Origin of the sequence: Pseudoalteromonas sp. BSi20439 (assembly GCF_000241165.1) — a bacterium.
In the GTDB taxonomy this organism is placed as follows: Bacteria; Pseudomonadota; Gammaproteobacteria; order Enterobacterales; family Alteromonadaceae; genus Pseudoalteromonas.
Genome location: NZ_BADW01000047.1, coordinates 1 through 100,026, shown reverse-complemented (window position 1 = coordinate 100,026; position 100,026 = coordinate 1). Strand labels below are relative to the sequence as shown.

The window sequence follows — 100,026 nt, the reverse complement described above, 5'->3', positions numbered from 1 at the left end:
AATCAGCAATCGTTTTAAAGTCGGGTGCCAACTTACCAAGTAGCCACATCAGTTCAATATTGCGTTGGCATTCGGTTTCTAATCGGCGGGATGATTGAATACGGTTGAGGTAACCATAAAGATAAAGCTTTAATAGTGTGGCTGGATGATACTTAGGGCGGCCTGTGGACTGTAAGGTTAATCCTTTAAACCCCAATTCAGCTAGATTTAGTTCCTCAATGAAAACATCAATTACTCTGACCGTATTATCTTCACTGACGTAGTCTTCCAACGATTCTGGAAATAACGTTGATTGGTTACGATCTTCACCGCTTATAAACTTTGACATATTGCCTCAACCCTCGACTGAATCAATAGTCTTATTATATAAATATCAGTATATTAAGTGAACTAAATGTATAGATTAATCGATCATAAGCAGCAGATACTTAGACCAAAAGGTGATCAGAGTTTTTACACAGTCTGTGCCATTAGCGGACACTCAATCTTGACACCAAGTGATCAAAAACCAATCGAATACGTTGTGGTACTGGACCACGTTGAGGGCGATAAATATATAAATCCCAAGGCACCGGCTCGACCTCTTCTAACACTCTCACAAGTTTCTCTTGGCGTAATAAGTCTTGGACCAAAAAGTCAGGAATTTGAGCAAAACCTAGTCCATTTTGTATAGCCATTAATTCAGCTTCGGTGTCGGCACTTCGAAAACGTGTTATGGATGGCGTCCACTGTCTGTCCATGGAAAAAACCCATGGCCAAAGCTTTCCCGTATTGCGATCTACTAACCCTGTAACCGGCAAGTGGTTTAGTTCTTCAATAGACGCAGGCCTTCCCACTCTATTTATTAAGTCAGGCGAAGCCACGACATACATATTAATTTTGGTGAGCTGGCGGGCAATAAATCGACTATCTCTCATGAAGCCGATACGAATCCCAATATCTATTTTTTCGTCAACTACATCCACGCGCTCGTCACTGAGTGTCAGGTCTATATCCAGTTGAGGATGTATTGTTGAAAGTTCCAGTAACACTGGCATTAAGCACTTATGACCAAAACCAACAGGCGCTGCGATACGAACACGCCCTTGTAATTCATTACCCGAGTTAGGGGCGCTTGTTTGAAACAATTCATCTACAGCGCGCAGGCGTTCTTTTGCTATCAAAGCAAATTTTTCTCCAACTAGGGTCACTTGTATGTGTCGAGTATTTCGATGAAATAAAAGCTCCCCTTGCAATCGCTCTAACTCCTTCACTGCTCGCGTCACTGCCTGAGGAGAAATTCCCAGACGGTTAGCCGCTTCTTTAAAGCTGCTAGACTCAGCAGCAGTACAAAATATCCGGAGCATTTCCAATCTGTTAAGCATCACAGTCACATTCAGGTTTGAAATGAATACATAAATATTATTCCAAAATATGGAATTGTGAAATTAAAATATTTCCATTTATTGATTTTTGAAGGTAAGAGATACTTTGCTTGTTATTTAGACAACGTCATTCAACTGATTTGAGGATATTAACTATGAGTAGTGTTTTAGCAAACAACATCAGCGGTAAGGTCGTTGTTATCACTGGTGGTAGCAGCGGTTTAGGCGAGACCACAGCAAGACATTTAGCCAGTCTTGGCGCATCTGTTGTTTTGGGTGCCCGACGCATCGACAAGCTTGAAGCTATTGCTGCTGACATACGCACAGCGGGTGGAAAAGTTGCGGTTCAAGCGACAGATGTGACTAGCCAGGACGAAGTGAAGGCCCTTGTAAATCTTGCACAAGAGCGCTTCGGTAAAGTTGATGTGGTTATCAATAATGCAGGGTTAATGGCGATTGCACCGTTAGCTGAGACTCGAGTTGACGAATGGGATCGCATGATTGACATCAACGTTAAAGGTCTGCTGTATGGAGTAGCCGCAGCGCTTCCGATCTTTCAGGCTCAGGGAACAGGCCACTTTATCAATATTTCTTCCGTAGCGGGTATCAAAGTATTCAGTCCCGGCGGCACGGTTTACAGCGGAACCAAATTCGCTGTTCGCGCTATTGCCGAAGGCTTACGCCATGAAGTTGGGGGTAAAATTCGTTCAACAATCATTTCACCGGGGGCAATCGAATCTGAATTAAAACATGGAAGTTCAGATACTCAGGGTGCAGCCTTTGTAAAAGATTTTTATCAGCAAAATGAAATTCCATCTGAATCTGTTGCTCGTGCTATCGCATACGCAATTGAGCAGCCTGCGGATGTGGATATCAACGAGATTGTTCTGCGCCCAACTGTTCAAGAGTTTTAATTCGTTTAATAAAAGACCGATTAACCAGCGGGTGATTTAACCACCCGCTGAATATTCAGTTTGTGAGGTTATTGATGACAACGTTAAACAGACAAATGCGTGCTTTGGTATTAGATAGCTATGAAGAGGGTACAGTATTCCGGGATGCCCTGATTAACTTACCCTCTCCATCAGCAGGTCAGGTGCAAGTAAAAATATTTGCAAGTGGAGTCAATCCTATTGATTACAAGATCCGCCAAGGTATCGCTCCTTATGCCATGCCGGAATTACCCGCAGTACTTGGCACCGATTTAGCTGGAGAAATTGTTGCTATCGGCGACGGCGTCACCGACTTTTCAGTAGGCGATGAAGTTTATGGTCTGACTGGCGGAGTGCGAGGATTGCAAGGATCATTGGCTGAATATGCCAACGTAGATGCTGATTTACTTGCTCTCAAACCGAAAAAATTGTCCATGCGTGAAGCTGCGGCTTTACCTCTGGTTGCACTTACTGCTTGGGAAGGTTTGGTTGACAAGGCGAATGTTAAAGCGGGCCAGAAAATCCTTATCCAAGGTGGAGCTGGCGGAGTTGGGCATTTAGCCGTGCAAATTGCTAAGGCTTTAGGTGCCGACGTTTATGCCACTGCATCGACTGGAAAACAACAGCTGCTCAAGGCGCTTGGTGCCACGCCAATTGATTATCACACTGCAAGCCCTGCTGACTACATGGACGCATACACCCAAGGCAAAGGATTCGATATCATTTACGACACTGTCGGTGGCTCTGCACTCGATGCCTCATTAGGTATCATTGCACATTACGGCCATATTTTAAGCTGTGCTGCATTCAGCTCACATAACCTCGCACCGTCGTCAATACGTTCTGCAACATTGTCAGGGATTTTTGTGTTACACCCACAGCTCAGCGGAGAGGGACGCAAACATCATGGTGACATTCTGCGGCAAATTACGGCTCTTGTTGAAGCTGGGCAAATTAAGCCACTACTCGATCCGTTACGCTTTTCCCTAGACACGGCAATGGATGCACATAATGCCGTAGAGTTGGGGTCCATGGGTAAAGTCGTTATTGATGTAATTGCTTAAAAAGTCATTATTGAGGATGCATATGAGCCCAAGAAAACTAATTCGAACTGTTCGTTTCCATGAATTAGGTGGTCCCGAGGTATTAACTATTGACTCGCTGGCGAGTCCAAGTTTGCAGGCCACTGATGTACGTATTGCGGTCAAAGTTGTTGGGCTCAATCGTGCTGATGCCATGTTTAGGCGAGGCCGCTATATAGAAAAGGCTGCCTTCCCTTCGCGAATCGGCTATGAAGCATCCGGGATAGTCATTGAAGTCGGGGAAGAGGTAAATCATTTACGCCTTGGAGAAGAGGTTTGTATTGTCCCTCAGATGGGGCTTTCTCAGAATGGCTGCTACGCAGAAGAGATTGTCGTACCAAGTGAATATGTGGCACTCAAACCAGCAGGGCTAACCTTTGCTGAAGGCGCAGCAGCTTGGATGCAGTACCTGACAGCTTATGGCGCTTTGGTCGAAATTGCTAACGTGCAAAAAGGCGATGCAGTACTGATAACCGCCGCATCGAGCAGTGTTGGATTGGCTGCGATTCAAATTGTGAATTCTCTAGGGGGTATCCCTATCGCTACAACTCAAACACGAGCTAAAAAGGCTGCTGTGCTCATGGCAGGCGCGGCCCATGTGATTGCAACTCAAGAAGAGCCGCTGCTGGATAGCTTGAGAAGCATCTTGGGAGAAAACAATTTAAAAATCGCATTTGATGCTGTCTGTGGGCCGCAGATAACTGAAATTGCTGAAGCAATGAGCCCTGAAGGAACAATAATAGTACACGGAGCATTAAGTCCCGAAACAACTCCTTTTCCCTTAAAAATAGCACTTCGTAAAAGTCTGACAGTTAGGGGGTATGTGTTTACTGAAGTTGTAAAAGACATCGAGCGCTTTCGCAGAGCAAAGCAATTTATCCACTCGGGTTTATCCGAAGGAACACTCAAGCCTGTCATTGATCGAAGCTTTAAATTTGAAGAGATAGTGGCAGCGCACCACTATCTGGAGTCAAATCAGCAGATTGGTAAAATAGTGGTCGAACTTGATTAACAGTTCGTGGCTTCCGCTAGTCTCTCAACTCAGTCAGTGACTGATAATAATTAGCGTGGGCTTTGTTGCGGAAATCGAATGAACTAAATCAGAATCTTACGATCAGATCAGGGACATTCATTCACTGACTTTGATTACATGCCGAAGCCTCGCTACAAAACCACTAACTGGCGCAAGTACAATATTTCAGGCGTGACAGATGCGGAAGTACTCCCAAATTTACTCAAACAAACACGCCGATCCATCAAGGAAATTTCGAGAGATGGCGCATACGATACAAGGGAGTGCCACAGGGCGATTAGGGTTAAGAAAGCGATACCTCTAATCCCTCCACGTGAAGGAGCCGCCTTCTGGGAAAAAGGTCATCCACGTAATCTGGCGGTTGGTTGCCAAAAGCTCTATGGTTCGAACAAAAAGTGGAAACGAAAATATGGTTACCACAGGCGTTCATTGTCGGAGACCGCTAAGTATCGCGCAAAACAACTACTAGGCGCTTCACTCACGCTTCGAAATTACAATGCACAAGTTGGGGAGACATACGCCATGATCAAAGCACTCAACAAGCTAACAGGGATAGGTATGCCCGAAACTCAGTATATCGTTTAAAATACAAACGATTTTGCTAGTATTCGCTCTCAAGTTGAATTCCGCAACAAAGCCGGTTGATTGCACGTGTTACGGAGATGCATCCCCATTATTACACGACAGTGGCTGATTTTGGTCGGGAATTTGCATGTTCAGTGGCGAGTAGCATGGCGGAATTTATTGGAAGGCTAGATAACCCAAGCAATGAGATTTGGACGATCAAACGGGACGATAAAATCCATCTGTTGCCATTGATGGTGAAGATCTTGGTCATAATCGAGCACATTTACGATGGTTCATTGCGGACGACTCTTTGAGAGGTTTCGGACTAGGTAAACAGCTTCTCAATTCTGCATTAGCTTTTGCCGATGCTCAGGGTTTCGTCCAAATCAACTTATGGACTTTCTCAGGGCTTAATGCAGCTCGATATCTTTACGAAAGTCAGGGCTTTGCATTGGTGGAAGAGAAACTAGGCTCAAAATGGGGTATAGAAGTCTTGGAGCAACGCTTCACCAGGTGCATATAAATGTGAATAAATATTTAAGGAGTCTCAATGACAGCTACAAAAGAAGAAGTTATCGCTTTCATGAAATCGGAGTTTCCACAAAGTAAATGCGTTGTGGAAGCAGTGAGCAACGGTAGAGCGACTGTATCTCATCATGTAGGTCAGGATGAATTACGTCCTGGCGGAACGGTTTCGGGGCCTGTTTTAATGAGTGTGGCTGATGTGGCACTTTATGTGGCGATACTTGGTAAAATTGGCATCGTGCCATTGGCAGTAACAACTAGCCTTAACATCAACTTCTTACGTAAGCCATCGGCAAATGAGCGAATCATTGCGGAATGTTCTCTGATAAAAGTCGGCCGTACTCTCGTGGTTGGGGAGGTTTCTCTGTACTCTGAGGGGGTGAGTGATTTAGTAGCACATGTTGTGGGTACATACTCTATACCGCCCTATACATCGAAACGAAGTGAGAATATTAAAACAATTAACTCTCTGAAAGCTTGACTCCGTTTAAAAGAAAAAAGGCAGTTATTTGAGGGGAAGATTAGTGGTTACCAATTGCCATCTTATATAAACGCCTACTTCAGGCCTGCAGCGGAGGCATTGCAGCAATTCGAGGCTAACAAACAAAGTCAGTCGGACAGCTAACGCTGTCGCTGCTTTGGGCGTAGAACGTTCGCCCCTTGTCTGAAGCGGACTTGCGCAAAAGTTATGTCCAACGTCCGCTAATCGCTCTTAGCTGCCTATTAAATGAAGTCCTAAGCTTTTATTTACGTCTTCTATTCGGCGCTCTTTGGCCTGTAATACGTTTTTTATCGCGATCTTTACGCGCTTTGTTGGTGTTTTTGCGGTTATCTTTAGGCGGCTTATTTAAGTCGGGTTCATAGCCTTCAAGCCATTGTGGGGCTAAACGCGTATCAAGCAGTACTTCAATTTCTTCAAGCAGCCATTGCTCATCTAAACTCACTAGCGACATAGCAAGGCCTTGCTCGCCAGCTCGTCCTGTACGGCCAATACGATGCACATAATCTTCAGCTATGTATGGCAATTCAAAGTTAATTACGTATTTAAGTGCCGGTATGTCTAAACCGCGCGCCGCTACATCGGTGGCCACTAATACACGCGTACTGCCTTCTTTGAAGTTATGAAGAGCTCGGTCGCGAGCTCCTTGCGATTTATCACCATGAATAGATTCGGTTTTTAAACCATCTTTACACATTTCTTTGGCAAGCTTATCGGCCATTTGTTTAGTGCGGGTGAATATAAGCACTTGGCGCCAGTTTTTCATGCCAATCATGTGCGATACCAGTTCGCGCTTTCTGTCTTCATCTACTGCGTAAATAACTTGTTCAACCTCTACAGCAGCAGAGTTGCGCTTATCAACTTCAATAAGTTCAGGGTCTTTGAGCAATTTTTTACTCAGCTCAAATACACTGTCATCAAAGGTGGCGGAAAACAGTAAGGTTTGACGATCGCCTGGGATATGACGCAGTATTCGTTTAATTTCGTCAATAAAACCCATATCAAGCATACGGTCTGCTTCATCAAATACTAACGAATCAACACTTGAAAGCACCACACTGCCCTTCACTATGTGATCAAGTAAGCGCCCTGGCGTTGCCACTATTACTTGCGCTGTTTTAAGTGCTTTGATTTGTGGGCCAATGCTTGCGCCACCATAGGCAAGTGCACCCTGAATATCACTACCAAGAGCATACTTTTCAAAGCTTGCAAATACTTGCTGAGCAAGTTCACGGGTGGGCGTTAAAATAACCACACGAGCAATGCCTGGTTCGTCTTTTTTAGAGCTGTTTAAAAGCTTATGTAATAGCGGCAAAACAAAAGCGGCTGTTTTACCGGTGCCAGTTTGAGCGCTGCCCATCACGTCTTTGCCCGCTAAAATTGGCGGTATCGTTTTGTGCTGAATGGCGGTAGGCGTAGTGTAATTATTTTGCTCTATTGCCGTTAATAGTAACGGGTCTAGGGCGAGTGATGAGAACGATGTGGCAGACATAAGCTTGGCTTTAAAATAACAAAGAACGCTATTATACCTGAGCTTAAGTAATAAAAAAGGCGCTAAATAGCGCCTAAGTAAAATGAAGTATTTAAACCGGTTTTAATGTGGCTTTACGTTCATTATAAAATGCAATTAAATCATCTACGGTGCTTTGACAGTATTCACGAATACCCGATACCACCATGTGTTTTTCACCAAAACCCACCTTTTCGCCGTTTTCTAATAAATTAAAGCGCAAGGTTATTTTGCCGCGTTTACCAGCGTATTCAAAGCTTGGCTCTGCAAACTCAAGGGTCGGTGATTTAATATCAATGTTATTAAGATTAATTATCATTGATTCATAAATAATCATAGGCCGCGCAGGATTTATCATTACCTCTTGCTTGCCCATTAAAGGAATAATTACATGCGGGAACGCAGCACCTGAGAACTCAACATAATTTTTTATTAAACTGTTTGTAAGTGTTGGGCATTTACTGGTTTTACCGTCGCGTTTAACCTTTAAAATTACTTTTTCACCATGGTTTACATCAAACTCTTCTCCAGGTTGTTCTGGAAAATTTAGCTTGGTGTTTTCATCAACCATACCGGCAAAGGTAAACTCCATTCGCTCACTAATGCCATAGCGGTCTAACACTAAAGAAAAAAGTAAGTCTCCTGGTGCGCAAAACTTTTTAGCGTCTTTATCATGAAGCGGGTTGTAGTCGTCGGCTACACATTTAGCAAAGCGACAACCTTGCTCACGAGAAATTGAAACATAATCAGCATGCTGCTGATAGTAAGGACTTAACATAGTGTGTTCACTGCTTAAACTGCTTATAACCTAGCTATACTACCAGAAAAAAAATCTTGAGAGGTCGAATCTGTTTAATAAAGGCGAAAAATGATAATTTGCAACTCGCTAATTAACTAAGTAAATTAGGCAAATACGAGTTTAAGGGATTAACTAATGAAGTATTTTTCTTTATTAATATGCGCGGTTTCATTTTTAACTGGCTGTAATAACGTTACTTACACAACCAATATCGACGACGAGGTTTTATCAGAACACGTTTCAAGCCACATTAAAAAACGTGGCCTAGAGCAGTTTTACAGTGTTCAGGACGCTCTCGATAGAGGTGCAAGCCCCCTTGGTGGAATAAAAGGCGAAAGCTGCGATGTTTCAGATGATACGCGAACATCCTCAATTAGCTATAACCGTTTGAAATCACAAGCTATAGAATCCCTTAAAAACAATGTGCTTTATTTAGGTGGCAATGCATTTACACTAGAGCAGTGCCAATCAGTATCCCGCTACAATTGTGATTTAGCCGTTATTTGTACCGGACAAGCCTATAATTATTAATAGCTCAAAATTATCTAATTGAGACTATAACGCTATGTAATTCGTTTTCTCTCATTTCCTCTATCAAACAACAAGCTGTATTTGCCAATGACTTTTTACTTTTTAGCTGCCGCTATTTTATGTGTTTTCCCGCAGTGTAAACTCACTGTATTTCGCCAACCATTATGGCAATACTTATTACTGCTAAGTGTTATTACTGCCTATTATCAACAATATATAAATTTAAACGCAGTTGCTGTTATAGCTGTTTATGTGGGATTGTTTCACTTTACGTTATTGGCAACCTCAGCGTTAAAACGTAATGTTCTAACGTCTTTATTTATAACAGCCTCACTCGGGTTAGCCTTACATTGGTTTGCGGGGTTTAATAACCTGCCTATCGTTGTTAATGAACAAGTCACCAGTAACGCAATTGCATTTACCCTGTATGCTAATTTTGATAAAGCATTTGCGGGTTTAATGCTGAGCGCTTATTTTTTTGAAAAAAATAAAACGGCAAAGCCAGTGACTATCGGCTACCCTGCTTTAATCATAATTATCACTATTTTAGCGGCGCTTATAACTGCTTTAACGTTAAACCTTGTTGAATTTGCGCCAAAAGTACCTGAATTTTGGTTACTATTTATAGCTATCAACCTACTTTTTACCTGCGTTGCAGAAGAGGCATTATTTAGGGGGGTGATACAAACTAAGCTTTCAAAACTAATAACCCCGAGCAGATTTGCATTACTGGCACCGGCTGTCAGTACTTGTGTATTTTCACTGGCACACTTTTCAGCGGGTACTCATTATATGCTTGTGACGGCCGTTGCAGGATTTGGTTATGGCTATATTTACTACAAAACAAGCCGATTAGAATGGGCCATTTTATGTCATTGGCTCGTTAACGTGTTTCATTTTTTCTTATTTACTTACCCTATGCTGGCAACTCCATCTTAAAACTACGGGTACAAAAAAGCCGCTTAAATAAAGCGGCTTTTGAATCTATATACGCGATTACGCACTTGGGTAATCGCGGTATGCGCGCTCTATTTTTTTAGCCTGCTTTTTAGAAATACCTAAATGGGCAAGCGCAACACGTAAACGTGCACGCGATAGGTCAGATCCTAAAATTTCCATTGCATCTAATACCGAGGTAGATGATGTTTTGCCGGTAATAGCCACAAATATAGGCTCTAAAAAATCTTTAATTTTAAGCTCGTGGAAGGTGGCTACTTCTTTTGCAATTGCAAAAATAGCTGGTTTTTCAAAGCTACGTAAGCCTTCTAGCTGCCATACAAAAAATTGTAATGCTTGGCGAATAACATCTTCGTCAGCTTTACCGGCTGTTAATAGCGCAGGATCGTAAGTCGGGATGCCGCCTACAAAGTGCCCTGCTAAATCAACCATGTCAGAGAGTGTATTTATACGCGTTTTAGCTTCTGGTAATACTTTAGCCAGCATGTCGCCATTAAATTTCCAGTCAACAAAACGCTGCATTAGCTCTGCATCAGTTAAGTTTTCACGGATCCACATACCGTTTAACCAGCTTAACTTGTCTACGTCGAATACTGGGCCACCTAGCGATACACGCTTCATGTCAAAGTGCTCAATCATCTCATTAAGGGTGAACTTTTCACGCTCATCAGGCATTGACCAACCCATACGGCCTAAGTAGTTAAGTACCGCTTCTGGTAAGTAACCCATTTCTTTATAGTAATTAATAGACGTTGGGTTTTTACGCTTAGACAGTTTTGATTTATCTGGATTACGCAGTAATGGTAAGTGACCTAGTACCGGTGCTTCCCAACCAAAATCTTCATATAGTTTTAATAACTTAGGCGCTGAGTTTATCCACTCTTCACCACGGAAAATATGGCTAATTTGCATATGGTGATCATCCACCACGTTAGCTAAAAAGTACGTTGGAAAACCATCCGCTTTTAATAGCACTTGCATGTCTACGTTTTCCCACGGGATCTCAATTTCGTCGCGTAGGTAATCGTTAAACTTAAAGGTACCTTCGCTTGGGATTTTCATACGTATAACGTACGGTTTACCAGCAGCTAGGTTTGCTTTAATTTCGTCTTCTGTATGGTTTAAGCCACGACCATCGTATTTAGGACGCAGACCTTCGGCCATTTGCTCTTCACGCATTTGGTCCAGCTCTTCGCTGGTTGCGAAACAGTAGAATGCTTTGCCGTCTTCAACTAACTGATGAGCGTATTTTTTATATAAATCACTGCGCTCAGATTGACGGTATGGACCAAACTCACCACCTACATCAGGACCATGATCCCACTCAAGGCCTAACCAGCGTAAGCTATCCATGATGGCTTGTTCAGATTCTGGTGTGCTGCGAACTTGGTCAGTATCTTCAATACGAAGTACAAATTCACCGCCTTGCTGTTTAGCAAAACAGTAGTTAAATAAGGCAATGTAAGCGGTGCCAAGATGCGGGTCACCAGTTGGCGACGGAGCAACACGGGTACGAATTGTCATGGTAATGTCTCTTTTAATAAGTGAGATGGTATGAAATACCAATAAATATTTTAAGCGGCTACTTTGTTTAAGTAAGCAATAATATCGTTTGATTCATAAAGCCATTTTACTTGGCCATCTTGCTCAATACGTAAACAAGGTACTTTAACTTTTCCGCCTTGCTCTAATAGCTCTTGGCGGTATTGCTCATCATTTTTTGCATCGCGTGTTTCAATTTTTAAGCCTTCACGCTTAATTGAACGGCGCACTTTTACACAAAAAGGGCATGCTTTGAATTGATAGAGCTTAAATTGTGCGGTTTGCTGATCAAGCTTAGTTTGCTCTTGCGGATCACGTTTTTTGCTACGCGGCGTAAAAACAAAATTAAAAAATAAGATGATACAACCTAAAACCCAGCGAACTAATTTCATCTTCAATACTCTTTACAACAAATTTAAGGTGCAAGATTTTAACACAAAAAAGCGCAACACTATAAGCGGATTATACGTTGCGCTATATCGTTAAAAAAGTGCTTAATTACAACACCACCATATCATCTCTGTGTAGCACTTCCACGCCGCTATCGTAATCAAGTAAATGGCTGATTTGATTAGAGTGTGCGCCTTTTATTTTATCGATTTCAAGATGACTAAAGCGAGTTAACCCCCGTGCAATAATTTGCTGGTTTACATCAATTAAGTTAATTAAATCTCCACGTTCAAACTCACCAATGGCGCGCGTAATGCCTTTAGCAAGTAAACTAGCCCCCTTAGATTGCAATGCATGCACGGCACCGGCATCAATTAAAATTTGGCCGCTACTTTTAGGCCCTGCTAATAACCATTTTTTTCGGCCATCTTTAGGGGCGGTAAGTTTTAAAAAACGGGTGCCTGGCAGTTGCTCGCTCATGCATTTTAAAATCACGTTTTCATCAGCGCCTTTGGCAATAATCACCTCAACTCCAGCTCTTCTGGCAATATCTGCTGCCTGTAGTTTGGTTGCCATACCCCCTGTGCCTAGATTTGTACCGCTGCCACCCGCAAGTTGGCGTAACTCATCATTAATATGAGTCACTTCGTCAATCAAGGTGGCGTTAATGTCGGTGCGCGGATCGCTGGTAAATAACCCTTGTTGGTCGGTCAGTAGCAGTAATTTGTCGGCATTGGCTAAAATAGCCACTAATGCCGACAAGTTATCGTTGTCACCTACTTTTATTTCGCTAGTAGCAACCGCGTCGTTTTCATTAATGATCGGCACTACATCATAATTTAATAAGGCATTGAGGGTATCGCGGGCATTTAAATAACGCTCTCTGTCGTCAACATCCGCGCGCGTTAGTAGCATTTGCCCCACGTTAACACCATACAACGCAAATAAACTTTGCCAAATATGAATGAGTTGCCCCTGTCCAATGGCGGCCAACATTTGTTTGTCTATTAATGTGCGCCCACAGGGTTTTAATAGCTGTTCGCGACCTGCGGCAACCGCACCGCTTGATACTAAAATAACGTGATGACCTTGCTTTTTTAGCTCACTGCATTGGCGAACAAGTTCCACCATATGTGCTTTGTCTAACTTATCGGTACCGCCAGTGAGTACGCTTGTACCTAGCTTTACAACTACGACCTGATCCCTTTGCATGTTTTTTACTTAGCGCAATAAATGATGCATTTATTTATACCAGTTCGGTATTTTTGAACAAGTAAAAAATATTCAATCACCCCCTCTGCATGCTAGGATCGCACTATATTCAACCGATTAAATTACACCTTATGCCTGCCAGTTTATGTTTAATTATTGCCACCTTTTTGTGGGGTAGCTCCTTTATTGCACTTAAATATGCGATTGCGATTTATGACCCTGCCTTGGTGATATTTTTACGTATGCTCACCACTTTACTGATTTCGTTATGTTTATGGCGTTACGTAATTCGCTTTGAATATTTAAAAGGCGATTGGAAGTATTTATTAGGTATGTCGCTGGCAGAGCCTTGCTTGTACTTTTTATTTGAAGGCCACGCAATGGAGTACACCTCAGCCTCTCAGGCGGGGGTTATTGTGTCTTGCTTACCTATTATTGTGGCATTTTTAGCGTTTTTCATGCTCAAAGAGCATATTAGTAAAGCTATTGTGGTGGGTTTTACGCTGTGTATTGGCGGCAGTATTTTATTGACCTTGCTCTCACCCAGCTCAAGCCAAGCCCCAAACCCATTACTGGGGAATTTTTTAGAATTAATGGCCATGGTGTGCGCGGCATTTTATACCGTGTGTATAAAACATTTAGCTAACCGCTATTCCCCTCTCACATTAATTGCTCTGCAAGGCGTGAGTGGTAGTTTGTTTTTTGCTCCGTTTTTATTATTTATTGACCTACCAAGCGAAAACCAACACGATTTAACCGCACTAATGAGCATTTTGTACTTAGGCTCTTGTGTTACTTTGGGTGGGTACGGCATGTACAACTACGCGATTAGTAAAGTGTCGGTGTTAACCGCAGCAGCTTATTCTAATTTAATCCCAATTTTCACTTTAATTTTGTCAGCCATTATTCTTAACGAAGTACTGACACTTGGCCAGTGGATCAGCATATTTGTGGTGTTTTTAGGCGTAATGATAAGCCAACGCCATCAAGAACTAGTGGTCGATATTCCTAACGCTACCTCGGGTGAGGATATTTCAGCCGACACTAACCATCTTAAATCGGTACCCGAGGCCAGCGAATCAAAAGGGTAACAGGTCAGTAAATACAGCCCTGCTTGATGCAAAAAATCGGTGTTGTACTGATTAATCACCTCAACATGTGTCACTGAATAATGCTGCACTTTGCCATTTTTAAGTTGTAGAGAAAATTGCTCCCCCACTTTAGCGTTTTTTAAAAACGCAAAGTGGGTATCGTTGTGGCCAGCAATAAGTGCTCCTTGCGAATTACCAACATCAGCCCCACCTAATTCCCCCGCAGCTAAAAAATGACTGGGCGCAAACGCTAAATTTCTACCACTTGCGCCATCGAGCACGGTTAGTCGTTTATTATGCTTTGGCCATATTATTTGTGCCACTGGGTAACTATCAGCATAAAACCACGGCTTAATTTTTTTATTGGGCGATTTAAGGGTCGTTTGCCAAGCTTGCTCTATTAACACTTGTGCAAGCCACGCCTTTGCCTGCATGTATACACCATGGCCAAACAAGCTCAGCCCCAAGGCTAGTAAACCTATGCTTAGCCACTTTTTCATTTACAGCGCCTCACTAACAAAAGACCACCTAGAAGCAATAATACTCCAAACACAATATGCACTTTGCTTTGCCCATCAGTTTGCGGCAAGCGCATGGTCATTCCTTGTGGCATAGCATTAGCCACTTGTGTGCTTTGTTTAGCAACTTCTTTTATGGTCGTCTCTTCTATAGCAATAAACGCAGTAAATAGGCTAAGTAATTGATGCTCAAGCGCGAGCTGCTGCACTTGCTGTTTTACAACACTTTGTTGGTTGTATAACAATAACGACTTTATTTTTTGACGTGCCCAAAGCTTATCAATTCCAGTGGCCTTTGAACTTGCTTGCGGATTAAGCTTAACCTTAAACTCCCCATGCGCCGTTTGCCCCGTAAAAGTAATTGCATCGGTATTATCTAATTTAATGGCCACCATAATGGGCTCAGCAAAATATAGGTCAGGCAAAGGTGAGGGCCAAAAATCTAAGCTGTCTCCATTTGTATTTGTCAACGCCAAATTAGTCATAGCCGGGTGAGCAAGTTTATCAAACAACTGCTGCATTTTCGGCTGCACATCATGAGCACTGCTTATAAAGGTGTAAGTTCCCTTGCCTATATCAGCGGCACGACGCATAAAATAACGGTTAGGCGCACTACCAATGCCCACAGTAAATAAACGGCTATCACCTAAGGTGTGCGCAATATGTTTAAATAATTGATCTTCGTTACTTACGCTACCATCGGTTAAAAATACAACTTGGCGTACAAACCCTTCAAATTGCATCCCATCGAGTACTGCATCAAGTGCGCCTTTTATTTCAGTTCCGCCATCGGCTTGTAAGTTATAAATAAAACGCTCTGCGCGACGTAAATTAAAGTCACTGGCAATTAATGGGGTTTCACTCATAGCTGCAACCTCATTATTAAAACTGACAATATTGAAGCTATCATCACTATCTAATAATGATAATGCGTAAAACAGCGCTTTTTTAGCTTGTTCAATAGACTGCCCATGCATAGATCCCGAAGTATCAACTACAAACACCATTTCACGCGGTAAACGCTGAGATTGAGTAAAACTATCGCTTGGCGGCATTAACATTGCTAACGCATACTGCTCACCATTTTGTGCTTGCTGAGTAAAAAGTGCAGCTTGCGCTTGCGCTATTTGTAGTGGCTTAAACTCAAGTACAAAGTCTCTATTTATGGCTTGCTGTGGTTTTAGCACAATGCTGTATTGCCCAAATGCAGGGTTTTCAATATTAACTTGATGGTACTTAGCGTTTATATCAACCAATTCTAAGCCTATATCCATGTTAATTGTTAAGCTTAAATCGCTGGCATTTGCCGCCTCATTGGTTTGTTTTGTGTAAACAGGGCTTAACCAACCCTGTGGAGTGAACGAAGGTGCATTAGCGTTTTTTATCGCATGCTTATCTTGATCATCGTTAACTTCCCCTGTTATTGCATGATAGCGTGGCGTAATTGTAGTTGGAAAATGAATCGCAAAGGTTCCGTGTTGGTAATCAATAATCTCTTGATACTCAAGCGTTATAACTATTTCTTCTCCTGGCCCTACATTTGCCACATTTGTAATAAACATATTTGCACGCTGCTGTCGCAACAATGAAGCTTGTTTGCCTGCTTTTTTGGCAGCTTGGTACTGTTTTTCAGCTTGGCGTTTTTTTGCTATTTTACCTTTAATAACTCGCTCGCCAATACGCATAGTCATTGCTTGCACGGCGCTTTCATCGGGTAAAGGAAATACATAACGTGCATTTACTGCAAAAGGATTTTCATTTATGTAGTGCTGCGTTACTACAACATGATTAATTAGCCCTGTTAGGGTCATTTTTGCATCGCTTTTTAAAATAACCCCAGGGTTAACCGCCACTCCTTGGCTATCAAACAAAGATAGTTTTGGCGACTGTGCATGGCTTTTAAAGCTGGCCAAAAGCACGATAATAATAAAAATAAAAAGGCTTACCTTGGTAAGCACTTTGGTGGGTTTACTCAACATAAATCACTCCATCGAACGCCTTGCGATTAATTGCTTGCTGTTTGATCAGTCGTTTGATTAAGCGCACGGGTAGTGAGAGTAACGCGCCTGTCAAAAAAGTTATCTTCAAGGGTGTTACTGTTTGCTATGCTTTGTTGCTCGCCAAACGCTTGTGTGCTCAAACGTGTATGGCTTACTCCCTGTTTAATTAAGTAACTTTGTACGGCGTTTACTCTGGCTTTTGAAAGTAATAAGTTCGCTTGCTCTGCACCGCGCTGATCGGCAAAGCCACTTAAATCGAGTGCGAGTTGCGGTTGGCTTTTTAATAACGCTACCAATTGATCAAGCTGCTTGGCAAAATGTGGAGCAATATCGCTAGAGCCTGTTTTAAATTGCACCGTCATCGCCAATAAATTATTAAGCTGCGATTGAGTTAATTGCTCATTTTGTTGCGCCAGTAGTTCAAGTTGCGCCTCTAGGTGACTGTTATGATTAAGTACGTGCTGGTAGTCGTTGGTTTTCTCTGCCATTACAGTTAAAGCTTGCTGCTGCTCAGCAATGGTTTGCTCAGCCACCTTGGCATCGCCAATCAAACCACCAGCAAATGCGCCTACAAACGCGCCGATTGGCCCACCAACAACACCACCAATAATGGCACCGGTGCTCAGGCCAACAATTGTTTCTTTTTTTGCTTCTTTTGATGGGGTATCCGCAGCAAATACTGGCGTACAAAAAGTGCTAACAAGTGTGAGTGCGATTAATGTTTTCTTCATGGTCTATTCCTTACTATTAATAATGGTTGGCAAGCTATTGGTTGGCACTTGCGTTGTATTGGTAATTTCAATAGCTGTATTAAAACACCATGAAGTGGCAATAAAGGGGAGTAAAAATGGCAAACTGCTGAGCAATTGTGGCAAAAAAATGGCAATTGTGTTTTTAACCGTACTTAGCGCAAAAACTTCGCTATAGTGCGCCTAAGTCAATATGAGTAATTAAAAAATGAAAAAAATAGCTATCGTTGAAGATGAAACTGCCATTCGCGAAAACTACATAGAAATGCTAAGCGCTCAAGGCTATCAGGTAAGTGGTTATGAAAACCGCCCTCAAGCAGAAGTAGCTTTTAAAGAAGCACTCCCCGATTTAGCCATTGTTGATATTGGCTTAGGCCATGAAATAGATGGCGGCTTTTTACTGTGCCAAACACTGCGTTCACTTTCTAAAACCTTACCAATTATTTTTTTAACCGCTCGCGACAGCGAAATAGACACCGTATGCGGCCTGCGCATGGGCGCCGATGACTACTTAACCAAAGATATTAGCTTAGCGCATTTAGCCGCGCGTATTGGTGCGCTATTTCGCCGCATGGAAGCATTAGAGCAACCCGCCGATGCCAACGCATTAATAATTCGCGGTCAACTAACACTCGACACGCAACGCATGCAGGTGCTTTGGCAGCAACAGTTGGTTGATTTAACCGTAACTGAGTTTTGGATGCTGCATTCACTCGCCCAACGACCTGGCCACGTTAAAAGCCGTAATGAGTTAATGAGCGATGCTAAAATTTATGTAGACGACAGTACCATTACCTCTCATGTAAAACGCATTCGTAAAAAGTTTATAGCACTCGATAGCCAGTTTGACTGCATTGATACCGTGTATGGCATGGGTTACAGGTGGGAGCAACCCACATGCTGAGATTTGGCCTACGCAGTAAATTTATTTTACTTTCGTGCTTTTTGTTTTTGTTGCCATGGTTAGGCTACGAGTACGTATGGGAAATGGAAAAGTTTTTACGCCAAGGCCAAGAAAAAACGCTAGTAGGTACTACACGCGCACTGGCAACGGCCCTGCACGAACGCCCCGCTTTATTTGACGAACAAACCAACTTTTTAGATCAAGTGGTAAAAGGTCGCGATCTCTATGCTTATAATTTAAAAAGCCCGATTCAGCTCGATGGCAAACTCAACGACTGGGACGCTTATCAATCGCTGTTTTGGCTTTATGACAAACGCTACTTACAAACAGCCAATGATAACCATCAACTAAACAACTTATCATTTAGCCACATGGTAGGTAAGTTTGATAATTACTTATATGCTGTATTTAAAGTCACAGATGACACTGTAATTTACCGTGCTAAAAATAGCCTCAGCATTACCAATAACGATTACATAAAAATTGGCCTAAAAAACCCTGATGGGCAATTTAATACTTATATTATTGCTCCGCGCCAAGATGGCTGGGTCAACGCATTTGATGCCAATAGTAAAATGCCTTTTACTAAAATTCAGGGTTTCTTTAAACAAACTGAAACAGGTTACAACCTTGAGCTGCGCTTTCCTTTGAGTATGCTTGGCAATAAACTAGGATTTGCCATTGCCGATGTTGATAGTAAACAACCAAACCAACCCCCTAGTATTATGTCTACATCGAACTTAAATAACCCGAATGATTTAGGCTCGGTACTGGTGCCCTCCCCTGAGATAAACCGTATATTAAAAGGCATGGGCCACAGCGGCAGTCGCATTTGGGTGGTCGATAATCATCACCGTGTTTTAGCGCAATCGGGCAGTATTCAAAATGCCGATGGCGTATGGGCTGATGGGCTAAAAAATCAAGCGCCAAAAACCGCATGGCAACGCTTTGAACAAACCTATTTGCATCCTTTGTACTATAAAATTTTAACCCGTCCCGAAGATGAGTTTATAGACACCCTACACGATGTCGCCTCAATGCAAGGCACTCATTTAGCCAAAGCACTCAAAGGCCAACCCGCATCGTCGTGGCGACTCACCCCCGACAATAAAGCGGTGATTTTATCGGCCGCGTATCCTATTTGGATTGAGGATAAAGTTATTGGGGCAGTTATAGCTGAAGAAACCACCAATGGCGTGCGTACACTGCGTAATAAATCGCTGGAAAAGCTATTTAATGTAATTTTAGCGGTCATGTTAATTGGCACAGTCACTTTGTTCTTTTTTGCTTCGCGTATATCGAGCCGTATTAGGCGACTACGAGATACAGCAGAGCAAGCCATTGATGCGCAAGGACGAGTAACGGGCCATATAAATTACAGCGATGCCAATGACGAAATTGGCGATCTGTCGCGTAGCTTTTCAAATATAGTGAGCCGACTTGGTGGCTATACCGATTATTTAGAAAATATGTCGTCGCGCTTATCTCACGAGCTGCGCACACCGGTTGCGGTTGTCCGTTCATCTCTTGAAAACTTACAAAGCTTGCAGCAAAGTGAACTGAGTCAAAAATACCTTGAACGTGCCAGCGAAGGGGTTGAGCGCTTAGGAAAAATAATTACCACCATGAGCGAGGCTACCCGCCTTGAGCAAAGTATTCAAAGTAATGAGCCAGAGCAGTTTGATTTACAAAAAGTAATTAGTGGCTGTATGCAGGGCTACCAGCTTACTTATCCTAACCAGTTATTTACACTCAACATTTGCCAAAGCACACTGTTGATGCAAGGTGCCCCTGAATTTATAGCGCAACTGCTCGATAAGCTAATTAATAATGCCTTGGAATTTAGTGAAGCTAACACTGCAATTGAAGTCAGCCTTAAGCAAAATGAAAGCAAAGCAACATTAACGGTAAGTAATACAGGTACTTTATTGCCTGAGGGACTTACTGAACATATTTTTGATTCTATGGTATCGGTGCGCAGCCAACAAATGCAGCAACAACCGCATTTAGGTTTAGGGCTTTATATTGTAAGACTGGTGTGTGATTACCACAAAGGCACAGTAACGGCGCACAATAATGAGCAAGGTAATGGGGTGGTATTTACTGTGAGCTTGCCTTTGAGTAATTAAATAAAGCGGTTTAGCTATAAATCGCTTGCTCGTAAAGTCTGTCAGTTACAATTTAAGTTATGCACAAATGTAACTATTCACTTTTAATTCATTCGTTCAATCTTAAGGTAACGGTTATTCTCTAGGAGGAAAAACTATGAACGAATTATTAGAACGTGAAGAAATAGAATTTATTCTTGATTTATATCGCCCAAATACAGCGAATGAACAATCACCAGCAAGCGCTCTAAAAAGAGCAAAAGCTTCTACAAAGCATGCGATGCAGGCAAGGGCTTAACCCCCGCCCCATTAGTTAAGCTGTAAAAACGCTTTAATGCAATCTATTTCAGCTTGTTTTACTGTCTCGCCTATTTCAGGGCCTTTTTTGCCGCTTTTAAGCGCGTCTTGCACTATCTGTTTTTTATCCATTTTTTGTAGTTCGTTGTGAATAGCACGTAATTTAGCGGCTTGTGGATAGGGCTTATCCACCAGCGTTTCGCCTCGTCCTTGTGCATCACACTGGCAGGCTTGAGTAAAAGCAATAAAACGCTCTGGATGCACTAGCGCATTTAAATTAGTGACGATTAATTTATGAATAGTTTGCGGTCTTAACTGTTCAAGCGTGTGACAAAGGGTATGGTTATCACTGGTAAGCACGCCTATATCACGAAAGCGATTAGGCACTTTTAAACGTTCACAAAAGGCCTCAACTACAGCAACCCCTTCACGTTCATGGCCGCGTAAATTACCGCGTTTTTTATAGCTTAGCGCTTTACCAAAGTCATGGGTTAAAGCAGCAAAACGTGTTTCTAGGTTGAAGCCTAAATCGGCTGCTCGTCTAAGCACTAGCATAGTATGGACAAACACATCGCCCTCGGGATGATGATTTGCCGGCTGCGGGGTATTTTTCATCTGTTCTATTTCAGGAAAAATACCTAACCCATCTAATGCTTGAAAATAAAGCTCGGGGTGTTTTTCGCCAAGCGCTTTTTCTGTTTCAAGCCAAACTCGCTCAGGCACTAAATGTTCCAGCTCGCCTTTATTTTTAAGCTCATGCATTAATGCAGTAGTACTTGGATGAATAGACCAGTCGCTACCATAACGCGCTAAAAAGCGAGCAATACGCAATACCCGAACAGGGTCTTCTACAAATGCGTGGGTGGTGTGACGCAGTATTTTATTTTTTAAATCAGCTTGACCATTAAATGGATCAATAATAGTGCCGTTTTCGTCAAGTGCCATAGAGTTTATGGTTAAATCTCGGCGTGCTAAGTCTTCTTCAAGGGTTACGTTTGGGCTCGCATCCACCACAAAGCCGGTATAACCTTTACCACTTTTACGCTCAGTACGCCCTAGTGCATATTCTTCTTTAGTGTTTGGGTGCAAGTAAACCGGAAAATCGCTGCCAATGGGTAAAAACCCAAGCGCTTCCATAACCTCTGGCGTTTCACCAATAACAACGTAATCGTTATCTTTTGATTGTATGTTTAGCAGTTTATCTCGCACTGCTCCGCCAACTAGGTAAACTTGCTTTAAGCTTTGTTGCACTTTATCCCCAACCACTACTTTTAAGGTTTTCTTTGATGTTAATCATACCTAATAGTCATTAAAAAATCTGTGTTGTTTGCCAAGCTTTATTAAGCTCATTACAATGACGCATTATTTTTTAATACCTAAACAACAAATGAAAAACCACTCAGCAAAAAAAGAACTTATGTTACTGCCCATCCTTTTGGTGGTTATTATTATGTGTGTTGCAGGGCATTTCTTGCTGCAGGCTAATTTTCAAGACAGCCATTTGGTTGAGTATTTGTTAGCTGCAATCCCATTTGCTATGTTTGGCTTAGTAATAGTAGCTTTTAAAATGGCCGCCAAAAGTGAACAACAAGAGCAGGAATAAAAGACTTAACTTTTAGCTATAATACATGATAACCAAACCAGTCAGGTTTAATTGTTTGTGCTTGACCACTTGGGGTTAGTTTAATATTAAGCTGGCTATCGAGTAAATCTATAGCAAAGCAATCATCAACATCATGTAAATCATCTTTATGTAGATGGCTCAGCCCTGCGAGTAAATCATTTTTAGCACGCTGTTTTGCTTCTTCACTACTGCAGGCAACATACAAAGCAAAGTCGTGTTGCTCTGCTAGTGAGTCGCTTCTGTAAGCACCTAAGTTAACAAAATAAAGCTGCTTATTTTGCTCTACATAACCATCAACTACCTCAACTTTATAACCATCAATGTGATTAACCGCCATGTAGCTATCCATGTGTACGCTATTTTTGTCGCCTACCCACTGACTTTTAAGCTTGCTATAAGTTTGCTCAATGTTTTGGCCTACCACAAAACGTACATCGTGCATTTCTATGTGGCAGCCTTGAATACGTCCACCTAAATACACCATAAATAACTGCATGCTCACTTCCTTTTTTAAAACTAAATTAAATTAAACTATCTACGTCAATTTCATGCTTTTTAATCAGCTTATAAAAATCAGAACGATTACGCTTGGCAAGCTTGGCACCTTCGGCCACATTACCCCCTGCCATTTTCAGGGTATTGATAACGTAATCTCGCTCAAACTCTTTTTTAGCGTCGTTAAGCGAAAGTGGCTCAACGTTATTTTCATTGCTATTTAACGCACTAAGCACTAAATGTTCAGATATAACGTCACTTGGTGTTAAGGCAACCACCTGCTCCACCACATTTTGTAATTGACGAATATTACCAGGCCAATCATATCTTACCAGTGCATGCATGGCATCGTTTGCAAAACGTTTTTCTTTTTGTTCCATACGTTTTGCAATATTGGCGCTAAAAAAGTTAGCTAATAAGCTAATATCTTCACGGCGCTCTCGCAGCGGAGGAAGTTTGAGGTTTACTACGTTTAAACGATAATATAAATCTTCTCTAAACTCTTGATTGCTAATAGCTTCAGGCAGGTTTTTATGGGTCGCTGAAACAATTCGCACATTAATGGGAATTTCTTCTTGAAAACCGACTGGGCGAATGGTTTTTTCTTGCAGCACGCGTAATAACTTAACTTGTAAATTTAGCGGCATATCCCCAATTTCATCTAAAAATAAGGTCCCCCCTTGCGCTTGCTGAAACAGGCCTTGGTGATCTTTTACCGCCCCTGTAAATGCGCCTTTTTTGTGACCAAATAACTCCGACTCTAATAACTCACCAGGGACTGCACCACAGTTAATAGCCACAAACGGGCCATCATTAACATGGCTGTGCTGATGAATTGCCTGTGCGAGCAGTTCTTTACCTGTACCACTGGCACCAGAGATAAGTACATTTACCTGAGTAGGACCTAGTAATTTAACTTGCTCTAGCAAATGCAACATAGCGCCACTGCGAGTAACAATATTGCTTTGCGGAGTAATATCATCATTATTCACTCCATGTATTTCTATAGCTTTTGCTAAGCTATCGAATAGCTCGTCTTTATCAACTGGCTTAGTAATAAAGGCAAATATGCCTTGCTTAGTCGCCTCTACCGCATCAGGAATTGAACCATGAGCCGTCATCATAATTACAGGTAGTGCTGGGTAGCGGCTTTGCAATTGTCGGTGCAGTGCCATTCCATCCATTTCATCCATTCTTAAATCGGTGATCACCGCATCAAATACTTGGCTTTTGAGTAGTTGTAAGGCGTTCATGCCACTATCACAGGTTGTTACTTCATAACCTTTTGATTGAATTCGAATTGCCAGTAACTGCAGCAAGCTGGCATCGTCATCAACGAGTAAAACTTTAGCGCTTGATGGAAGTGTGACTGACATAGCTACTGCTCCTTGGTTTCTTCACGTAATAAAAGTTGCTGTTCAATTGCAGCTAATGACGATAAGGTTTTTTGCATTTCAGCGTTTAATGCTTGCTGTTGTTTTTTTGCATTTATTTGCATTAATACCTGCTGTTTTTGCAGCCATAAATAGTGCTTTATATCATCTGGCCAATAGTACGCCTGATCTAGCTTAAGTAATTGACTCATAACAGTATCAGGGTCGCGACTAAGGTTAACGCATGCAGTATTAAAAAATGCCTTCAGTGCTTGCTCCCCTAAGTAAGCTTTATTGTTAGGCGTTAATTTAAAGCCACCACACTGATGGGCATGCCATGCAATCACTTGCGCTGCGGGCGGATACATAAGAGCTACTTTTGGCCGCGGCTTTGGATTGGGCTGGTTGCTTTTATTATCGGGCTGAGTTTGAGCTATTAACTCAGGTTTAGCTGGTGTTTGAGTGTTGGTTAATTCACACCCAGATAAAAAAACGAGACTGCTGGTTAGCCATAAAATAGCCATTAAACGCGCAGACATATTATTTAACTCCTTTATTTTTATAGGGAATGACAATGTTAAATCGACAACCTTGCGGCTCATTATGCTCAATAGTTAACTTCCCCTGTAACTGCTCAACCGACTCTTTGACTATGGTAAGGCCTAATCCACTGCCTTGCAGACTAATCTCTTTACTGTGTTTACCTTGATAAAAAGCGCCAAAAACGTGCTCTTTTTCATGTTCTTTAATACCACAGCCCTCATCAGCGACCTGTATAATTAAGCCATTACTTTCTAAACTTAAGCTAATTGACACTTCTTGGTTTGACTGTGAAAACTTTAAACCATTAGAGATTAACTGAATTAAAATCATTTCAATTAATTCTCGCGGTAACTTCAGTGCAACTGTCGGTAAGCTATTGTGCCAAAGAAGCGACTGCTCTCGGGCATTTAACCTATGTTCAAAGTGATTATTTACTTTTTTAATCAGCTGGTTAAATTCCACTTCACTAACATTATCTTTACTGGTTCGAATGGCGTTATAACTTAATAAACTGTCTATCATAGTGCGTAATCGCACCATAGATTGACTGATCAATCCAAGCACCGCTTTTTGCTCATTATTAATTGGCCCAACAATTTCATCGGCTAATAATTCAGTGCCCTCAACCATAGAGGCCAAAGGCGTTTTTAATTCGTGAGTAACATGGCGTAAAAACGTATCTTTTTGCTGCTCTAGCATATGCAATTGCGCTTGCACCCACTGCAACTTGTTACCTAGTTCAATGAGTTCAGCTGATCCCTGCACTGATATTTTTTGCTGCCAATCTCCTTGGCCTAATTTATCAATAACAGAGGTTAAGCCCTTTAAACGGCCACTTATACGCCATAAAAACCCACCGCCAACAAGTAAGGTTAAAGGCGTAAGTGCCACTAACCAGTGTATAAAGGAGGCTTGTAAATTTGTCAGTTTAACTTGGTTTTGAGTGATTTTGGCTTCATTGTTTTCGCGCAGCCATACCGTTAGCTCTGCCAGTATTTCACTAATTGGCACAAACAATTCTGCTTGCTGACGAGCTTCAACCACCAGTTTGGTATGCGCTGTTTTTAGCGTATCTGTTAACCGTTGCCATTGTTGAGTATTTTTTTGGTTGCTAGAAAGCTGTTTAAGCTCATTTATATTATCCAGCGATGACTGCCATTTATCCACGATAAGCTCATCGAGTGAATCGCTTTTTAAAACCCAGTTTTGCCTTGTTGCCCTTTCTAAACTGTTGAGCTCTTGCTTAAGTGCATTAAATGACTTAGTCACTTGGTAGTTATTACTGACAATTTGCTGCGTGACCGCTAATTGTTTATTTAGTACATTTAAAAAAACAATAACTACAATAGACAAAGGCAATAGTGACAACAGCATGCTCATTATAAACTGGCCAATCAAATTAGGACGCCAATTTACCAATGCTTTATATTTTTCAGCCATGATTGCAGGCATACACTAATCCTTTACTACTTTTAAGCGCTCTATTATTAAGCGCTCAACTTATACACTCGCTGAACCAAGTACTTATTTGAGAATAAAATTGCCATAACGTCTCTAAATTGCGACAAGTTAAACACTTGATTTAAAAACAATAAAAAAACCTAACTGAGAAAATGTTGCATAAAACACACAACCGTCGGTAAATATTACCCATTAAAAACACAGAATAAATTTAACCATATGATTTTTAATGAAAATAAAAACTGGCACCATAATTGTAATACGCTTATAAATATTAATTTTTAAAGGCCAAGGAATGACTAAAGGTTATCTAAAATCTACTGTATTAATAGCGTTATGTTTCACAAGTAGTCATTTATTTGCGCTTGATGTGAACACAGCATTTTACAGCTTAGATAAGGACAGCAACGGCACATTAAGTGAAGCGGAAGCTGGCGAAGATGCATTACTGCATGAGAATTTTGCACAAATAGATAAAAATGAAGACGGACAATTATCGTTCGATGAATTTAAACAGTTTGTAAAATAAAGGAGTATATTTATGAAACAATTGATTGGTGCTTTTTCACTGCTATTTTTAGCTATTAGTGCAACGGCATTGGCATCGTCGTTAAACGTACGTTTTATGCATTTAGATAAAAATATGGACGGCCAAATATCGCTCACAGAAGCAAAACAAGATAAACAGTTACTCAAGCAGTTTACTGATTTAGACAAAGACAATAACGAGATGATTTCTAAAAAAGAGTTCGAAAACTTTAAACCTTAAGTTTAGATTCAAGTTAAGTTTTATATTATAGAGTTAAAAGCATTTGCCATAATCCCTGAGGGAGTGTGTAAACGGATTTAATGTTGGGAGTTAAATTATGGCAAGTGCTTTCTTTCAATACTGCCAGCAATTAAAATACACCTTGGAACGCCAACTATGAGAATACTGCTTCCTTTTATTGGTGCTTTACTTTTTATCAGCCAAAGTGCATTCGCACTTGATGTAAAGCAACGCTTTGAGCATTTAGATACAAATAATGACGGGTATTTAACCCATAGCGAGCTTGCTGCTCAGCCTCAGCTATTAAACTCATTCTCAAATTGGGATGAAAATCAAGATAACAGAATTTCTTTAACTGAGTTTAAAAACTACCTAACCAATAACCTGTACTGAGTATTTAGATGAAACCTATCCACTATATTATTTTACTAACACTCACTGTTTTTAGCTGTATGAGTTTTGCGACAAGCAGCTATATTGACGAAAAGTTTGAAAAACTTGACCGCAATCAGGATGGCTTTTTGACTCGCTCTGAAACCGCCAGTGATCCTGCTTTGTGGTCACGCTTTAGCAGTTACGACCGTGATAAAGACACACAATTGTCATTAAGCGAATACAGTTTGTACGCCAGTAAATAAATAGCCCCCTCAAGTAAAGCTTGGTTAAGTTTCTCAAGCTTGAGAAAGTTAAACCTCTCCTTGTTAACCCACAGCCTATTTACCCTTAACTTGTTACTTGCTCTAGCTAAAAGCTGGGCTTATTCGACTATTAATAAATTATGCTATTGGTATTCTAAATTTGAGTTTGCTACTGTGATAGTACAAAAAATAACAACATGTCTCTTATGCAACTGAAAAAACTAATAAAACCGATATTGCTAGTAAGCCTTTGCGGCTTATCTAGCGTGGCAATAGCACAAACTAAAGTCATTTATAATGCCAATGGCTACTCACCTTTGTATAAAGGAAAAATGCGCCATGGCGAAGTAAACACATTTACAACCTTAGTCATAAAAGATGGCAAAGTAGTTAAAACCGGTCCAGACAACTTAAAAAATAGCTTTCCCGGCGCAACCCTAATTGACGCAGAAGGTAAAACTTTACTCCCAGGGCTCATTGATGCGCATGGACATGTCATCGGACTGGGTAATAACTTGTCGCAACTTGATGTGCGCGGTGCTAAGTCGGTAGATGAAATAACCGCTAAGCTCAGCGAATTTGCTAAAGATAAAGAAGGTTGGATCATTGGTCGGGGCTGGAATCAAGAACTATGGTCAAACACCCGCTTTCCTACAGCCGCTGATTTAGACAAAGTCGTTAACGATCGCCCTGTTATTTTATCGCGAGTAGATAGCCACGCTATTTGGGTTAATTCAAAAGCATTAGAACTTGCCAATATTAACGCTGATACATTATCGCCTACGGGTGGAGAAATTATAAAAGATGAGTTTGGTAAACCCACCGGTATTTTTATTGATAAAGCAGAAACCTTGGTTACCCAGCATATGCCTGCAACGTCTGCACAATCGGTCAGTAATGCATTAGATGCCGCAGGTAAACACTTACTAAGCCTAGGCATTACCTCAACTCATGATGCAGGTATTGATAAAACCACTTGGCAAGTTTATAAACAACGCGCCGAGCTAGGTACGTTGCCGCTTAGAATTGTAGCGATGTTAAGTGCAGCAAGCCCAGATTTAAACATGATGCTTAAAGCGGGTCGCTATCAAGATGCACACGACTTTTTATCTATTCGCAGTGTGAAAATTTATGCCGATGGCGCATTAGGGTCTCGCGGTGCTGCGCTTATCGATGAATACGCTGATAGAGCCAACCACTTTGGCCTGATGCTTGAAACCCAAGAAAAATTAGAGCAATTATTTACACTCACCTTTAAAAACGGGTTTAGCGCAAATACCCACGCCATTGGCGATAGAGCCAATAAAATTGTGCTCGATGCTTATCAAAATGTATTTAAGCAAACCGGTGGCATACTGCTGCGTAACCGCATGGAACATGCGCAAATAGTTTCTCCCGCAGACATTCCACGCTTTAAAACCCTGAAAATAATCCCATCAATGCAACCGGTGCACGCCACATCAGACATGCATATGGCAGAGCAACGCTTAACTGATAAACAACTTCAAGGCGCTTATGCTTGGCAAACGTTCTTGGATCAGGGATCGACTATTGCAGCCGGTTCTGATTATCCCGTAGAGCTGGCGAACCCGTTTGATGGTTTATATTCAGCTATCACCCGCATGGATCATAATCAACTGCCTGAAAACGGTTGGCGTGCCAGTGAAGTATTAAGCAGAGAAGATGCATTACGTGCATTTACCCTTGGTGGCGCCTATGCAGCGCATCAAGAGTTTAAAGTAGGTAGTTTAGAGCAAGGTAAGTGGGCTGACTTTATACTGGTTGATCAAGACTATTTTAAAGTACCTATTGAGCAGCTTTACAAAACTCAGGTATTGCAAACGTGGATAGCGGGTAAGTTACGTTACCAAAAAGACGCAGCGAAGGCTGAGTAAAAAAACATAAAAAAGGTGAAAATTTACTAAAGTAATCAAAAGTTGTGTCGATAAAATAAGAACTTATAGTAATTATTATGTTTCAGGATGAACACATGTTTTCAAAAAAAATACCTCTAGTTTTATCGGCACTTTTCACCATATCACTTTCAGCATGTTCTACACACCCAATTTACAACGGTCATTCAGGTCATGACAATGTTAGCAATAATCACTCTTATAACAATCGGTATGCCAGAAATTACCAACCTCGAGTTAATAATTGGCAATTCCCTGAAAATAACTTTCGCCCTGTTAATAGTAGTAAGTTATTAAGTGATTACACTGAACAGCTAGCCATGAAGTTAATTCAAAATATGAATTATGTTAACAGTCGAACTCCTATCGCGGTTACCTCGTTTGTAAATTTAGATGACAACCTTCAAACAACTAATATTTTTGGTAACCACCTAGCTGAAAGTTTTATAACCGAAATGCAAGAATTTGGTTTATCTATCGTTGACTACAAACACACTGGAGATGTTCATGTCACACCTTTAGGAGACTTTTCATTTAGTCGTAATGGTAAAGAAATTAAAGGTTACCCACATATCGACTACACTTTAACGGGAACTCTAACATACACTAACAAAGGCGTTATTGTGAATGCTCGTATAATAGGAGCTAAATCTAAGATAGTTGTATCAACAGCCAAAGGATTTATCCCTAGCTTTATTGTTGAGTCTTTATATCCAACTCGAAGAGTTGATGGAATTATATTAGACGAAATTCAATAAAACAAAAAGGGTTAACTTAAAAGTTAAACCCTTTTTTGTATCAGCTTTAGACTGACGATATAACTTAATAATGTGATAAATATTGACCAGAGCTAATAAGCCATTAGTAAATGCCACCGGTACAGAACCGATTGCTGCACCGTAAAAAGTAAACGCAATACAGCCCAATAAATTAAACCAACGTAGTTTGGTTACATCGGTCATGGTCAAGGATATAACTAATAAAGCGGATGCTAAATAACCTAAATATTCCCAACTCAATTGTTCTCTCCTAGGCTTTAGGTTAATATTACTAGCTAAACTTTAGTACATTATTAAAATATGCTGCACAGCAGTTTAAATAAAAAAGCTAACTTACCAATAAAACCTTAAAATATGCTGGTTTTACCCACAATTTTTTAATCATTACACGGTAGAATGAAGGCCATTTAACGCCATTAAATAAATAACAACGTGGGCAAGTTAGCGTAAATTCTTAATCTTAATGCTATCGTCATTAAGGTGTAATAAATAGGACAATTGTCCGAAGAGCATGATTGATGTTTCAATACCATTTTTCCAGTTACCTTGTTGAACAGCTGCTGACATTTGCCGGCAGTAGTTATCAGCAATCAAAAAAAGAAATATTAATACAGCAAGACCAACCACTCACTAAGTTGGTATTGGTGCGAAGTGGTACTGTATCGTTTAGTTATGATGTGGGGAATGGCCGACGCCTGCTTCTTGGTCAGCTCGACTGTAACAACACCTTAATTGGTGAAATTGAAGCACTGAATAATAACCCGTGCATTTACACGGTAACCTGCTTCAGTGATGTAACGTATAATCTTATTGAGCTAAAGCATTGGCGCTCATTATTGCTCGATAAACCAGAACTGAGTCTTTACACAGCGCAAACCATTGCCGCTAAGTTCCAAGAAAATCAAAAGATTAACTTAGATAAACTGTTACTTCCCTTAAGCTACAACATTGCTAAAGATTGCTTATTACGTGCGGAGAATAACAACCCCACTTTATTGCGTGCTTATCCTACGGTAAATGCAGAAGCAGAGCGCTTTGCAACCACTGAACGTGCATACCGACGGGTAGTGAGTGAGTTAGTAGAAAAAAACCTAGTGCAACGAAGCACTCAAGGGCTGCAAGCTGTCGATATTCCTAAACTCAGTGACTATGTAGACAGCTTTGCACAGCTTTAAAGACAATAAAAAAGGCCATTAAGGCCTTTTTTATTGAGCAAAATCACGTTTATTTTTCAAGTAAAATATCGTGGATTTTAGCTAAATCAGATTTACCTTCAATAATTTCATCCGGCGTTAACCCTGATAATTCATGCGGGAATACTAACCATTCTTCAGATTCATGAATGTAGTAATCAGGCACTGTATCAACTTTTGAATTTTTTGGCTTGTAGTATGGACAAGCAATACGAATATCACGTGGTAAGTTTAAACGCATTAGCTCAGAAAGCTTCTCTTTTAACGCTACAATGCTACGACCTGAGTCAAACACATCATCCACAATTAACAATGAATCACCCGCATTCGCGTTTTCAACAATGTAGTGTAAACCATGTACTTTGATTTCTTTTGATTGCTTGCCAATACCGTAATAAGACGACGTACGCACCGCAATATGATCGGTTTCTATACCTTTGTAATCATAATATTCTTGAACTGCAATCCCAATTGGAGCACCACCGCGCCATATACCAATAATAAAATCTGGACGAAAGCCATCTTTATACACTTGTGCCGCTACGCGGAATGAATCTTCAAGTAATTGTTGAGCCGTGATATAGCACTTTTCTGACATAGTAAGGATCCCAGTGGTATGTATAATATTTGAGCGAGGTTTAAATGAAATAGATGCCCAAACACGTATTGGCGAAGGATTTTACCGTAAATAAAACAAAATTGCTTGTATGGCGGATAAAAAATAGGCACCCTAAGATACCTATTTTTTAACTAATTGCTTAATCTTGGTTGATTAAGCCTTTTCAAGCAAGGTACGCGCGACTGTACGCATACCTTGAGTAGTTGCGCCTGAAGCCCACTGGCTAGTGCCGCCACCCATATTAAATGCAGCCGCTAAATCAATATGTACCCAACCTTTACCATCGTTTGGCACAAAGCGAGATAAGAAACCTGCTGCATTTGAAGCACCACCATAGCCACCGCCTTTTTGTGCACGGCTGTTTGCTGTATCTGCATACGGTGATGGGCAGTTTTGTTGATGCCACTTTTCAAGCGGTAATGGCCAAGCGGCTTCCATTTCTTGTGATGCAAAGTCTTCTACTTCACGCACTAGCTCTTTATCAAGGGCAAATAACGCGTTGTATTCTTGACCAACGGCAACAAGGGCTGCGCCCGTTAATGTTGCTGCATCAATAATAAGTGGTGCGCCTGTCTCACCTGCCGCCATTAGGCCATCAGCTAATACTAAACGGCCTTCAGCATCTGTGTTTACAATTTCAACGGTTGTGCCATTTTTGTAGGTAAGAATATCACCTAGTTTGTATGCATGGCCGGAAATTAAGTTCTCTGCACAACATAAAAACAGCTTAATACGCTTTTCTACGCCACGATTAATGGCCAGCGCTAAACCTGCAGTTACCGTTGCAGCTCCACCCATGTCGCACTTCATGCCTAACATGCCTTCGCTAGATTTAATTGAGTAACCACCTGAGTCAAATGTAATACCTTTACCTACAAGTGCTGCGCTTACTGGTGCGTTATCATCGCCAGTTGGGTTGTAATCAAGCTCAAGTAATACAGGTGGGCGTTCACTACCACGACCTACAGCATGAATACCAATCCATTGCTGCTCTAATAGCGCATCGCCTTTTATTATTTGGTAACTAACATGCTCTGGTGCCAGTGATTGAATAAATTCAGCTGCTTTTTCTGCTAGGCTCTCTGGGTAAATGTCATCGGCGGTGCCGTTAACCATTTCACGTGCCCACGTTGCTGAAGCTTTTAAATCAGCAAGTTCTTTTAAATCAGATTGTGCATTATCAACAAACTCAACACCGTGCAGTACTTTTGGTGATACAAAGCCTTGGTAAAATGCCCATTGACTCTCTGTACACCAAACATCGCCTTCAAGCACAACACTTTTAATGCCTTGGCTTGCAATAGTACGACCTGCTTTTTGCACGTTTTTTAATGTTTCTTGCTCAGATAAATGAACCGTTGCGCCGTGTTCGTTAAAAGATAGTGACGCATTTTCGCCCCAGTGTCCTGGTGCCGACTGCTCGCTTAATTGAACAACAAATTTTTCACTCATGTTAGAATATCCTTGCACTTAAATGTATGGTTGAGTTTACTATAGCGCGCCTAAGTTCCCAACAGCTTGCGGTAAATAACCTTAAATAGTCCGCAAAGTCTTATTTTACTTAACCTGAATTCTGGTTATATAAGGAAGTCATTAATGAAGTACACCCCACCATTACAATCTGCTACGTTATTAAAACGTTACAAACGCTTTTTAGCTGATTTAGAGCTCAGTGATGGCAGCACTTTTACCGCTCACTGTGCTAATACGGGGAAAATGACGGGCTGTGCTGACTCTGGTTTTAATGCCTTTTATTCCACCAGCAGTAACACCAAACGAAAGTACCCACAGTCTTTAGAGCTGACGCAAAATAACTTATCACAGCTTATTTGTGTAAATACAGCCGTTGCTAATAAAGTAGTAGAAGAGGCGATTAATGCTGAAGTAATTAAAGAGCTGACAGGCTATCAGCAAGTCCAAAGTGAAGTGAAATATGGCAGTGAAAACAGTCGCATCGACTTTTTACTTACCCACAGCAGTAACGCCAATTGCTATGTTGAAGTTAAATCAGTCACGCTGCTGAGTGAAGAGCATCCACAAAGCGGCCAAGGTTACTTCCCAGACGCGCAAACAGTTCGTGGGCAAAAGCATATTCGTGAATTAATCGAAATGGTAAAACAAGGGCATCGTGCGGTATTACTATTTGCGGTGCTACATCAAGGGATCACACAAGTGAGTGCGGCGGCGCATATAGATTCAACCTATGCACAATTACTAAGCGAAGCGATTGAGCAAGGCGTAGAAGTATTAGCTTATAAAGCCCATATTTCTGCCAGTGAGGTAACTTTAGTTGAGAAAGTGGCGTTTGTTGAGTAAAAAGAGCGCATTTAAGCGTTGGTATTTCGCCACGCCCAAAAAATACTTAACCAAAAAGTAAAAATAAGTTGTTTTTATTGTTATTGCCCATATAACTACGCCAGTTTATAAACCAATACTGTGATAACAAAGTATAAGTAGTGCTTTTACTACTTTTATATCGCCAAACAGGGTTAAGCTAATTCGATTATTTAAAAATAAATTTGCCTAGGGTATGAGTTTCTGTTATTTATACCGCCGGCTAATGCTGAGGCATTAAATTAAGGATTTAGGAGAGAGTTATGCCAGACCAAAAAAGACATGGTTTATTGGCTCAAGCCGGTTTAGAACCATACCAAGAAAAACCGGGTGAAGAGTACATGAATGATGCACAACGTGCTCATTTTAAAACAATTTTAGAAACTTGGCGTAATGATTTACGTAACGAAGTTGATCGTACAAAATCACACATGCAAGACGAAGCAGCTAACTTTCCTGATCCCGTTGACCGCGCAGCACAAGAAGAAGAGTTCTCATTAGAGCTTCGTACTCGTGACCGCGAACGTAAGTTGATTAAGAAAATTGAAAAAACAATTATATTAATTAAAGAAGACGAATTTGGCTTTTGTGAGTCTTGTGGCATTGAAATTGGCATTCGCCGCTTAGAAGCGCGCCCTACTGCTGATCTATGTGTAGACTGTAAAACACTTGCTGAAATCAAAGAAAAGCAATCTGGACGCGGCTAATTAAGTATAGCCATGTCTTCTACAGCCGTTACTGCGCAAGTACCTAACTATCGCGGCCGATTTGCACCGTCCCCTTCCGGACCGTTACATTTTGGCTCACTTGTGGCGGCTGTAGGTAGCTACCTAGATGCAAAAGCAAACCAAGGAAAATGGTTAGTTCGCATCGAAGACATAGACACCACTCGCGTTGTAAAAGGCGCCGCCACCGATATCCTAAATACCTTAGACGCCTACAACCTCAATTGGGATGAAAACGTTGTGTACCAAACACAGCGTCTTACTATCTACCAAGATGCCGTGCACTCTTTATCACAGCAACAGCTTGTGTATGCCTGCCAATGCTCCCGTAAGCAAATAAAAGCCCTCGGCGGCATTTATCAAGGGCAGTGTAAACACAGTCAACTAAATGGACAGGGGCATGCCCTGCGCTTAAGCCAATGCCATGCAACTGTTGATTATAACGACCTTATTCAAGGGCATATTGACGTTGACCCTGCCCTCGCTCATGAAGATTACATAATAAAACGCAGCGACGGTTTATTTGCCTATCAACTGGTGGTGGTTATTGATGACATTGAGCAAGGGATTAATCGTATTGTACGAGGCGCTGATTTAATTGAACCGACTGCGCGTCAAATCAGTTTATTTAAACAACTTAATTGCCCTATTCCAGAATTTGCTCATTTACCTTTAGCGGTAGCAAAACCAGGATTTAAACTCTCTAAGCAAAATTATGCCCCTGCAATTTGCAAACAAAATCCAAAACCTACTTTAATAGCTGTATTTAAATTTTTAGGCCTGCCAATACATGAGCAATTAATGGATTTAACCTGCGAACAATTACTCGCTTGGGGCGTGGCACATTTTAACCTAAGCCTTGTTCCTGCTAAGCGCGAAATACAGATTTAACCTCCCATTACGTATTACGTGTAATTAATTCAAATAAAATCGTTAAAAATGGCTTAATTTCAGTGCTGCAACTTAATTTTTTTACCTTGCTGGTATATGATAGCCGCCTAAATATATGCTAATTACATTAAACGGTAAAAATAACGCTTTAAGCGAATACTTGCTGTGATTTTGATTGCAATGGCGAGCAAATCAACCGCTTCTCTAGGAGACAGACTATTATTTCCAAGCTTTTTCAATTTTGTCGACAAATTATCGGCCCAAGTGCCAATAACGAAAATGTCGCAATCAGTAGTGAGCCGTTAGTGATCCCTAGAGGTGAGCATGGTATTTCTCGCAAACAATTTAGCCCAAATGCAATCAAAGTACTCTACCGCCTGAAAGATGGTGGCTATGATGCTTACTTAGTTGGTGGTTGCATTCGCGATGTATTGTTAGGTCAACAACCTAAAGATTTTGATGTTGTAACCAATGCCACCCCTGAGCAAGTAAAAAAACTGTTTCGTAACTGTCGCTTAATTGGTCGCCGCTTTCGTTTAGCGCACATTGTTTTTGGCCGTGAGATTATTGAAGTGGCAACAATGCGCGGCCATCACGAAGCACAAGAAGATAAAAATCAAATTAGTCAGTCAAGTGAACACGGGCAACTTCTTCGCGATAACGTATTTGGTAGCATTGAAGAAGATGCAGAACGCCGTGATTTTTCAATCAACGCTTTGTACTACTCAATTAATGATTTTTGTGTTTACGATTACGCAAATGGCTTAGCCGCTATCAAAGCAAAACAAATTGAGTTGATTGGCGATCCTGAAACACGCTACCGTGAAGATCCGGTACGTATGCTTCGCGCAGTGCGCTTTGCTACCAAGTTAGATATGCAAATAGCGCCATCAAGCGAAAAACCGATTACCGAATTAGCAAGCTTGCTTGATAATATTCCGCCAGCGCGGTTATTTGAAGAAATACTCAAGCTATTTTTAAACGGCAAAGCACAGCAAAACTTTATAATGCTGCGTCAGTACGGTTTATTTAAATCGTTATTTCCTGAGCTAGACCGCATTTTAGATAAAAACCCAGGCGGACTTGAAGAAACCTTCATAAAGCAAATGTTTGCCAACACTGATATCCGTATTAATGCTGATAAAAAAGTCACTCCTGCATTCGTATTTGCAGCGTTACTGTGGTTCCCGCTAATTGAACGTACTGAAAAAATTAGACGCCAAGAGCAACTATCTGAATACGATGCATTTGCTCAGGCAATTAATAAAGTACTGAGTGAGAATGCCCAACACATTGCCGTGCCAAAACGCTTTACGTTAGGTGCTCGTGATATTTGGCATATTCAACAGCGCTTAGATAAACGTGCTGGCCAACGTGCCTACCGCTTAACACAGCAGCCACGCTTTAAAGCCGCTTATGATTTTTTACTATTGCGTGTTGATGCTGGTGAAACTGAGCATACAGAACTGGCACAGTGGTGGACACAATACTTAGGCCAAGATATTAATGGCCAAAAAGAAATGGTGCGAGAGCTTGGTCATCAAGGCGGTCCAAAACCACGTAAGCGACCTCGCCGTCGTACTACTAAAAAGCCAGCTGAGTAAATAATGCAACGTGTCTACTTGGGGTTAGGTGCAAACCTTAACAGCCCTAAAAAACAACTTGATAACGCTGTTATTGCACTTAAAAGCTTGCCAAACAGCGAATTTATAGCCTGCTCGCATTATTATGCGAGCAAGCCTATGGGACCACAAGATCAACCTGATTATGTGAATGCGGTCGCCTGTATCAACACTTCACTTGAGCCAGAGCAACTACTTGATTTAACCCAAGCCATAGAGCTGGAACATGGTCGAGTTAGAAAGGCTGAGCGCTGGGGCGCACGCACACTGGATATTGATATTTTATTATTTGGTGAACACATTTTAAATACCGAACGTTTAACCGTACCTCATTATGGATTAACTGAGCGAGAATTTGTTGTTTACCCATTGCAAGAAATTGCACCGGAACTGATTTTACCTAGCGGCGCATCTATCCAACAGATAGCAAATACTTTACCGCTTAACGACTTACAACAATTACCACGGTAATTAATTAAGGCCATTGTCTGCGAGAATATTATGTCTAAAATAACCGTTTCAACTTTGAATAAAATGAAGGCTGAAAGTAATAAAATCACTGCGTTAACAGCTTACGATGCTAGTTTTGCTAAGTTATTTCATGATAACGGCGTTGATGTTGTTTTAGTTGGTGATTCTTTGGGTATGGTATTACAAGGTGGCGATGATACCTTAGCGGTTACAAACCAAGAAATTGCCTACCATACTCGCTGTGTGCGCGCAGGAAGCCGTGATTTATTTGTTATTGCTGATTTACCATTTATGACCTACGCAAACCCAAATGATGCGTGTAAAAATGCTGCAGAGCTGATGCGCGCGGGTGCTAATATGGTCAAACTTGAAGGCGGTGAATGGCTGCATGACAGCATTAAATCACTCACCCAACAAGGTATCCCGGTATGTGGCCATTTGGGGCTTACACCGCAATCAGTGCATGTATTCGGTGGTTTTAAAATCCAAGGCCGTGAAGAAGCTCAAGCACAAAAAATTATTGCCGATGCAAAAGCATTAGAAGCGGCAGGCGCACAACTACTGGTGCTTGAATGTATTCCAAGTGCCTTAGCAAAACGCGTTACTGAGTCATTGAGTATTCCTACAATCGGGATTGGTGCCGGTAATGTAACCGATGGCCAAATTTTGGTTATGCACGATTTAGTGGGTATTTCTGCAGGTTACATTCCTAAATTTTCAAAAAACTTTTTACTCGAAACAGGCAATATGCCTGCTGCGGTTAAAAAGTATTGTAACGATGTCAAAAGCGGCGTATTCCCAAGCGCTGAACACGAGTTTAAATAATGCAGTCAATCACTGAAATTAAATCATTACGCAGTCAAATTAGAGCCTGGCGCCAAGCCGGTTTAAGCGTCGCATTTGTACCTACTATGGGCAATTTGCATCGTGGTCATTTTTCACTGGTAGAAAAAGCAAAAACACTGGCCGATAAAGTCGTCGTCAGTATTTTTGTTAACCCAATGCAATTTGGCGCTAACGAAGATTTAGACAGTTACCCGCGCACCTTGGATGCTGATAAACAAGGTTTAGCCGATCTTGAAACAGATATTTTATTTATTCCCAGTGTAGAAACTATTTACCCTAATGGGTTAGGTGCACAAAGCTTTGTTGATGTACCTGGTATTTCAATGGGATATTGTGGCGGTTCACGCCCAGGTCACTTTAAAGGCGTAGCGACTGTTGTTACTAAGCTATTTAATTTAGTACAGCCTGATTACGCTTGTTTTGGTGAAAAAGATTTTCAGCAGCTACAAGTGGTTAAAACCATGGCCACTGATTTATCAATACCAGTAGAAATTATTGGCGTACCTACCATGCGTGAAGTTAGCGGCCTCGCTATGAGCTCGCGTAATGGGTATTTATCAGCTGATGAAAAACACACCGCTCCCGCTTTATTTAACACCTTAAAACACTGTGCTCAGCAACTTAAAAGCGGTAATAAAGACTTTGCCACACTGGAAAATGAAGCGAAGAGTGCATTAGAAAACGCAGGTCTAAAACCAGATTATTTTTCGATAGCTCAACGAGATACATTAAAAGCTGCTACACTCGAAGATACACGATTTGTAATTTTAGCTGCCGCCTTTTTAGGTAGTGTTAGATTAATCGACAACCTACAAGTTGAAGTTTAATCTTGGTAGCTACACTTTAAGGACAAGCATGAAAACTTTTATAAAAACTAGCTGTGTGGCTTTTTCGTTTGCAGTTCTCGCTGGCTGTCAGAGCCAGGCGGGTAATCCGGCACTTAATCAATGTGCTCAACAAAGTTATCAATGTGAAACCAGCTGCGAGCAGCAAACAACGACCGATAGTCTTAAATCGCAAGTTTGCTCATCAAAGTGTATTGAGGCGTACAATCAATGCAAAGTACAAGCTGAAAACTTAGGTAAAGCTGACTAATAGCAATCGTCGGCATAAATTGTAAAACAAAAAAACCGCTCAATGAGCGGTTTTTTATTAATTGCTTCAGTTGCTTATTTCAAGCCTAGCTTTTTCAGTTCTAATTCAACTAACTTTGCAGAAAGAGGTACATACCCATCTTTTTCTACAATTTTTTGACCTTCTTGAGAAAGTACCATCTTTAAGAACTCAGCTTCAACTGGGCCAAGTGGCTTATTTGGGTGTTTATTTACATAAACATATAAGAAACGTGACAGTGGGTATTTACCTTGCGCTACGTTTTCAAGCGTGGCATCAACAAAGTTAGTGCCTTTTTTCGATAACGGAACAGTACGTACACCCGATGTTTTATAACCAATACCAGAGTAACCAATCGCATTTAATGACGCTGAAATTGATTGTACAACAGAAGCTGAACCCGGTTGCTCGTTCACGTTATTACGAAAATCGCCTTTACATAACGCTTTCTTTTTAAAGTAACCGTAAGTACCTGATACTGAGTTACGTCCGTATAATTGCACGTCTTTTGCAGCCCAATCACCTTCTAGACCAACATCACTCCAGCGATTTACTTGCTCTGGTGCACCACATTTACGAGTTGATGAGAAAATAGCATCGATTTGATCAATGCGTAGTCCTTCGATTGGGTTATCTTTGTGTACAAATACGGCCAACGCATCAATTGCTACACGCACTTGTGTTGGTTTGTAGCCATGACGCTTTTCAAATGCTTCAATCTCTTTTGACTTCATTGCACGGCTCATTGGACCTAAGTTAGCCGTACCTTCAGTTAGTGCTGGTGGCGCAGTAGACGAACCTGCCGCTTGAATTTGAATATTTACATTTGGGTAAATACGTTTATATTCTTCAGCCCAAAAGGTCATCATGTTGGCTAATGTGTCAGACCCTACCGATGAAAAGTTACCTGATACACCGCTAATTTTTTGATACTCAGGAATACCGTCTTCTAATGCAACCGCTTGTGCAGATACAAATGTTGTAACAGCCACACCCATTGCGGCAACTAAGTTTTTAAATTTCATTTTGGGGTTCTCCAGTTTGTTCGTCCCATTTCCTAACTGCGGTTCACTCTAAAGTGAGTACATGACAATGGTGTGACTCTTAAATGACACTTTTATGACCACTCTAATTACGCCACTGATGGCGCAATTGCGATAAGTCTATCGCTTGAGAATGCGAAAGAAAAACAGGAACCTTTACCCAGTTCACTGTGGATTTTTAATTGACTACCATGGCGAGTAAGTACATGTTTAGTAATTGCCAAACCAAGTCCAGAGCCACCTGTAGTACGACTTCTGGCTTTATCTACTCGATAAAAACGCTCAGTTAAGCGGTTAATATGTTCAGGTGCAATACCATCACCATTATCGGTAACACTAAAACATGCTTGTTGGTTGTTGCGCTGCCAAAGCACCTCTATTTTACCGCCTGGTTTAGTATAATGAATGGCATTAAATACTAAATTTGAAAATGCACTTCTAAGTTCATCCTCAGCACCGGTAATATCAAGTGATGTATCAATATTAAAAGTAAGTTGATGGCCTTTGTCTTGATTAATAGATTTCGCTTCTGTTTCAATTAACTTTAATAATCGTGGCACATTCACCGCTTTGTCATTACTGTGTTGCTTTGCTCCTTCGATGCGCGATAACGACAACAACTGATTGACTAAGCTATCCATACGCTTGCATTGCTCTAGCATAGTAGTTTGTGCTTTATTCCACATTGCAGGCGGGGGCAGTGAATCACTATCGAGCATTTCAAGGTAGCCGGTAACAACCGTTAAAGGTGTTCTGAGCTCATGAGAGACGTTTGCTACAAAGTCTTTACGCATTTGCTCAAGTTGCTTTAAGCGAGTGACATCGCGTACCACTACCAACAACTGTGTATTGGCATAGGGCATCACCCTAAATTCAAGAACTTGCTCAACACTGTGGCCACTTTCAAGCTCCAATGCATCGCTAAACTCTTTACGGCGCATATATTTAGCAAATTTAGGATCGCGAATTAAGTTATCTAAGCGCTGACCATGATCAACCGGCCACTGTAACCCTAGCACTTTGAGTGCAAGCTGATTACACCACACAATTGATAAATCGTTTTGTAGTACAACAACGGCATCAGGTACGGCCTCAGCGCCGTCGCGAAAACGCCGTATCAGTTCTGCCAACTCATTACGCTTTTTACGATTGCGGTGTTGCAGCTGATAAATACCTTCAAATACTTGCTCCCACGACCCTTCCCCTTCAGGCGGGTTAAAGCTGCGTTGATTATGCAGCCAGTCACTTAAGCGATAAAGCTGATGGTAATGCCACATAAGTAGCGAAAAAGCGCCCAAAAACAACATCAAAAATGGGGCACCAATAAGCACCCCAATTAAAAGCAAAGGTATAAAATAGACAAACAGCCGTTTGGTTAACGCCTGCTTGTTAATAACTCGATACATACACGCTCTTTACCTTATAAACGCTAGCAGAAGTTTGACTGTGCTAGGTTAATAGATTGTGACTTACGAAGTAAACTTATAATTTACTCGAAAAGCGATAACCAGCACCGCGAACTGTTTGTACTAAGCGGTCGTGTCCAAGGGTTGCAATTGCTTTACGCAGGCGACGAATATGAACATCTACAGTTCTATCTTCAACATAGACGTTAGTACCCCATACATGATCAAGTAATTGCTCTCGGCTATATACACGCTCTGGATGGGTCATAAAAAAGTGTAACAGTCGAAATTCCGTTGGTCCCATATCAAGCTCACTGCCACCTGATGTCACACGATGCGAAATAGGATCTAAACGCAAACCATGTACTTCAATGGCCTCTTCAAGTGAGGTAGGAGCAACACGACGAATAACTGCTTTAATACGCGCCATTAACTCTTTAGGTGAAAACGGCTTAGTAACGTAATCATCAGCACCGACCTCTAAACCGCGTATTTTATCTTCTTCTTCGCCGCGGGCTGTCAGCATAATGATAGGAATTTGGCGTGTGTGTTCATTTTGTTTGAATTTTTTAGCGATTTGAATTCCACTACCGCCAGGTAGCATCCAATCAAGTAACACCATATCTGGATAAGGTTCAACCATTGCAGATATTGCAGAATCATAATCTTCTGCCTCAATGGCTTGAAACCCATTTTGTTCTAAAACAAAAACCAACATTTCCCTGATAGGTGCTTCGTCATCAACGACTAATACTTTACGTGACATTCCAATTTATCTCTTAGGCTATTGAGTAGGTTTCATTATTATGACTAAGTATGACATTTTTATTAAAGTGTAACGTGGAAATCAAAATGAGCGTAAAAAAAACACAAAATAGTGACAAAAAATTAAATATGTCATCTTTGTATCATCATAAGCTGTAAATAATAAAGCGGTTTGAGGTGTTAATCGCTTAATAATTGCGCGTAGTTTTAATATTATTTATGAGATCATCAAATTACTAAGCGACGAGTTTTAACAGCTATATTTTTAGTCTGATCATAAAAGCTGACTGTGCCACGACACTATTTAGATCAGCTTTATTAAGATCTTAAATATCAGGATCAGAGTTTTATCAAGCAGATCCCTTTACGGATCACTATTTTACCCACTACTAAAGCTAAACCAATGATTTTTTGTATAATTTTCATTCTATCATTGCGCTTTACGATGCCTAAATGAGTAAAACATGCCCATTTTAGCGCTTTAGTTAGTAAAGTAATGATCCCAGATATGACCAGTTAGTAATCGAGTGATCCCAAATTAATAACTAGGTAAAATACTGATCCCCCACAGATCAAAAAAGCCAGTGCATAGGCAACTGGCTTTTATAATGAGTGCGAGAGTATCGCTATTATTGGCTCACTATTTTATTTTTGGGTTTAGCTCACCGCTTAAGTATTTAAGGTGCATTTCATCCAATGAAATTGGCTTAATTTTACTTGCTTGACCTGCAGTACCAAACGCTTCGTAACGGGCAATACAAATGTCAGTCATTGCTTGCGTTGCAGCGGCTAAGAACTTACGTGGGTCGAAGTTAGACGGGTTCATTGCTAAATGACGACGGATTGCACCGGTAGACGCTAAACGTAAGTCAGTATCAATGTTTACTTTACGCACACCGTATTTAATACCTTCAACAATTTGCTCAACTGGCACGCCGTAAGTTTCTGGGATCTCACCACCGTATTGGTTGATCACCTCTAACCACTCTTGTGGTACTGAAGACGAACCATGCATTACTAAATGCGTGTTTGGTATACGCGCATGAATTTCTTTAATACGATCAATTGCTAAAATGTCGTCGGTTGGTGGACGAGTAAATTTGTAGGCACCGTGTGATGTACCACAAGCAATAGCCAGCGCATCAACATGGGTTTTATTTACAAAGTCTGCCGCTTCTTCTGGATTTGTTAGCATTTGCTCAGTGGTAAGTTTACCCTCAGCGCCAACACCATCTTCTTCACCCGCTTCACCAGTTTCAAGTGAACCTAATACACCTAGCTCACCCTCTACAGATACGCCACACGCATGCGCCATTTCAACTGTTTTACGTGTTACATCAACGTTGTAATCATAGCTTGAAGGTGTTTTACCATCGCTCATTAATGAGCCATCCATCATTACTGATGAAAATCCTAGCTGAATTGAACGCTGACATACACCCGGTGATGTACCGTGATCCTGATGCATAACCACTGGAATATGTGGCCATTCTTCAACTGCCGCTAAAATCATATGACGAATAAAAGGTGCACCGGCATACGCACGTGCGCCCGCAGAACCTTGCACAATAACAGGGCTGTTTGTTTTATCAGCCGCTTCCATAATTGCACGCATTTGCTCTTGGTTATTTACATTAAACGCGGGTACACCGTAACCATGCTCTGCGGCATGATCAAGAAGTTGTCGCATACTGATTAAAGCCATTGGGTATTCTCCAATTTATCGGTAGTTATTTTACTACCTAGTTTGAACGGATTTGTTAGTTTGGCGCAATCACTGCGCCATGAATTAAAAGGCAAATGGCCTAAAATTCATATTATTAACGACTAAATAAAAGTGAGAGGTATTTACTCGTTAATTGTAGCAGATGTGGGATAAGCACATCTGCTTTACGGCTAGCTAATACCCAAAGGTATTATTTAGCGCGTGATTCTAGCATTGCAACTGCAGGTAATTTTTTGCCTTCTAAAAACTCTAAGAACGCACCACCACCTGTAGAGATATACGATACTTTATCACTAATGCCGTACTTATCAATTGCCGCTAGGGTGTCACCACCGCCTGCAATAGAAAATGCGTTCGAATCAGCAATCGCTTTTGCAATGGCACGTGTACCATTACCAAATTGATCAAACTCAAACACACCCACTGGGCCATTCCATACAACCGTGCCCGCATTAGCAATAATTTTTGCAAGTTGATTTGCGGTATCGGGGCCAATATCAAAAATCATATCGTCGCTGGTGACTTCACTTACATCTTTAAGTGTTGCTACAGCTGACTCTGAAAACTCATTACCTACAACAACGTCTGTGGGTACCGGTATTTCGCCATCGTTAGCTTTCGCCGCAGCGCATAAACGATTTGCTTCATCCATTAAATCAGCTTCATAAAGTGACTTACCTACAGGATGGCCAGCAGCAGCAATAAAGGTATTGGCAATACCACCACCGGTAACCAGCTGATCAACAATTTTAGACAATGAATCAAGTACCGTTAATTTAGTGGATACTTTAGAGCCACCCACAATTGCCACTAACGGACGAGCGGGGTTATCAAGTGCTTTACCTAATGCTTCTAGTTCAGCCGATAATAATGGACCGGCACACGCGACATCAGCAAACAAACCCACACCATGGGTTGACGCTTGAGCGCGATGCGCAGTACCAAAGGCATCCATTACGTAAACGTCACATAATGCAGCTAATTGCTTTGATAAGGCTTCGTCGTCTTTTTTCTCGCCTTTATTAAAACGCACGTTTTCAAAAACAACCACTTCGTTATCTGCAACATCAACGCCGTTTAAGTAATCTTTTTCTAGGCGAACAGTTTGCTCAAGTGCATCATTTAAGTAATCAACAACGGGTGCTAATGAAAACTCGTCTTCGTATTGCCCTTCCGTAGGACGGCCTAGGTGTGACATAACCATCACTTTCGCGCCTTTTTCTAACGCAAGTTTGATAGTAGGTAGTGCTGCACGAATACGTGCGTCTGACGTCACTTTACCTGCTTTAACGGGTACATTTAAATCTTCACGAATTAATACACGCTTGCCGTTTAAATCTAAATCTGCCATTTTTATGACCGACATGAACATCTCCTTAGTTAACGATACTAAACCAATAAATACGTTTTAAATATTACTTAAATGCCATCATAGCACGAGCGGTATCAAGCATGCGATTCGCAAACCCCCACTCGTTATCACACCAAACTAGTAATTTTATCAGCCGTTTATGACTAACACGTGTCTGTGTGCCATCAATAATACAAGAATGGGGATCGTGGTTAAAATCAACCGATACCAGCGGCTCTTCGGTGTAACTTAAAATACCTTCAAGCCTGTCTTTAGCTTGTGCTTTAAGCGCACTATTAACCGCGTTTAAATCAACATCGGTATTTACCGTGACACTTAAATCCATGGCAGTCACATTAATGGTCGGTACACGAACGGCAATGGCCTCAAAACGACCTTTAAATTTAGGTAAAATACGGTCGATACCACGGGCTAATTTTGTGTCTACCGGAATAATAGATTGGCTAGCGGCACGAGTTCGGCGTAAATCATGGTGATACGCATCAATCACTTGCTGATCGTTCATTGACGCATGAATCGTTGTAATGGCGCCAGATTCAATACCAAAGGCATCATCGAGTACTTTAATAACAGGAACAACGCAGTTGGTGGTACACGAACCATTAGAGACAATAGTATGCTCGTTTTTCAGCTCATCGTCGTTTATGCCATACACAATGGTCGCATCTACATCATTATCAGCAGGATGGGAAAACAACACTTTTTTAGCGCCTGCGGCAATATGTAACTGCGCGTGCTCACGTGAGTGGTACACGCCTGTACATTCAAGTACCACGTCAACATCTAGCGTTTGCCATGGTAATTCAACTGGGTTTTCTTCACAAAATAATGCAATGGTATCATCAGCAACGCTGATAGTGTCTTCACCTAGTTTAACTGGGAAGGTAAAGCGACCATGAGAGGTGTCGTATTTTAATAAATGGGCAATAGCTTCAGGGTCGGCTAATTCGTTAATCGCAACAATTTTAATCTCGTCGCTTAAGCCTGATTCGTATAGTGCGCGGACAATATTTCGACCAATACGACCAAAACCATTAATTGCAAGTTTGATTGCCATGAAAGATAAAATCCACTCTAGTTACGTACAGAGAAAGGCAGCGTCGCCTTTTAGATGGCGGTATTGTAATCGACCTTGCCTGTGATTATAAGAGCCAAGCATTAGAAACTTTAAATTAACGTCAGAATCAACACGCAATGCGCTTTTACTTTTAGCTCGGCTAATAGGTATTTGCGGTATTTGCTATTTTAGTTTTAAATCAAACACCACGTTTATAGATGCTTTAACGCTTATTGTTGCACCTAAATATTGCTGTTGCGTAAATGGGCTCTCGTTATTTCTAGCAGCCATGCTATTTCTGTGGCTAGATAAAATAATGTGCTTAACACCGCTCGCGTCATAATCTGAGCTGCTGGAATTTGCACTAATACTATAAACGTTGCCAAGTTCAGCACCAAAAGACTGAGCGAGCTTATTTCCCTTCGCTTTTGCGTTATCGATTGCTAGTTGTGTCGCCTCTGCCTCTAACTGCTTAGCCTTGGAGGATAAACCATTAATTTTTTTGATATTGTCTATTTTTAAGCGTTGGGCAAAATCAATAAATTCATCGACTTTTTTAATATCTTTCAATGTGACTTTAACTGTTTTCAGTGCTAAATACTTATCGCCTGAAACAGTTCCAGATTCTGTACCAACCCTAGTGTATACCTTGCTTTTTAAACCCGATATATGAACATCACCTTGCCCAAAGGCGTATTTGTCTAATTCTTCGAGTAACACGCTAACCCGGCCATCAAGCTCACGTTTAGCCTCAAGTAATGTATCTTCAATGCTTTTTACTTCAAATATAATTTGAGCCATATCTGGCTCAACTAATACCTCAGCTGTGCCATGCACAGAGATATGACGATTAGCTGGCACGCCTGAATTAGCAAAAGCAATAAGAGGGAATAAGGTAATAAAAATAGCGATGATAAGTTTCATATTCGTTCCTTGAATTTTTAATTAAACATGCGTTCCCATAATTATACAAACAAGAAGAAAAGTAAACTGAATAAAACTAAGCCATTGTGCCTACTTTAAAGTTGGGTTTCGCTTCGCTCTTCAGAACCTACGTTAGATCGCCTACTTTAAGTTCTTTACCGGCGCCTATTTGGTGGCATTGGGCTAATAACAATTCGGCAGTGGCTTGTGCATCGGTAAGAGCGTGATGACAATGATAGCTTGGTAAATCGTAGCGATTACGGCATTCATTTAAGGTTAAATCATCTAATTTTATATCGCTTGCGTGTTGCAGTAAGCGCTTTTTTTCTATTTGTAAGGTATCGATGATCAGCTTAGGCCGCTGGGTGATCCCTGCATTTTTTAGTGCTAACTTTAAAAAGCCCCAGTCGAGCATGGCATTATGAAATACTAAAATGCAGTCACTAAAGTGAGCGCTTAGAGACATTAAAATACTCTGTAGGCTTTGCCCTTGTGCCACCGAGTCAGTACTAATGCCATGAAAAACAGGGCTTTGCTCTAGACTTTTAACCTCTTTATTAACGATATGCTGCGACTGACTGTTTTTAATACATTGATTATCAATCAGTACCCAAGCAACCGAGACAATTTCATGTTGTTTAGGATCAAGCCCTGTTAATTCCAAATCAATCACTAAATAACGTTGCTTTAAAGCACTTTGCGCAAGCAAATGACGACGCTTTAAGTATCGCGTAATAAGCAGCTTAACCATTATTGTTACAAACTCCCACGCGCAAATTTAAACGCCGCGCCTTGCTGCGCTTGTTTTACTAGGTAGAACGCTTCTTTAAGCTGATGACGTTCTAACGAATTGAGTTTGTCTGGGTTAATGCAATTACTAGGTAACCCTTCTTCATTTATTTGCGTGCGCAGCCGAAGCTGAGTTAAAAATCGCCAACAATCTTTTAAATTATAAATATCTTCTTTGCTTAATAGTGAATACTTTAATAAAGCATCCAACCTCTCTTGGGTGTTAGCACGGCGAATGCCTACTTTTAATGCATAAAGTCGCGCTAGATCGTTAATGATCACCACCCCGCGCTTTTTAAGATCGATGTATTTATGGTGTTGCTCTGTTTTTTCGGTTTTAAAGTTATTAAATAAACCAATCGGCGCACTATTAGCGTTAACATCGCTGGCCATTGCCGCATAAAAAAGATCGTTGCGAGAAATATGAGTTAATTCTTCACAAAACTGACTATAAAGTGTGGTGGATCCTTCAATAAAACGCAGATCAAAAAAGATTTTACAGTTTAACATTGCTTGGGGTGTGGGACTGGTGATCCACTTTAAAAACTTCGCCCGCCAATCACTAACACTCATTCGACACGCATCACTGCTAGCCATTATGTTACCGGGGCAACGACGAATGCCGCACTCAACTAAGTTTTCACATACAAATTCGCCCATCTGTTTAAAATATGCGTGCTGCTCATCATTTAAACCATCAGGTAATAACAAGCCATTATCTTGATCTGAATGCAGTGTTTGCTCTTCGCGCGCTTGAGAGCCAAAACAAATAAAACTAAAACTGGTAGGCGCGGCGCCATGGTGTTGTTGAAATAAAAAAATGAGTCGCGAGGTCAACGCATCGGTTAAACCGCTGAGTAACTTTCCGATCAGCGAAATATCATCAATATTATTTGAAAACCCTTTTAATAACTCAGGAATTTCTTTCGCGTAACGTTTTAAATCAGCCACATTATGGGCCTTGTAAATACGACCAATTAGCTGCACTGGGTCGCTTTTTTGTTGGCGTAGTAAGTCTGTACTGGTGATCATTCCTAGCGGTTTGTGGTTTTCGTCAAGCACAGGTAAATGATGAATATTATGCTTAAGCATTAAGTGCAGCGCTGAAAATACGCGGTTATTTTCAAATATAAACTTAGGCTTATTGGTCATAATACTATTGATAGCTTGCGCGGGATCTACTTCATCAGCAAGCACTCGGTTACGTAAATCCCGATCTGTAACTACTCCAACAAGATGCGAATTTTCGGTGATCATCATTGATGAAATCCCATGCTCTTGCATTTTTTTAGCACTATTACGGATGCTGGCATCGGGGGGCAGCGTAATCGCTTTGCGAGTCATGATCTCTGATATTTTACGCTCAGACCAGCTGTCGTTGTTACTTTTATAATGTGATGACAGCAATCGATTAGCATGAGCACGAACAAAGTATTGCTCGAATGCTTTATATTCTCGACGTAAGTAATCAAAATCCGTTTGCTCGAGCATATAGACAATGCCCTCTTTTTGTACTTCTAAACTGTTTTGTATTGAATCTCCCGTCAGTAACGAGGGGTAACCAAAGTAATCACCTTGAGTTAAACGCGTTACCGTATCGCCTTGAGCATCCACTAAATCGTATAACCCGGAACGAATTAAAAATAATTTAGGCTGTTCACTGTTAAGCCATTGCGTTTGGTTTTCTCGGGTCAAATAAATACTATCGAGATGGTTAACAAAATAACTGCAGGCGCTGTCCTGTAACATTGAAAATGGTGCTTGCTTGTTAATAAACTGCGCGACTTCCTGTTGCTCACTACTCATAAATCATCCTCAATAAAAAGCGACTTAACCTGAAATATGGTTATTTAATATAGCGATTATTTAATGTAGCCATTATTTAAACAAATAAAAAGCCCGACTTAAGTCGGGCTTTGATGCGTTATATCATTAGATATATGGATTAGTGAGCATGCGCTTCACTAGACCCTTTAGGATTACGAATACCTTCAACCATTTCTTGAATTTCAACTGGTGTCGGTTGAGTCATTTTCATAACACCTGCAGCTACTGCAAAGTTAATGATCATGCCTACTAAACCAATCCCTTCAGGTGAAATACCTAAGAACCAATTTTCTGGGCTATTAAGCTCTGGACTCACAAACTTGAAGTAGATGATGTATGCAGCAGTAAAGGTGATACCCGTTACCATGCCTGCAATTGCACCATGTTTATTCATAGATTTAGAGAAAATACCCATAATAATTGCAGGGAAGAAGCTCGCCGCCGCTAAGCCGAAGGCAAAGGCTACAACCGAGGCCACAAATCCTGGCGGGTTAATCCCAAAGTAGGCGGATATTACAATAGCAATCATCGCTGCCAACCTCGCTGCAAGTAACTCTTGCTTGTCGGTTATATCCGGTTTGAGTGTCCGTTTAAGTAAATCATGCGATACCGAGGTCGAAATTACCAATAGTAAGCCCGCTGTAGTAGATAGTGCCGCGGCAATACCACCAGCAGCAACGAGTGCAATAACCCAGGCTGGTAAATCTGCAATTTCAGGGTTCGCTAGTACCATAATATCGCGGTCAACGTTTACTTCGTTTGCGCTATTAGGGTCAGTGATTTTACCTGATGTGTAGAACATTTTGCCGTCACCATTTTTATCATTAAAGGTGATTAGGCCCGTACGTTCCCAGTTTTTGATCCATGCTGGCGCATCTGCATACGCTGTACCGCTTCCGTCTTTACCGTTAATTGTATCAATCATGTTTACACGGGCAAACGAAGCTACTGCGGGTGCTGTTGTGTATACAATAGCAATAAACACCAGTGTCCACGCAGCTGAAATACGCGTGTCTTTAACGCGAGGTACAGTGAAAAAGCGAACAATTACGTGTGGTAAACCGGCTGTACCCACCATAAGAGCACCTGTGATTGCAAATACATCAATCATACTCTTAGAGCCTTCAGTGTACTGACCAAACCCAAGCTCAGCACTTAAACCGTCTAGTTTATCCAATACATACATGCCTGACCCATCACTTAGCGTGGCACCAAACCCTGTTTGTGGGAAGAAATGACCGGTTGCCATCATAGAGATGAAAATAGCCGGTACTAAATAAGCAAATACTAGTACACAGTACTGCGCAACTTGCGTGTAAGTAATACCTTTCATACCGCCAAGTACGGCATAAAAGAAAACAATAATCATGCCGATGTAAACGCCGGTTTCAATTTCAACTTCTAAGAAACGCGAGAACACCACACCAACACCACGCATTTGACCCGCAATGTAAGTAAAACAAATAAAGATGGCACATAAAATAGCCACTAAACGCGCAGTACGTGAGTAGTAACGGTCACCGATAAAGTCTGGCACGGTAAACTTGCCGAATTTACGTAAGTAAGGCGCTAAACACATAGCCAGTAGTACATAACCACCGGTCCACCCCATTAAGTAAACACTTCCGTCGTAACCCGCAAACGAGATGATACCCGCCATTGAAATAAATGACGCAGCACTCATCCAATCCGCAGCAGTTGCCATACCATTAGCAAGTGGAGGTACACCACCACCAGCAACGTAGAATTCATTTGTTGACCCAGCACGAGCCCAAATTGCAATACCGATATAAAGCGCAAAGCTTAAACCGACGATTATAAATGTGAGTATTTGAACATCCATTGATTAGCTCCTATTCGTCTACGCCATATTTTTTATCTAACGTATTCATTTTGAAAACGTACACAAAAATCAAAGCCACAAAGGTATAAATCGCGCCTTGCTGGGCGAACCAGAAGCCAAGTTTAAACCCAAAAAAACGTACTTCGTTAAGTACATCAACCAGTAATATGCCAAAGCCGAAAGAGACTACAAACCATACTGCTAATAATTTAAACAGTAATGAAATGTTTTCTGCCCAATAAGCTTTTGCTTGTTCTTCATTTTTAAAAGCCATTTTTATTTTCCCCTTTAAACATCACAAGATTGTGATGGGTGGTTTTTTATATTCGTTAACCAATTTAGCAATGCAATTCAAATATTGAATTGCGACAATAGTCGTAACAACATATTAACGTTTTCGTAAACTGCTAGCGATTGATTAATAAACAAACCATGAACTACTTTAGTTTCAGTAGCTTAATGAATTTTAATAACTGAGGTTTTTAGCCGAATTTAAACAAACCGTGGGAATAAGACATTAGTCTAACTAAATAGACAAATAAAAATTAAAGCATATAAATCAGTATGTTATTTTATTTATAGATAATATAAATAAAATGTATACCCCCTACTTTATCCACAACTAGGTATTGTAAATAAGCAAACTACTTCAAACTCCAACTGACGCTCGCATCTTGAGATAGTTTGGGTATAGTTATGGCAAATTATAAAAATATTCTATGAGGTTAAATAAACATGACGGCTGTACTACTGATCGTTGCCTTTGGCTACATAGGTCTGCTGTTTTGGCTGGCAAATTGGGGCGATAAGACCACGCCACTGGCCAAGCGTATTAGTCATCACCCATTTGTGTATTCATTTGCATTGGGGATTTATTGTACTTCGTGGACTTACTATGGTTCGGTAGGCACCGCAGCTACCAGTAGTTGGAGCTTTTTGCCTATTTTATTAGGGCCCGCTTTACTGTTTTTTTTCGGCCAAGGCTTTTTACGTAAACTGGTATTGGTGAGTAAAAAACAAAATATTACCACCATTGCCGACTTTATCTCAGCACGTTACGGCAAACGCCAAACCACCGCCATCATGGTGACCATTATCGCCTTATTGGCCACTATTCCTTATATTGCTCTGCAATTAAAAGCGCTCAGTTCTAGCTTTTTACTTTTGCAAAGCAGTAATCAGATATCTGGGGACATTTTGGCGTTATCGGCCACGTTAATGATGGCGCTATTTGCTATATTTTTTGGCACGCGTAAAGTTGATGTAACCGAGTATCGCTCAGGTTTAATGCTCGCAGTGGCGTTTGAATCGCTAATAAAGTTGTTTGCTCTAGCCGCTGTAGCAGGGCTTGCAATATATAGCTTATTTAATTTACCTGCAGAGAGTTCTAGCCAAGTTGCCGAGTCCATTTGGCTGCATTGGGCACAGTTTGACTTTTTTAGCTTTAACTTTGTAGGTCAGTCGCTGATGGCGGCAGCGGCTATTATTTGTTTGCCACGGCAATTTCATGTAACCGTGGTTGATAACCAAGATAAGCGCCATTTATTCACTGCTCGCTGGGCTTTTCCATTGTACTTGTTATTGACCGCAGCAATGATTTTACCTATTGCCACCGCTGCTATTCATCCAGAAATTGGCCGCAGCTTATCACCAGACAGCTTTGTACTGGCACTGCCTATGCTGCACGATAACGCTTTTTTAACCACCTTTGTATTTATAGGTGGGCTTTCAGCTGCCACGGCCATGATTGTTGTAGCCACGCTTACGCTAAGTACCATGATCTCCAACGATGTGGTGCTGCCCTTAATGTTACGCCGTAAATTTAAACGTAATTTAATCACTAGCAGCTACAAATCTCGTATTTTGTTGGTGCGTCGATTTACCATTGCCGGGGTGCTTATTTTAGCCTACTTCTATCAGCAATGGTTTGGTAATGGCAGCGCGCTGGCCAGTATGGGATTAGTGGCTTTCTCACTGGTGTCGCAGTTATTACCTGCTATTGTAGGTGGTTTATATTGGCGAAAAGGCCATGCTTATGGTGTTTATGCCGGGCTACTCGCTGGGGTCATTTGTTGGGTACTGTTTTTAATGCTGCCTATTTTAGAAGCCCCTAACCCACTAGACAGTGAGCTACAACAAACACTTATAACTCGAGGCACCTTAATCGCGTTGTTTGCTAATATTGGCTGTTACATTAGCTTTTCCTTGGGAGCTGAAGAGCGCTTAATTGATAAAATTCAAGCGGCGGCATTTGTTAATCCTAAAGATCAGGCCATTTTATCTCGTCGCTTAAATAAAAACGTAAAAGCCACGGTGTATGACTTTAAAATTTTACTGCAAACCTTTTTAGGTATTCAACGTAGCCAACAAATTTTATCGCATTACGCACTCCATCATGATTTAAACGACAACAACGCACACCCTCGCGCTGACTTTATTGCCTACTGCGAACGCGCACTGACAGGCGTATTAGGTGCCTCTTCTGCGCAAGCACTTATTCACACCGTATCGTCTGGCAAACGAATGGCGTTTGAAGAAGTAGTAAACTTTTTTGATGAAACCACACAAGCACTGCAGTTTAATCAGAACTTACTATTTACCTCACTAGAAAACTTAAGCCACGGACTCTCTGTGGTAGATAAAGATCTTAACCTCGTTGCTTGGAATAAGCGCTACAGCGAAATGTTTAACTACCCTGAAGGCTTTTTACAAGTTGGCCAGCCTATTGAAGAAATAATACGGTATAACGCAGAGCGCGGTGAATGCGGCCCAGGTGAAATTGACCGCCATGTTGATAAACGGGTTCAGCATTTAAAAAATGGCAGTTCACATCATTTTATTCGCCATCGTCGAAATGGCCAAGTGTACGAAATGATAGGTAACCCACTGCCTGACGGGGGGTTTGTAACGAGTTTTTCTGATATTACTAATCATATTAGTACGCAAAATGCGCTCGAAGAAATTAATATGGACTTAGAAAACCGTATTGAAGCGCGCACCCAAGAAGTACAAACCATTAATAGTAGCCTGCAAGCACAAATCGATAGCCGCGTACAAACAGAGCAAGCACTCACTTTAGCTAAACGTGAAGCTGAGCAAGCAAATGATAGTAAAACTCGCTTTTTAGCACTCGCCAGCCATGATATTTTACAGCCACTCAATGCGGCACGTTTATACCTTGCCGCCATTGATGAAACCCAGTTAGATAGCACCAATAAAAATAATTTTAATAAGTTAGGTGATAGCCTAGATTCCACCGTGCATTTAATGTCGGCTTTATTAGAAATTGCCAAGCTAGAGCAAGGGGCAATGACCCCAAATCCCCGTCACTTTTGCATTGATGATATTTTAGACCCTCTTAAAAGCGAATATGCGATTTTATCGAGCGATAAAGGACTTTCATTTAAAGTACGTTCAAATCAACAAATAGTACACAGCGATATTACTTACTTGCGTCGAATACTACAAAACTTGCTGTCAAATGCGATTAAATACACCGAAGATGGCCGTGTGTTAATTGCCTGCAGAAACAGAAAACACAGTTTACGGATTGAAGTATGGGATACCGGCCCAGGTATTAGCGATATTGAACAAGCAAAAATATTTAACGACTTTTACCGAATTGAAGCGGGCGACAATAAAGGCGTTGGCTTAGGTCTAGGGGTCGTTAAACGTATGGCTGATTTATTGAGCCTGCCGATTGATGTGGTTTCATTACCCAATAAAGGCAGCCGATTTAGTATTGAAGTGCCTTATGGTGATGCGCAATTAGTACAGCAAAAACAAACCAGTCAAAATATAGTCGACAACCGCGCCGCGATAAATATTATTGCCGTTGACGACGACCCTGAAAACCTTGCAGCCATGGCCAGCTTATTGAAACGCTGGCAAGCAAATTACACCCTATTCGATAAAGTAGAAGCGGTGTTAACTTATGCAAAAGAACAGGGGGCACCTGATGTTATTTTAATGGACTATCAATTAGGTAATGATTGGGATGGCATTACGTTAATTAAAGCGCTACGCGAGATTTGGCAAAGCGATATTCCGGCTATTTTAATTACCGCAGTGCGTGACACTGAGCTAAAACAAACCACCAAAGCTGAAAATATTCATTATCTGAGTAAACCAGTAAAACCAGGTAAACTTAAAGCACTGCTGAATCACAGTACTTAACGTTCAATAAACGTGTTAGCCCAGTAAATACTGGGCTAACACCTAACTATAATTGCGCTTTCTGAGTTTTTGGAACAACCAACTAAGCCCTACCAGCGACAGCCCTAAACCAATGAAGGATAATGCTTTTAAAAGCCCCGTTAAGTTTGCCATATCAATTAAAAACACCTTAACAATTACAGCGCCAAGAATACCTAAACCAACATTTTGCAGTAACCGTTGCTGCTTTAAATGCCCGGCTATCACGACCAGTGCACCCAGTAACAACCAAATGACCGAATAGCTATATAGTTCAGCGTCACTGGTTGCTTTATCAAGGTAAATGAAGCCGCCTTGCCAATATTGGCGGATCAAGGTGTTGATAGCTAATACCGCTAATAAACCAGACACACCGAGTGTAATTTGACTCAATTTAGCATTTAACGATTTAACTAAACTCGCTAACCATAACGCCAGTAGGCTCGGTACCAACCAAATTAAAATCACCCAGTTAAATATTGGCGTTTCACCAACATAAAGACGCATTAATAACGGATTATCACCCAACGTTGTTTTAATTAACAATAAGCCAGCTAATGCAGATAATATAAGACCTGCTGTACGGTATAACTGACCTAATTGCCCAGCACTTTGCGCACGGTATAAATAAACGCAGCCTAAGCCAAGTAAGTTACAGCTAAGTAATACTTGCTCATAAAAACTTAAAGAAAAAAGTTGTGGGTAATGCCCTACCAGTTGATAACTGGTTTCGGTTGTCACAAATAACGCTAAGCAATGCAGTGCTGCTCCTTCGAGCCATATTTTTAGTTGTGAAGCATTAAAACATTTAGCCGCTGTAAAAAATAACCCAATACAAAGCGGGTAAACAACTAAGCTCCAATGCAAATCAAATAGTGTTAGCTCTTCATAACTAGGCGTCCAAGGTGATAGGGTTAGACGTAAAAGTAATGCCGCCACCAGCGCCTTTATTGGCCAGTGTGGCATTGCCACATTGTATTTTTTTATTAATAAGCTCAACAGTAATACTTGAACAGCCAGAGCAATGGTAAGGCCGCTATCGCTGAGTAACATAGTAATTGCTAAGGTAATATTGGCGTTTGCCCCTACCCAATAACTAAAGCGCTGCCATAAGGTTGTTTGATGCTGAGTAAATTTTATTAACACCGCACTCATTAAACATAGCAACACCGCCCAAAGTGGGTAAGCGGTTGCTAAAGCCGTGTTTGGGATCATCGCATACAAGGCGCCAACTAATGCAAACATGCTTAATGAAGCAAGCAAATGAAAGGTTAATCTTTTTGGGTATATATTGCCAAAATAAAGTCCATAGCCACTCAAGCCCAGAGCAAGTAATAAGCCTAATCCGTATTCATTTTTAAAAATAAATAACGCATCATCAAAGGTATAAGTTTGTTCAGCACTGATCACTAATAACAGCGCAATCACTAAAGAGACCCCTTGCCATGCATCCCAACGACTATTTTTTAGCACTAAAAATAGGAGTAAAACGATGCTTAATAACGCCACTATTTGCCATTGTATATTAAACACACTCAACAGCATGGCAACCATTAAAGGCGCAATAAAGGCCAGTAACAAACCATGATCTGGAAATAAATTAACTAACCGTTTAAAGCTGTGCGGGCGTACTTCAAGGGTTTTAAAGGTTAACCCTAAGCGTGCAATAGCGATTAATCCTAAAATACTTAACAACGCAAAAGCGCCTATTAACCACACTGTGTCGTAGGTAAATAAAGTGAGTCCAACCAAATACCAACTAATATGCCCTACCCATAGTAAATACCACAGCCAAACACGCTTTACTTTTTGTGCCACTACTGTCGCAGCAACACTCACAAGGGCAACATAAATAAGCAAAGAAAATAACTGCCCACTGCCCGTATTTACCCAAATAGGGACACTGTATGCGCCTATAATGCCTATTACTGCAAGTAAAGGGCCTAGCTTTATTGCCATTGCACTAGCACACAGAGCAATAACTGCTAAGCCAATAAACGCCCACTCAGCACTGAGCATGCTAAAGCTGTTATAAGCTAAAAACATTAAGGCAAAACAGGTTATAAAGCCGCCACTAGCCAAGGCTGCAGGAATATAATTATTAAAGCCTTCAAAAACGATTCGTTTATAATGTAAATAGGTCGCCGCTGCGATTAAGCCAACACCAAATAACCCACCAGCACTGAGCCTCATTGCTGGTGAAAGTAGCCCCGCCTCTAAACTGTATTTTGCTAAAAATACGCCACCTAAAGCCAAAGCAATAGCACCAATCCAGGTCATCCAATTTTGCTCGAAGCCTGCACGTAACTGCTTAAAGAGCAGTTCAATACTCGATGGTTTTTTAGCTATCGTTTTACGAACTGATGTAGGTTTAATGCTCACTGGTTTATAAACAGCGGCTGGAATATCTGAGCGGTGTAGAGATTTTGCATTATCTATTTGAGGATCGGCGGGAGATTTTTCATTTATTGCTGCATTTGCATTTAACTCAAACTGAAATAGTTTTAGTTTTAATGCTGCAACCTCTTGTTTTAGGGAGTTCAATTGCACTAAGGCTACTAACCCACATATGGCCCCTGCAACAATCGCAATAGATATAATAATTGCTAATCCGATTAACTCATCCATACAATTCCTTTTTATCTCGTAACAAGAGTTCCCAAAAATAGCACAAGCGAAGTCTATTTCATAAAATTACTATGTTTAAGCAACCTCAAGGCGATCACGGCCTGCTTTTTTAGCACGGTATAATGCTTGATCAGCACGTTTCATCACATTATCAAAGCTCTGCTCACTGCTACGATGTGCAATACCAATGCTAACCGTTAAAGAGCGCTGGTTTTGCACTGTAATAGTGCGAGCAGTTTCTAGGATAGTCTGCGCAAAGTTAAGTACTTCATCAAGCTCATAACTAGGCAGATAAGCGGCGAATTCCTCTCCCCCTATGCGAGCAAATGTATTTTCATTCTTAAATAGCGCATTCACTTTGCTAGCAAATTCTTTCAGCACCTGATCGCCCACATCATGACCAAAGTCATCATTAATACGTTTGAAGTGATCAATATCTATGATTAAAACAGTATAGGGATTATTAACAATCCCCTTCACATGCTGATAAAAGCAGCGTCGGTTATACACTTTAGTTAAATCATCTATAATAAATTCTTGCGCCAAGCGGGTGTGCATTCTCTGCATGAAATGCATGGTTTTAAATAAACCATAAGCAGTAACTAACATGCCGAGTGTTCTACATAAATCTTCGATGTAGTTACTCACCCAAAAAGGCTGACGTGTCACTTCATCAAGTACATCGGCAGTAGAGCCTACAATCCATAGCATCAAACCGATACTGACATATACATAGGCTTTTTTGGCTAACTGTGAACATTGCACCACAAAGAAAATAGTGAAAATAACCACCAAATTAATAAAGTCAGTGGTAAAGCCATAGAGATTTTGTGTTATGTCTATTGGAGGGAAGCGCATTAACGAAAAAATTGAAAAGCCAATAATAAATGCCAGCGTAGCTAAAATTAACAGCTTGTTTAATCTGGTAATTTTTACAAAACGGCTGAGCTTAAGGCTCACTTTTTCCGGATTCATCATAGGCTATATTAAAATTTATTATTGTTATTAAAACTATACCATAAACTAAAACTGATTAATTTTAAATTAATGTGCTTATAATCCAACCAATCGCAACTAAAATAGTTAGTCCAATCATGGCCTTAGTTTTGTGCTTGCTGATAATACGTTCAGCTTGATTACCCGCATAATACACCACTATTGCTAAACCAAAATAACGTATAGAGCGAGCAATCGCGCTTGCTAATAAAAACAGCGCCAGCGAATACTTAGTCGCGCCAGCGGCCAACATCGCAATTTGAAACGGAATAGGCACGATACCTAGGCTTAATACAAACCAAAACCCTTGTGACTGCATTTTCTGTTTTACGTTTTCAAACTGCTCAGGGCTTGAGAATGTATTGATAACCCAATCGCCAATCACATCAAATAAGTAATAACCTAAAGCGTAGCCAAATAGCGCCCCCACAATACAGCCTAGTGTTGCCATAAGAGCAATTTGCCACAGTTTTTCGCGCCTTGCCTGCATTAAGGGCACCAAAACAGCTTCGAGTGGAATGGGCACTATGGTGGATTCTAAAAATGAGGCAATAGTAATTCCACCGAGCATATTTTTAGACTCAATAAATTGACGTGTTTTTTGCTTGAGCTTTTTTTGTACTGCCATAAACGTCCTGTTAGCAATGAGGTAAGTGATTAAATCATCTCATAATAAGGTTAATGCTACCTGAAGAAATACAACCAACATAGTAATCAGCAAAAGACTGCTTTATTATCTTTATATACCATTATACTTTTAAAATTTTCACAATATGCAAACTGCTCGCTACATTCCTTTTAGAAAACACGACATCATTACAATGTGCGCCAAAGAGCTTACCAAAGACCAACAAACTTCTTTTAAGCAGCTTTGTGAACTTTTAGCCAGCTTAATTCACTTTCAGTACCACGGCACACTTGAGTCATTAAAAAACAATTACGCGCCTTTTGATCCAAATAGCGATACCCGTTTAATAAACAGTGTGACTGATGAGCAAAAAGCCCAGTGCCAACGCGATTTTGCTAGAGATTTTGCCAATGTATTAAACGCGGCTAATTTTGAAGTGATCACCCATCAAGACTTACAAGATGCACTCAACGAAGAATCACTTTTTAAAGTACGCCTTGAGGTGGAGTTTGAGGATTTTGAAGAAGTGGTTTTTTATCGCCGAGGCGAATCACAGCTGAGCGAAACCATAACCAGTTTTTGGGGATTACGTAAAAAGCCACTGCATTTTACTAATTACGATCGTGTGGCGGTATTTATTCGCTTTAAAGATAAAGCCTATTTTGAATCAAAAAATAAACTACCTATGGGGTTTGAGCCCAGTTCAACCATAGTAAAACTATTTCAAAATGTGCCAAAAGCCGATCTGGAAATGCTATTTCCTAATAGCGAAGTACGAATGCGCCCTATCGATAAAATTATTATTGGCTCGTCAGCTTTAGTGGGGGGTGCCGTAGTGCTTATAACAAAATTAGGTGCATCGCTTGTTTTATTATTTGCGCTATTTGCATTTTGGGGAGGCTTTAGAGATGAAGCCGTAGAAATGACCCAACAGCATTTTATTACCTTTGCTATTGGTATGGGGGTATTTGGCAGCTTTATTTTTAAAGAGTGGAGTAAATTTAAAAACCGCAAAATTAAATTTATGAAAGCGCTGAGCGATAATCTGTACTTTAAAAACCTAGATAACAACGCCGGTGTATTCCACACTCTCATTGATGCTGCCGAAGAAGAAGACATTAAAGAAGCCCTGCTTGCGTATACGTTTTTACTAAAATCTAAAAATGGCTTAAGCACACAAGCGCTTGATGAGCAAATAGAGACGTGGTTTAAAACTAAGTATCAATGCGAGTTAGATTTTGAAATTAGCGACGCGCTTGAAAAGCTTAAACGTATGCATTTAGTAACTTGCACAAACACCCTATATAACGCAGTAAATCTAGAGCACGCAAAAGTCATATTAGATGAGCGCTGGGATAACCTGTTTCAATATAACTAAGCAACTAGTTACACAACAAAAAAGCAGCTGAAACTTCAGCTGCTTTTTTCATTATTACCTAATTGGTAATTAAGCTGTTTGCTGCTTTTTAAATTTTGCATGCACTAATTTATAAAGTGCGGGCAAAATTAACAACGTGAGCAAAGTGGATGATATAATTCCACCTACTACCACGGTTGCCAAAGGCCGTTGTATTTCAGCGCCGGTACCGGTATTTAGCGCCATAGGTATAAAGCCTAAACTAGCCACAAGCGCGGTCATTAGCACTGGGCGTAATCGCTGCAATGCCCCGCTATGTATTGCATAATATAAGCTTACCCCCTCTTTTCGTAACTGCTTAATGAACGACAACATCACTACACCGTTTAATACCGCAACACCACTTAGAGCAATAAACCCCACACCCGCTGAAATAGAAAGCGGCATATCTCGTAGCAATAATGCCAACACCCCACCGGTTAGTGCCAGTGGTACACCACTGAATATAATCAGTGAATCACGCAGCGATCCAAAAGCACTATAAAGTAAGCCAAAAATAAGCAATAAAGTCACAGGCACTACCAACGACAACCGTTTACTCGCAGATTGTAATTGCTCAAACGTACCGCCGTATTCAAGCCAATAACCGCTGGGTAGGTTAAGTTGTGCGTTCATAGTCGCTTGGGCATCTCTTACAAAGCTGGCTAAATCGCGTCCTGTTACATTAGCTGTTACTACCACATTGCGCTTGCCGCTTTCGCGATTTATTTGATTAGGGCCTTTTTCAATACTGATTGTAGCCACTTCTCCAAGCGGTACAAATGCAAGTTCAGGGTTACTACTTTGAGGTAACGCAATAGGTAAACGCGCAAGCGCAGAGACATCTTCAGACCAACGCTTATCTAAGCGCACCAATAACGAAAAGCGCTTATCACCCTCATAAATTAGCCCTGTTTGCACCCCACCAACAGCAGCGGCAAGAGTTTGTTGAATGTCGTTTACGGTTAATCCTAATAGCGCCATATGATCTCGCATTGGGGTAACAGAAAGTGTAGGCAAGCCCTCCATTTGCTCTAAACGAACATCGGTAGCACCGGTAATATTTCGCATTAAGCTTGTGGCTTTTTCGCCAAATTGCTTAAGTATGGCTAAATCATCACCGTAAATACGCAGCGCTACATCGGCACGCACACCGGCAATTAACTCGTTAAAGCGCATTTCTATAGGCTGGGTAAATTCATAGTTATTACCCGGTACCTCATTCACACGATGACGAATGCGCTGCACTAACGCGTCTTTACTTAGTGATGGATCAGGCCATTGCGCACGCGGCTTTAACATTAAAAAAGTGTCGGCAACATTAGGCGGCATAGGATCGCTGGCTACATCCGCGGTGCCAATCTTTGAAAATACGTTCGCAATTTCAGGTTGCGCTAATAAAGCCTGCTCCAACTGCTTTTGCATTTGCACCGATTGTTCAATACCGGTGCCAGTAATACGCAGCGCATGCATTGCAATATCACCTTCATCAAGCTGAGGTAAAAATTCGGCGCCCATATTTTTAACTTTAAAGCCAAGTACCAGCACTAAAACAGTGGCAATGCTTATCATAAGCCACGGTAATTTAAGCGATAAATTAAGCAGTGGCTTGTAGATTTTTTTAACGCCACGCATTACTGCGTTTTCGCTTTCATCTACTTTACCACGCACAAATACGGCAATAGCCGCCGGCACAAAGGTAACAGCAAAAATAAGTGCACCTATTAACGCGGCAACAACGGTAAACGCCATGGGCTGAAACATTTTGCCCTCAACACCACTGAGCGCAAAAAGCGGTAAATACACCAACATAATAATTAAAATACCAAATACCGCGGGGCTAAACACTTCTTTGGTGGCTGAAGTGACAACCTCTAAACGCTCACTGAGCGTAAGTAAGCGACCATGTTTATGTTGAGCCATCCCTAATTGACGAAGGCAGTTTTCAACCACAATCACCGCGCCATCAACAATTAATCCAAAATCGATTGCACCTAAGCTCATTAAGTTACCCGAGACTCGATTGCCCACCATGCCTGTAATAGCAAATAGCATACTCAGCGGAATAACCATGGCGGTAATAAGCGCACCAGTGATATTCCCAAGCAATAACAATAAAATGACGATGACCAATACCGCCCCTTCAAACAGGTTTTTTTGTACTGTGGCGATGGTTTTATCAACCAGATTGGTGCGGTCATAAACAGGCTCAATGATAACCCCTGCAGGTAAACTTTTTTGTACTTGTATAAGCTTATCAGCCATGGCTTTAGCAACCACACGGCTATTTTCACCAATTAGCATCATCGCCGTGCCTAATACGGTTTCCTCGCCATTATAAGTAGCCGCGCCAGTTCTTAGTTCTTTTCCTAAGTATACATTTGCCACGTCCTTAATTCGCACAGGAGCATCATCACGCTTAGCAATAACGGTGTTTGCTATATCCGCTAATGTTTTTAATTGCCCAGGCGAGCGCACTAAATATTGGCCGTCAAAGCGCTCTATATAACCGGCTCCGCGATTGCTGTTATTAAGCTCAAGTGCACTAATAACATCCTTGATTGTTAGCTTATAAGCGATGAGCTTTTCTGGCATGGGCGCAACTTGGTACTGGCGCTCAAAGCCACCTTGGCTATTTATTTCGGTTACGCCTTTTACTTTTAAAAGCTGCGGACGAATAACCCAGTCTTGTAAAGTACGTAAATCTTCGGCGCTGTAAGGCATACCATCACTTTTTAACGCATCGGGTTTTGCATGCACGCTATAGGTAAATATTTCACCTAAACCACTGGCAATAGGTCCAAGGTTTGGCTCAACATTATTAGGTAAATCGGCGCGAATACTTTGAATACGCTCTCCAATTTGTTGACGCGCCCAATAAATATCGGTGCCTTCATCAAAAATAATGGTTACTTGAGAAAGCCCATAGCGAGAAAGCGAACGGGTATAGTCAAGCTTAGGAATACCCGCCATCGCTGTTTCGACTAAGTAAGTGATACGCTGCTCAACTTCAAGCGGCGTAAAACCAGGCGCTTTAGAGTTAATTTGCACTTGTACATTGGTAATATCGGGTACAGCATCTACCGCTAAGTTTTGGATGTTATACACACCAAACCCAGCAAATAAAAATGTTAGTGCCAGTACCATCATGCGGCGTTTAACCGCAAAAGAAACAATCCAGTTAATCATGGTACCTCCTAGTGTGCGTGACTTGCGCCGCTTTTTAAAATGTCGGCTTTGATCACATAGCTATTGGTTGTGACGTACTCGCTACCTGGGCTTAAACCCGCGATCACTTCAACCCACTCGCTACTTTTTGCGCCTAAAGTAACAGGGCGTACTTCAAATACACTATTTTTACGCACAAACACACTCGTCATACCATTAAACTCTTGAATAGCCTCAGGCTTTACACGCACGCGGGCATTAACTTTATCGATACTGACATCACTATTAACATGCATACCTGGACGCCAATGACCATCTGGGTTATTAAGCTCAATACGGGCACGTGCAATGTGCCCGCCAGTCATCATAGGTGCTATAAAAAACACCTTACCTTGGGCATTTAAATGATGATGTAAATCGTAAACGATAGCGCTTTGACCAATGGCTAGGTTTTCAATATTTTCAGGAAAGGCTGAGAGCTCAACCCATACTTTATCAAGGTTCACGACTTGCATTAGCGCACGAGCACTTGCCAGTTCGCCACGCTTTAAATATTGTTCGGTTACCACACCGCTAATAGGGCTTTTAATGCTGTAGTTTTGCAAAGTTTCGCGATTGGTGACGCTGGCCAGTACCTCACCTTTTTGAACGTTTTGACCAATACTGACAAAAATATCGCTGATCAATCCGGTATATGGCGCCATAACTTCTACTGTGCCATGCTGTGTCGGTGCAATAACACCAAACAGCGTGTCGGAAATATCAACCTCGCCACTTTGTGCTATCTCTGTTTTAATGCCCGCACCTTTAATTGCTCGCTCGCTAAGCACAGTGCGGCCTTCGTGCTGAGAGTACTCAAAGCTAACGCGCTCACCTTTATAATTGGCAGTAATCAAAAGCTCAAATGAATGTGGCTCATTTATCGATTGCGTGCTAACAAGGTAGCCATTCTCACGGGTAAATTGTATTTTTTGTGGCGCTTCTACTAAGCGTTTTAAGTTCATTTCTATACTTAAATCGTTTATATCTACCGGCTGTTTTTGCTCATAACCATATACGCGCAGCTCAACTTTACCTGCCAATTCTTGCAGCTTTAACTCAAGAGTGAGCTTTTCGTTGGTTAATAAAAAGCCGCCGTGTGGACCTTGTTTTTGGGTTTGCTCTGTTTGGTCATGTTCTGCTGAGGCAAATACATGTGTGCTTGTTAAGCTAGCTACAAACGAGAGAAATACTAATAATGCGATAAAAGTGTTGTTCATGATTGAAAAGTCTCAGTTAAAGATTGGCCAGTTAAACGCTCAAGTGCGAGATGGGTCTGATATAACGCTGCATATGTGTTAATCAACGCGCCTTTAGAGTCAAAAAGAGCTTGTTGAGCATCGAGCAATTGCAACACCGAAATTTGTCCGCGTTGATAGCTTTTTAAACTTTGCTCAATGAGTGTTTGGGCTTGGGGAATAACTTGCCCAGATAACAACTGTGCCTGTAATGTCTTACCTTGGTAATAGGCATACAAAGTACGAACTTGCTGACGTAATTGAACCCGTAACAGTCCTTGCTGCTCACGTAACAATGCTAACTGACTGTTAGCTGCTTCAATATTACCGCTATTTGAGTTACTCAATTGCAACGGCATTGAAAACGAAAACAGCAATGAACTGGTATCGTTTTGCTGGTTGTAACGCAGGCCTGCACCTACATTAATGTCACTTTGCCCATTGGCTTTTTGCAGCGTTAAGTTGGCCGCTTGCTGTAAGTATTGCTGCTGTAACATAGCAAAATCAGGCGCTTGGTTAACCGCATCAAGTAACCCTTGCTCAGATTTAAGCGGCATTAATGTATTAATATTCCCAGCTAAATCCGTGTAATCATGTTGCTTATTCCATAGCTCATTGAGCGATAAACGTGCTCGCTCAAATTCGCTATTTAGCTTCGCTTTATCAAGCTCAACTTGGCTAAGCGCATAACGCATACGGGTTACATCCGCTTGCGATACAGCGCCGGCATCAGCTCGTTGCGTTATTGCTTTAAGTGCTTGGCTTACAACCTGATGTCGTTCGCTATTGAGAGAAAGTAAAGTTTGAAATTTAAGCGCCTCGTAATACCGCTCACCAGTGGTTGCCAATAAGGCTAAACGAGTATTTTGATATTGTATTGCTTGGGCTTTAATGTTTGCCGTAGCGTAATTTATACGGCTTTGGCGTTTATCTCCAAGCTCTATAAGCTGGCTAAATGCCAAGGTTATTTCAGCGTCTTGCACACCACGTGCATCGTTTGTCCCCAGCAGATTTTCAGCTTCTATATTTAAGATAGGGTTAGGCGAAAGTGCAGCTTGAGATTTAAGCGCGCTGAGTATTTTTTGATGATAAGGGTAGCGTTTTAATAGCGGATTTTGTTGCTCGGTATTTATCAACGCTTGTTTTAGAGTTAGTGTTTTAACATTTGCAAACGCACTAAAAGCAGGCAGCGTGCACAGCATCACCACCAACATAATTGATTTTTTATTCATATAGCTTGTCCGTTTTTAATAAACAGAGTTCACTTGCAAACCATTCACAACCTACGCAAAAGATAGCGACAGTGTAAATTGCTCAGCAATCTAAACATGCCTATAACGGCCCATAAAACACTTATGTGTAGGCAGCTAAAAGCACAGTAATTAATTGAAATTAAATTAAGAACTAGCTAAATGAATTCGGTGGCGGTACGTCTGGTGGATAATGTAAGCCGTGATAGCATGTCGCTAAAGTTGGTTTACTTTTCTCGGGAGTTATTGAGTGATTTGAGTTGTGGCTATAACCACTGTGGCAATGCTGGTGAGCATGTATTTCTGCTGTTGGGGCGCTGTCGTTATCATCAGCAGTTTAGCTACTTTGCGAAAATGAGCTATTTACGTGATCAACGTCTTCTTGTAAATGGTACGCGGCGCCATCACAGCTTATAAAGCTATGCACAAGCACAAGTAACATTACAATTAAAAAACGATTTGAACGCACAGTTAAACGAATTCCTTATTGAAATACACGATTAGTTAAGCTCATTACTTATCTAATTCAGCACTGTACCTGAAAATACCTAAAAAAGTAATGCAGCAAAATAAAATTTTATTTCATTCAATCTTATTTTGCTGCAAAAAGCCGCTAACCAATCTTAGCGGTCAATATTAACCGTTATTAAGCAACCGCTTGCTCTAAAATTTCACGGCTTTCTTTTAACGTAATAGCTTGGTTTTCACCAAGGGCAACCATGCCATGCGCTTCTAGTTTGCCAATAATATTATCAATGGCAGCCGCTTTATCATCGCCATGCTCAGTAAGCTCAGTGGCTACATCAAGACTGTGGTAAAACGCTTCAATTGCTTGAATTGTTTGCTCTGCTAAATCATCTGTTTGTGCAAGACCAAATACGTTTTTACCCATTTGTTCTAGTTTTGCTTTTTTAACTGTAAATTGGTTGCGCAGTAAAGAAGGCTGAACAATAGCCAGTGAACGTGCATGATCAACGCCGTAAGCAGCTGTAAGCTCATGGCCAATCATGTGGGTTGCCCAATCTTGTGATACGCCAGAACCAATTAAGCCGTTAAGTGCTTGGTTTGCAGCCCACATAAGGTTTGCACGCCATGCATCGTCTTGGTTTTCAAAGTTATCACCCAATGTTTTAAGCGCTTTTAACAATGCCTCTGCGTAACCTTCTTGAACAAGTGCACCTTCTGGGAATGTTAGGTACTGCTCACAGGTATGTACCCATGCATCTACTAAACCATTAACAAGCTGGCGCTGCGGTAATGTTTTCATTACATCAGGGTCCATAATGGCAAATTTTGGTAATACTTCTGGAGATGCAAACGGTAGTTTTTGCTTCGTAGCTTCTTTGCTTACTACTGAATTTTGATTAGATTCAGAACCCGTTGCTGGTAGCGTTAATACGGCACCTATAGGTAATGCGCTGGTAATTGTGTGCTTACCTGTAGGAATATCCCAACCTTCGCCATCATATACAGCAGATGCTGCAATGTATTTAACGCCGTCTATTACAGAGCCGCCGCCTACACCTAATACGAAATCGATATCTTGTTCTTTACAAATTTTTACTGCTTGGTCTAGTACTTCAATTGTTGGGTTAGCACCTACGCCCGAAAACTCTACCCAATCAAAACCTTCAAGTGCTGCTGCAACTTGGTCGTACACACCGTTCTTTTTAATAGAACCGCCACCGTACACAACTAATACTTTTTGATCTTTTGCGATCAAATCAGTAAGTGCGGCAATTTGTTGCTGACCAAATTGAATTAAAGTGGGATTTACGTAGCTAAATTTCATTATTTTGCTCCTAAAGGGGACGGTTAATTACTAAGCACCTTATCAATTCTTAAATAAAGTGTTGATAAATGCATAATAATGGCATAGTACATATATAAAAAGCCTAATAACTGCCAAAAGCTTGCCTAAAACTATCAGCGTTGTTATTTTACGCCAAATACCGTTAATTTAAGCCGCCCTTATGACGACCATCGCCACTTTGTTACAACAATACGCAGAGCATAATAAGTTGCTCAGCTTTGAAGGTACCATGGAAACAATTATTCCAGGGGTGTACTTTCATCGCGCGACAAAAAGCTCAGCGCGTCAGCCGCTTATTTATAATTCAGGTATTATTATCGTTGGCCAAGGACATAAAATTATTCACTTCCCTGAGCATCAAATTCAGTATGGTGCAGGCGATTATTTAGTACTAGGAGTGCCAGTACCACTAGAATGTGAAGCGTTTACTGATAATGATTTGCCGGTAATGGGTATTGCAGTTGATATAAACCCAGCCATGCTGCACAAATTGGTTAGCCAAATGATGCAACATAAGCCTATTTCACCACCGTTAACGCAAAGCGGAGCGGTACAAAGTGCCGCTTTAGATATGGCCATGGAGCAAGTCACTCACCGACTGTTAACAGTGTTAAACAATCCGCTTGAGGCTGAGGTATTTGGTGGCGATATAGTTAAGGAATTAGTATTTAGAGTACTGTGTGGCCCTCAAGGGCATACCTTAATTGGGCTTGCAATGCACGATGGCCATTACGCGCGCATAGCGCGTACTTTATCAACATTACATAGCAATTACGCAAGCCCTATTACCGTAGAGCACTTAGCTGAAGAAGTGAATATGAGTGTGTCATCTTTTCACCGTGCTTTTAAACAAGTTACGTTTGAATCCCCTTTGCAGTATTTAAAAAAAGTACGCTTAGCTAAAGCAAAAGAATTAATAACCACCTCTGGCAGTAAAGCTAACGAGGCCGCATTTAAAGTAGGTTACACCAGTGCGTCACAATTTAGTCGTGAGTTTAAACGCCACTTCAATAAAACCCCCAGTGAAATACATGTGTGATTAAAAATAACCCATTCTTGCGCTAAGTCATTATTTAAATACTTTATTACTAGTAAAGTCTACCGGCTTTGTTAAGGTCTGTTGACCTTTGCGGATTAAAATTTGCTCAAACTAGGGGCGGTTTAATCACGGCGCGAGGTTTGTAACCTAGTGGGCTAAGTAAAAACCGAGCAAAGCTTCCGCGTCCTGCTCACGCCCCTTACCTACATCCATGTAGGCAACAAAGAGTAAATCGCCCCTAGGCAGAATCCTTCGGGCAGCGCCTGTTTGGCATTGATGCTGCGTTATCGCCTATTTATGGGGAATAACCACACCACATAGGCTCTGCCTTGCCTAAATACCAAACAGACTGCTGCAAATTTAACCTTGAAAGGTCAACAGACCCTAGTATGGTTTAAAAGTGTTCGTCTACTTAGTAGCAATAAATTGTACGATAAAGACAAGGAGTTTTTTGAGCATGTTAAGCGCTCTCATGGTTAGGTTTAGCATTTTTATATGCGCTTTTACTCTGCTATTTAGTAACGTTACTTTTGCGCAAGAGCATTGCCAGCTCAGTGTAAGAGCAACAAACACATCGGTGTCTTTGTCCAAAGAAGTTGTCTCAAATATTAAGCTTAAAAACGGTATCAATCATCTCGAATTAAGCTGTAACTTAAACCAAGGCGGGGTGTTTTCATTTACTCGTCCTGCACTTAAAGACTTTTCGTGGCAGCAAAATTCAGTATATAAAATACCTTTAAAAACCAATCAGATGGCAATTTTAATGGACCCAGGCGTTTTTACTGCCCAGCTTACGGTTACTACCTCAGCAGCTTATACCCCACGCTTTACTTGGTCAGATACACAGCCTTTTGTCGAAAAAATTCAACGCTACAACCTTATTTTTGGCATTTTTTATGGTCTTTGCGCCACGCTTATTTTTTATGCACTAATTATAGGGCACGGCATAAAAGACCCTCTTTTTAAACTGTATGGCATTTATATTTTTTGCATCGCTAGTTTTATATTCTTTCAAGAAGGACAGCCTTATTTATTTACACAGCAGTACTACTCTGTGTACGTAAGCCATCTTTACACGTTAAGTATTGGCTTAACTATAATCAGTGCTACATGGTTTATGAGCGCACTATTGGAGCTACCTAAATACTTTCCAAAGATAAGCAATACATTAAAAGTTGCCGCCTTATGCGTACTGACTTTGTGCTTACAAAAAATAGCCCTCGATCTGCCACTAATAACCAATATTACCTCTGCAGTAACCGGCTATTTATCATTATTTATTGTCATGACTATTTTTATCCTCAGCGCGATACAAACAAAGTACGGTGTTAATGAAGCAAACTTGGTATTTATAGCACTGGCAAGTGTGTTTATTAGTATGGTGTTTAGAGTACTACTAACCGATTACAGCCCGTTCATTCAACGCTATAGATTTGTTATTGCGTTTACAATTGAATCTTTATTACTAGCTATTGCCGTCGGCAGACGAATTCAAAGGTTAAGTTATGCAAAAAAACAAGCTGAACGACACGCTAACTTTGATCACTTATGCCATATATACAATCGTCGCGGTTGGAGCTTAAAAGCAAACGACTTACTAGCAGAGCACAAGCAACGAGGAGGCGTTTTATGTTTTTTATATATAGATTTAGACCGTTTTAAAGCAATTAATGATACTTATGGTCATGATGTGGGCGACAAAGTACTGTGCAAAGTTGCAGAGTCACTTAGTCAACATATGCGCACTGAAGATGCCGTTGGTCGCTTAGGAGGCGATGAATTTGTGGCCATGGCATTATTTAATAGCAACGAAAAAATTAACCAGCGAGTTAACACCCTAGAGCAACAATTAAACCAGTTAACTATAGAGCATCAGGGCCATACCATTTCCATTTACGCCAGTGTTGGGCAAACTAGCTATACTCAGCCACCTGATAACTTAGACACAGTTTTAAAAGCGGGTGATGAAGCGATGTATAAACAGAAATTACAAAGAAAGGCGAAGCAGGCTGAAAAAATGGTAGTCCCCGCTATTTAAAAACATAAAACATGAGCTAGTCAATAAGACTAGCTCAGCTACAGTCTAATCCTTTTTAAATAGTACCTCAGGATTAACCATGGTTTTCATTTCGAGCACGTTACCGTTAGGATCTTCAATAAAAAAGGTTTCTTGCTCAAACTCATCACCAACAAAACGACGGTAAGGCTGATCTAAATATTCAAGGCCGGCATCGGCAATGCGTTGCTTAAGTCCTTGAAACTCGTTCTCTGATAAATGTATACCAAAATGAGGGACAGCCACCGCGCCCATATCAACGTCGTGACGAACCGTAGGTAAACGCTCAACACTTTGATGCAGGGTTAATTCATTACCCCAAAAATCAATGTCTACCCATCGCCCCGCTTCACTATTGCCAGTTTTACAGCCAAGTACGTCACAGTAAAACGCTTTCGCTTTTTCAAGATCACCAGCAGGGATAGCCAGATGTAAACAGTTAGACATAAATTACCTTAGGTTATAACTTTTAATATATGAAATATGCTGCATTATACATAATTTGCAATTTATAGAACATTAACAGTGTTATTTTTAGTCATTCATTGCATATTACTAACCTTCAATAGTAATAATTCACCTTTTAGCTGCGGTGTATCGATTTTAGTCTTAAATCGCAGTTTTAACTATTAAAGCTAAAACTGATACATTATTATGTGCGCGCCATGACTAAATTCATACTTTTAAAATTCATCACCTTTTTTATCGGCTGCTTGTCGTGTTTTGTAATGCATAGCACATTCGCATTACCTATTGTTGTATCTGCCGGTTTAACAGGGCTTATCGGTTCATTTATTCCATTTCCTGCAGATTACAAAAACCACCCATACGCTGCTATTTATGCAGGCAGTTTTGCCGGTATGTGCTCCACTAATTTAATTAATGAATACTGGGAAATTGCGATTATTTCTGCCATTGGTGCTGTTTTATACACACTTACCATTAATGTATTTGCGGGGTTTGGCGGACGGTTAGGTAGCATTGCATTTGCTAGCGTCGCCTTATTTGTTTTAGCCAAGGAGTTAATAATATGACACTTATTTATCCGCTGCTTGCATTGTTAGGGGCGTTTTTAACCTTTTACTTGGCTAAACATAATCGCTTTGATGGGATCCGAGCCTCTGCAGCTCTATCCATTATTGCCTATTTAATATTTGCACAATCTAGTTTCAACGCTGAGCTATATAGCATCGTCTTTTTTGGCGGCACATTTATTGGCATGAGTGCCCCTCACCGCTTTGGTGTGTATACGCTTGCCAGTTCAGCAATTATATTTTCACTGTTTTTTGCCTATTTAGTGCCTATTCTTGATGGTTTTGGTGGTGCTTTGGGAATTAGTGCATTTTTATCCGTATGTATTTGCCACGTATTTATTTTACTTGGCGCACCGCGCAGTAAAAAAACTAAAATTTAAACGCTTTCTTGAATAAAAATTCAATAAAATCCTACATCTATTAAATTGTACGAAAATAAATCAAGTTTTTTTGATCAGCAATGCAAACAGCTTCGTAATATTCACAAAGCTGTAACACTGTAACATTCGATTAAAGGAACAATTATGAATAAAGTATTTAAGCTCGGTGCTCTCATACTTCCCTTGTTACTCATTCAAGGTTGTAGTAGCGATGACGATAACAACGCCCCAGTAACTGTAGATCCACAACCCGCTGTCTCAGTCTTTGATGCCGCACAGGACTCCGGAGATTTCACCACCCTTGTTGCAGCACTTGAAGCAACCGGTCTAGATGAAACCCTTGATGATTTAACTACTAGCTTTACTGTATTTGCCCCAACTGATGATGCATTTGCGTTACTAGGCGAAGAAACGATTAATAACTTATTAGCTGATACAGACACGCTTAGTTCAATTTTAACTTACCATGTGGTCTCTGGCACAGTGGATGCACAAACTGCTATTGGTTTAGCGGGTACTACCGTTGAGACTGTTAACGGACAAAGCATTGCTTTATCTTTAAGTGGTGAAAATTTATTAGTAAATACTAGTACAGTAACAATGACCGACATTGTGACTGACAACGGAATTATTCATGTTATAGATGCAGTGCTCACACCTAAAACAGTGTCAGAAACTGCGCCAACCAACAATATTATTGAAACAGCTCAGCAAGCTGGCGATTTTAGTACCTTGCTAGCAGCTCTTGATGTTGCAGGTTTAACCGCTGCGCTGTCTGATGAATCATCACAGTTTACAGTATTTGCACCGACTGATGCCGCGTTTGAAGCGGTAGGCAGTAAAATGATTAACACGCTGCTCGCCAACCCAGATGTATTGGGTGATATCTTAAAACAACATGTTTTATCAGGCTCTGTAGACTCTGTAACGGCTATGTCTTTAAATGGACAGTCAGCTGAAACCCTGCTTGGAAATACTCTCCCTATCGCGATAAATGCAGACACCAATATGTTAATGTTTGGCGGTGCGAACGTGGTGGTGACTGACATAGAAACCACCAACGGCGTTATTCATGTAATCGATTCTGTGATCGTTGGCGATGTCGCGCTACCAGAGAGCTTTGGCACCATAGCTGATGTTGCTACTGAAAATGGCAGTTTTACAACATTACTCGCTGCACTAGCAGCAACAGGTTTAGACACTGTTGTGAGCGACCCTACAAATACATTTACTGTATTCGCGCCTACTGATGCCGCGTTTAATGCTCTAGGCGAGGACACACTAAATGCGCTTTTAGCAGATACAGACACATTACGCGATATTTTACTTTATCACGTTGTTGCTGACGCAACTGTACTGTCAGATGCAGCGGTAACTATTGCTAATAGCGAAAACAACAAAGTAGAAATGGCAAATGGTGACATGGCTGCTTTATCGTACGTGAACAGCTCACTGTTTATTAACGATGCAGCAGTGAAAGCAGCGAATGTAACTGCTGATAACGGCGTAATTCATGTACTTAATAAAGTGATTATGCCGCCGATTGAAGTGGGTACTCCGACTAAAACGATTGCCACTGTAGCGACTGAAACACCCGCACTGTCTACTTTGGTCACTGCACTACAAGCAGCATCACTGGTAGATACTTTTAACGATACCACAAAATCATTTACAGTATTTGCACCGACGAATGCTGCATTTAATAAAATTCCTACCGCTGATTTAAACGCCTTATTAGCTGACACTACTGCACTAACTAGTGTACTAACTCAACATGTTTTAGGCGCTCAAGTAGGTAGTACAGATGCATTTGCAGCCAATGGAAAAATGGTCACTACCCTTGCCGAAAATATGTTGAGCGTAAACATTGTTGACTTTACCAGCACCGAAAATACAGCAACAGACAGCATTGCTTACGATACAACTAACAACCGTTTAGTAACAGGTATGGCCGATGCAATGCCAGGTAAAACAGTTTATGTGTTCGACAATGATTTAGGTGAGGCAATAAGCGTGTGTGAAGGTGGATGTGCAACAACATGGCCACCTGTTCTTGGTACTGCAGCGTCAATTGAAAATGTGCCAGGTTTATCGTTAATTGCTCGCTCAGATGACAGCATGCAAGTCGCTTATCTTGGTCGCCCTTTGTATACCTTCTCAGGTGATACGGCAGCAGGTCAGAATAATGGCCAAGCTGTGAACGATATTTGGTGGCAAGTAAGTTTACCGGCTACATCATTACAAGTAGCGGGTAGTAATGTAACAACTACTGATATTTACACCAGTAATGGCGTTGTTCACTTAATTGATACAGTGATCACAACAGCTAAATAAATTAAGTTTTACTGTGAGATAAGCCAGGAGTGATGCTATTTACTCCTGGCTTTTATATATAAAAATAGGCTTACTTATTACTACTTTGAGAGCTTGTTGGGTAACCAAATACTACTTTTAATTTAGCTTTTAACCCGTTTGCCCTATAGCTACTTTTAACGAGATGCTGCCACTGATGAAAGGTAATTTTAATCGCGTTATTACTGTTTAGTTGGCCAATAATTCCGTATTTACACGGCTTATTTTCATCCTCTTCTACATAAGTGCCAAATAATTTATCCCAGATAATTAAAACGCCAGCGAAGTTTTTATCTAAGTAGCCATTATTTATAGCGTGGTGCACCCGATGATGCGATGGGGTATTAAATACGCTTTCAAACCAACCCAACTTTTTTACCACTTGGGTGTGAACAAAAAATTGATACGCTAAATTAAGGGCAACTACGGCAAAAACAATCACAGGTTCAAAACCAAGTAATATCATCGGCATCCAAAACAGCCACATGCCCGCAAGCGGATACATTAAACTTTGTCTAAACGCAGTAGTAAAATTCATTCTCGTAGAGCTATGATGTACGACATGTGCTGCCCATAACCAATGTATATGGTGTGATGCACGATGAAACCAATAATATAAAAAGTCTTGCAGTACAAAGGCACTTAATACGGTCAGTACCGTCAATTCAATATCAAATAACCGAAACTGATACAGCCAGTAAAAAAACGGCATTAGCACTATTAACGCAATAGCATCAGCGCCTTGGTGTAATAAAGCAAGTAACGCGTTGGCTAAGCTGTCTTTTATATCGTAATAACGCCTAAATTTAATAAACTCAATAGCAACAAATAGCAAAAAAATAGGGCTCAGTGCGAGTAAAATAATTTCAATGCTCATACAACACGCTCCTGAAAATAATGAGCTATTTTTTTAAGTGCTTGGCTAATATCTTTTTTTATAAAAAAAGTCAGTATAAAATCGGGTAGCCATAAAGGTGCAATGCAACGAATATGGTAATTAACCTCAGTGAGTGATGGATCTTCGTTATTGGTATTTAAGTAAATATCACCACGATGCTGTGCAACGGGCTTGCTGCCTATAATACGGTAACTAATATGACTATTATCTGCGGCTATTATTTGCTCTTTAAAGGTAGTGCCTTGCATTTTTATTTCTCTAATCGTGCCTTTTCCGCCACTTATTTCACCCGGCTCTTGTGGTGTTAGTAGTTTAAAGTGAGCATTAAAAAACCGCCCTAAATCGGCATGCGCTAGTAATACGCTGCGTATTTGCTCAGGCGTTGCTGCCACAGTACGCTTAACCTTTATTTCCACCATGACCTTTGCCCTATTATTTTTATAGATCACTAGCATATAAAAATATGCCGTGGCAAACTTGCGATTAGATGACTATTTTTTAGCTTTAGGCGACAAATGAAAACCTTAGCCGATCATTACTTTTGTAGCTGTTTGGATTACCTTGAAGCCAAGGGCTTAGCTAGTCATGCGGTTTTAAACGCGATTGAATTTAATGAGTATACTAATAAGCAATTACAACAATTGGCGCCGCGGATCAGTTTAAAAAGCTATAATGCGTTGCTTAGCTATGCACAACAAGCGTTAAACGACCCCTTATTTGGCTTTGAATTAGGAAAACAAATACGCACCGCTGATTTTGGTGTATTAGGGTATTTAATTGAATCGAGTACTAATTTAGCCAGTGCAATTACTGCACTGCTCAATTACGACAGCCTAGTAGCTAACATTGGTCGCGCCCAGTTTGAGCAACAACAAACATTGTGTAAAGTAACTTGGTTAGCCGATCCGCAATGTAGTCCACAGGCTGTTTTACGAAATATGACCGCATGGGTCAGTGTGGTACGCCAGCTACTTAATCCACAACTTTCACCTAGCTGCGTGTATTTTTCAACACACTTTTCAATCACCGAGCAACAACGATTAACTGATTGGTTTAATTGCCCAGTAAAAGCTGGAGCTAGCTTTAATCAAATCGAGTTTCCAAGTAATTACTTAACTCTGCCTTTTAAAACCGATAACAGCCAAATCAACGCGATGCTCAAGCAAATGTCAGAGCAACAGCTCTCCCAGTTTAAAAGTCAGCAGTTATTAACAGAAAAAATTAATCATATTTTAATGGCAAAACATGACTTACAAGATTGCTCTTTGCTTAGAACAGCCGCCGCCTTAAATATGACGCCACGCACAGTACAACGCTATTTAAAAAAAGAACAAACCACCTTTGCTAAACTGCTTGAAGAGGAGCAAAAACGACGTTTATTAACCTATATTCCTCATTATTCGTTAAATAATATCGCATTTATGCTGGGATTTAATGATCAAAGCTCTTTTAATCGTGCCTTTAAACGCTGGTATCATTGCTCACCTCGACAGTTCATAAAAAAACAATAATTAAACATCTTGATTACTTAAAATACACATTTACAATATACCTTCTTCTTAATTTTCTTTACACTAGCATTATTGTATTGCCTAAAAGACAATTATTTATGCTTGTGCGTATGGTGTTAACTGTTTTTGTATTGGTTTTTTATAGCGCGGTTTGTCACGCAAACCCGGTTACTTTCATCGCTGAAGATTTACCGCCTTATCATTTTAAAAATCCCCAAGGTGAAACGCAGGGCGCATTGGTTGATATCGCAAAAGCTGTACTAAAAGGGACTGATTTAACAGCAAAGTTTGAAATAATGCCAATGGCTAGAATGTTTCAGCAGCAACAAGCCAACCCTAATGCCATCATGCTGTCACTGCTAAAAACACCAAACAGACATCATCAATTTAAGTGGCTAGGTAAAGTCTATTTTGCAGACGCATACCTCGTTAGCTTACGCAGCCATAAAGATGAAGTGATTCATTTAAACTTCGCTAAAGAATACAAAGTAGCCACTATTCGCGGTTACTCTGCGCAGGCCTATTTAGAAGCCCAAGGTTTTACTGAAAATGAAAACTTGGTATTAGTGAGTTATTATCAGCAGCTCTGGAAAATGTTATATAAAGATCGTATCGACTTTGTCGTTACTAACACGCTCACACTTGAAAACGAGTTAAAGCGCAGCGGGCTCGACCCAAACTTAATTTCAAAGCGCATCCATTTAGATGAATTACCTTCTTCTTTGCATTTTGCAGCCAGTAATCAACTTGACTCACACACAACAAAAATTATTAGCGATAGGTTAAATGCCATCAAAGAAAGCGGTGAATATCAACAAATTTTAAATAAATGGCAACTTCCTATGCCAAAAAAACTTTAATACTCAGCGGGCAAGGAACTCTGTGCTAAATAATTTTTTAATGAGGCAAACAAAGGTGAAGGCAAGTTATTAATATCGCACCAACGCCACTGCAAACATTTATGTGGCTCTTTATTTACCACTTCACCACCTTCATAGTCTGCTTGCACATATAAAGTAATATAATGTTTGTTCTCTTTGCTAAATATATCGTTGGTAAAATCGAGTTGTCGAATATTAGTAACATCAAGGCCCGTTTCTTCTGCTACTTCACGCACAGCACATTGCTCAACCGTTTCACCAAATTCTAAGTGCCCACCAGGGGTTGCCCACGTATTTGCACCATGCGCGCCTATCCGTTCACCCAGTAGAATTTTATTATCATGCATTACTATTACTGCAACGCCTACCCTGACCATTTGATTCATTCTTTTATCCAATTACTCTTCATTAATTACAGTTACATTTTACATTAGTTGGTACCTTTTAGTTCCATACAATCATTACGTTAACCAAAAAACAAAAGTGTCGCTCACTATTTAACCGACCATGGTCGAATATCGCTATTGATAAAAAGCGCTTAGTTTTAAATTACGTTAGATTATATTTTTCTCAGGAGCCTTTATGTCAGGTGAATACAAACAACATTACAACGAGTTTAAACAAGACCCGGCAGCGTTTTGGTTATCACAAAGTAAGCGACTTCCTTGGTACAAGGCTCCAGAAACAGCATATACACAAGATCAAGAAGGACTGCACCACTGGTATGCAGACGGCCAACTTAACAGCTGTTTTTTAGCATTAGACCAACATGTAATCGCTGGGCATGGGAATGAGACCGCCTTAATTTATGACTCACCGGTTACCAATAGCAAACGCAGTTTTAGCTATTTACAACTGCAGCAAGAGGTCGCTAAATTTGCAGGGGTAATGCAGTCTTTGGGGGTGACTAAAGGCGACCGCGTAGTGATTTATATGCCTATGATCCCCGAGGCAGTAATTGGTATGTTAGCCTGCGCCCGAATTGGCGCTATTCATTCTGTTGTATTTGGTGGTTTTGCAGCGCATGAATTAGCGGTACGGATTGACGATGCCAAGCCCAAATTGGTACTCAGTGCCTCTTGCGGTGTAGAAGTAAATACCGTAATTGAATACAAAGAATTACTCGATAACGCGCTTGAAGCTGCTAGCTATAAAGTTGAACACTGTATTATTTATCAGCGTGAGCAAGTCATTGCTCCGCTAACGGCTAATCGCGACATAAACTGGGCAGATGCAATGGAAACGGCCACACCGGTTGAGCCTGTTGCGGTCAGAGGTGATCATCCGCTTTATATTTTATACACCTCAGGCACAACAGGGACACCTAAGGGTGTGGTGCGTGAAAATGGCGGTCATGCGGTTGCTATGCATTACAGTATGGAAACCGTATATGGCATGAAACCGGGTGACGTGTTTTGGGCCGCCTCTGATATTGGCTGGGTAGTAGGCCACTCATATATTGTGTATGCGCCACTTATGTATCGATGCGCAACTATTTTGTTTGAAGGAAAACCAGTTAGAACTCCCGATGCCAGTGCTTTTTGGCGCGTAGTAGAAGAATACAAAGTGAATGCTTTATTTAGTGCCCCCACTGCGTTTCGCGCGATTAAAAAAGAGGACCCCAATGCCGATGGATTTAAACAATACGATACTTCTAGTCTCAAACGATTATTTTTAGCCGGAGAGCGTTTAGACCCACCTACCTACGATTGGCTCAAAGAAAAAACAGGCTTACCGGTACTTGATCATTGGTGGCAAACCGAAACCGGCTGGGCAATTGCGTGTAACCCTGTAGGCATTGAACACCTGCCTACAAAAGCCGGAAGTTCAACGGTTGCAACGCCTGGATTTGACGTACGAATTTTAGATATGAATGGGGATGAATGTGCCCCTAATGAGCAAGGCGCGGTTGTTATAAAGCTGCCTTTACCGCCGGGCTGTTTACCAACAATTTGGCAAAATACAGCTCGTTTTAAGGCTGGTTATTTGGCCGAATACGATGGCTACTACTTATCTGGTGATGGTGGTTATATTGATGACGATGGTTACCTCTTTATTATGGGTCGCACCGACGATGTGATTAATGTTGCAGGGCACCGTTTATCCACTGGTGAAATGGAAGAAATTGTTGCCGCGCACCCAGCTGTAGCTGAATGTGCAGTATTTGGTATTAGTGATGCGCTAAAAGGGCAAAACCCAATGGCGATGGTGGTGCTAAAAAATGATTTTCATGGCTCACATAAAGAGGTAGAACAGCAATTGGTGCAAACCGTGCGTAATCAAATTGGCGCTATTGCATGCCTTAAAAATATTATGTGTGTAGAGCGGTTACCAAAAACCCGCTCTGGCAAAATTTTACGTAAAAACTTACGCCAACTGATTGATGGTGAAGAATTACAAATACCCTCAACCATAGATGACCCAAGTATTTTTGACGAACTCACTGAGCAACTCGCCCAAAGTAAAATTTAAATACACAATGTAAAAAGTCTTAAATAGACTTTTTACATTACAGCTGCTTAACTACCAGTAATTAATAATAACGCCCTTATGGAGTATTAATGACAGGAACACGTGCACAGCTGCGAGATTTTTTACTGCAATGGTTTGGCGATTATTTTCCGGGGAGCCCTTTTTTATGGTACGACCTGATTATACTGGCTTGGATCGCGCTATTTGCATTAATATTACACCTTATTTTAAGGCTGATTTCTCAGCGCTTAGTTAAAAACCGTTTTAGCGAACAAGCAGCGCAACCCGATAGTAAAAGCCCTTTATATTCAGCAAAGAAGCTCGCTCGTAATATCTCATTTGTTTTACAAGGAGCGGTCGTTGTTATTCAGGCGCAACTATGGATACCCGAAGGCACTACGTTTTTGTATTTGATTCAAATGATCACCGATCAGTGGATCATTTTATTTGCCTTGCTTTCGCTGTTTTCGTTACTGGATATATTTCAAGCAATTTCCGATAAGCGCCCCTTGAGTGCTCACTTTCCGCTGCGCGGCTTTTTGCAAACAATTAAGCTTATTGCCAGTGTATTAACTGCCATTTTAGCCGTTTCGTTGTTGATGAATAAATCACCGTTAATTTTACTAAGCGGCTTAGGCGCTTTGTCTGCGGTGTTATTACTGGTATTTAAAGACGCTATTTTAGGATTAGTAGCAGGTATTCAGCTCTCTGCCAATAATATGCTGGCGGTAGGTGACTGGTTAGAAATGCCTAAATACGGCGCCGATGGTGATGTTATTGATATTGCGTTAACCACAGTTAAAGTAAGAAATTGGGATAAAACCATTACCACCATTCCTACTTATGCGCTTATCTCCGACTCATTTAAAAATTGGCGCGGTATGTCAGACTCTGGTGGACGCCGGATAAAACGCAGCATTCATCTAGAAATGAGTAGTGTGCACTTTTTAGATGAAGCCGCACTTGTTGCTCTTAAAAAAGCTGACTTGCTAAGCAATTATCTTGAAAGTACGCTATCGACTATTAACGAGCAGAACACGACTAAAAGAGTAGATATGAGCTGCACTTTAAATGGCCGCAGGCTCACTAATGTGGGTACATTTCGTCACTATTTGGTGGCGCTATTAAAACAGCACCCGCATATTCATCAGGGTATGACCTTAATGGTAAGGCAATTAGCGCCAACAACCCAAGGGTTACCCATTGAGATTTACGCATTCACCAATACCACCAATTGGGGTGAATATGAAAATATTCAGTCAGATATATTTGATCATATATTAGCGGTTTTACCCGCCTTTTCGTTACGTGCACATGAAGCACCAACAGGAAGCGACATTCGCCAACTAATTAAATAATCACTAAATCTGTTTTAATTGTGCAATAAGCCACTGATGAATATCGCTGTTATTTGAGCGAGGATGCCATGCTGCAATCACCTTAAACGGCGGAGGTAATAATTCAATCTCCAATTGCTTTACCTTACTATTTGGCAATAACCGTGATGGATAAAACGCAATTAAATCGGTGGTATTGAGTAAATCAGGCACTGATGAAAACCCAGGTACTGACATAACAATATTTCGTTTGTAGCCTTTATCTGCAAACCAGCGATCGTGCGACCCACGTAAGTTTGCTCTAGATGCCGACACCACCAACTGCGGCCGACTCGCAACCTCAGATAAGCTCAAAGGCTGTGAAGATGTGGGCGCATGTGCGCCTGCAATACAAATATGCTGTTCTTCAAATAGGGTATCGTAAACTAAATTATCAGGAATAAATTCAACAAAGCTAATCAGTAAATCAAGCTCTCCTGCACTAATGAGCTGGTTAACGTTATCGGATGCAAAGTCTCGAATAATCAACTTTAAACCTGGCGCTTCACGGCGAGTAATTGCTAATAACTGAGGTAAAAGTGCAGCAATCGCATAATCCGTAGCACTTATAGTAAAAACACCTTGGTAACTTTGCGGGGAAAACTGTGGCGGCACAAATAATGCGTCTAGTTGACTCAGAATTTGATTAATCGGTAGTTCAAGCGTTAGCGCTTTTGGCGTTGGCAGCATCGTATTGCCTTGACGAATAAACAGCCTATCATCAAATAAGTCGCGTAATTTTCGCAGCTGCTCACTAATGGCTTGCTGAGTTAGCCCCATTTTTTGCGCAACATGCGATACATTTTTTAATTTGAGTAAAGCGCTTAAAACTCGCAACTGCTTTATATCCAGCCGACCTATACCATTCATAATTGTATCTAAAACAAAAAAGTGTTGTTTCAAATTGTAGCTTTAAATCCCTATGCTCACCAGCATTGTTATAAGCGCTAAGCAGCATAGTTAATTTAAAAGGTATTCAAATGAGTCAACCGAGTAAAAATATCGACAGTTTATTTTCATCCATTAGTTTAGGGCCATATACCCTTAAAAATCGTATTGTTATGCCGCCACTTACCCGCTCACGCAGTACAGTACCTGGCAATATCCCCAACGAAGTAATGGCCACCTATTATGCGCAACGTGCAAGTGCTGGCTTTATGGTTACCGAAGGCACTCAAATTGAACCCAGAGGACAAGGATACGCTTGGACACCCGGTATTCACTCTGCTGAACAAGTCGTTGGCTGGAAAAAAGTGACTAATGCCGTGCATGCACAAGGGGGAGTTATTTTTGCCCAGCTTTGGCATGTAGGCCGTGTATCGCATACTAGCCTACAACCAAATGAAGCCAAACCTATTGCTCCCTCAGCAATAGCAGCTGATAGTGTGAAAGTGTTTATAGAAACAGGGCCAGCTCAAGGCGCTTTAGCCGATCCAAGTAAACCACAAGCTTTAACAACAAATGAAGTAAAAGAGCTTGTTGGCATGTATGCACAAGCTGCCCGTAATGCGCTAGAGGCTGGGTTTGATGGTGTGGAACTGCATTGTGCTAATGGCTACTTAGTAAACCAATTTATTTCTGAGCATAGTAACCAACGTGAAGATGAATACGGTGGTTCACTGACTAATCGCTCACGCTTTTTAAAAGAGATTGTTGCTGCCGTTAGTGACGTAGTTGGCGCTGAGCGTTTAGGAGTTAGATTTGCGCCGCTATTTAGCAGTACTGATGAAACCCGTGTTTATTTAGGATTAGTAGAATCAGACCCTCAACATACTTATATAGAAGCCATTAAAGTACTTGAGCAAGCGGGTATTGCCTATCTTTCAATTGCTGAAGCTGATTGGGACAATGCCCCTGATTTGCCAGAGCAATTTTATCAAGCGGCACGCGCAGAGTTTTCTGGGCGTATTATTTACGCTGGTAAATACACGGTTGATAAGTCCTTGGCGATGTTAGCTAAAGGTTATGGTGATTTATTTGCTTTTGGTCGCCCTTTTATTGCCAACCCTGACTTGCCAGCACGCATAAAAAATAATTGGTCATTAAATGAAGCCGATGCCAGCACTATGTATGGTGGCACTGAGCAAGGCTACAGTGACTACCCTCGCTATAAGAATAATTAGCAAAAAGGCCATGGATGGCCTCTTAAATTGCTAAAGGCGCGATAATACATTCTATCTAAACCTCTCAAATAAGCTTTATTACTGTTTTTATCTTATCGAAAATGTCATACATTTGGTTAAAAAATGTCGATAAAAGCCACCCAAATTAGTTTTAAGGCATTGTTTTTAAATAATTAATAAGCATTAAAGTAGTAATATTTTTCAATATGAATACAATAAGCCTTTATTTATTAGACATCGGTCTTTGGAGCATGGGTTGTTAAAATTAGCAGGAGTTAAATCAACTTCTTTGAGCCTTTTAGGGCTATGTGGCTTATTTTTATTATTAGTTCAGTTTCAAGTTCAATGGCAAAGTAAGCTCTCTCTTATTAATAATCTTGTTTATCCATTACTGGTTATTACTGCTGTATTTGCTACTCAGTTTAATCGAAGTCGGGTTGCACTACTTTGCGCATTTTGGGTGCTTTATTTATCCTCATTAGACTACGCTTTACCTTGGTCGGACTGGCTTAAAGCGCAACCTGACTGGACCTTATTATGCGCTGCAAGTTTATTAATGTTATTGGCAGTCATAAAAGATAGAGCGCTTTTATCAATACACACAGTAACTCGTAGTTTACTTGTTATTGTTTGCGGCGGTGCTGCGTTTGCTTGGTTAGCACTGAGCCAACATTTACAAGAACTAACAATACAATCCTCTTTTTATACTCAACTGCTTCCTTATTTACCCATTGCTTTACCGCTTTCAATAATTGGCGGCTTGCTTATTTGGCAAAGCTTGAGGGCCCATAACCTGACTCAAACCGCCTTATTAATTACCTTTATTGTATGGTGCCTTAATCAGCAACACATTATTGATTTTCCTTGGTCTGTAATAGCCGTGCTTATGGCTTCTTTGTATTTATTGGCAGTGAGTACCGACTCTTATTATTTAGCCTATAGAGACGATTTAACCAGCTTACCAACGCGGCGAGCACTTAATCAGCTTGCTTTATCATTAGGGCGAAAATACACCGTTGCTATGCTCGACATTGACCATTTCAAAAAATTCAACGATACCTATGGCCACGATATTGGCGACCAAGTGTTAAAGCTAGTGGCGGCTAAAATGGCTGGCATTAAAGGGGGTGGCAAAATTTACCGTTATGGTGGAGAAGAATTTACGGTGGTGTTCCCGAGTAAAACAGCCGAGCAGTCAATCCCTGAGCTAGAAACACTGCGCGAAAATATTGCCACCTACGACATGGTGATCAGAAACCCAAAACGCACTGATAAAAAATCTCGCAAAGGTAAACAGCCAAGCGACAACAAAACGGTAAACGTGACGGTTTCTATAGGTGTAGCGCAAAGAGCGGCAAAACAAAGCTTTGATGAGGCATTAAAAAATGCCGATTTAGCCCTTTATAGAGCTAAAAAGAAAGGCAGAAATAACGTAAGCGAGTAATGCTTTTAACGTGGCACGCTAACTTAATAATAGCGTGCCCAAAGGCAACTAAATTTAACTACAACTTATTGCTTTTCCAAAACCGTTTTTAAATTATTTAATGCCGAGACAGAAAAGCCACGGTCGTAAAAGTAAATAATTTTGCCACTCTCATCAAGCAGTATTACACGGCTGTTATTAGGATTTTCGTTGCCAGTAAATGCCTGAACTTTATCGCCATCTTTGTAAATTGTGATCACCCCACCCCACAACTCTTTTGGGATCCCCTTACGCATGCCGCTATCAATTAAGGTACTAAACATACGAGGAACCATGCCCTGAATAGTTGGCAACTCATAAGCGGTCACATCCACTGCGCTCATATCTAAACCAATAAGCCAACGATCAATATCAAACTGGCTATCTTGTTTATAACCAATTAACAGCAACGTATTGGGGTTGTTAAAGTCCTCAGGAATCGTAAATGACTTTTGCTCTAAGCTTTCTCCTGTAACAGTGGGAAATTGCTTACCAAGTAGTGCTTGATTTGGATACTGGGTTGAACATCCGCTTACTACTAAAACCATCACCAGCGTCATTATTGCCTTTAACATACCTTTACTCCCTATTTTTAAATAAAACTAAAGTGAACACGTTGACCAATTAATTCGTATGAGACTTACGCTTTAAACAAGGCTTACGATCTATAGTAAACCCTATAAATTAAAGAAAATACAAGCATATGAATAAGCTTGTACAATAAAACGCTGATTCGTTATACTTTAATATTATTACTATATTCCTTTTAATTCTATCCCATAGCGAAAGTGTATTTTGTTAACGTCTTACAAAGCGTTAAAGTGCCGCGCTAATTCACAGCTATAAAAGAGGGTACCATGTCGCTTGCTGTATTATTAATGTTGGCATTATTTGTCGGTTTGCTGTTTGCTATTTATCTTGTTTCGCAAAAAAGCAGCTCTTTATCTCGTACCGTTTTATTTGGTTTAGTACTTGGTAGCGCCTTTGGTTTAGCCCTACAGTTTTTATTTGCCCATTCCCCAGAAACCATTAAAGAAATACTCAGCTGGGTAAGCATAGTAGGTAAAGGCTATGTCGGGTTACTAAAAATGATCATCATGCCACTGGTATTGGTCTTTATGATTGCCGCTGTGGTTAAGCTTGAGAACCAAGGCTCACTGGGGAAAATATCCTTTATTAGCATCTCTGTTTTACTGTTTACCACCGCGATTGCAGCATTAATTGGTATTGCGGTAACGTATGGATTTGATTTGAGCATTGAAGGGCTTGTTTCAGGTACTCGTGAAGCCGCTAGAATGGACACCCTGCAAAGCAAAGCAGCGAATGTAGCCGACTTAAGTGTGCCACAAATGCTACTGAGCTTTATTCCTGAAAATCCCTTTGCAGATTTAAGTAATCAACGTTCAACCTCTATTATTGCCACGGTTATATTTGGTGTACTTGTTGGTATAGCTGCGCGTAAAGTAATGCTTGAAAAAACAGAGCTTGCTAGCCCAATTCGTAACGGTGTAAACGCCCTACAAGCAACAGTAATGAGCTTAGTTCGCATGGTAATTGCTCTAACGCCTTATGGTGTTGCAGGTTTAATGGCAAGTGTTGTGGCAAACTCTAGTAGTAGCGACATTTTAAATTTACTTGCCTTTATTGTTGCTTCTTACGTGGCTATTTTATTAATGTTTGTTGTGCATGGTTTACTGCTTAGCTTAGTAGGTGTCAATCCAAAACATTACTTTGAAAAAATCTGGCCAGTGCTTACCTTTGCTTTTAGCTCACGTAGCTCAGCGGCATCGATTCCTATGAATGTAGATGTGCAAATTAACCAGTTAAAAGTGCCCCCAGCAATCGCTAACTTATCGGCTTCTTTTGGTGCCACTATAGGTCAAAACGGCTGTGCTGGTATTTACCCTGCCATGCTCGCGATGATGGTTGCGCCAAGTGTGGGGATAGACCCACTCACGTTTGAGTTTATTTTACCGCTTATTGGTATTGTGGTTATTAGCTCGTTTGGTATTGCTGGCGTAGGCGGTGGTGCTACTTTCGCAGCGTTGGTTGTATTACCTACCATGGGATTACCTATAGAGGTAGTGGCTTTACTTATCTCTATTGAGCCTTTAATAGATATGGCGCGTACCGCACTCAACGTGTCGGGTGCTATGACCTCAGGTGTGATCACCAGTAAGTTAATGAAAACTCAATAGCACTAAGCTTATTTAATAGCCCAGCCTACGCTGGGCTTTTTTATGCCTATAGCTCTGCAAAGCCTTCTTTGCGTATTTACAATTCATTTATTTAATCGATTAAATTTAATAAATCATTTTTATAGATTGCACTAATCGTTTTATTTCGCACACGGTTTTTACCCTCTTTACTATACTATCCTCACTGCTTAGCCATTCAGGCTTGTTTAACAACAACTTGAATGAAGTATTAGCCTACTGTTTTTTAATGAGTAGGCCCTATTTTTTAATACGCTTTGTATATAACGAAATTCGTTAACTTTAAGGAAGCTGACAATGAAAAACCGATCATTTACAAAAAAAGCGCTTGTTGGATTTATAAGTATGGCACTTATGTCTGGCTCTGCTTTTAGCCAAGAAAAACCACAAATGTCTAAGCCACAAGGTGCTGTAGGCATGGGTGAGGCAAAAATGGGCGCAACCAGAACCAACCAATTTTGGTGGCCAGATCAACTTAACCTATCTCCTCTTCGCGATCATGATCTACGTTCAAACCCTTACGGTGCCGACTTTAATTATGCAGAGGCATTTAACAGTCTAGATTTAGACACTGTAAAAAGTGATATCGACGCTCTACTAACTCAATCTCAAGATTGGTGGCCAGCAGACTTTGGTAATTATGGCCCATTTTTTATTCGTATGACCTGGCACAGCGCAGGCACCTACCGTACGCTTGATGGCCGTGGTGGCGCTGGCGGTGGTCAACAACGTTTTGAACCGCTTAATAGCTGGCCAGATAACGTAAGCTTGGATAAAGCGCGCCGTTTACTTTGGCCAATCAAACAAAAATACGGTGAAGCCCTTTCATGGTCAGACTTAATCGTATTAGCCGGTAATGTTGCCTTAGAAAACATGGGGTTTGAAACCTATGGTTTTGCTGGTGGTCGTACTGACGATTGGGAACCAGACATGGTTTACTGGGGTCCAGAAGTAGAAATGCTTGCCAGCGACCGTGAAGATGCCAGCGGCAAACTAGAACGCCCGCTAGGTGCAACTCACATGGGTTTAATTTATGTAAACCCAGAAGGGCCTAAAGGAGTACCTGATCCAATCGGTTCAGCTAAGAACATTCGCGTTGCGTTTTCTCGCATGGCGATGAACGATGAAGAAACCCTAGCACTTATCGCCGGTGGTCACACCTTTGGTAAAATGCATGGTGCGCACAAACCTAAAGACTGTGTAGGTGCAGAGCCTGCTGCAGCAGGTATTGAAGAGCAAGGTTTAGGCTGGAAAAACAAATGTGGTAAAGGCCACTCTGAAGATACCGTATCTAGTGGTTTAGAAGGCGCATGGACACAAGCACCTACCCGCTGGTCATCACTGTACTTAAGCAACCTACTTAACTTTGAGTGGAAACAAACTCGCAGCCCTGCAGGCGCTATTCAGTGGATCCCAACAGATGAATCATTACATAACGCCGTACCTGATGCGCACGTTAAAGGTAAATTTAACCCACCGGTAATGACTACGGCCGATTTAGCGTTAAAATTTGATCCTGAATATCGCAAAATTGCAGAACGCTTTTTAAATGACCCTAAAGAGTATCAACTTGCCTTTGCTAAAGCATGGTACAAATTAACTCACAGAGATATGGGACCACCACGTAACTTTTTAGGTAAAGAAGTACCAAAAGACGACTTAATTTGGCAAGACCCTATTTCAGCAGAAACTCAATCAAACATTGATGCTGGTGCAGTAAAAGAGCTTAAAGCCGCTATTTTAGACTCAAACCTAAGTGTACCTGAGTTAGTACGTGTGGCATGGGCATCGGCTGCCAGTTACCGTGATTCAGATATGCGCGGCGGTGCCAACGGCGCACGTATTGCGCTAGCACCACAAAAGGATTGGGCAGTAAATAATCCAGCAGAAACCGCAAAAGTACTTAAAGTATTAAAAGCGATTCAAGCTGACTTTAACGACAGCTTATTTAGCAAAAGCCATGTATCGCTTGCTGATTTAGTTGTACTTGGTGGTAATGCAGCGATTGAAAAAGCAGCCAAAGATGCAGGCTACTCAGTAGACGTGCCGTTTAATGCTGGCCGTGGCGATGCTACGCAAGCGCAAACTGACGTTAATGCATTTAGCTTATTAGAGCTGCCAGCCGATGGTTTTAGAAACTACTTTGATGCAGAGAAAAGCTATAAATCGCCAACAGAAATGCTGATTGATAAAGCGGATCAGCTTGACCTAACAGTTCCTGAAATGACTGTATTAGTCGGTGGTTTACGTTCACTTGATGCAAACTATAAAGGCACTGACTACGGCGTATTTACTGACAAGCCAGGTACCCTAAATAACGATTTCTTCGTTAACTTATTAGATATGTCGACGGTATGGAAAAAATCGTCAGATGCTGGCATTTATCAAGGCTTTGATCGTCAATCAGGTGAGCAAAAGTACACCGCCACTTCGGTTGATCTGATTTTTGGTTCAAACTCAGAACTACGTGCAGTTGCTGAGGTGTATGCCTTTGATACATCAAAACAAAAGTTTGTAGAAGACTTTGTTGCAGCATGGACTAAAGTAATGAATTTAGACCGTTAATAACCATTAAGTAACACAACCACAGCGCTGCAATTAATTGCAGCGCTTTTTTATTGTAAAGCTACTTTAAAGCAAGCACTCGATCACGCAAGTCATCGGCACTCACATTTTCAGATGCAACCGACTCACCAATCGCTACGCTTACTAACGACCATTTGGGTCTAGGTAGTCGCCACTTGGCTTTTCGGCTAAACATACTGCCCCATAATCCATCTAAATGAACAGGGATAACAGGCACAGGCGTGCGCTGAATTATTTTTTCAATGCCACGGCGAAATACATCAACCTCGCCATCACCGCTGAGCTTTCCTTCAGGAAAAATACCTACTAACTCACCACTTTCCAGTGTTTTAGCGATGTCATCAAAGGCTTTATTAAACGCCTTAGGGTTTGCCTTTTCACTATCGATTGGAATGGCTTTGGCCATTTTAAATAACCAATTAAGTGCCGGTGAATAGTAAATAGGTGCAAATACAACAAACCGAATTGGCCTAGGCGACGCCGCTAAAATAAACATCCAATCAACAAAGCTAACATGGTTACTTACCACTACCGCAGCCCCTTCATCGGGAATGTTAGGCTCGCCTTTAGTGCGCACCCGATACATGCAAATCGCTAAAATATAAATAATAAAGCGTAAAAAGAACTCAGGAACTTTGCTGTATATATAAACCGATATCAGTAAATTAAGCCCTGCTAATAACAACAGTAATTGTGAAATATTCCAGTGTAATAGCGTTAAAGTAACAATACTTAAAACGGCGCTGCCGACCATAAACAGTGCGTTTAATACATTATTAGCTGCAATCACTCGAGAACGGCTATCGGGGTGCGTACGCTGCTGAATGAGTGCATACAAAGGCACGGTATAAAACCCCGAGGCAATACCAATACCTGCCATCCAAACAAAATGCCAGAGCATATCGCCAGTATTAATTACTTGTTCAAGAGTAAGCTGCAACTCACTAACTTGGCGATAAAATTCAATACCAGGCTCTTGGCTTAGTAAATATAAAAATAAGGTAATTAACAGTGCACCAAAAGGCACAATACCTAACTCAATCCGTGAGCGTGATAGCTTTTCACAAAGCAAAGACCCCAATGCAATACTCAACGAAAACACCACTAAAGCAGCCGTCACCACCAACTCATCGCCTCCCATTACATGTTTTACGTAATTAGGGAGCGCCGTTAGTATCACCGCACCAATAAGCCAAAACCAGCTGATCCCTAATACTGACTTACCCACCGACTCGGTTTGTGCCTTAAGCGCATTAAAAACACTTTTGGTTGAAGTAATAGGGTTAATCGATACTTTTAAATTAGCATCATTGGCAGCACTTTTAGGAATAAATCGACTGCTCAAAAAGCCAATAACCGCTAGGCTCACTATTGCGATACTGATATAAATAGGGCCCGCTGCTTGGGTTATATAATAGGTGCCAAATACGGTGCCCAATAAAATAGCGACAAAAGTGCCCGACTCCACCAGCCCATTCGCTTTTGTTAGCTCATTTGGGGCCACATGTTGCGGTAAAATAGAGTACTTAAGCGGTCCAAAAAAAGTGCTTTGTAAGCCCATTAAAAATACAGTACCTAACATTAACCAAACCTGCTCGGTTAAAATCGATACTACGCCCACCAGCATAATAGGAATTTCGCAAAACTTTACGATGCTGATCAGTTTTGATTTTTCCAACTTTTCTGCAATTTGCCCAGCCATGCCTGAAAATAGAAAAAACGGTAAAATAAATAATCCTGCCGCCAAATTAGAATAAAAGGCACCATCAGCTACCGTAGCAGCCTGAAAAATTAAAATAAGTAGGATTGATTGCTTATATACATTGTCATTTAAAGCAGAGAAAAACTGCGTCACAAACAGAGGTAAAAACCGTTTGCTACCCAGTAAAGATCCTTGAAATTGTTGTTTATTTTCCTTCATTACGGTCTCTTAAAATTAGCTTCAGGGCTTAGATTACCACTGTGGAAAAGAAATACGAACCCACTTTTTAAGTACGTGCTCAAACATATATTTAAATAAACAAAATAGCTAACCCAATAAAAATGACTAACAAATGAACAATGCGACTAAATCAATCGTATAAGTTGTTTATGAGTTGTAAATAAAACATCTATGTTCTAAACCTAAAAGGTGACTAAAAAAGGAGCATCTTTATGCCAACTACAAACACAATAGACAAAGACACTAAATTCGCACGTTGTTTAGAGTGCAACAAAGTAAATACATTTGCCGCTTTTCATTGGCTTTCGTTAGCGTTTAAAGATATGGCGCGCGCGCCCATGTTGAGTTTAATTTACGGTTTAATCTTCACGCTTATTCCGGTAGCGATTGTTTACTCTGTTGTACTTACCGACAGCCACTTAGCTATTTTACCTGCAACCGTTGCTTTTGCTTTAATCGGTCCGGTATTCGCCGTTGGCCTATACGATGTAGCCTGGGAGCTTGAGAAAGGCCATAAACCTACATTAAGCCATTCATTAAAATCAATGTTCCGTAACCCTGTAGGTGAGTGGGGTTTTGCGGTATTACTCATGGTAATTATGATTATTTGGATGCGCCTAGCTGCAATTGTGCATGCGTTATACCCAAACCATGTAAACCCCACCTTTGAAGAACTTTCGGCGTTTTTAACTATAGGCAGCATTATCGGTGGGATTTTGCTGGTCAGTGTGTTTTCAATTTCTGCATTTACGCCGCAAATTATGATGGAAAGACGCGTTGATATTATGACCGCAGTCGTTTCTTCAATCCACGCAGTTAAAGAAAACTTTGCAGCCATGGTAGTGTGGTCAATTTGTATATTTGTACTAGTAGCGTTGGGCTTTGCTGCAGGTGCCGCTGGATTTATTATTATTATGCCACTACTTAGTTACGCTAGTTGGCATGGATACATTGCTGTTATTAAAACAAAAACACCACGTGGTTATGAATAATATTTACCTGTAGTTTTATCACTTAATTAAATGCTTTTTGGTCATTTAATTAAGTGTTGCCTCTTCTCCCTCAGTTTATAAAATCCGTAAAAACCTTGATCTGAATAAGGTGCAAAGCTTAAAAATAGCGCTAATATAAGCTGATACACTACAGATAATATAAAGGAATAAACATGAGTCAAAACGTTACAGACTTAATGACACCGAACCCATTTTCAGTGAACGTAAAAAGCACTTTGCATGACGCACATAATTTAATGAAAGAAAAAAATATTCGTCATATTCCTGTTATCGACGAAGACGGCGCATTTGTCGGTATGCTGACACAAAAAATCATGGTCGCTAAAGTTATGGGGATCATGGCAACGTTTGGTGCAAATGCATTACAACGAAAAGAGAAACTCACAAAAGTAGAAGATATTATGGTGAGTGATTTTATTAGTGTCACCCCAGAGCAGCCGTTATCAGATGTCGTTAAGTTTTTTGTAGATAATCGCCACGGTTGTATGCCCGTTGTTAGCCAGCAGGGTCAGCTAGTGGGTATTTTAACGTCTTCTGATTTTGTGCGTTTAGCGGCAGCACTACTTTCGTAAGCGCCCTTGCTTAGTAAAAACTGCATTTTGGCTTTACTAAGTGCAGTTTTTTACTCGCTTAAAGATGTATAAAATTAATAGCATAGATAGCTAAGTCACTAACGGCCTGTTATGGTAAACACCTCTGCTTTCGATGATTATTACAAGGTAACTGTGCTGCATGGCTAATCAATTAAATGTACTGGGAACTCGCTTACAACTGTGTTGTGGTAATGGTGGCTATACCCGTGAAGGGTTTTGCTATGTGCCAGATTCAGACTTTGGCAATCACAGTGTATGCGCCATTATGACCGACGAATTTTTGCAGTTTTCTAAAGCGCAAGGTAACGATTTAATTAGCCCTAATCCTTTGTATGATTTTGCTGGCTTAAAAGCTGGCGACAAATGGTGCTTGTGCGCAGTGCGTTGGTATCATGCCATTGCTGCAAACGTTGCTCCTCCTGTGGTACTTGAAGCTACAAACCAAAAAGCGCTCGACATTATTCCGTTTGACGTATTAAAAGCGCATCAATATCAAAAAACGCTATAACGATTAAACACTGAACCCAGTTTTCTTTTGCCTAAATAGCGTAGGCAAAAAGAGTCCTTAACGTGCCCCTGTTTTAAACGTGCTTTTTTGCAGAATTTACAAAAAAGTGCATATTTTTCATATGCACTTAAGTTTGTTGCTTTGAAAAATACCGCCAATTAAAAATTAAAACAATAATTTCAGCAACTTAAAATAACAATACTATCGGCATGAGCATTGCTTCTATTAATACAAGACGTGTTCGTTATCGCAATTAAAACACTCACTTGAGTTAAGCGAGCACTATTTTGAAATAGTAGGAGGCATAATGAGTAACAGTAATAATGCAAACAAAGTCGCTGAATTTACCGCTCCCGGTGTAGAAAACGAATCAGCAAATAAAGCAATATCTGTTCTAGAAGATCGCATGGTAGCGCTAATTGATTTACAGCTAACTTTAAAACATATTCATTGGAATGTAGTAGGTCCAAACTTTATTGGCGTACATGAAATGCTAGACCCTCAAGTTGAAACCGTGCGTGAAATGACCGACACCATAGCAGAACGTATTGCCACTTTAGGCGGCGTCCCTGTTGGTACACCAAAATCAATTGTCGATCGTCGTACATGGGAAGACTACGCTATAGGCAAAGGTTTAGTAACCGAGCACTTAGCTGCATTAGACAAAGTATATAACGGCGTTAACGGTGATCACCGTAAAGCTATAGAATCACTTGCTGAGCTTGATCCGGTATCTGAAGATATGATCATTGCGCAACTTGCCGAGCTTGAGCAATATCAGTGGTTTGTTCGTGCCCATATAGAGTCATCTACGGGTCAATTGAACAGCTAATTTTAAATTGATATACATTGAGCCCAGCAAATATGCTGGGCTTTTTATTTTTTCACTATATCCATCTCATCATTAAGCTAAAACCATCATATTTAATCCACTATAACGCGTTTAGTTACTATACTTATTTTTATACAGAACTTACTATCTACTCCTTATTATTAAAGGGATTTTTCAGTGTTGTCGCGTTTATATAATTTTATGCCTGGTTTACAAACGTTGTTTAATTATCAGCGCCAATGGCTTGCCGACGATATGCGAGCAGCCTTATCAGTTGCAGCCGTGGCATTGCCTGTAGCTATTGCTTATGCGCAGCTTACCGGCGTAAATGCCGCCGTTGGTCTCTATTCTTGTATCTTACCTATGATGCTTTACGCACTATTTGGTACCTCTAAACAGCTTATTATTGGCCCTGATGCCGCAACCTGTGCGGTGATTGCCGCAGTAGTGACTCCACTTGCCGCAGGCGATAGCTTTAAACATTGGCAATTAGTGATCACCATGACCGCAATGACAGGTATCTGGTGCTTTATTGCCAGCCGCTTTAAACTAGGTGTACTTGCTGACTTTTTATCAAAACCTATTTTAATGGGACTGCTCAATGGCGTAGCTATTACCATTATTGTTAGCCAGTTTTCAAAAGTATTTGGTTTTACCTTTGACGAACGCTACTTACTGGAGCGTTTAGGAGGTGTGCCAACCTATTTATCGCAAACTCATATTCCCACCTTGCTAATGGCTTTATTAACACTGAGTGCCTATTTCGCTTTCAAACGTATTAAACCAAGTTGGCCTGCCTCTATGCTGGCAATCACATTGGCTGCAACCTTAGTTTGGTTATTCAACTTAGAACAATTTGAGATAAAAACCATTGGCGTTGTAACGGGTGGCTTACCTATATTTAACCCTCCGATGTTTGATATTGGGGTGATCCGTGAGCTCGTAGTTCCTGCACTTAACTTAGCCATAGTCAGCTTTGTAAGTATGATGTTGACCGCACGAAGCTTTGCTGCAAAAAATGGCTATGACATTAATCCAGATAAAGAATTTAGAGCCTTAGGTATTGCCAATTTAGCCTCAGCATTGTCACAAGGCTTCGCTGTTAGTGGTGCTGACTCGCGTACGGCTGTTAACGACAATGCCGGCGGTAAAACTCAATTAGTATCGATTATAGCGGCTGTTATTATTGCCATCATTGCGTTATTTTTAACGGCTCCCCTTGAGTATATTCCCAGTGCAGCACTGGGAATTGTGCTTATTATTGCTTCAATTCATCTCATCGATTTAAAGACGTTATGGCAATTAAAATTTAAAGATAAGCAAGCATTCTACTTAGCATTAACTACGTTATTTGCGGTGTTGTTTATTGGTGTAATCCCTGGCATAACGCTTGCGGTGTTATTGGGTTTATTTCAATTTATCCGCAGCGTTATGCGTCCATCTGACACTATTTTAGGTATTGATGCCAAAGGAGTAGTAAGAAGCCTCGACGAAACAGATAAAGCCAAAGCGATACAAGGCGTTTTTATTTATCGATTCAATTCGCCTTTAACTTACTTTAACGTGGGTTACTTTAAACGTCGCTTATTAGAACAATACGCCCGCCAGAAAGGCGATATAGAATGCGTTATTATCGACGCTGTACCTTGTTTTACTCACCTTGATCTAAGTGTAATGAGCATGCTTGCCGACTTAGATGTAATTTTTAAAAAACGCCATATTCGTTTAGAGCTTGCTGGCAGAAAACGTCAATTGCTCGCTTGGTTTAAAACGGCAGGAATTACATCTGGTAAAGAGGGGATTTATGTTCACTCAGACTTGTATATCGCCCTACAAAAAAACAGTGTGAGTCAACATATTACTGAAGCCGCTTTATTTAAATCGCCTAACCAAAGCTCAGCTTAGTTAGAATTATTAGTTATCCTCTACTACACTCAAATTTAGATAAAATATGGTGATGACTCATTTCATTAACTGAAAAATATCTGAGACTCAGTGCAAAGAATGTTTTCTTTATTAACTTGTTAAGCCTTAAAAAGATATCGCAAGCAAAAATGAAAATGCCATACCATGCAGTATCAAAATACGCGTGCAGCCGCTTATTTTATGGCTTATCAAATAAAGCGTTATTGATGAGAACAATTAAGCACTGCAAAAAACCAATTAAAAAATGGAGTTATTATGAAATATACACTCTTAATTGCATGCTTAATGGCACTGGCAGGTTGTGATAAAGGCGTTGATTCACCAAAAGGATTTAGCTTACCCGAAGGTAATGCAGAACAAGGTAAAGCCGTGTTTTTAAAATATAAGTGCTTGGCATGTCACACCCTTGCAGGCGTTGAAGATAGCAGCGTAACAAAACATGACGATATTTCTATTAAGCTAGGAGGTAATAAAACCAAAATAATTACTTATGCTGAGCTGGTCACGTCAGTGATTAATCCCTCCCATCGGTTTTCTAGGCCTTATAGACCCGACGCCAGAAATGAAGATGGCAGTTCAAAAATGACGGTATTTAACGATACCATGACCGTATCTGAACTCACCGACTTAGTCACTTTTTTACAACCAAACTATAAACTTATTCCGTACCACAGAACTAATTACCAACTTTACTCTCACTACAAG

The 100,026-nt window shown here is 40.8% G+C and carries 91 protein-coding genes and 2 pseudogenes; 49 read left to right on the top strand and 44 right to left on the bottom strand.

The window, feature by feature from the left end; all coding sequences use genetic code 11:
• Together P20439_RS04470 and P20439_RS04465 are read right to left on the bottom strand one after the other, a co-directional pair.
• A partial coding sequence (locus P20439_RS04470) for a transposase (protein WP_036932899.1) occupies positions 1-328 on the bottom strand: 328 nt, incomplete at its 3' end.
• A gap of 142 nt (positions 329-470) precedes the next feature.
• Positions 471-1,364, bottom strand: coding sequence for a LysR family transcriptional regulator (locus tag P20439_RS04465; RefSeq protein WP_008464872.1), 894 nt, complete (start codon positions 1,362-1,364; stop codon positions 471-473).
• 155 nt (positions 1,365-1,519) lie between these two features.
• On the opposite strand from P20439_RS04465, the gene P20439_RS04460 reads away from it, so the two are divergent.
• From P20439_RS04460 to P20439_RS04435, 6 genes and pseudogenes are all read left to right on the top strand, one after another.
• Positions 1,520-2,278 carry an SDR family oxidoreductase gene (locus P20439_RS04460; protein ID WP_008111098.1) on the top strand — a complete coding sequence of 253 codons (759 nt, stop codon included), beginning with the start codon at positions 1,520-1,522 and terminating at the stop codon, positions 2,276-2,278.
• A 74-nt stretch (positions 2,279-2,352) separates the two neighbouring features.
• Positions 2,353-3,360, top strand: coding sequence for a zinc-dependent alcohol dehydrogenase family protein (locus P20439_RS04455; RefSeq protein ID WP_008464869.1), 1,008 nt, complete (start codon positions 2,353-2,355; stop codon positions 3,358-3,360).
• Positions 3,361-3,382: 22 nt separating this feature from the next.
• Positions 3,383-4,390 (top strand): zinc-dependent alcohol dehydrogenase family protein, encoded by a 1,008-nt coding sequence (locus P20439_RS04450; RefSeq protein ID WP_008464867.1) that lies wholly within the window; start codon positions 3,383-3,385, stop codon positions 4,388-4,390.
• A gap of 180 nt (positions 4,391-4,570) precedes the next feature.
• Positions 4,571-4,996 (top strand): annotated as a pseudogene (locus P20439_RS04445) (IS5 family transposase); the annotation flags it as partial.
• A 229-nt stretch (positions 4,997-5,225) separates the two neighbouring features.
• Complete coding sequence (locus P20439_RS19185) at positions 5,226-5,501, top strand: GNAT family N-acetyltransferase (protein WP_367318014.1); 276 nt, start codon at positions 5,226-5,228, stop codon at positions 5,499-5,501.
• Positions 5,502-5,528: 27 nt separating this feature from the next.
• Positions 5,529-5,984 carry a PaaI family thioesterase gene (locus P20439_RS04435; RefSeq protein ID WP_008464865.1) on the top strand — a complete coding sequence of 152 codons (456 nt, stop codon included), beginning with the start codon at positions 5,529-5,531 and terminating at the stop codon, positions 5,982-5,984.
• 262 nt (positions 5,985-6,246) lie between these two features.
• Here the strand turns inward: P20439_RS04435 and P20439_RS04430 are convergent, their stop codons facing one another.
• Positions 6,247-7,494, bottom strand: coding sequence for a DEAD/DEAH box helicase (locus P20439_RS04430; protein WP_008111103.1), 1,248 nt, complete (start codon positions 7,492-7,494; stop codon positions 6,247-6,249).
• 91 nt (positions 7,495-7,585) lie between these two features.
• Positions 7,586-8,290: a DUF3581 domain-containing protein gene (locus tag P20439_RS04425; RefSeq protein WP_008111105.1), complete on the bottom strand. Its 705-nt coding sequence runs from the start codon at positions 8,288-8,290 to the stop codon at positions 7,586-7,588.
• Positions 8,291-8,446: 156 nt separating this feature from the next.
• Between P20439_RS04425 and P20439_RS04420 the strand changes: the two genes are divergently transcribed.
• Both P20439_RS04420 and P20439_RS04415 read left to right on the top strand, forming a co-directional pair.
• Complete coding sequence (locus P20439_RS04420) at positions 8,447-8,842, top strand: hypothetical protein (protein ID WP_008111107.1); 396 nt, start codon at positions 8,447-8,449, stop codon at positions 8,840-8,842.
• Positions 8,843-8,929: 87 nt separating this feature from the next.
• On the top strand, positions 8,930-9,781 hold the full coding sequence (locus tag P20439_RS04415) for a CPBP family intramembrane glutamic endopeptidase (RefSeq protein ID WP_008111108.1): 852 nt from the start codon (positions 8,930-8,932) through the stop codon (positions 9,779-9,781).
• A 57-nt stretch (positions 9,782-9,838) separates the two neighbouring features.
• On the opposite strand, the gene gltX is transcribed toward P20439_RS04415, so the two are convergent.
• The 3 genes from gltX to proB form a co-directional block, all read right to left on the bottom strand.
• A complete protein-coding gene (gltX, locus tag P20439_RS04410) occupies positions 9,839-11,323 on the bottom strand; it encodes a glutamate--tRNA ligase (protein ID WP_008111109.1) in 1,485 nt (494 codons plus the stop codon).
• 50 nt (positions 11,324-11,373) lie between these two features.
• Entirely contained in the window at positions 11,374-11,733 is a 360-nt protein-coding gene (locus tag P20439_RS04405) for a glutathione S-transferase N-terminal domain-containing protein (RefSeq protein ID WP_008111110.1), read from the bottom strand.
• 106 nt (positions 11,734-11,839) lie between these two features.
• Positions 11,840-12,943: a glutamate 5-kinase gene (gene proB / locus P20439_RS04400; protein ID WP_008111111.1), complete on the bottom strand. Its 1,104-nt coding sequence runs from the start codon at positions 12,941-12,943 to the stop codon at positions 11,840-11,842.
• A 131-nt stretch (positions 12,944-13,074) separates the two neighbouring features.
• Between proB and P20439_RS04395 the strand changes: the two genes are divergently transcribed.
• Positions 13,075-14,034: a DMT family transporter gene (locus P20439_RS04395; RefSeq protein WP_008464863.1), complete on the top strand. Its 960-nt coding sequence runs from the start codon at positions 13,075-13,077 to the stop codon at positions 14,032-14,034.
• Here P20439_RS04395 and P20439_RS04390 read toward each other — a convergent pair.
• From P20439_RS04390 to pdsO, 3 genes are read right to left on the bottom strand one after another with little or no spacing between them, the layout of a single operon-like run.
• On the bottom strand, positions 13,929-14,534 hold the full coding sequence (locus P20439_RS04390) for a class GN sortase (protein ID WP_036932892.1): 606 nt from the start codon (positions 14,532-14,534) through the stop codon (positions 13,929-13,931). The two genes, P20439_RS04395 and P20439_RS04390, sit on opposite strands and share 106 nt — an antisense overlap.
• On the bottom strand, positions 14,531-16,531 hold the full coding sequence (locus P20439_RS04385; RefSeq protein WP_008111113.1) for a marine proteobacterial sortase target protein: 2,001 nt from the start codon (positions 16,529-16,531) through the stop codon (positions 14,531-14,533). Before P20439_RS04385 ends, P20439_RS04390 begins: the two co-directional genes overlap by 4 nt.
• Before the next feature lie 26 nt (positions 16,532-16,557).
• Positions 16,558-17,283 (bottom strand): sortase-associated OmpA-like protein PdsO, encoded by a 726-nt coding sequence (pdsO, locus tag P20439_RS04380; protein ID WP_008111114.1) that lies wholly within the window; start codon positions 17,281-17,283, stop codon positions 16,558-16,560.
• A 226-nt stretch (positions 17,284-17,509) separates the two neighbouring features.
• Between pdsO and pdsR the strand changes: the two genes are divergently transcribed.
• The 3 genes from pdsR to P20439_RS18660 all read left to right on the top strand — a co-directional run bounded on the left by pdsR (position 17,510) and on the right by P20439_RS18660 (position 20,611).
• Entirely contained in the window at positions 17,510-18,205 is a 696-nt protein-coding gene (pdsR, locus tag P20439_RS04375; protein ID WP_008111124.1) for a proteobacterial dedicated sortase system response regulator, read from the top strand.
• Complete coding sequence (gene pdsS, locus P20439_RS04370; RefSeq protein ID WP_008111126.1) at positions 18,199-20,334, top strand: proteobacterial dedicated sortase system histidine kinase; 2,136 nt, start codon at positions 18,199-18,201, stop codon at positions 20,332-20,334. Before pdsR ends, pdsS begins: the two co-directional genes overlap by 7 nt.
• Before the next feature lie 136 nt (positions 20,335-20,470).
• Complete coding sequence (locus tag P20439_RS18660) at positions 20,471-20,611, top strand: hypothetical protein (protein WP_008111127.1); 141 nt, start codon at positions 20,471-20,473, stop codon at positions 20,609-20,611.
• An 11-nt stretch (positions 20,612-20,622) separates the two neighbouring features.
• On the opposite strand, the gene P20439_RS04365 is transcribed toward P20439_RS18660, so the two are convergent.
• Entirely contained in the window at positions 20,623-21,861 is a 1,239-nt protein-coding gene (locus P20439_RS04365) for a multifunctional CCA addition/repair protein (RefSeq protein WP_008111129.1), read from the bottom strand.
• 136 nt (positions 21,862-21,997) lie between these two features.
• Here P20439_RS04365 and P20439_RS04360 point away from each other — a divergent pair, with 136 nt between their 5' ends.
• On the top strand, positions 21,998-22,213 hold the full coding sequence (locus tag P20439_RS04360) for a hypothetical protein (protein ID WP_036932905.1): 216 nt from the start codon (positions 21,998-22,000) through the stop codon (positions 22,211-22,213).
• A gap of 16 nt (positions 22,214-22,229) precedes the next feature.
• On the opposite strand, the gene P20439_RS04355 is transcribed toward P20439_RS04360, so the two are convergent.
• Genes P20439_RS04355 through P20439_RS04340 form a run of 4 tightly spaced genes read right to left on the bottom strand, consistent with a single transcriptional unit; the run spans position 22,230 to position 26,097 of the window.
• Positions 22,230-22,730 carry a DUF1543 domain-containing protein gene (locus P20439_RS04355; RefSeq protein ID WP_008111141.1) on the bottom strand — a complete coding sequence of 167 codons (501 nt, stop codon included), beginning with the start codon at positions 22,728-22,730 and terminating at the stop codon, positions 22,230-22,232.
• A gap of 25 nt (positions 22,731-22,755) precedes the next feature.
• Positions 22,756-24,105: a sigma 54-interacting transcriptional regulator gene (locus tag P20439_RS04350; protein ID WP_008111143.1), complete on the bottom strand. Its 1,350-nt coding sequence runs from the start codon at positions 24,103-24,105 to the stop codon at positions 22,756-22,758.
• A 2-nt stretch (positions 24,106-24,107) separates the two neighbouring features.
• The gene (locus P20439_RS04345; protein WP_008111145.1) at positions 24,108-24,641 is read right to left on the bottom strand and encodes a hypothetical protein; all 534 of its coding nucleotides are present in this window, start codon (positions 24,639-24,641) and stop codon (positions 24,108-24,110) included.
• A 1-nt stretch (position 24,642) separates the two neighbouring features.
• On the bottom strand, positions 24,643-26,097 hold the full coding sequence (locus tag P20439_RS04340; protein ID WP_008111146.1) for a HAMP domain-containing sensor histidine kinase: 1,455 nt from the start codon (positions 26,095-26,097) through the stop codon (positions 24,643-24,645).
• 304 nt (positions 26,098-26,401) lie between these two features.
• Here P20439_RS04340 and P20439_RS04335 point away from each other — a divergent pair, with 304 nt between their 5' ends.
• The 6 genes from P20439_RS04335 (at position 26,402) to P20439_RS04310 (ending at position 30,184) form a co-directional block, all read left to right on the top strand.
• Positions 26,402-26,635: an EF-hand domain-containing protein gene (locus P20439_RS04335; protein WP_008111148.1), complete on the top strand. Its 234-nt coding sequence runs from the start codon at positions 26,402-26,404 to the stop codon at positions 26,633-26,635.
• Positions 26,636-26,647: 12 nt separating this feature from the next.
• A complete protein-coding gene (locus P20439_RS04330) occupies positions 26,648-26,875 on the top strand; it encodes a hypothetical protein (RefSeq protein ID WP_008111149.1) in 228 nt (75 codons plus the stop codon).
• Positions 26,876-27,031: 156 nt separating this feature from the next.
• On the top strand, positions 27,032-27,268 hold the full coding sequence (locus P20439_RS04325) for an EF-hand domain-containing protein (RefSeq protein WP_008111150.1): 237 nt from the start codon (positions 27,032-27,034) through the stop codon (positions 27,266-27,268).
• An 8-nt stretch (positions 27,269-27,276) separates the two neighbouring features.
• Positions 27,277-27,513, top strand: coding sequence for a hypothetical protein (locus P20439_RS04320; RefSeq protein ID WP_008111151.1), 237 nt, complete (start codon positions 27,277-27,279; stop codon positions 27,511-27,513).
• Positions 27,514-27,719: 206 nt separating this feature from the next.
• Positions 27,720-29,408: an amidohydrolase gene (locus P20439_RS04315; protein WP_008111152.1), complete on the top strand. Its 1,689-nt coding sequence runs from the start codon at positions 27,720-27,722 to the stop codon at positions 29,406-29,408.
• Between the two features lie 95 nt (positions 29,409-29,503).
• Positions 29,504-30,184, top strand: a complete 681-nt coding sequence (locus P20439_RS04310; protein ID WP_008111153.1) for a FlgO family outer membrane protein — start codon at positions 29,504-29,506, stop codon at positions 30,182-30,184.
• On the opposite strand, the gene P20439_RS04305 is transcribed toward P20439_RS04310, so the two are convergent.
• The gene (locus P20439_RS04305) at positions 30,167-30,445 is read right to left on the bottom strand and encodes a YgjV family protein (protein ID WP_008464856.1); all 279 of its coding nucleotides are present in this window, start codon (positions 30,443-30,445) and stop codon (positions 30,167-30,169) included. The two genes, P20439_RS04310 and P20439_RS04305, sit on opposite strands and share 18 nt — an antisense overlap.
• Positions 30,446-30,723: 278 nt before the next feature.
• Here P20439_RS04305 and P20439_RS04300 point away from each other — a divergent pair, with 278 nt between their 5' ends.
• Positions 30,724-31,380 carry a Crp/Fnr family transcriptional regulator gene (locus tag P20439_RS04300; RefSeq protein ID WP_008111159.1) on the top strand — a complete coding sequence of 219 codons (657 nt, stop codon included), beginning with the start codon at positions 30,724-30,726 and terminating at the stop codon, positions 31,378-31,380.
• 49 nt (positions 31,381-31,429) lie between these two features.
• Here P20439_RS04300 and P20439_RS04295 read toward each other — a convergent pair whose 3' ends face one another.
• Together P20439_RS04295 and pepB are read right to left on the bottom strand one after the other, a co-directional pair.
• Positions 31,430-31,996, bottom strand: a complete 567-nt coding sequence (locus tag P20439_RS04295) for a phosphoribosyltransferase (protein ID WP_008111161.1) — start codon at positions 31,994-31,996, stop codon at positions 31,430-31,432.
• Between the two features lie 174 nt (positions 31,997-32,170).
• Positions 32,171-33,469 (bottom strand): aminopeptidase PepB, encoded by a 1,299-nt coding sequence (pepB, locus tag P20439_RS04290; RefSeq protein ID WP_008464854.1) that lies wholly within the window; start codon positions 33,467-33,469, stop codon positions 32,171-32,173.
• A 144-nt stretch (positions 33,470-33,613) separates the two neighbouring features.
• Between pepB and sfsA the strand changes: the two genes are divergently transcribed.
• From sfsA to P20439_RS04250, 8 genes are all read left to right on the top strand, one after another.
• The gene (sfsA, locus tag P20439_RS04285) at positions 33,614-34,333 is read left to right on the top strand and encodes a DNA/RNA nuclease SfsA (protein ID WP_008111168.1); all 720 of its coding nucleotides are present in this window, start codon (positions 33,614-33,616) and stop codon (positions 34,331-34,333) included.
• 281 nt (positions 34,334-34,614) lie between these two features.
• Entirely contained in the window at positions 34,615-35,058 is a 444-nt protein-coding gene (dksA, locus tag P20439_RS04280; RefSeq protein ID WP_008111170.1) for an RNA polymerase-binding protein DksA, read from the top strand.
• 12 nt (positions 35,059-35,070) lie between these two features.
• The gene (gluQRS, locus tag P20439_RS04275; RefSeq protein ID WP_008111172.1) at positions 35,071-35,967 is read left to right on the top strand and encodes a tRNA glutamyl-Q(34) synthetase GluQRS; all 897 of its coding nucleotides are present in this window, start codon (positions 35,071-35,073) and stop codon (positions 35,965-35,967) included.
• Between the two features lie 305 nt (positions 35,968-36,272).
• Positions 36,273-37,571 (top strand): polynucleotide adenylyltransferase PcnB, encoded by a 1,299-nt coding sequence (gene pcnB, locus P20439_RS04270; RefSeq protein WP_008111177.1) that lies wholly within the window; start codon positions 36,273-36,275, stop codon positions 37,569-37,571.
• A gap of 3 nt (positions 37,572-37,574) precedes the next feature.
• A complete protein-coding gene (gene folK / locus P20439_RS04265) occupies positions 37,575-38,060 on the top strand; it encodes a 2-amino-4-hydroxy-6-hydroxymethyldihydropteridine diphosphokinase (protein ID WP_008111179.1) in 486 nt (161 codons plus the stop codon).
• Positions 38,061-38,090: 30 nt separating this feature from the next.
• Complete coding sequence (gene panB, locus P20439_RS04260; protein WP_008111181.1) at positions 38,091-38,885, top strand: 3-methyl-2-oxobutanoate hydroxymethyltransferase; 795 nt, start codon at positions 38,091-38,093, stop codon at positions 38,883-38,885.
• Positions 38,885-39,733, top strand: coding sequence for a pantoate--beta-alanine ligase (gene panC, locus P20439_RS04255; RefSeq protein ID WP_008111183.1), 849 nt, complete (start codon positions 38,885-38,887; stop codon positions 39,731-39,733). Before panB ends, panC begins: the two co-directional genes overlap by 1 nt.
• Before the next feature lie 28 nt (positions 39,734-39,761).
• Positions 39,762-40,001, top strand: a complete 240-nt coding sequence (locus P20439_RS04250; protein WP_008111185.1) for a hypothetical protein — start codon at positions 39,762-39,764, stop codon at positions 39,999-40,001.
• Between the two features lie 74 nt (positions 40,002-40,075).
• Here P20439_RS04250 and P20439_RS04245 read toward each other — a convergent pair whose 3' ends face one another.
• The 11 genes from P20439_RS04245 to P20439_RS04195 form a co-directional block, all read right to left on the bottom strand.
• The gene (locus tag P20439_RS04245; RefSeq protein ID WP_008111191.1) at positions 40,076-41,044 is read right to left on the bottom strand and encodes a PstS family phosphate ABC transporter substrate-binding protein; all 969 of its coding nucleotides are present in this window, start codon (positions 41,042-41,044) and stop codon (positions 40,076-40,078) included.
• A 107-nt stretch (positions 41,045-41,151) separates the two neighbouring features.
• Positions 41,152-42,468 (bottom strand): phosphate regulon sensor histidine kinase PhoR, encoded by a 1,317-nt coding sequence (gene phoR / locus P20439_RS04240; RefSeq protein ID WP_008111193.1) that lies wholly within the window; start codon positions 42,466-42,468, stop codon positions 41,152-41,154.
• 76 nt (positions 42,469-42,544) lie between these two features.
• Positions 42,545-43,234: a phosphate regulon transcriptional regulator PhoB gene (phoB, locus tag P20439_RS04235; protein ID WP_008111196.1), complete on the bottom strand. Its 690-nt coding sequence runs from the start codon at positions 43,232-43,234 to the stop codon at positions 42,545-42,547.
• A gap of 639 nt (positions 43,235-43,873) precedes the next feature.
• Positions 43,874-44,938, bottom strand: coding sequence for a class II fructose-bisphosphate aldolase (gene fba / locus P20439_RS04230; protein WP_008111197.1), 1,065 nt, complete (start codon positions 44,936-44,938; stop codon positions 43,874-43,876).
• Positions 44,939-45,149: 211 nt separating this feature from the next.
• On the bottom strand, positions 45,150-46,325 hold the full coding sequence (locus P20439_RS04225; RefSeq protein ID WP_008111199.1) for a phosphoglycerate kinase: 1,176 nt from the start codon (positions 46,323-46,325) through the stop codon (positions 45,150-45,152).
• A gap of 49 nt (positions 46,326-46,374) precedes the next feature.
• A complete protein-coding gene (gene epd / locus P20439_RS04220; protein WP_008111201.1) occupies positions 46,375-47,388 on the bottom strand; it encodes an erythrose-4-phosphate dehydrogenase in 1,014 nt (337 codons plus the stop codon).
• 183 nt (positions 47,389-47,571) lie between these two features.
• Positions 47,572-48,312 (bottom strand): SIMPL domain-containing protein, encoded by a 741-nt coding sequence (locus P20439_RS04215; protein ID WP_008111204.1) that lies wholly within the window; start codon positions 48,310-48,312, stop codon positions 47,572-47,574.
• A 127-nt stretch (positions 48,313-48,439) separates the two neighbouring features.
• The gene (locus P20439_RS04210) at positions 48,440-49,063 is read right to left on the bottom strand and encodes a 3'-5' exonuclease (protein ID WP_008111206.1); all 624 of its coding nucleotides are present in this window, start codon (positions 49,061-49,063) and stop codon (positions 48,440-48,442) included.
• A gap of 5 nt (positions 49,064-49,068) precedes the next feature.
• Complete coding sequence (locus P20439_RS04205) at positions 49,069-50,907, bottom strand: DUF294 nucleotidyltransferase-like domain-containing protein (protein ID WP_008111208.1); 1,839 nt, start codon at positions 50,905-50,907, stop codon at positions 49,069-49,071.
• Between the two features lie 139 nt (positions 50,908-51,046).
• Positions 51,047-52,771, bottom strand: coding sequence for a sodium:solute symporter family protein (locus tag P20439_RS04200; RefSeq protein WP_008111210.1), 1,725 nt, complete (start codon positions 52,769-52,771; stop codon positions 51,047-51,049).
• Between the two features lie 10 nt (positions 52,772-52,781).
• The gene (locus P20439_RS04195) at positions 52,782-53,045 is read right to left on the bottom strand and encodes a DUF4212 domain-containing protein (protein WP_008464847.1); all 264 of its coding nucleotides are present in this window, start codon (positions 53,043-53,045) and stop codon (positions 52,782-52,784) included.
• A 461-nt stretch (positions 53,046-53,506) separates the two neighbouring features.
• Between P20439_RS04195 and P20439_RS04190 the strand changes: the two genes are divergently transcribed.
• Entirely contained in the window at positions 53,507-56,947 is a 3,441-nt protein-coding gene (locus tag P20439_RS04190; protein ID WP_008111212.1) for a PAS-domain containing protein, read from the top strand.
• A gap of 42 nt (positions 56,948-56,989) precedes the next feature.
• On the opposite strand, the gene P20439_RS04185 is transcribed toward P20439_RS04190, so the two are convergent.
• The 3 genes from P20439_RS04185 to P20439_RS04175 all read right to left on the bottom strand — a co-directional run bounded on the left by P20439_RS04185 (position 56,990) and on the right by P20439_RS04175 (position 61,217).
• Complete coding sequence (locus P20439_RS04185) at positions 56,990-59,593, bottom strand: DUF2339 domain-containing protein (RefSeq protein WP_008111215.1); 2,604 nt, start codon at positions 59,591-59,593, stop codon at positions 56,990-56,992.
• 75 nt (positions 59,594-59,668) lie between these two features.
• Positions 59,669-60,568, bottom strand: coding sequence for a GGDEF domain-containing protein (locus tag P20439_RS04180; RefSeq protein WP_008111217.1), 900 nt, complete (start codon positions 60,566-60,568; stop codon positions 59,669-59,671).
• A 64-nt stretch (positions 60,569-60,632) separates the two neighbouring features.
• The gene (locus P20439_RS04175) at positions 60,633-61,217 is read right to left on the bottom strand and encodes a YqaA family protein (RefSeq protein WP_008111219.1); all 585 of its coding nucleotides are present in this window, start codon (positions 61,215-61,217) and stop codon (positions 60,633-60,635) included.
• 145 nt (positions 61,218-61,362) lie between these two features.
• Between P20439_RS04175 and P20439_RS04170 the strand changes: the two genes are divergently transcribed.
• Positions 61,363-62,595, top strand: a complete 1,233-nt coding sequence (locus P20439_RS04170) for a TMEM143 family protein (RefSeq protein WP_008464846.1) — start codon at positions 61,363-61,365, stop codon at positions 62,593-62,595.
• Positions 62,596-62,664: 69 nt separating this feature from the next.
• Here P20439_RS04170 and P20439_RS04165 read toward each other — a convergent pair whose 3' ends face one another.
• From P20439_RS04165 to P20439_RS04145, 5 genes and pseudogenes are all read right to left on the bottom strand, one after another.
• Positions 62,665-65,802, bottom strand: a complete 3,138-nt coding sequence (locus tag P20439_RS04165) for an efflux RND transporter permease subunit (protein WP_008464845.1) — start codon at positions 65,800-65,802, stop codon at positions 62,665-62,667.
• Between the two features lie 8 nt (positions 65,803-65,810).
• Entirely contained in the window at positions 65,811-67,040 is a 1,230-nt protein-coding gene (locus tag P20439_RS04160) for an efflux RND transporter periplasmic adaptor subunit (RefSeq protein ID WP_008464844.1), read from the bottom strand.
• Positions 67,037-68,290, bottom strand: coding sequence for a TolC family protein (locus P20439_RS04155; protein ID WP_008111228.1), 1,254 nt, complete (start codon positions 68,288-68,290; stop codon positions 67,037-67,039). Before P20439_RS04155 ends, P20439_RS04160 begins: the two co-directional genes overlap by 4 nt.
• A 172-nt stretch (positions 68,291-68,462) precedes the next feature.
• A pseudogene (locus P20439_RS19120) lies at positions 68,463-68,777 on the bottom strand (hypothetical protein).
• 177 nt (positions 68,778-68,954) lie between these two features.
• On the bottom strand, positions 68,955-70,100 hold the full coding sequence (locus P20439_RS04145; RefSeq protein ID WP_008111234.1) for an iron-containing alcohol dehydrogenase: 1,146 nt from the start codon (positions 70,098-70,100) through the stop codon (positions 68,955-68,957).
• Between the two features lie 181 nt (positions 70,101-70,281).
• On the opposite strand from P20439_RS04145, the gene P20439_RS04140 reads away from it, so the two are divergent.
• Entirely contained in the window at positions 70,282-71,160 is an 879-nt protein-coding gene (locus P20439_RS04140; RefSeq protein ID WP_008111236.1) for an AraC family transcriptional regulator, read from the top strand.
• Positions 71,161-71,617: 457 nt separating this feature from the next.
• Positions 71,618-73,198, top strand: a complete 1,581-nt coding sequence (locus tag P20439_RS04135) for a diguanylate cyclase (protein ID WP_008111427.1) — start codon at positions 71,618-71,620, stop codon at positions 73,196-73,198.
• Between the two features lie 45 nt (positions 73,199-73,243).
• On the opposite strand, the gene P20439_RS04130 is transcribed toward P20439_RS04135, so the two are convergent.
• On the bottom strand, positions 73,244-73,663 hold the full coding sequence (locus P20439_RS04130; RefSeq protein ID WP_008464842.1) for a VOC family protein: 420 nt from the start codon (positions 73,661-73,663) through the stop codon (positions 73,244-73,246).
• Between the two features lie 218 nt (positions 73,664-73,881).
• Here P20439_RS04130 and P20439_RS04125 point away from each other — a divergent pair, with 218 nt between their 5' ends.
• The 3 genes from P20439_RS04125 (at position 73,882) to P20439_RS04115 (ending at position 76,964) form a co-directional block, all read left to right on the top strand.
• Positions 73,882-74,250: a hypothetical protein gene (locus tag P20439_RS04125; protein WP_171036863.1), complete on the top strand. Its 369-nt coding sequence runs from the start codon at positions 73,882-73,884 to the stop codon at positions 74,248-74,250.
• A complete protein-coding gene (locus P20439_RS04120) occupies positions 74,247-74,630 on the top strand; it encodes a hypothetical protein (RefSeq protein ID WP_008464840.1) in 384 nt (127 codons plus the stop codon). The genes P20439_RS04125 and P20439_RS04120 overlap by 4 nt, the downstream gene beginning before the upstream one ends.
• A gap of 144 nt (positions 74,631-74,774) precedes the next feature.
• A complete protein-coding gene (locus tag P20439_RS04115; RefSeq protein WP_008464838.1) occupies positions 74,775-76,964 on the top strand; it encodes a fasciclin domain-containing protein in 2,190 nt (729 codons plus the stop codon).
• 70 nt (positions 76,965-77,034) lie between these two features.
• On the opposite strand, the gene P20439_RS04110 is transcribed toward P20439_RS04115, so the two are convergent.
• Together P20439_RS04110 and P20439_RS04105 are read right to left on the bottom strand one after the other, a co-directional pair.
• Positions 77,035-77,859, bottom strand: a complete 825-nt coding sequence (locus P20439_RS04110) for a sterol desaturase family protein (RefSeq protein WP_008464836.1) — start codon at positions 77,857-77,859, stop codon at positions 77,035-77,037.
• Positions 77,856-78,299 carry an SRPBCC family protein gene (locus P20439_RS04105; RefSeq protein WP_036932881.1) on the bottom strand — a complete coding sequence of 148 codons (444 nt, stop codon included), beginning with the start codon at positions 78,297-78,299 and terminating at the stop codon, positions 77,856-77,858. Before P20439_RS04105 ends, P20439_RS04110 begins: the two co-directional genes overlap by 4 nt.
• A gap of 96 nt (positions 78,300-78,395) precedes the next feature.
• Here P20439_RS04105 and P20439_RS04100 point away from each other — a divergent pair, with 96 nt between their 5' ends.
• A complete protein-coding gene (locus P20439_RS04100) occupies positions 78,396-79,391 on the top strand; it encodes an AraC family transcriptional regulator (protein ID WP_008464833.1) in 996 nt (331 codons plus the stop codon).
• 98 nt (positions 79,392-79,489) lie between these two features.
• A complete protein-coding gene (locus tag P20439_RS04095; protein ID WP_008464831.1) occupies positions 79,490-80,251 on the top strand; it encodes an ABC transporter substrate-binding protein in 762 nt (253 codons plus the stop codon).
• Here P20439_RS04095 and P20439_RS04090 read toward each other — a convergent pair.
• Positions 80,248-80,658: an NUDIX hydrolase gene (locus P20439_RS04090; protein WP_008464829.1), complete on the bottom strand. Its 411-nt coding sequence runs from the start codon at positions 80,656-80,658 to the stop codon at positions 80,248-80,250. The genes P20439_RS04095 and P20439_RS04090 overlap by 4 nt on opposite strands.
• A gap of 196 nt (positions 80,659-80,854) precedes the next feature.
• Between P20439_RS04090 and P20439_RS04085 the strand changes: the two genes are divergently transcribed.
• Together P20439_RS04085 and P20439_RS04080 are read left to right on the top strand one after the other, a co-directional pair.
• Positions 80,855-82,744 carry an acetate--CoA ligase gene (locus P20439_RS04085; RefSeq protein ID WP_008464828.1) on the top strand — a complete coding sequence of 630 codons (1,890 nt, stop codon included), beginning with the start codon at positions 80,855-80,857 and terminating at the stop codon, positions 82,742-82,744.
• Positions 82,745-82,833: 89 nt separating this feature from the next.
• Positions 82,834-84,102 (top strand): mechanosensitive ion channel family protein, encoded by a 1,269-nt coding sequence (locus P20439_RS04080; protein ID WP_008464827.1) that lies wholly within the window; start codon positions 82,834-82,836, stop codon positions 84,100-84,102.
• A gap of 3 nt (positions 84,103-84,105) precedes the next feature.
• Here P20439_RS04080 and P20439_RS04075 read toward each other — a convergent pair whose 3' ends face one another.
• Positions 84,106-84,990, bottom strand: a complete 885-nt coding sequence (locus P20439_RS04075; protein WP_036932903.1) for a LysR family transcriptional regulator — start codon at positions 84,988-84,990, stop codon at positions 84,106-84,108.
• Between the two features lie 110 nt (positions 84,991-85,100).
• Between P20439_RS04075 and P20439_RS04070 the strand changes: the two genes are divergently transcribed.
• Both P20439_RS04070 and P20439_RS04065 read left to right on the top strand, forming a co-directional pair.
• Positions 85,101-86,243, top strand: a complete 1,143-nt coding sequence (locus tag P20439_RS04070) for an alkene reductase (RefSeq protein ID WP_008464823.1) — start codon at positions 85,101-85,103, stop codon at positions 86,241-86,243.
• 256 nt (positions 86,244-86,499) lie between these two features.
• Entirely contained in the window at positions 86,500-87,687 is a 1,188-nt protein-coding gene (locus tag P20439_RS04065; protein ID WP_008464821.1) for a diguanylate cyclase, read from the top strand.
• Positions 87,688-87,752: 65 nt separating this feature from the next.
• Here P20439_RS04065 and P20439_RS04060 read toward each other — a convergent pair whose 3' ends face one another.
• Positions 87,753-88,280, bottom strand: a complete 528-nt coding sequence (locus tag P20439_RS04060; protein WP_008464819.1) for a hypothetical protein — start codon at positions 88,278-88,280, stop codon at positions 87,753-87,755.
• Between the two features lie 282 nt (positions 88,281-88,562).
• Here P20439_RS04060 and P20439_RS04055 point away from each other — a divergent pair, with 282 nt between their 5' ends.
• Together P20439_RS04055 and katG are read left to right on the top strand one after the other, a co-directional pair.
• Positions 88,563-89,903 (top strand): L-cystine transporter, encoded by a 1,341-nt coding sequence (locus P20439_RS04055; protein WP_008464818.1) that lies wholly within the window; start codon positions 88,563-88,565, stop codon positions 89,901-89,903.
• A gap of 315 nt (positions 89,904-90,218) precedes the next feature.
• Positions 90,219-92,486: a catalase/peroxidase HPI gene (gene katG, locus P20439_RS04050; RefSeq protein WP_008111404.1), complete on the top strand. Its 2,268-nt coding sequence runs from the start codon at positions 90,219-90,221 to the stop codon at positions 92,484-92,486.
• 61 nt (positions 92,487-92,547) lie between these two features.
• Here katG and P20439_RS04045 read toward each other — a convergent pair whose 3' ends face one another.
• The gene (locus P20439_RS04045; RefSeq protein WP_008111403.1) at positions 92,548-94,428 is read right to left on the bottom strand and encodes an MFS transporter; all 1,881 of its coding nucleotides are present in this window, start codon (positions 94,426-94,428) and stop codon (positions 92,548-92,550) included.
• A gap of 233 nt (positions 94,429-94,661) precedes the next feature.
• Between P20439_RS04045 and P20439_RS04040 the strand changes: the two genes are divergently transcribed.
• From P20439_RS04040 to P20439_RS04015, 6 genes are all read left to right on the top strand, one after another.
• The gene (locus P20439_RS04040) at positions 94,662-95,441 is read left to right on the top strand and encodes a DUF2189 domain-containing protein (RefSeq protein WP_008111401.1); all 780 of its coding nucleotides are present in this window, start codon (positions 94,662-94,664) and stop codon (positions 95,439-95,441) included.
• Between the two features lie 173 nt (positions 95,442-95,614).
• A complete protein-coding gene (locus tag P20439_RS04035) occupies positions 95,615-96,034 on the top strand; it encodes an HPP family protein (RefSeq protein ID WP_008111399.1) in 420 nt (139 codons plus the stop codon).
• 160 nt (positions 96,035-96,194) lie between these two features.
• Positions 96,195-96,563, top strand: a complete 369-nt coding sequence (locus P20439_RS04030; protein ID WP_008111396.1) for a DUF2237 family protein — start codon at positions 96,195-96,197, stop codon at positions 96,561-96,563.
• A 307-nt stretch (positions 96,564-96,870) separates the two neighbouring features.
• A complete protein-coding gene (gene dps / locus P20439_RS04025; RefSeq protein ID WP_008111394.1) occupies positions 96,871-97,395 on the top strand; it encodes a DNA starvation/stationary phase protection protein Dps in 525 nt (174 codons plus the stop codon).
• A gap of 177 nt (positions 97,396-97,572) precedes the next feature.
• On the top strand, positions 97,573-99,300 hold the full coding sequence (locus P20439_RS04020) for a SulP family inorganic anion transporter (protein WP_008464816.1): 1,728 nt from the start codon (positions 97,573-97,575) through the stop codon (positions 99,298-99,300).
• A 276-nt stretch (positions 99,301-99,576) separates the two neighbouring features.
• Positions 99,577-100,026: c-type cytochrome (locus P20439_RS04015; protein ID WP_008111390.1), on the top strand; the 450-nt coding region annotated here is incomplete at its 3' end.

Excerpts from the sequence above, each read along its gene's own strand:
- P20439_RS04155 (WP_008111228.1), bottom strand. The coding sequence starts at position 68,290 with ATGAATAAAAAATCAATTATGTTGGTGGTGATGCTGTGCACGCTGCCT.
- P20439_RS04415 (WP_008111108.1), top strand. The coding sequence starts at position 8,930 with ATGACTTTTTACTTTTTAGCTGCCGCTATTTTATGTGTTTTCCCGCAG.
- P20439_RS04455 (WP_008464869.1), top strand. The coding sequence starts at position 2,353 with ATGACAACGTTAAACAGACAAATGCGTGCTTTGGTATTAGATAGCTAT.
- P20439_RS04165 (WP_008464845.1), bottom strand. The coding sequence starts at position 65,802 with ATGATTAACTGGATTGTTTCTTTTGCGGTTAAACGCCGCATGATGGTA.
- P20439_RS04055 (WP_008464818.1), top strand. The coding sequence starts at position 88,563 with ATGTCGCTTGCTGTATTATTAATGTTGGCATTATTTGTCGGTTTGCTG.
- P20439_RS04355 (WP_008111141.1), bottom strand. The coding sequence starts at position 22,730 with ATGCAGTTATTTATGGTGTATTTAGGTGGACGTATTCAAGGCTGCCAC.
- P20439_RS04320 (WP_008111151.1), top strand. The coding sequence starts at position 27,277 with ATGAAACCTATCCACTATATTATTTTACTAACACTCACTGTTTTTAGC.
- P20439_RS04420 (WP_008111107.1), top strand. The coding sequence starts at position 8,447 with ATGAAGTATTTTTCTTTATTAATATGCGCGGTTTCATTTTTAACTGGC.
- P20439_RS04085 (WP_008464828.1), top strand. The coding sequence starts at position 80,855 with ATGTCAGGTGAATACAAACAACATTACAACGAGTTTAAACAAGACCCG.
- P20439_RS04075 (WP_036932903.1), bottom strand. The coding sequence starts at position 84,990 with ATGAATGGTATAGGTCGGCTGGATATAAAGCAGTTGCGAGTTTTAAGC.
- P20439_RS04385 (WP_008111113.1), bottom strand. The coding sequence starts at position 16,531 with ATGTTGAGTAAACCCACCAAAGTGCTTACCAAGGTAAGCCTTTTTATT.
- P20439_RS04465 (WP_008464872.1), bottom strand. The coding sequence starts at position 1,364 with ATGCTTAACAGATTGGAAATGCTCCGGATATTTTGTACTGCTGCTGAG.
- P20439_RS04140 (WP_008111236.1), top strand. The coding sequence starts at position 70,282 with ATGACGACCATCGCCACTTTGTTACAACAATACGCAGAGCATAATAAG.
- fba (WP_008111197.1), bottom strand. The coding sequence starts at position 44,938 with ATGGCTTTAATCAGTATGCGACAACTTCTTGATCATGCCGCAGAGCAT.
- gluQRS (WP_008111172.1), top strand. The coding sequence starts at position 35,071 with ATGTCTTCTACAGCCGTTACTGCGCAAGTACCTAACTATCGCGGCCGA.
- P20439_RS04170 (WP_008464846.1), top strand. The coding sequence starts at position 61,363 with ATGCAAACTGCTCGCTACATTCCTTTTAGAAAACACGACATCATTACA.
- P20439_RS04330 (WP_008111149.1), top strand. The coding sequence starts at position 26,648 with ATGAAACAATTGATTGGTGCTTTTTCACTGCTATTTTTAGCTATTAGT.
- P20439_RS04090 (WP_008464829.1), bottom strand. The coding sequence starts at position 80,658 with ATGAATCAAATGGTCAGGGTAGGCGTTGCAGTAATAGTAATGCATGAT.
- P20439_RS04340 (WP_008111146.1), bottom strand. The coding sequence starts at position 26,097 with ATGCCTGCAATCATGGCTGAAAAATATAAAGCATTGGTAAATTGGCGT.
- P20439_RS18660 (WP_008111127.1), top strand. The coding sequence starts at position 20,471 with ATGAACGAATTATTAGAACGTGAAGAAATAGAATTTATTCTTGATTTA.
- P20439_RS04390 (WP_036932892.1), bottom strand. The coding sequence starts at position 14,534 with ATGAAAAAGTGGCTAAGCATAGGTTTACTAGCCTTGGGGCTGAGCTTG.
- P20439_RS04110 (WP_008464836.1), bottom strand. The coding sequence starts at position 77,859 with ATGAGCATTGAAATTATTTTACTCGCACTGAGCCCTATTTTTTTGCTA.
- P20439_RS04405 (WP_008111110.1), bottom strand. The coding sequence starts at position 11,733 with ATGAAATTAGTTCGCTGGGTTTTAGGTTGTATCATCTTATTTTTTAAT.
- P20439_RS04135 (WP_008111427.1), top strand. The coding sequence starts at position 71,618 with ATGTTAAGCGCTCTCATGGTTAGGTTTAGCATTTTTATATGCGCTTTT.
- P20439_RS04310 (WP_008111153.1), top strand. The coding sequence starts at position 29,504 with ATGTTTTCAAAAAAAATACCTCTAGTTTTATCGGCACTTTTCACCATA.
- P20439_RS04105 (WP_036932881.1), bottom strand. The coding sequence starts at position 78,299 with ATGGTGGAAATAAAGGTTAAGCGTACTGTGGCAGCAACGCCTGAGCAA.
- P20439_RS04060 (WP_008464819.1), bottom strand. The coding sequence starts at position 88,280 with ATGTTAAAGGCAATAATGACGCTGGTGATGGTTTTAGTAGTAAGCGGA.
- proB (WP_008111111.1), bottom strand. The coding sequence starts at position 12,943 with ATGCAAAGGGATCAGGTCGTAGTTGTAAAGCTAGGTACAAGCGTACTC.
- P20439_RS04100 (WP_008464833.1), top strand. The coding sequence starts at position 78,396 with ATGAAAACCTTAGCCGATCATTACTTTTGTAGCTGTTTGGATTACCTT.
- P20439_RS04215 (WP_008111204.1), bottom strand. The coding sequence starts at position 48,312 with ATGAAACTTATCATCGCTATTTTTATTACCTTATTCCCTCTTATTGCT.
- gltX (WP_008111109.1), bottom strand. The coding sequence starts at position 11,323 with ATGACAATTCGTACCCGTGTTGCTCCGTCGCCAACTGGTGACCCGCAT.
- P20439_RS04225 (WP_008111199.1), bottom strand. The coding sequence starts at position 46,325 with ATGTCGGTCATAAAAATGGCAGATTTAGATTTAAACGGCAAGCGTGTA.
- P20439_RS04435 (WP_008464865.1), top strand. The coding sequence starts at position 5,529 with ATGACAGCTACAAAAGAAGAAGTTATCGCTTTCATGAAATCGGAGTTT.
- P20439_RS04425 (WP_008111105.1), bottom strand. The coding sequence starts at position 8,290 with ATGTTAAGTCCTTACTATCAGCAGCATGCTGATTATGTTTCAATTTCT.
- pepB (WP_008464854.1), bottom strand. The coding sequence starts at position 33,469 with ATGAGTGAAAAATTTGTTGTTCAATTAAGCGAGCAGTCGGCACCAGGA.
- P20439_RS04185 (WP_008111215.1), bottom strand. The coding sequence starts at position 59,593 with ATGGATGAGTTAATCGGATTAGCAATTATTATATCTATTGCGATTGTT.
- P20439_RS04040 (WP_008111401.1), top strand. The coding sequence starts at position 94,662 with ATGCCAACTACAAACACAATAGACAAAGACACTAAATTCGCACGTTGT.
- P20439_RS04350 (WP_008111143.1), bottom strand. The coding sequence starts at position 24,105 with ATGTCAGTCACACTTCCATCAAGCGCTAAAGTTTTACTCGTTGATGAC.
- P20439_RS04125 (WP_171036863.1), top strand. The coding sequence starts at position 73,882 with ATGACTAAATTCATACTTTTAAAATTCATCACCTTTTTTATCGGCTGC.
- P20439_RS04145 (WP_008111234.1), bottom strand. The coding sequence starts at position 70,100 with ATGAAATTTAGCTACGTAAATCCCACTTTAATTCAATTTGGTCAGCAA.
- pdsO (WP_008111114.1), bottom strand. The coding sequence starts at position 17,283 with ATGAAGAAAACATTAATCGCACTCACACTTGTTAGCACTTTTTGTACG.
- P20439_RS04300 (WP_008111159.1), top strand. The coding sequence starts at position 30,724 with ATGTTTCAATACCATTTTTCCAGTTACCTTGTTGAACAGCTGCTGACA.
- epd (WP_008111201.1), bottom strand. The coding sequence starts at position 47,388 with ATGGCAATCAAACTTGCAATTAATGGTTTTGGTCGTATTGGTCGAAAT.
- P20439_RS04295 (WP_008111161.1), bottom strand. The coding sequence starts at position 31,996 with ATGTCAGAAAAGTGCTATATCACGGCTCAACAATTACTTGAAGATTCA.
- folK (WP_008111179.1), top strand. The coding sequence starts at position 37,575 with ATGCAACGTGTCTACTTGGGGTTAGGTGCAAACCTTAACAGCCCTAAA.
- P20439_RS04200 (WP_008111210.1), bottom strand. The coding sequence starts at position 52,771 with ATGGATGTTCAAATACTCACATTTATAATCGTCGGTTTAAGCTTTGCG.
- P20439_RS04250 (WP_008111185.1), top strand. The coding sequence starts at position 39,762 with ATGAAAACTTTTATAAAAACTAGCTGTGTGGCTTTTTCGTTTGCAGTT.
- P20439_RS04190 (WP_008111212.1), top strand. The coding sequence starts at position 53,507 with ATGACGGCTGTACTACTGATCGTTGCCTTTGGCTACATAGGTCTGCTG.
- P20439_RS04395 (WP_008464863.1), top strand. The coding sequence starts at position 13,075 with ATGCCTGCCAGTTTATGTTTAATTATTGCCACCTTTTTGTGGGGTAGC.
- P20439_RS04160 (WP_008464844.1), bottom strand. The coding sequence starts at position 67,040 with ATGAACAACACTTTTATCGCATTATTAGTATTTCTCTCGTTTGTAGCT.
- P20439_RS04345 (WP_008111145.1), bottom strand. The coding sequence starts at position 24,641 with ATGTCTGCGCGTTTAATGGCTATTTTATGGCTAACCAGCAGTCTCGTT.
- dps (WP_008111394.1), top strand. The coding sequence starts at position 96,871 with ATGAGTAACAGTAATAATGCAAACAAAGTCGCTGAATTTACCGCTCCC.
- P20439_RS04035 (WP_008111399.1), top strand. The coding sequence starts at position 95,615 with ATGAGTCAAAACGTTACAGACTTAATGACACCGAACCCATTTTCAGTG.
- pdsR (WP_008111124.1), top strand. The coding sequence starts at position 17,510 with ATGAAAAAAATAGCTATCGTTGAAGATGAAACTGCCATTCGCGAAAAC.
- pdsS (WP_008111126.1), top strand. The coding sequence starts at position 18,199 with ATGCTGAGATTTGGCCTACGCAGTAAATTTATTTTACTTTCGTGCTTT.
- P20439_RS04070 (WP_008464823.1), top strand. The coding sequence starts at position 85,101 with ATGAGTCAACCGAGTAAAAATATCGACAGTTTATTTTCATCCATTAGT.
- P20439_RS04450 (WP_008464867.1), top strand. The coding sequence starts at position 3,383 with ATGAGCCCAAGAAAACTAATTCGAACTGTTCGTTTCCATGAATTAGGT.
- P20439_RS04360 (WP_036932905.1), top strand. The coding sequence starts at position 21,998 with ATGAAAAACCACTCAGCAAAAAAAGAACTTATGTTACTGCCCATCCTT.
- P20439_RS04115 (WP_008464838.1), top strand. The coding sequence starts at position 74,775 with ATGAATAAAGTATTTAAGCTCGGTGCTCTCATACTTCCCTTGTTACTC.
- P20439_RS04325 (WP_008111150.1), top strand. The coding sequence starts at position 27,032 with ATGAGAATACTGCTTCCTTTTATTGGTGCTTTACTTTTTATCAGCCAA.
- katG (WP_008111404.1), top strand. The coding sequence starts at position 90,219 with ATGAAAAACCGATCATTTACAAAAAAAGCGCTTGTTGGATTTATAAGT.
- P20439_RS04120 (WP_008464840.1), top strand. The coding sequence starts at position 74,247 with ATGACACTTATTTATCCGCTGCTTGCATTGTTAGGGGCGTTTTTAACC.
- P20439_RS04175 (WP_008111219.1), bottom strand. The coding sequence starts at position 61,217 with ATGGCAGTACAAAAAAAGCTCAAGCAAAAAACACGTCAATTTATTGAG.
- P20439_RS04080 (WP_008464827.1), top strand. The coding sequence starts at position 82,834 with ATGACAGGAACACGTGCACAGCTGCGAGATTTTTTACTGCAATGGTTT.
- sfsA (WP_008111168.1), top strand. The coding sequence starts at position 33,614 with ATGAAGTACACCCCACCATTACAATCTGCTACGTTATTAAAACGTTAC.
- P20439_RS04315 (WP_008111152.1), top strand. The coding sequence starts at position 27,720 with ATGCAACTGAAAAAACTAATAAAACCGATATTGCTAGTAAGCCTTTGC.
- P20439_RS04335 (WP_008111148.1), top strand. The coding sequence starts at position 26,402 with ATGACTAAAGGTTATCTAAAATCTACTGTATTAATAGCGTTATGTTTC.
- dksA (WP_008111170.1), top strand. The coding sequence starts at position 34,615 with ATGCCAGACCAAAAAAGACATGGTTTATTGGCTCAAGCCGGTTTAGAA.
- P20439_RS04460 (WP_008111098.1), top strand. The coding sequence starts at position 1,520 with ATGAGTAGTGTTTTAGCAAACAACATCAGCGGTAAGGTCGTTGTTATC.
- P20439_RS04430 (WP_008111103.1), bottom strand. The coding sequence starts at position 7,494 with ATGTCTGCCACATCGTTCTCATCACTCGCCCTAGACCCGTTACTATTA.
- P20439_RS04210 (WP_008111206.1), bottom strand. The coding sequence starts at position 49,063 with ATGGTTAAGCTGCTTATTACGCGATACTTAAAGCGTCGTCATTTGCTT.
- P20439_RS04180 (WP_008111217.1), bottom strand. The coding sequence starts at position 60,568 with ATGAATCCGGAAAAAGTGAGCCTTAAGCTCAGCCGTTTTGTAAAAATT.
- phoB (WP_008111196.1), bottom strand. The coding sequence starts at position 43,234 with ATGTCACGTAAAGTATTAGTCGTTGATGACGAAGCACCTATCAGGGAA.
- P20439_RS04245 (WP_008111191.1), bottom strand. The coding sequence starts at position 41,044 with ATGAAATTTAAAAACTTAGTTGCCGCAATGGGTGTGGCTGTTACAACA.
- P20439_RS04205 (WP_008111208.1), bottom strand. The coding sequence starts at position 50,907 with ATGAGTAGTGAGCAACAGGAAGTCGCGCAGTTTATTAACAAGCAAGCA.
- P20439_RS04030 (WP_008111396.1), top strand. The coding sequence starts at position 96,195 with ATGGCTAATCAATTAAATGTACTGGGAACTCGCTTACAACTGTGTTGT.
- panC (WP_008111183.1), top strand. The coding sequence starts at position 38,885 with ATGCAGTCAATCACTGAAATTAAATCATTACGCAGTCAAATTAGAGCC.
- P20439_RS04130 (WP_008464842.1), bottom strand. The coding sequence starts at position 73,663 with ATGTCTAACTGTTTACATCTGGCTATCCCTGCTGGTGATCTTGAAAAA.
- phoR (WP_008111193.1), bottom strand. The coding sequence starts at position 42,468 with ATGTATCGAGTTATTAACAAGCAGGCGTTAACCAAACGGCTGTTTGTC.
- panB (WP_008111181.1), top strand. The coding sequence starts at position 38,091 with ATGTCTAAAATAACCGTTTCAACTTTGAATAAAATGAAGGCTGAAAGT.
- P20439_RS04045 (WP_008111403.1), bottom strand. The coding sequence starts at position 94,428 with ATGAAGGAAAATAAACAACAATTTCAAGGATCTTTACTGGGTAGCAAA.
- P20439_RS04195 (WP_008464847.1), bottom strand. The coding sequence starts at position 53,045 with ATGGCTTTTAAAAATGAAGAACAAGCAAAAGCTTATTGGGCAGAAAAC.
- P20439_RS04095 (WP_008464831.1), top strand. The coding sequence starts at position 79,490 with ATGCTTGTGCGTATGGTGTTAACTGTTTTTGTATTGGTTTTTTATAGC.